The sequence below is a fragment of the Pseudomonas sp. EggHat1 genome, from assembly GCF_014892995.1.
Taxonomy (GTDB): Bacteria; Pseudomonadota; Gammaproteobacteria; order Pseudomonadales; family Pseudomonadaceae; genus Aquipseudomonas; species Aquipseudomonas chaetocerotis.
The window spans coordinates 168,889-281,668 of sequence record NZ_JACKQK010000004.1 but is presented as its reverse complement, the minus strand read 5'-3'; the positions used below and the strand labels follow the sequence as shown (position 1 = coordinate 281,668).

The window sequence follows — 112,780 nt, the reverse complement described above, 5'->3', positions numbered from 1 at the left end:
CTCCACCAGCGCCTTCGCTCAGGTGGCGCAGGAGCTGCCGAAGAATCGTTCGGTGTCGATGCGGGTGCTTCGTCAGGGGCGTGCCAGCTTCATCACCTTCAAGCTGGCCGAGTAATCCAGGCACGTTGAGGAGGGCGCTTTCGGGCGCCCTTCTTCGTATCTGCACCAGCGCTGTGCAGGCGTGACGCGGTCGCGAGGGATCGGGTACAATCTGCGGCTATTTTCGGCAAGCGTCTTGCCCGTGCCTTCTTTGAGTGTTGATCTGTGAGTGACCTGAGTCATATCCGCAATTTTTCCATCATTGCCCACATTGACCACGGCAAGTCCACCCTGGCTGACCGTTTCATCCAGATGTGCGGCGGTCTCACCGCCCGTGAAATGGAGGCTCAGGTCCTGGACTCCATGGATCTGGAGCGTGAGCGCGGCATCACCATCAAGGCCCACAGCGTCACGCTGCACTACAAGGCGCAGGACGGCAAAACCTATCAGCTGAACTTCATCGACACGCCCGGCCACGTCGACTTCACCTACGAAGTCTCGCGTTCGCTGGCGGCGTGCGAAGGTGCGCTGCTGGTGGTCGATGCCGGGCAGGGTGTCGAGGCGCAGTCCGTTGCCAACTGCTACACCGCTATCGAGCAGGGCCTCGAGGTCATGCCGGTACTGAACAAGATGGACTTGCCGCAGGCCGATCCTGACCGCGTCAAGGACGAGATCGAGAAGATCATCGGCATCGACGCCACCGACGCCGTGGCCTGCAGCGCCAAGAGCGGCATGGGTGTGGACGAGGTGCTCGAGCGCCTGGTGCACACGATTCCTGCGCCGACGGGTGATATCGACGCACCGCTGCAGGCGCTGATCATCGACTCCTGGTTCGACAACTACCTGGGTGTGGTCTCGCTGGTACGTGTGCGTCATGGCCGAGTGAAGAAGGGCGACAAGATTCTGGTCAAGTCCACCGGCAAGGTGCACCTGGTCGACAGCGTCGGTGTATTCACCCCGAAGCACACCGCCACCGCTGACCTCAAGGCTGGTGAAGTAGGCTTTATCATCGCCAGCATCAAGGATATTCACGGTGCGCCGGTGGGTGACACCCTGACATTGTCCTCGACCCCCGAGGTCGAAGTGCTGCCGGGCTTCAAGAAAATCCAGCCGCAGGTCTATGCCGGCTTGTTCCCGGTCAGCTCCGACGACTTCGAGGATTTCCGCGACGCCCTGCAGAAACTGACGCTCAACGATTCGTCGCTGCAGTACGCGCCGGAAAGCTCCGATGCGCTGGGTTTCGGCTTCCGCTGCGGCTTCCTCGGCATGCTGCACATGGAGATCATCCAGGAGCGCCTGGAGCGCGAGTACGACCTCGACCTGATCACCACCGCACCGAGCGTGATCTACGAGCTGGAACTCAAGACCGGCGAAACCATCGTCGTAGACAACCCCTCCAAGCTGCCGGACGTTTCTGCGGTCACCGATTTCCGCGAGCCGATCGTCAATGCGACCATCCTGGTGCCGCAGGAGCATCTGGGTAACGTCATCACTCTGTGCATCGAGAAGCGCGGTGTGCAGCGCGACATGCAGTTCCTCGGTAGTCAGGTGCAAGTGCGCTACGACATGCCGATGAACGAAGTGGTGCTGGACTTCTTCGACAAGCTCAAGTCCACCAGTCGAGGCTATGCCTCGCTCGACTATCATTTCGAACGCTACCAGTCTGCCAATCTGGTCAAGCTGGATGTGCTGATCAACGGTGACAAGGTCGATGCCCTGGCATTGATCGTGCACCGCGACAACGCGGCCTACAAGGGCCGTGCGTTGACCGAGAAGATGAAGGAACTGATTCCACGGCAGATGTTCGATGTGGCGATCCAGGCGGCCATTGGCGGCCAGATCATCGCGCGGACCACTGTCAAGGCGCTCAGAAAGAACGTACTGGCCAAGTGTTACGGTGGCGACGTGAGCCGTAAGAAAAAGCTGCTGGAGAAGCAGAAGGCCGGTAAGAAACGCATGAAGCAGGTCGGCAACGTGGAAATTCCACAAGAAGCCTTCCTTGCCGTGCTCAGGTTGGATAGCTAAGGCTCTATGTCGATCAATTTCCCGCTCCTGTTGGTTATCGCGGTTGCCGTTTGCGGCTTCCTGGCCCTGATCGATCTGATCCTGCTGGCTCCGCGCCGCCGTGCGGCGATTGCGGCGTACCAGGGGCGGGTCGACGACCCCGACGACAGGGTGCTGGAGCGCCTGAACAAGGAGCCCTTGCTCGTCGAGTACGGCAAATCCTTTTTCCCGGTGCTGGCTATCGTGCTGGTGCTGCGCTCGTTTCTGGTCGAGCCGTTCCAGATTCCTTCCGGGTCGATGAAGCCGACCCTGGAAGTGGGCGATTTCATCCTGGTCAACAAGTTCGCTTACGGCATTCGCCTGCCGGTGATCGACGAGAAGATCATCGAGGTAGATAACCCGCAGCGCGGCGATGTGATGGTGTTTCGCTACCCCAGCGATCCGAGCATCAACTACATCAAGCGCGTGGTTGGTCTTCCGGGTGATCGTATCGAGTACACCCAGGGCAAGCGCTTGTTGATCAATGGTGAGCCGGTGGCCGAGAAGCTGATCGGCGAAGAAGCGGGTAGCCTGGGCAGTGCGATGCTCTACCAGGAGCGCCTCGGTCAGGTCGAACACACCATTCGCAAGGAAATGACCCGCATGCGCCGCGAGCCTGGCGGCCAATGGGTGGTGCCACAAGGGCACTACTTCATGATGGGCGACAACCGTGACAACTCCAACGACAGCCGTTACTGGCGTGATCGTCATATCCCTCAGGAGCTGTGGGGCATGGTTCCGGACGATCATATCGTCGGCAAGGCCTTCGCCATCTGGATGAGCTGGCCGGAGCCCAAGACCAGCAATCTGCCCAATTTCTCTCGGGTCGGCCTGATTCATTGAGCACTGGCGCGCTGTTCAATACAGCGCCGCAGGCTATAAATAGTCTAGCCGCCAGGCTTTCCAACAAGACCGTTCATTGGGGATACACATGACTTTCGCGCGCTCGCAGCAGGGGCTTTCCATTCTGGGTTGGCTGATGGTTCTGGCCGTGGTGGCATTCTTCGCCAGCACAGCGTTCAAGATGTTGCCGCACTACATGGACTACATGTCCATGGAGAAGATCATTACTTCGGTGGAAACCGACAAGGCGTCGGATGTGCGCACCGTTGGTGAGTTTTACAACCATGTGAGCAAGGGCATGCAGGTCAACAACATTCGTGACCTGAATCTGCGTGATGTGCTCAAGGTGACGCAGGAGAACAATGAATTCCGCGCCCACCTCAAATATGAAAAACGCGAGCCACTGATCGAGAACCTCGATCTGGTGGTGAATTTCGACAAAGAATTTCGTGTACGGATGCCGTGAGTCCAAATCTGTCCCGCCTCGAGCGCAAGCTCGGCTATAGCTTCAAGGACCAGGACCTGATGGTCCTGGCCCTGACCCATCGCAGTTTCGCCGGCCGCAACAATGAGCGGCTGGAATTTCTCGGTGATGCCATCCTCAATTTCGTAGCCGGTGAAGCGCTGTTCGAGCGCTTCCCGCAAGCCCGCGAAGGCCAGCTATCGCGCTTGCGCGCACGCCTGGTCAAGGGCGAGACGCTGGCCGTGCTGGCGCGCGGTTTCGAGCTGGGCGAATACCTGCGCCTGGGCTCCGGTGAGCTGAAAAGCGGCGGGTTTCGTCGCGAGTCGATCCTGGCCGATGCCCTGGAGGCGCTGATTGGCGCCATCTATCTGGACACCGGTATGGATGCAGCACGCGAGCGCGTGCTGGACTGGCTGACCGGCGAGCTGGACGGCCTGACCCTGGTCGACACCAACAAGGATCCGAAAACACGCCTGCAGGAGTTCCTGCAATCGCGTGCCTGCGAGCTGCCTCGTTACGAGGTGGTGGACGTACAGGGTGAGCCGCACTGCCGTACCTTCATGGTCGAGTGCCAGGTTTCCCTGCTCAATGAAAAGACCCTGGGCCAGGGCGGCAGCCGGCGTATCGCCGAGCAGGTCGCTGCGGCTGCGGCGCTGATCGCCCTCGGGGTGGAGAATGGTAATGACTGATGCACCTGTGACCCGTTGCGGCTACGTCGCCATCGTCGGCCGGCCCAACGTGGGCAAGTCGACGCTGCTCAACCACATCCTCGGGCAGAAGCTGGCGATCACCTCGCGCAAACCGCAGACCACCCGCCACAACATGCTCGGGATCAAGACCGAGGGCGAGGTTCAGGCTGTCTATGTCGATACCCCGGGGCTGCACAAGAACAACGAGAAGGCACTCAACCGCTACATGAATCGCAGCGCCAGCACAGCGCTGAAGGACGTTGACGTCGTGGTGTTCGTGGTCGACCGCATGCGCTGGACCGACGAAGACCAACTGGTGCTGGAGAAGGTGCAGCACGTCAAATGCCCGATCCTGCTGGCGGTGAACAAATCCGACCGCCTGGAAGACAAGAGCGAACTGCTGCCGCACCTGGGCTGGCTGGCCGAGCAATTGCCGCAGGCCGAGATCGTGCCGATCTCCGCGCTGCAGGGGCAGAACCTCGATACCCTGGAGAAGCTGGTGGGCGAGCGCCTGCCGGAGTCCGAGCATTTCTATCCGGAAGACCAGATCACCGACCGCTCCAGCCGTTTCCTGGCTGCCGAGCTGATCCGCGAGAAGATCATGCGTCAGCTCGGTGCCGAGCTGCCGTACCAGATCACCGTGGAGATCGAGGAGTTCAAGCAGGAAGGCCGCATTCTGCATATCCACGGCCTGATCCTGGTGGAACGTGACGGACAGAAGAAGATCATCATCGGCGACAAGGGCGAGCGCATCAAACGCATCGGTCAGGAAGCGCGCAAGGACATGGAAACCATGTTCGACTCCAAGGTGATGCTCAATCTCTGGGTCAAGGTCAAAGGTGGCTGGTCCGACGACGAGCGCGCCCTGCGCTCGCTGGGTTACCTGGATTGATCGGGGCGCCATGCGCATCCTTGTCGTTGCTCATGGCGCATTCTGGCGGTTACCCACATGATTCCTGCCGCCTACGTTCTGCATAGCCGTCCGTACAAGGAAAGCAGCGCCCTGGTGGATTTCTTCACCGCTCAGGGGCGCGTGCGTGCCGTACTGCGCGCCGCTCGCGGCAAGATCGGCAGCATTGCCCGGCCTTTTGCGCCGCTGGAGCTGGAACTGCGTGGGCGCGGCGAGCTGAAGACTGTCGGCCGCCTGGAAAGCGCCGGTATTCCGCTGCTGTTGACGGGCGAGGCACTGTTCTCTGGGCTCTATCTCAACGAACTGCTGATCCGCCTGCTACCGGCCGAAGATCCGCACCCCGTGATGCTCGAACACTACGGTCTGACCTTGCAGGCACTGGCTGCTGGTCGGGCGCTGGAACCGCTGCTGCGCGCGTTCGAATGGCGCCTGCTGGACGAGCTGGGCTATGGTTTCGCCCTGGATCGTGACCAGCACGACCAACCCATCGATCCAACGGCACTTTACCGCTGGCAGCAGGACATCGGCCTGGTGCCGGTGGTACAACTGCAACCCGGTGTGTTCCAGGGCAGCGAGCTGCTGGCCATGGCCGAAGCTGACTGGCAAACGCCCGGCGCGCTGGCTGCCGCCAAGCGCCTGATGCGCCAGGCGCTGGCACCCCATCTCGGCGGCAGGCCCCTGGTCAGCCGCGAACTTTTCATGACGCTCAAGGAGTCCAAGCGTGACTGAGGCCAATCGTATTCTGCTCGGCGTGAACATCGACCACGTCGCCACCCTGCGCCAGGCTCGCGGTACGCGTTACCCGGACCCGGTCAAGGCTGCGCTGGACGCCGAAGAAGCCGGTGCCGATGGCATCACCGTGCACCTGCGTGAAGATCGCCGTCATATCCAGGATCGCGATGTGCGCGTGCTGGCCGACGTGCTGCAGACGCGGATGAACTTCGAAATGGGCGTCACCGATTTCATGCTCGGTTTCGCCGAGCAGATCCGCCCGTCGCACGTGTGTCTGGTGCCGGAAACCCGTCAGGAGTTGACCACCGAAGGCGGCCTGGACGTGGCCGGGCAGGAAGCGCGTATCGCCGCAGCGGTCGAGCGTCTGACCCTGGCGGGCTGCGAGGTGTCGTTGTTCATCGACGCCGAGGAGCGGCAGATCGAAGCGGCCATGCGTGTCGGTGCGCCGGTCATCGAACTGCACACCGGTCGTTACGCCGATGCCCATACGGCGGAAGAAGCTGCGCATGAGCTGTCGCGCATTCGTGATGGCGTCATCTGCGGTCTGAACCACGGGTTGATCGTCAACGCCGGCCACGGCCTGCATTACCACAATGCCGAAGCCGTGGCGGCGATTCCCGGCGTCAACGAACTGAACATCGGCCACGCCATCGTCGCTCATGCCCTGTTCGTCGGCTTCAAGCAGGCAGTCGCCGAGATGAAAGCGCTGATCGTCGCGGCTGCCTACCGCGGCTAGGGTACTTTGTGGGAGGGGCTTCAGCCGCGACTTTCGATGGTCTATCGCCGCTGAAGCGCCTCCCACTTCGTTCGTTCAGTCCTGGCTGAAAGCCTGAACCATCTGCCTGGCGAGCGCCTCGACGGCGTCGTTGCGTTGATGGCCGAGAATCAGCTTGATGTGGTACTCGCCAAGGGCGGGCAAGCCTTGTTCTGCGCCGAGTCGGCGTAGCGGCGGCCTGACCAGGCTGCGCGGGAAGGGCGCGATGGCCAGATCGGCGGTCATCGCCGCTTCCTGGCCGGCGCACTGCTCGCAGGAGTAGGCGATGCGATAGGCCATACCCTGGCGATCCAGCGCATCGATCGCAGTTCTGCGCCAGGCGCAGCCCGGGTTGGCCAGCGCCAGCGGCAGGGGCGAGCGCTGTATGGCCAGGCCGCCATCGCGTCCGGCCCAGACCAGTTCCTCGGAATAGATCACTTCGCCGCGAGAGTCATCCAGGCCGTCGTTGCCGGCGTTGATCAGGGTCAGATCCAGCTCGCCGGCATCCAGCTTCGCCACCAGATCCACGCTGCGCCCGACGTTGACTTCGACCTCCACACCCGGGTGGCTGCGGGCGAACAGCATGAGTACGCCTGGTAGCACACGGTCGCCGATATCGTTTGGTGTGCCGAAGCGCACGCGTCCGGTCAGCGTGGGGGTGAGAAAGCGCGCCACCGCCTCCTCGTTCAGCTTGAGCAGACGCCTGGCATAGCCCAGTAGCAGCTCGCCCTCGGCGGTCAGGCGAACCTGTCGTGGCTCGCGGATGAACAGGCGCTTGCCGAGGGCTTCCTCCAGGCGCTTGATCTGCAGGCTGACGGCCGCCGTGCTGCGAAATATCTGTGCGGCGGTACGGGTAAAGCTGCCGCTATCGGCGATGGCGACGAAAGTGCGCAGCACGTCGCTTTCCAGAAGCGGTAGAGAGATGGGGGCTGTCGCATTCATGATCGTTAAATATTAATTAATTAAGTGTTTGATATTTGTCGTTTGATTGAACGATAGGCGCGTTTCATCCTGATCGCAACCCCGGCAAGAAGCCGGCCGCGATACGGAGGAAATGCCATGAACAGTTCGAGCAAGCACGACAAGTCGCGCCCAGCCATGCCCGAGTTCTACATGCCAGCCATGTGGCCGCTGGATCTGCAGAACGCCATCGTCGACTGGGTGGGGGCGTGGTTCTGGCGCCGGCGCATGCGTCGCCTGCTGGCGCAGGACATCGAGGGACGGATTCGTCTGGGCAGTGCTCGTGGCGTGGTGGAGCAGGGCGCAGGCGAGCCGCTGCGGTTGATCGCACAGCGACGTGCACGCTGGCTGCGGCCGTAGGGCGTACTCGCGAAGCAGTACGCCGTTGCTAAGTGAGGTTCATGCTGAGATTCGAGGATACACCGATGGCGGACTGTTCGCTCCGCTCCTGAGTCCGCCCTACGAGCGGCCAGCGTTACGGCTTGCGTGCGATCAGCACAGCGCGGGTCGGCGCCGGGAGGCCTTCGACGGTGCGACTGTGGTCGGCCGGGTCTAGAAATTCCGGCAGCGACTGGAAGCGCATCCACTCGGTGGCGCGTTGCTCTTCCACCGAGGTGGTGCTGACGTCGACGCAGCGCACGTCCTCGAAACCGGCGCGGCGCAGCCAGCGCTCCAGCGCCGGTACCGAGGGCAGGAACCAGACGTTGCGCATCTGCGCGTAGCGATCCTCGGGCACCAACACCTGCTCGGCGTCGCCTTCGACCACCAGGGTTTCCAGCACCAGCTCGCCGCCCTTGACCAGGGCATCCTTGAGGTCGAGCAGATGATCGATGGGCGAGCGGCGGTGGTACAGCACGCCCATGGAGAACACCGTATCGAAGCCCTGCAGCTTGGCCGGCAGTTCCTCGAAGGCCAGCGGCAGGTGCCACACCGGTTGATCCGGCAGGTAGCGCTTCATCGCCAGGAACTGGCAGAGGAACAGCCAGTTGGGGTCGATGCCGACCACGCTGTCGGCACCTGCACCGAGCATGCGCCACATGTAGTAGCCGTTGCCGCAACCGACGTCGAGGATGCGTTTGCCCGCCAGATCAAGATGCGGGGCAACGCGCCGCCATTTCCAGTCCGAGCGCCACTCGGTATCGACATGCACGCCGAACAGTTCGAACGGGCCTTTGCGCCAGGGAATCAGCCCTCGCAGGGCGGTATCAAGCTGCGAGCGGCTCGCCTCGTCGCAGGCGCCGCCAAAGGCGAAGCGCTGAGCCAGCTCCACTTCGCTCACCGGTAGATCCGGCAGGGCCTGTACGGCGCCGTACCAGCGCGCCAGGTCGCCATGACCGATGGCCAGCTTGGCGTCGAGCTGGCCGGGCAGGTCGGCCGCCCACTCCTGCAGCGGGGTGCCGGCCAGTTGCGCCTGCAGGGCATCGAGGTCCAGGTCGCGCATCATGGCAGGGCCACCAGCGAGGCGAAGTTCAGGCACTGGAACCATGGCACCACCTTGCTGAAGCCAGCGGCCAGCAGGCGCTCGCGGTGCTGCTCGAGGCTGTCGGGCAGCATCACTTTTTCGATAGCGCTGCGCTTCTGCGCGATTTCCAGCTCGCTGTAGCCGTTGGCGCGCTTGAAAGCCACGTGCAGTTCGGTCAGCAGGTCGTGCTCGACTGCATCCTCGAAACGCAGCTTTTCCGAGAGGATCAGCGCGCCACCGGGCAGCAGGGCCTGGCGAATGCGTGTGAGCAGCTCCAGGCGCCGCTCCGGCGGGATGAACTGCAGGGTGAAGTTGAGCGTGACCAATGAGGTGGGCTGCAGGTCGAGGGCAAGAATGTCGGCCTCGATCACCTCCACCGGCAGCAGCTCCTGGAACATGGCGTCCTGGGCATGCAGGTATTCGCTGCAACGCGCGACCATGGCCGGCGAGTTGTCCACGGCGATCACCTTGCCGCCATCGACGCGTACGTGGCGGCGCAGCGCCTGGGTCACGGCACCGAGCGAGGCGCCGAGGTCATACAGCGTCGTCTGCGGCTGGGCGAACTGGCTGGCGAGCACGCCGATGTTCTCGACGATGGTCGGGTAGCCAGGCACCGAGCGTTTGATCATGTCGGGAAACACCCGCACCACGTCCTCGTTGAAGACGAAATCGGGCACCTCGGGCAGAGGCTGGGCGAATAGACGATCAGGTTCTTGGCTCACGGCAGTCGCAACGGGTAGCGGAAAAGGCCGGCATTTTAGCAAAAAGACGGTCGCAAGCCCCAGGCTACGAGCTGCAAGTGCAGGACAATCCTTTTGCCTCCTCGGGGGAAAGCGTGCTTTTGTAGGAGCGATTGTCCTGGCCGCAAGTGGAAACCTTCGCTGGCTGCCTCAGGCGTTCTGGCGCTCGAACGCCGAGGCGGCAATGCCCCACTGGCCGAGCCAGTAGGTAAGGATGATGGCGTACGGTGCGGCGTCGAAGCTGGCGACGAAACGGTCGATGCCGATCAGGCTGTCGGACAGCACGAAGAGTGTCGCGCCGCCAGCGGCGAGCCAGGTGGAGCGCGGCTGCAGCTGCGGCTGGCCGATACGAGCCAGGGCACGCCAGAGCATCAGGCTGATTGCCGTGGCATAGCAGGCCACCGGGATCAACAGCTCGCCCAGGCCGCTGCTGGCCAGTATGGCGAACATTGCGCCACCGGCGACCAGCGCAAGCAGCAGGGCGGGCAGAGCCGGTTGCCGGCTGTCGTAGCAGTAGGCGCGCAGGTAGGCCAGATGGCCGAGCAGGAAGGCGCCGAGGCCGAACACGAACAGATCACCCGGCCAGTCCAGCAGGATGTCGCCGGCCAGGGAGAACACCAGGCCGATGCCGATCCAGCGGCGATAGGTGCCCACCGGCGCCTGGCGCAGCCAGAGCAGCAGGGCGATCACCGGGATGCCCTTGGTCAGCAGGCTGAGCTGTGCATCGCCGGTGATCCGGCCGTAGAGAAATACCGCAGCACCCGCCAGGCCGAGCAGCAACCAACGCATAGCAAGACTCCCTTCGTTATTGGAATGGCGCGACTATGCCCAGCGACCGAACGGATGCCAATGCGAGGGGTGCCAAATCGGGGGGCGGATCGTGCCGCTACTCGACGTCACCGGCAGTATTGGGCAACGTATGCGTTCGTTCAGGAGAAGCGCATGTCGATATCGCCACCTGTCACCGAGCTGATCGCGCGGCTATACCACGAGGAGTCACGGCGCGTGCTCGCTACTCTGATCCGCCTGCTGGGTGACTTCGACCTGGCCGAGGAGGCGCTGCACGAGGCATTTCGCAGCGCGGTCGAGCAATGGCCGCAGAGCGGAGTGCCGGACAACCCGCGTGCCTGGCTGGTGTCTGCCGGGCGCTTCAGGGCCATCGACAACCTGCGTCGGCAGCGTCGCTTCCAGCCGTTGGATGAACAGGTCGAGCTGCCAGATGAGAGCGACACCGAGGGGGGCGAGCTGCTCGAAGACGACCGCCTGCGCCTGATCTTCACCTGCTGTCACCCGGCGCTGGCCAGTGACGCCCAGGTAGCACTGACCCTGCGCGAGGTATGCGACCTGACCACCGAGGAGATCGCCCGCGCCTTTCTCTCCAGCCCGTCGACCCTGGCCCAGCGCATCGTGCGGGCCAAGGCGAAGATTCGCGACGCGCGCATCCCTTACGAGGTGCCGGGACGCAGCGAGCTGCCCGAGCGCCTGGAGGCGGTGCTGCGCGTTGTCTATCTGGTGTTCAACGAAGGCTACTTCGCCAGCTCCGGTGATTCGCTGACCCGCAGCCAGCTGTCCGACGAGGCGATTCGCCTGGGCCGTTTGCTCTTGGAATTGCTGCCCGAGCCGGAAGTACAGGGGTTGCTGGCGCTGATGCTGCTGCACGAGTCGCGTCGTGCTGCGCGCAGCGGCGTCGATGGTGAAGTGATCCTGCTGGAGGCTCAGGATCGAGGCCTATGGAATCGCGAGCTGATCGCCGAAGGCGAGGCCCTGGTGTTGCAGGCGCTGCATTCGCGACGTTTCGGCCCTTACAGCCTGCAGGCGGCAATTGCTGCGGTGCATGCCGAAGCGGCCAGCCTGGAGCAAACCGATTGGGTGCAGATCGTCGGTCTGTATGACGAGTTGCTGCGGCTGCAGCCTTCGCCGGTAATCGAACTCAACCGCGCCGTGGCGCTGGCCATGCGTGACGGTGAGCAGGCAGGGTTGGAGGAAATCGACCGTCTGCTCGCCACCGGCGAGTTGGACGGTTACCACCTGGCCCATGCGGCGCGGGCCGACCTGCTGCGTAGGCTGGGCCGCCGTGAGCAGGCGATTGCTGCCTACCGCCAGGCCCTGGCACTGGCGCAGCAGGGGCCTGATCGGCAGTTTCTGCAGAAGCGGCTGGAAGAGCTGGGCGGGTAACGCACCTGTTCGTAGCCCGGATGGAATCCGGGGATGGTCGGCACCATGCTCCCGGATTGCATCCGGGCTACTGCGCAGGTTAGGCAGCAGGTGGCGGGCATTGCACCCTCACCCCAACCCCTCTCCCAGGGGGAGAGGGGCTAGCAGCACTTAACCGGCCACCAGTACGCGAATCGCTTCCAGGCGCAGGGCGGCCTTGTCGAACATCGCCAGGCTCTGTTCGCGCTGCTCGCGCAGGGCGTCGATCTCGCTGTCACGCACGCTCGGGTTGACCGCACGCAGGGCGACCAGGCGCGCCAGTTCCTCGTCCAGTTCGGCGATCAGGCGACGCTTGGCTTCGGCTACACGCTCGACGTGACGCGGCGTAACCTTGGCTTCGGCGTCGTTGATCTGCTTGGCCAGAACGTCGCGCTGGGCCTGGACGAACTTGTTGGCGCTGGCGCGCGGCACGCTTTCCAGCTGATCGTTGAGGGTTTCGAAACCGACCTTGGCGGCCAGGTCGTTGCCGTTGGCGTCGAACAGGCAGCGCAGCGCCGCCGGTGGCAGGAAACGCCCCAGTTGCAGCTTGCGCGGGCCAACGACTTCGCTGACGTAGAGCAGCTCCAGCAGCACGGTGCCAGGCTTGAGCGCCTTGTTCTTGATCAGCGCGACGGCGGTGTTGCCCATCGAACCGGACAGCACCAGGTCCATGCCGCCCTGCACCATGGGGTGTTCCCAGGTGAGGAACTGCATGTCCTCGCGGGCCAGGGCCTGCTCGCGATCGTAGGTCACGGTCACTGCCTCGTCGTCGCCCAGCGGGAAGCTGGCGTCCAGCATTTTTTCGCTGGGGCGCAGGATCAGGGCGTTGTCGGAGTGGTCTTCGCTGTCGATGCCGAAGGCGTTGAACAGCTCCTCCATGTAGATCGGCAGGGTGAACTGATCGTCCTGCTCGAGGATGGCTTCTACCAGCGCCTCGCCTTCACCGGCGCCACCGGAGTTCAGCTCCAGCAGACGGTCGCGGCCGCTGTGCAGCTCGCCTTCCAGGCGGATGCGTTCGGCGGTGGCTTCGTCCACCAGTTGCTGCCACTCGCCGTCATCGCCGTTTTCCAGCAGCGGCAGCAGGCGTGGGCCGAACTGGTGCTGCAGGGCGTTGCCGGTGGGGCAGGTGGCGAGGAAGGCGTTCAGCGCCTGGTGGTACCACTGGAACAGGCGTTCCTGCGGGCTGTTCTCCAGGTAAGGCACGTGCAACTGGATGCGGTGCTTCTGGCCGATGCGGTCGAGACGGCCGATGCGCTGCTCGAGCAGGTCCGGGTGGGCTGGCAGGTCGAACAGCACCAGGTGATGGGCGAACTGGAAGTTGCGGCCTTCAGAACCGATTTCCGAGCAGATCAGCACCTGTGCGCCGAATTCTTCGTCGGCGAAGTAGGCGGCGGCGCGGTCGCGCTCGAGGATGCTCATGCCTTCATGGAACACCGTGGCCGGGATGCCGGAGCGCACGCGCAGGGCGTCTTCCAGATCCAGTGCGGTCTCGGCGTGGGCGCAGATCACCAGCACCTTGAATTTCTTGAGCATCTTCAGGGTGTCGATCAGCCATTCGACGCGCGGGTCGATGCGCCACCAGCGCTGTTCTTCGTCGACATTGTCCTGCGCCTGGTAGCTGACTTCCGGGTACAGCTCGGCGTGCTCGCCCAGCGGCAGCTCAAGGTATTCGTCGGGGCTCGGCAGCGGGTAGGGGTGCAGTTCGCGTTCGGGGAAGCCCTGTACGGCGGCGCGGGTGTTGCGGAACAGCAGACGACCGGTGCCGTGGCGATCCAGCAGCTCGCGTACCAGGCGCGCGCGCGCTTCGTTGTCGCCAGTATCGATGGCGTCGAGCAGCGCGCGCCCTTCATCGCCGAGGAAGCCGCCGATGGCATCGCGGGCCTGGGCGCTGAGCTTGCCCTGGTCGAGCAGTTCCTGCACCGCTTCGGCGACCGGGCGGTACTGGCTGCTTTCGGCACGGAAGGCTTGCAGATCATGGAAGCGGTTAGGGTCGAGCAGGCGCAGTCGGGCGAAGTGGCTGTCCTGGCCGAGCTGTTCCGGGGTGGCGGTGAGCAGCAGCACGCCGGGGATGACCTCGGCCAGTTGCTCTACCAGCGCGTACTCGGCGCTGGCCTGCTCCGGGTGCCAGACCAGGTGGTGGGCTTCGTCGACCACCAGCAGGTCCCAGCCGGCGGCGAACAGTGCGTCCTGGGCCTTCTCGTCGTCCTTCAGCCATTCCAGGGCGACCAGCGCCAGTTGGCAATCCTCGAAGGGGTTGCTGGCGTCGCTTTCCATGAAGCGCTCGGCGTCGAACAGGGCGACATCGAGGTTGAAACGACGGCGCATTTCCACCAGCCACTGGTGCTGCAGGTTTTCCGGCACCAGGATCAGCACGCGGCTGGCGCGACCGGAGAGCAGCTGGCGATGAATCACCAGGCCTGCCTCAATGGTCTTGCCCAGGCCCACTTCGTCGGCCAGCAGTACGCGCGGGGCGATGCGGTCGGCCACTTCGCGGGCGATGTGCAATTGGTGGGCGATCGGTTGAGCGCGAGCACCGCCCAGGCCCCAGAGGGACGACTGCAGCAGGCGGCTGTTGTGTTCGAGGCTGTGGTAGCGCAGGGCGAACCAGGCCAGCGGGTCGATCTGGCCGGCGAACAGGCGGTCGCTGGCGAGACGGAACTGGATGAAGTTCGACAGCTGGGTTTCCGGCATGGTCACCGGCTGATGCTGGGCATTGAGGCCGTGGTAGACCAGCAGGCCGTCGACGTCTTCGACCTCCTGCACGGTGAGCTTCCAGCCTTCGAAATGGGTGATCTCGTCACCCGGGGCGAAGCGCACACGGGTCAGCGGAGCATTGCGCGTAGCATACTGGCGGGTTTCGCCGGTGGCCGGGTAGAGCACGGTGAGCAGGCGGCCGTCCTCGGCGAGGATGGTTCCCAGACCCAATTCCGCTTCGCTGTCACTGATCCAGCGTTGCCCCGGTTGATATTGCGCCATGCCTGTCTGTCTCCCGCGTGAAAAAGCCGGCTATGTTAACGGAAGCCGAGCTGCGGCCAAAGCGGTCGTGGCACTATTGCCGTGCGGCTTAGTCAAAAGTGTAGCGAGCGCCGGCTAAAGTCGCGGCTAACGGGGCCGACAGCCTGACCAAAGGAGGTGCTGCAACGTGCTACCGCCTATCCCCCATAGCCTGGTGCCGGTCACTGCCACGCAGGACGTGATCAAGCCCAAGCCCGAGATTCCTCCGGTGACCCCGGCCGAGAGCAGCGCCAAGGAAAGTGCGCTGAGCCTCGACAAGCGCCACCCGCAGGAAACCGAGGAGCTGCTGCGCGAAGAACAGCGCCGCCGCCAGCGGCGTGGCTACACCCCTGAACAGTTGGCCGAGGCCGAGCCGGAAGAGGTGGAGCAGGCACTTGGTGATCTGCCCCGGCAAGGGCTGTGGGTAGACGTTGAAGTCTGATTAAAAGTCTGCTGCGCGTCGGCCCTGCTGCGTTAAAAGCTGGCGAGTAATGCTCATGTACAAAAGTACAGTCGAGCGCGACCCCGGCCGTTCCTCGCCAGTTTGATTCGCTGGCGCTCACCCTTCGGGCCAGCCTTCGGCTGTTACTTCCGTTGGTCGTTGCGCCTTGCATGGCTCTAGCTCGCGAGACTTTTAGCTTTTGCTAGGTATTAAGCTCCGGAGTGTTGTCATGCTGTTCGCCGACCCCTTGCCCGCACTTGCCGATGCCGAGCTGGATTATCTACCCGGCTGGGTCGACGCCGCTCTTGCCGACAGCTGGCTGCACGCGCTGGTCGAGCGAACGCCTTGGCAGCAGCCCGAGTTGTTCATTCACGGTCGCTATCACCGCACGCCACGGCTGACGGCCTGGTACGGCGACCCCGAGGCGCGCTATCGCTATTCCGGGACTATCCACGAGCCCTTGCCCTGGACGCCCTTGCTGGAAGATATTCGCCAACGGGTCATGAAGACCGTCGGACAACCGCTCAATGCGGTGCTGCTCAATCATTACCGCGACGGCCAGGACTCCATGGGCTGGCACAGCGATGCCGAGCCGGAGCTGGGGCGCAATCCATTGATCGCCTCGCTCAACCTGGGTGGCAGTCGGCGCTTCGATCTTCGCCGGGTTGGCAGCACGCGTATCGAGCACTCGCTGACGCTGGAGCATGCTTCGCTACTGGTCATGCGCGGGCCGACCCAGCATCATTGGCAACATCAAGTGGCGAAGACGCGCCAAGCCTGCGCGCCACGCCTGAACCTGACCTTTCGCCTGATTCGGTTTCCGCTATGAGCCATGACGACAAGCTGATCGATTTCGCCGCCGAGCGCGACAAGCGTATCCACGACCTCAACGACAAGCGCCTCAACGAGATGCGCCAGGTCTTCGAGCAGGTATTGCCGATTGGCAAGGCGAAAAAGAAGTCCAAGAGCAAACCCAAGAAACGCTGATCCCCTCCTTTAAATCGTTGTGCACGGCTGCCAGGCTGTGCTTCGCGCCTCGTACCTCCTCGATTTCTTGACCTGGGTCAGTATTCCCCCAGGCCCGGGCGCGCCTGCTCGTCAGCCATTGACCCAGGTCAATTTTCCTGCCGCCAGCGCTGATAACGTGAAGCCATCCCAGACAGACAGGCACAACAGGAGGCAGCCATGTTCGTCGATACAGTGGTTCTCGCCGGCATCGGCACCGTACTTCTGATGGTCGCGTTCTTCGGGGGTGTTGGTTACTTCATCTGGAAGGATGCGCACAAGCGCAAGCAGAGCTGATCCTTCCGGTTCACAGGGCACGCAAGGCAATTCGGGCGACTTCGGTCGCCCTTTTTTTATTTGCGCGCTGCCAGCCTGAGATCGCGGCACCTTCTGGACATAAATGCTTAGCTAGCTAATAATTGAATTTCGCACGGAAGCGCAACTCAATCGCTACAGCTATGTTCAGAGCTGAGATTCTTTCAGGTAGCCATCGTGCGTGATTCCTTGCTGGCGTTTCTGGCGCCAAGCTCGCAAGCCGTTCAATTCGCCATCAAGACCCTGCTCGGCGGCGGTCTGGCGTTGTGGTGCGCGCTGCGTTTCGGTCTGGAACAGCCGCAATGGGCGCTGATGACCGCCTTCATCGTCGCCCAGCCGCTATCCGGCATGGTGGTGCAGAAGGGCCTGGCGCGGCTGCTCGGCACGCTGGTCGGTACCTTCATGGCCGTGGTGATGATGGGGCTGTTCGCCCAGGCGCCGTTGTTGTTCGTGCTGGCATTCGCCTTGTGGTTGGCGCTGTGTACGGCATCCTCGACCATGCTGCGTAGCGCCTGGTCCTACGCCTTCGTGCTGGCCGGCTACACCGTGGCGATCATCGCCTTGCCGGCCATTGGCAAGCCGCATGTGGTGTTCGATGAGGCCATCGCCCGCTGCACGGAAATCTGCCTGGGCATCATCTGCGCGACCCTGAGCAGCGCCTTGCTCTGGCCGCAGCGCGTCGAACGGCAACTGGCGCAGCAGGCGCGCAACGCCTGGCAGGCCGGCGTTGCGGCGTCGCGCCAGGCGCTGGCTGGTGAGGCCGACTCGCGGCAAGGCTTGCTGGAAGTGCTGGCGCGCATCGTCGCCGTGGATGCCCAGCGGGAGCACGCCTGGTTCGAGGGTGCACGCGGTCGCCAGCGTGCCGTGGCGCTGCGGGTGCTGAGTCGCGATCTGCTCGGCATGTTGCGTCTGGCCCGTGGCGTGATGCGGCAGTGGCGACAGCTGAGCAGCGCCGAAGCGCAGGTCGTTGCGCCCTGGCTGCAAATGGTGGATGAGCGCCTGCAGCAGGAGCAGCCATCAGGCTTGCTGGAACTGGTCGAGCAACTGCGCCAGACAGCGCAGGACGAAGAACTGAGCAGTGGCCAGCAGCTGTGCCTGGAGCGGCTGATGGTGCTGCTGCTGCGTGTAGAGGATGCCAGTCGTGCCTTGCGCGCGGTCGAGGAGGGCAGGGCACCGGCCGATGCACCACGCGCCTTGTCCTGGCACTACGATTGGCAGGCCGCGCTGGTCTATGGCTCGCGCAGCGCGTTGACCTTCCTGACCCTGGCGGCGTTCTGGCTGGCCACTGGCTGGACCCACGCCACCGGCGCGCTGCTGCTGGCCTGCGTGGTCTGCAGCCTGTTTGCCCGCCTCGAGGCCGCGCCGCAGATCGGCATGATGTTCCTGCGCGGCATCTTCTACGCGCTGCCAGTGGCGTTCTTCGTCGGGCAGATTCTGATGCCGCAGATCGATGGCTTCGTGATGCTCTGCATGGTGCTGGGCGTGCCGCTGTTCTTCGGTGTGCTGGGCATGGCCAAGCCGGCGACGGCCGCCACCTCCACCTCGTTCTGCCTGCACTTCATCGTGCTCTGCCTGCCGGCGCCGGGTGTCGGCTACAACGTCGAGTTCTTCCTCAACGAAGCCCCCGGCATGCTGATAGGCGTGGGCTGCGCGGTGATGGCCTTCAAACTGGTGGTGCTGCGTAATCCGGTCTGGCATGGCCGCCGCCTGATGCGGGCGATCCTGACCGATCTTGGGCGGCTGACCCGGCGCGATCTGGGGCGCGCCGAAAACTGGTTCGGCGGACGTATGGCCGACCGTCTGTTGCAGCTGGCGCGGCATTACCCTGCGCGGCCGGATCAAGCGCGCAGCCGCTGGGACGATGGCGTGGCTGGCCTCGATCTGGGCGACGAGTTGCTGCACCTGCGCAAGTGCCTGGCCAACGCCGATGCCGACCTGGCACGGTCGCAGCAGCGTTTCCTGGAACACCTCGATGAGGCGCTGGAACGAGGCCCCGCGCAGGGCCGTGAAGACGATCTGAATGCAGCGGTGGCCGAACTGCAGGAGTCCCTGCGCGCCTGCGCGCCCAGCATCGACAAGCGCCTGGCCGAGGCGGCGCTGTTGCAGCTGCAGAGCGGCTGGCGCCACTGGTGCCAACTACGAGGAGGGGCTAATGGGCTTGCATGAATGGTCGCTGGGCGGCGTTTTGCTGAGCCCGATGGCGGCCTACGCGCTATTGGCGCTGCTGTTGACCGGCGTGTTGCGCCTGGGGCTGCAGCGCATCGGGCTGTCGCGCTGGATCTGGCACGAAGCCCTGTTCGATTGTGCCTTGTATGTCTGCGTGCTGGCGGCCGTGATGGTCGTCCTGGCGCATTGAGGAGAAGAAAGCATGCGTTCGACCATACGAGTCGGCATCACCCTGGCCATGGTGGCGGCGGCGATCTTCGCCGGCTCCTGGATCTGGCAGCACTATATGTATTCGCCCTGGACGCGCGACGCCCGGGTGCGTGCCGACGTGGTGACCATCGCCCCGGACGTGTCCGGCTGGGTGGTCGAGCTCAAGGTACGTGACAACCAGCAGGTCAAGGCGGGCGACCTGCTGATGAGCATCGACCGCGACCGCTATCAGGCGGCAGTGGAGAAGGCCAGGGCGGTGGTGGATATTCGTCGCCAGCAATTGAGCCTGCGCGAGCATGAGGCTTCGCGCCGCTCCCGCCTGGGCGCCCAGGCGATCAGTGCCGAACTGCTGGAGAATGCGCAGATCAATGCCGAGATGGCGCGCAGCGAATACCGCGAAGCGCAGGCCGACCTGCGCGTGGCCGAGCTGAATCTGGCGCGCAGCGAAGTGCATGCCCCGCGCGATGGGCAGATCACCAACCTGGTGCTGGCCCAGGGCAACTACGTGAATGCCGGGCAGGCAGTGATGGCGCTGGTGGACACCCAATCGTTCTACGTGCAGGCGTATTTCGAGGAAACCAAGCTGCCGCGCATTCAGGTCGGTGCGCCGGTGGAGGTCTGGCTGATGGGCGGTGATCAGCAGCTTCGCGGCCAGGTGGAGAGCATCAGTCGCGGCATCACCGACCGCAATGCCAGCCCGGACGGGCAGTTGCTGGCCGATGTCGAGCCGACCTTCAACTGGGTGCGCCTGGCGCAGCGCATTCCGGTGCGCATCAAACTGGACGAGGTGCCCGAGGGTTTGCTGCTGAGCGCCGGCATGACCGCCAGCGTGCGGGTGGACTAGCGCGTTTTCGATACTGTGGGAGGGGCTTTAGCCGCGACAACCTGTAAAGTGCGTAGGGTGGACAACGCGAAGCTTGTCCACCGCTTGGACTGACGTGATGGTGGATGAAAGAAGCGTCATCCACCCTACGACCAAATGAAGGTGATCAGGCGCGCTCGATGCTGGCCGGCGTGCGGCGCATCAGCACCTTGCCGTGGCGCACCGACACCAGCGCATGGCCCTGGCTGCGCACCATCTCGTAATCATCAGGCGCCGAGAGGATCAGCAGGTTGGCCGGTCGACCCACTTCCAATCCATAACGCTCGCCGAGTGCCAGCGCCCGGGCCGAGTTGTCGGTGATCAGGTCCAGGCTGCGCTTGAGGTCTTCGTAGCCAAGCATGTGGCAGATGTGCAGGCCGGCTTCGAGGATGCGCAGGATGTTGCCGTTGCCCAGCGGATACCAGGGGTCGACGATGGAGTCCTGGCCGAAGCAGACGTTCATCCCGGCGCGGTCGATCTCGGCCACGCGGGTCAGGCCACGGCGTTTCGGGTAGGTGTCGAAGCGGCCCTGCAGGTGAATGCTCTCGGTGGGGCAGGAGATGAAGCTGATGCCGCTCATCTTCAGCAGGCGGAACAGCTTGGAGCAGTAGGCGTTGTCATAGGAGCCCATGGCCGTGGTGTGGCTGGCGGTGACGCGCGCGCCCATGCCACGCACGCGGGCTTCCTCGGCCAGTACCTCGAGAAAGCGCGACTGCGGGTCGTCGGTTTCGTCGCAGTGCACGTCCACCAGGCAGCCGGTGCGTTCGGCCAGATCCATCAGAAACTTGATCGACGATACGCCCTGGTCGCGGGTGTTCTCGAAGTGCGGGATGCCGCCGACCACGTCGGCGCCCAGCTCGATGGCCTGCTCCATCAGCGCACGGCCACCAGCGTAGGACTCGATGCCCTCCTGCGGGAAGGCGACGATCTGCAGGTCGATCAGGTGGCGGGTTTCCTCGCGTACTTCGAGCATGGCCTTGAGCGCGGCCAGGGTCGGGTCGGTGACGTCGACGTGGGTGCGCACGTGCTGGATGCCGTGGTCGACCAGCATGTCGATGGTCTTCCTGGCGCGGGTCTTGGTGTCTTCATGGGTGACCAGCGCCTTGCGCTCGGCCCACCGCTCGATGCCCTCGAACAGCGTGCCGCTCATGTTCCAGGCCGGCTCGCCGGCAGTGAGGGTGGCGTCGAGGTGGATGTGCGGCTCGACGAAGGGCGGCACGACGAGATTGCCGGCAGCGTCCAGATCGCCTTCGGCGATGGAGTGCAGCGTATGTTGGACGTCGATAGCGGCGATGCGCTCGCCGTCCAGAGTGATGCGGTGCAGGCCGTCGCGGCCGCGCAGGCGGGCATTGTGGATGATCATCAGGTTTCCTCTCAGGCAGGCGACGACAGGCGCCGGATCAACAGCGCAACGCTGATGTTCAGGCGGTCGTGCGGGTCTTCGAACGAGCAGCCGGTCAGCGCTTCAATGCGCTGTAGACGGTAGCTCAGGGTATTGCGGTGAACGTTCAGGCGCTGTGCGGCCAGGGCCAGGTTGCCGTTCTCGGCGAACCAGGCTTCCAGCGTCGGCATCAGCACGGGTTGGTGGCGCGAATCGTCGCCGACCAGCGGGCCGACCACGCGCTCGACGAAGCGATCGAGCAGGCTGCGGTCGCGAATCGCGCCGAGCAGCTCCAGTACGCCCAGCTCATTGAAACTGCACAGGCCCAGGCGCTCTGGGAAACGCTGCGCCACGGCCAGGGCCTGGCGCGCCTCCCCCAGGCCCTGGGCGAAACGCGGCGCCTCGCAACCGGTGCTGCCCAGACCGAGGAACAGCCGCAGCGGGCCGAGTTGCGGTCGCAGTTCGTCGAGCAGCGCGGTCATGGCCTGGCGGTTGCGGGCTTCGGCCTGGCCGTCGGGGCAGGGTAGCAGGGCGATCCAGTGACGGCCCTGGCTGACCAGCGGCAGCGCGTCACCGAGTTCGCCGAGGCACTGTTCCAGGCGCCGTTGCAGCAGTTGCTGGCGGCTCTGCAGCTGGCGCTCGGCGTCTTCGTCGGGCAGGTCGCCGAACAGTTGCTCGCTGCCGTCGAGACGCAGCAGCGCCACCTGACGCGGTACGTGCAGCGCCAGGCCGAGGCTGTCGCCGCGTTGCAGCAATACGTCGAGCGATTGGTAATCGCCGTCGAGCACCTGTTCCAGCACATGCTGGCGCGAGCGGCCGAGCTGCTGCGCCTGCACCAGGGCGGTGCCGATGGCCTGGGTGACGACCACCATCTTCAGCGCGTAGGGCTGCTCGATCAGCGGCAGGTTCAGGCGCTCGGCCTCTGCGATGACGCTTGGCGGGATGGCGTGGATGAACTCGGCGCCGGTAAGAATGACCAGGCCGGCGACCACACGCTCATGGCCCTCACGCACCAGGCGCAGCAGGTTGGCCTCGTCGCGCGGGTGGTTGATGCCGGTGACGAAGATCAGCTCGCCGCCCATCACCCAGTCGGCGATGCCTTCGTTCTCGGCCACGTAGGGCCAGCGCACGGCATTGTCGCGCCCGACCTGGCCAGCACGCAGATGCATGCTGCCCAAGCCGGGCAGGGCGAGCACATCGGCGACGGTCAGGCTCACGCGCCAGCGACCTGCTGGCGGCCGGCCAGGGCCTTGTTCGCCTCGAACAGCACGACGTAGGCCAGGGCAGCCACGGCGATGCCTACCAGCGGCGCGACCCAGGGCGAGAAGTAGGCGCTCAGCGCACCGATCAGATAGGCGCCCAGGCCGACCCAGTTGAATGCGGGCAGGCGCACATCGGCCAGTTTCGGGTAGCGCGCGCGGTGGCCGTAGAAGAAGTCGGCCATGATCACGCCGCCAATCGGCGGGATGATCGAGCCGAGCAGGATCAGGAAGGGAATCAGCATCTCGTACATGCCGCCGATGGCCAGCAGCGTGCCGATGGCCGCGCCGGCCAGGGTGACAGTCTTGCGCTTGCCGGTGCGCAGCAGGTTGCAGCCGGCGGCGGCGAAGTTGTAGATGGTGTTGTCCTGGGTGGTCCACAGGTTGAGGAACAGCATGATCACGGCAGCCATGGACAGGCCCTGCAGCACCAGCACCTCGACCACGTCCGGTTGTTGATAGACGATGGCGCCATAGGCACCGGCGACGATCATCAGGCCATTGCCGATGAAGAAGCCGAACAGGCTGGCCAGCACCGCGACGCGGCCGCTCTTGGCGAAGCGTGTCCAGTTGGTGGCCTGGGTGGCGCCACTGACGAAGGTGCCGAACACCAGGGTAATGGCCACGCTCAGGCTCATACTCTCGGACGGTTCCACCGCCAGCAGGCCGGCGAGGCCGCCGATATCACGGGTGGCGATCCACAGCGAAGCCACCAGCAGCACCAGCATGGCCGGCACGGCAACGCGCGAGAGCAGGTCGAGGCCCTTGTAGCCGACGAAGGCGGTGAGGCAGAAACCGAAGCCGAACAGCACCATCAGTGGGATGGTCAGGCTTTCGGGCAGGCCGAGAATCTTCACCAGCACGATGGCGATGGTCGCCGTGCCCCAGGCGTACCAGCCGATCTGGGTGAAGCCGAGAAGCATGTCGGACAGCTTGCTGCCCACTTCGCCAAAGCAGAAGCGCCCCATCAGCACCGAATTCAGCCCGCTGCGGCAGGCGATCAGGCCCAGCACGGCGGCATACAGGCCGAGCAGCAGGTTACCGATCACCGCAGCCCAGAGCAGGGTGGTGAAGTCGAAGGCCATGCCGATCTTGCCGCCGGCGAACATGGTGGCGGTGAAGAAGGTGAAACCGAACAACAGGATGGCGGTGGAGAACAGCCCCTTGCGCGCGCCGTTGGGCACCTCGCTCAGGGGGTAATCGCTATCGGGGGTGACGTTGCTCATGGACCTGGCTCCGGTATGGATGGTGAAGCCTTGGTGAAAGCAGGGGACGTGCCAGAAATCAGCGCAGCAGGCCGCTTGGCAAGGTGGTCAAAGGGTTTTGTGCGAAATGCACAAAGAAACGCACTAATAAAGCGAAGGATCGCTCAAGATTTGTGAGTGTAGAACAAAAGTGGTGCGCGACGCTGCTGTCGCGCACCAGCTTGCAGCGCATCAGTTGACGGTGACCTGCGGCATCGGCGGCATGGTCACGGTCTGCTCGCTCGCCGGGGCGAGCACCTCGGCTTCGCCGTCGACCACTTGCTTGCCGTCCTGGTTGTACACGCGGGTGGCGATGCGCACGCGGTTCTTCGGCAGTTTTTCCAGCACTTCCAGCTTCACGGTCAGGGTGTCGCCGAGCTTCACCGGGCGGGTGAACTTGAGCTGCTGGCCGAGGTAGATGGTGCCCGGGCCGGGCAGGCGGCAGGCGATGGCGGCGCTGATCAGTGCGCCGGTGAACATGCCGTGGGCGATGCGCTCCTTGAACATCGTCTCGGCGGCGAAGGCTGCGTCCAGATGTACCGGGTTGTTGTCGCCGGAGACGGCGGCGAACAGCTGCACATCGCGCTCTTCCACGGTTTTCTCGAAGGCCGCTTGCTGGCCGACGCTGAGGGCTTCGTAAGGGATATTGGTGACCTGTGTCATGGGCACTCCTTGATTGGGCTTCGACCCTGGCTCAGCGCCTGCTGCAGCCAGTCGATCAGGTGGGCGGTGACCTCGTTGCGATTGCTCTCGTTGAGCAGCTCGTGACGGGCCTCGGGATAAATCTTCAGTTGCACGTCGCGCACGCCGGCCTCGCGCAGGGCGCCAGCCAGATCACCCAGGCGCTTGCCGTCGCTGACCGGGTCGCGCGAGCCGCCAATGACCAGCAGCGGCAGGTCGGCATCGATCTGCGCCAGGTTGCTGGTCGGGGTGATGCGCTGCAGGCCATCGAGCAGGTCGCACCACAACTGCGTGGTGCAGACGAAGCCGCACAGCGGGTCGGTCACGTATTTGTCCACTTCCGCCGGGTCGCGGCTGAGCCAGTCGAAGGCCGTGCGGTTGGGCTTGAAAGCCTTGTTGAACGAGCCGAAGGAGAGAAAATCGATGACCTTGCTGCGCCCCTTGGGGCCCAGGCGCCAGCGCTCGAAGCCGGCGATCAGCCTGGCGGCCTTGTACAGCGCCACGGGCTGGTAATTGGAGCCGGACAGCACGGCGCCCTGCAGGCTGCAGCTATGGCCCAGCAGATAGGCCATGCCGATGTAGCTGCCCATGCTGTGGCCGAACAGGAAGATCGGCGTATGCGGATGCTGCTGGCGAATGTGATGGTTGAGGGTGGACAGGTCGCCGACCACCTTGCTCCAGCCGTCTTCATCAGCGTAGTGGCCAAGGGTGCCGCGTTCTGCGGTGGCACCATGGCCGCGCTGGTCCAGCGCGTAGAGCGCGAAGCCCGCCGCTACCAGGGCTTCGGCCAGGCGTACGTAGCGCAGGCTGTGCTCGGCCATGCCATGGGCGAGCATGACCGCCGCGCGTGGCGGCTGGTCGCCGTACCAGTGAYTGACCTGCAATGGCGTGCCATCGCTGGCGTTGATAACGAAGGCGTCGTGGCGCATGGCGAATCCTTGTGCCGGAAGTTGGCGGCATTGTGCACCTTGGCCGTCCTCACGCAAAGCACAGCCGAATTTCCGGCGAGCCGCAAAGATCGGTTACGAATCACTGCATTTATTGCGAAATTCAGCCCATCAATGACGCCTTCGAGCTATTTGCGGCGCCGCTCTGAACTGCTACTTTCCGGGCAGTCCCGCACCGCGGGCCAGATCACTTCAGGGGAAGAGGACAAGAACAATGCAACCTGATTTCTGGAACGACAAGCGCGCTCCCGGCGTGCCCAACGATATCGACCTGTCCAGCTACAAGTCGGTGATCGAAGTATTCGAGCGCTCATGCAAACGTTTCGCCGACCGTCCGGCCTTCAGCAACCTCGGCGTCACGCTGACCTATGCCGAGCTGGATCGTCTCTCCGCGACCTTCGCCGCCTACCTGCAAAAGCACACCGACCTCAAGCCAGGCGATCGTATCGCGGTGCAGATGCCCAACGTGCTGCAGTATCCGATCGCCGTGTTCGGCGCCATGCGCGCCGGGCTGATCGTGGTCAACACCAACCCGCTGTACACCGCGCGCGAGATGCGCCACCAGTTCAAGGATGCCGGGGTGCGTGCGCTGGTGTACCTGAACATGTTCGGCAAGCTGGTTCAGGAGGTGCTGCCCGATACCGAGATCGAGTACCTGATCGAAGCCAGGATGGGCGACATGTTGCCGAGCCTCAAGGGCTGGCTGGTCAACACCGTGGTGAAGAAGGTCAAGAAGATGGTGCCCGACTACCATCTGCCCCAGGCCATTGCCTTCAAGCAGGTGCTCAAGCAGGGCCACGGCCAGACGCTGACGCCGGTCAAGGTCGGTCATGACGACATCGCCGTGCTGCAATACACCGGCGGCACCACCGGCGTGGCCAAGGGCGCCATGCTCACCCACGGCAACCTGGTGGCCAACATGCTGCAGGTGGACGCCTGCCTGGCGCAGCTCGGTGAAGACGGCACGCCGCTGATGAAGCAGGGTCAGGAGATCATGATCGCGCCGCTGCCGCTGTACCATATCTATGCCTTCACCGCGAATTGCATGTGCATGATGGTCAACGGCAACCAGAACGTGCTGATCACCAATCCACGCGACATCCCCGGCTTCATCAAGGAGCTGGGCAAGTGGAAGTTCTCCGCGCTGCTGGGCCTCAACACCCTGTTCGTCGCGCTGATGGATCACCCCGAGTTCAAGAACCTCGACTTCTCCAACCTCAAGGTCACCAACTCCGGCGGTACCGCGCTGGTCAAGGCGACTGCCGAGCGCTGGCAGCAGATGACCGGCTGCACCGTGGTCGAAGGTTACGGCCTGACCGAAACCTCGCCGGTGGCCAGTACCAACCCCTATGGCGACAAGGCGCGTCTGGGCACTGTCGGCATTCCGGTACCGGGCACGGCGTTCAAGGTGATCGACGACGACGGCAACGAGATGCCGCTGGGTGAGCGCGGCGAGTTGTGCATCAAGGGGCCGCAGGTGATGAAGGGCTACTGGCAGCGTGAGGAAGCGACCGCCGAAGTGCTCGACGCAGAAGGCTGGTTCAAGACCGGCGACATTGCCGTGATCGACGCCGACGGCTTCGTGCGTATCGTCGACCGCAAGAAGGACATGATCATCGTCTCCGGCTTCAACGTGTACCCCAACGAGATCGAGGACGTGGTCATGGCCCACCCGAAAGTCGCCAGTTGCGCGGCCATCGGCGTGCCGGACGACAAGTCGGGTGAGGTGGTCAAGCTGTTCGTGGTGCCGCGTGACGGCGGCGTTACCGTCGAGGAGCTCAAGGCCTACTGCAAGGAAAATTTCACCGGCTACAAGGTGCCCAAGCACATCGTGTTCAAGGACTCACTGCCGATGACCCCGGTCGGCAAGATCCTTCGTCGCGAGCTGCGCGACATCGCCTGACCCAAAGCCCCTCCCCACTGTTGGGGGAGGGGCTTTCCCGCCTCAACTGCCGTCGGGCAGTGCAATTGTTGTGATTTAGTAACTACCCTCGCGTGTTTCATGCAGCCCAGTGCTGCATCAGCGGCAGAGACGAGCTAGGCTCTACGCGCTGCAAGATGCGAGCTAGAGGCTTTTCGCAGGTTCACGAAGATAAGGATCGTCTGTGACTGCGCGGTCTCTTTCGGTCACTTTTGCGACTCTTTAGCCCATGTTTGGTGCTAGTCGGCCTCTGGCAAAGCTGCTACTCTCGGCGCGCTTCCGGGCCCCTGGGTCAGCGGGAAAGCGAGCTATACACACAACAAACAACCGCCCTCGCGCGGTGAAGATCAGCTGTTGCTTAGGAGTGGGCTTCCATGACCGAAAACTTCTGGAAGGACAAGTATCCCGTTGGGGTTGCTGCCGAAATCAATCCCGATCAGTACCCGAACATCCTCGCGGTACTGAAAGAATCCTGCCAACGCTTCGCCGACAAGCCTGCTTTCAGCAACCTGGGCAAGACGCTCACCTACGGCGAGATCTACACGCTGTCCGGTGACTTCGCGGCCTACCTGCAGAAACACACCGATCTCAAGCCCGGCGACCGTATCGCCGTGCAACTGCCCAACGTGCTGCAGTACCCCATCGTGGTATTCGGTGCCATGCGCGCCGGCCTGGTGGTGGTCAACACCAACCCGCTGTACACCGCGCGGGAGCTGGAACACCAGTTCAACGACTCCGGCGCCAAGGCGCTGATCTGCCTGGCCAACATGGCCCACCTGGCCGAACAGGTCGTGCCCAAGACGGGCGTGAAGACGGTGATCGTCACCGAAGTCGGCGACATGTTGCCGACCTTCAAGCGTCTGCTGGTCAATGCCGTGATCAAGCACGTGAAGAAGATGGTGCCGGCCTACAACCTGCCCAAGGCAGTCAAACTCAACGATGCTCTGGCCAAGGGCCGTGGCCAGAGCTTCAGCGAAGCCAATCCGAACAATGGCGATGTCGCCGTGCTGCAGTACACCGGCGGCACCACTGGCGTGGCCAAGGGCGCGATGCTCACCCATCGCAACCTGGTGGCCAACATGCTGCAGGTCAAGGCGCTGATGGGCGCCAACCTCGATGAAGGCTGCGAGGTGCTGATCGCGCCGCTGCCGCTTTACCACATCTACGCGTTCACCTTTCACTGCATGGCAATGATGCTGATCGGTGGCCACAACATCCTGCTGACCAACCCGCGCGATCTGCCAGCGGTGGTCAAGGACCTGGCCAAGTACCGCTTCACCGGTTTCGTCGGCCTCAACACCCTGTTTGTCGCCCTGTGCAACAACGAGGATTTCCGCAAGCTGGACTTCTCCAGCCTGAAGCTCACCGTTTCCGGCGGTATGGCCCTGCAACTGGCAACCGCGGAGCGTTGGAAGGACGTCACCGGCTGCGCCATCTGCGAAGGCTTCGGCATGACCGAGACCAGCCCGGTGGCCACGGTCAACCCGTTCAGCGCCATCCAGCTCGGCACCATTGGTATTCCGGTGCCCTCGACCCTGTGCAAGATCATCAACGACGATGGTCAGGAACTGGCCATCGGCGAGATCGGCGAGCTGTGCGTGAAGGGCCCGCAGGTGATGAAGGGCTACTGGCTGCGCCAGGACGCCACCGACGAAATCCTCGATGCCGAAGGCTGGTTGAAGACCGGCGACATCGGTCTGATCCAGGAAGATGGCTATCTGCGCATCGTCGACCGCAAGAAGGACATGATTCTGGTGTCCGGCTTCAACGTCTACCCGAACGAACTGGAAGACGTGCTGGCGACCCTGCCCGGTGTGCTGCAGTGCGCCGCCATCGGTATTCCGGACGAAAAATCCGGCGAAGCGATCAAGGTGTTCGTGGTGGTCAAGCCGGGCGAGAGCGTGACCAAGGAGCAGGTGATGGAGCACATGCGCGCCAACCTCACCGGCTACAAGGTGCCCAAGGCCGTGGAGTTCCGCGACGTGCTGCCGACCACCAACGTCGGCAAGATCCTGCGCCGCGAGCTGCGCGACGAAGAGCTGAAGAAGCTGGGCAAGAAGTGATTCGCTAGCTGCGTTCGAGAACCCCGCTTCGGCGGGGTTCTTGCGTTTTGGGCTGAGAGTGCAGGGCAGTCACGAAGCATGATGGCGGACTGTTCGCTTCGCTCCTGAGTCCGCCCTACGTGCTGGTTGAGATTCGCGATGCAGCGCCGTAGGGCGCACTCGGCTTTGGCTTCCTGCGTCGCTCTACCTCCTGCATCCATGCAGTCGTCGCGAAGCAGTACGCCGTCAGGGTTCTCAGGGGCGTCGTGGTGCCAGCCCTGGCTTGGTTCCGCAGGCTACTCGCTACGCTCGTGAAACCGGCCTACAGGCTAAGGATAGGGCGGGTTTGGAACCGCCCACTGCCAGGGGCGAAGCGCGCCGCCATGGCCATCAACACAACGGTAGCGGCAGCCATGGTCAGCCAGCTCAGGCGCAGGTCGTCGGTGTACTGGCGTAGCAGGCCGGCCAGGAATGGAGCCGTGGCGGCGATCAGGTAGCCGCCGCCCTGCACGAAGGCCAGCAGGTCGCCGGTCTGGCGCGGATCATCCAGATGATCCTGGGCCACCACCAACGACAGTGGGAACAGCGCGCCGATGCCGATGCCCAGCAACATGCAGATCGGCACCACCAGTTGCAGCGGTGCCATCATCAGGCCGAGCAGCCCGGCCAGCAGCGCCAGCAAGACCACCGCCAGCAAAACGCGCCGATCCGGATAGCGTGGCAGCAGGCTCGATGCCAGCAGGCCGGCGACTACTTCGCAGAGCGTCAGCGCAGCCAGCAACAGGCCGCTGGCCTGCGCGCTCCAACCCAGCGAGGTGTAGTAGGGCGGCAGCCATGCCAGCACCAGGGTGTAGCCGGCGGTGCCGATGCCGAAGAAGCTCATCAACAGCCAGGCCCTCGGCGAGCGCCAGACATCCAGGCGTGGCAGCTCGCTCGAGGTTGCGACTGCCTGCGCAGGTGCTGCGCGGCGCCAGAACGCAGCAGCGAGCAGAGCGGGCAGTGCCCAGCTCGCCAGCGCCCACGACCAGCCTATCGACTGCGCCAGCCAGGGCGTCAGCGCCGCACCGAAGGCCGCGCCGCCCATGATCGCGCAACTGTAGAAACCGATCAGGCGGCCACTGTCGGCGGCGAAGCGTGACTTGATCAAACCCGGCAGCAGTGCCTGGACGAAGGCGATCCCGGCGCCAGCCAGCAAGGCGGTGGCGATCAAGGTGCTGGAATCCGGCAGCACGCCGCGCAGCAGACAGGCGAGGGCGATCAGCAGTACGCCGAAGAGAATCCCGTTGCGCTCGCCGAGGCGCTGGCGCAGCAGGCCAGCGGCCAGGGCGCCGAGACCCATGATCACCACCGGCAGGCTGGTCAGCAGGCTGGCTCCAATATGATCCAGGCCGCTATCGAGCTGGATGCGGTCGAGCAACGGGCCGATGGCCGCCAGCACCGGGCGCAGATTCAGGCCGAGCAGGACGATGGCGATGAGCAGCAAGGTCTGGCGCTTCATGCCTGTGCCTCCTTCGCCCCGCGCCAGGCCACCAGCAGCACACCGCCGACGATGCACAGCGCTGCCAGCAGCATCGATAAGCTGCCCTGTTCGCCGAGCAGGCCGATGGCGATGGCCGCGCCAGTGATCGCTGCCACCGAGCCGATCTGGCTGAGAAATACCGTGCCGGCCAGGTTCTGCAGGACGAAGAACAGCGCATAGACCGCCGCGAAAAGCAGCATCTGCAAGGCCAGTAGGCCGACTGCCGCAGGACTTTCCAGGCGGGGTGCGAGGTCGACACCGAACAGGCCCAGCGGCACCAGCAGCAGTGCGCCGCCCAGCAGCATGCCGGGGGCCAGGGATAGTGGGCTGGCACCCGCCGGCCAATAGCGGGCTCGGTAGATGTTGCCGAGCGCCAGGAACACCGGCACGCAGAGCGCCGCCAGCACCCACAGCAAGGGGCTGTCGCCGGCATTGAGCTTGCCCAGGGCCAGCAACAGGCTGCCGGCCAGGCCGATGCAGATGCCCAGCAGACGAATGCGGCTCAACCCTTCCATGCGCAAGGCCAGGGCCAGCAGGTAGGTGATCAGGGGCGGGAAGGCCAGGCACATCGAGGCGAAGCCGGCGCCGACATGGCCAATCGAGCTGAACAGCAAGCCGTTCGGCACAGCGATGCTGAGCAGTCCCGAGGCCAGGTAATAACCCAGCAATTCTGGACGGGTGCCAGGGCGCTCGCCGCGTATCCAGGTAAACAGCAACAGCAGCAGACCGCCGCCCAGCAAGCTCCAGAGCAGGTAGGCCATGGCTGGCCAGCCAACGTTGCCGGCCAGTTTCACCAGGATGCTGGTCAGCCCCATCAAGGCGCCTATGGTCAGCAACAAGGACAAGGCGAGAACAGGACGAAAATTGGAGTCGGGCATGCAGCTGCCTCCTGAGGGTGAATGCGTTACGATGCAAACATTCTTTTTGAAAAGTATCTTGATGGCAAGATAAATCGAGGGCGATATGCAAGACCGTGCACAATTGGCTGCCGAACAGTGGCTTCGACAGCGGCCGGATCTGGATGGTTTTTCCATGGCGGTGATCGGCCGCCTGGGTGAGCTCAGCCAGGTGATCACGCGCGATCACCTGCTGCCGTTCTTCACCGCGCACGGCCTGCAGGCCGGTGAGTTCGACCTGCTCGCGACCTTGCGCCGCTCGGGCGAGCCCTATGCGCTGATGCCCACGGCGTTGTACGAGAGCGCGATGATTTCCTCGGGCGGCATGACCAGCCGCATCGACCGTCTGGAAAAGGCCGGGCTCATCGAGCGACGCAAGCATCCCAGCGACCGCCGTGGCGTACTGGTGGCGCTGACCCCGGCCGGCTTCGAGCTGATCGACGGCATCCTGGCGGCCCACGTGGCTAACCTCCAGCGCGTGCTCGCAGGGTTGACCGCCGACGAGCAGCGCACGTTGCATGAATTGAATGGCAAGGTGTTGGCAGGGTTGGCAGGGTTGGCTGAGCGAGACGGGGAGTAGTTGTGTCGATGGCTCCCACGCTCCGGCGTGGTAGCAAGCCCGTGACGCTCTGCGTCACAGCACAGCACGCAACTGCTCGCGGTAGACGCTGGAGCGTCGGGGGCTGCATTCCCACGCAGAGCGTGGGAACGATCAAAGGCAGGGGTGATGTCGATGGCTCCCACGCTCCGGCGTGGTAGCAAGCCCGTGACGCTCTGCGTCACAGCGCAGCACGCAACTGCCCGTGGTGGACGCTGGAGCGTCGGGGGCTGCATTGCCACGCAGAGCGTGGGAACGATCATGAAAAGGCGAGGGCATACCCTCGCCTTGTTGATGGCTCCCACGCTCCGGCGTGGTAGCAAGCCCGTGACGCTCTGCGTCACAGCGCAGCACGCAACTGCCCGTGGTGGACGCTGGAGCGTCGGGGGCTGCATTCCCACGCAGAGCGTGGGAACGATCAAGGGCGGGGGGGATGTCGATGGCTCCCACGCTCCGGCGTGGTAGCAAGCCCGTGACGCTCTGCATCACAGCACAGCACGCACTGCCCGTGGTGGACGCTGGAGCGTCGAGGGCTGCATTCCCACGCAGAGCGTGGGAACGATACGAAGCCTTTGATGGCTCCCACGCTCCGGCGTGGGAGCAAGCCTGTGACGCTCTGCGTCACAGCGCAGCGCGTAACTGCCCGTGGTGGACGCTGGAGCGCCTGGGGCTGCATTCCCACGCAGAGCGTGGGAACGATCAACTCAGCCGCCGCGAGGGTTGAAGCCCTGGAGTTGACGCCTCAGCGTTTTGAGCCACGATCTCCTGGCGGTATAGCGAAAAGGCGCACATATGGAATCGGTCTGGATCGCAGCGGGTGTCTTCGTATGTCTCCTGTCGGCATCCCTGTTCATGATGCATGGGTACCCCAAACTCTCGGCTCGTCACCGAGATGAAGAAACCAACACGGTGGTGCGCCTGGTCGCCAATATCTTTGTGGTCATGACCTCACTGGTGTTCGGCCTGATGATCAATTCGGCCAAGAACACCTTCGAAGCGATCGACACCAACATGCACACCTATGCGACCAGCCTGATCATCTTCGATCGAACACTGAAGACCTACGGTGACAAGGCGCAGGACACGCGCGAGCACCTGGCCGCCTATGTGGAGCACGCCATTGCCAATCCCTATCGCGGCGACGAAGCGCTGCAGCATCGAGTGAGTCCCGCCACTCAATATCTGGATGAAATCGGTGCGGTCCTGGCTGCCATCAGCCCCGAAACCCGTTATCAAGAAACCATGCTGAGCGACCTCCGTCAGCAGTACCACTCACTGATAGAGCAGCGCTGGCGAATCGTGGAGCAGTCCGAAGGGACGATACCGATGCCACTCATCGGCATGCTCGTCGCGTGGTTGACGTTGATCTACGCCAGCTTTGGCTATCGCGCGCCGAACAACCCGATGGTAATTGGCATGTTCACCCTGTCTGCACTGCTGATTGCCGCCTCCGTATACCTGGTTCTGGACATGGATATTCCCTTCCATGGGCCGATACAGATATCAGACGCACCATTGCGCAGAGCCCTGGCGGAAATGCAGATGTAGCGCGGTTTTTTCCCTGGGCAGCGGTCTTCCGTGAGGGCGGGGCAGAGCGCAACCGTCCAGCGCCAGCCACATGCTCGGCTCACATCCGATGATGTTCCACCAGGAAATCCACGAACACCCGCACCCGCGCCGGCATCGCCGAACCGCCCACGAACACCGCATGAATCGGTTCCCGATCACCGGGATTGAAGGTTTGCAGCAGCGGCACCAGATCACCGCGCTGCAGGTCCTCGGCCACGCTGAACTCGCCGATGCGTGCGATGCCGGCGCCGACCCGGGCGAACTGCGCCAGCGCCTCGCCGCTGCTGCATTCGATGTTGCCGCAAACCTTCAGGGAGAACGCCTGGCCGTCGCGGGCAAAGGGCCAGTTGGGTTCGGAGCGGCGGAAGTTGAAGCGCAGGCAGTTGTGTTGCAACAGGTCTTCCGGCTGCTGCGGCGTGCCGTGGCGTTGCAGGTAGTCGGGGGAGGCCACCACCACCTGGCCGGTTTCGCCGACCTTGCGGGCGGTCAGCGGGCTGTCCGGCAGATGGCCGAAGCGCACGGCTACGTCAGCCTGGCCGCCGAGGATGTCGACCACTTCGTCGCCCAGGCTTAGGTCGACGGTGATGTTCGGGTAGCGCGCACTGAAGGCGGCCACCAGTGGCACGATGGCCAGCCGACCATGGCCGAGCGCGGCACTCACACGCAAGCGACCCCGTGGCACGCCCTGGTCGGTGATGGCTTCCTCGACTTCCGCCATGTCGGCGAGGATGCGCCGGGCGCCGCGCAGATACGCCTCGCCCTCGGCGGTGAAAGTGATCGCGCGGGTGGTGCGCAGCAGCAGGCGGGTGCCAAGGCGCTGCTCGGTGCGCGCGATGATCCGGCTGACGGCCGAGGGTGTCAGTCCTAACGCTCTCGCCGCAGCGGACAGGCTGCCTTCCTCCGCCACGGTGGCGAACACCACCATCTCACCTGACCTGCCGTTGAAGTCCATTTGTGCTCCGTAAGCAAAGGTGTTTGCCAGAAATGCCATCTACCGCCGTCAAGGTTTGGATCCTAGCATTCGCGGCATAGATGAGGAGCCTTTCCATGCGTATCAATCCACCCCTAGTTGCACTCGCCATCGGTGCCTTCGGCATCGGCGTTACCGAGTTCGCCCCCATGGGCATGTTGCCGGGTATCGCCAGCGATCTCGGTGTCTCCATTCCGGCTGCCGGCCTGCTGGTCAGCGCCTACGCGCTGGGCGTACTGCTTGGCGCGCCACTGATGACCCTGACCACCGGCAAGATTCCCCGGCGCTACCTGCTGATCGGGCTGATGGCCATCTTCACCCTGGGCAACCTGATGTCCGCCCTGGCGACCGATTACACCAGCCTGCTGATCGCCCGCGTGGTGACTTCGCTGAACCACGGCGCCTTCTTCGGCGTCGGTTCCATCGTCGCCGCCAGCGTGGTCGCGCCAGACAAACGCGCAGGGGCGGTGGCCGCCATGTTCATGGGCCTGACCCTGGCGACCATCGGCGGCGTGCCGCTGGCGGCCTGGTTCGGTGAGGTACTCGGCTGGCGCACGGCGTTCTGGGGCATCACTGGTCTGGGCGTATTGGCCATGCTCGCGCTGTGGTTCGCCCTGCCCAACGTGCCGCTGCCGAAGAGCGATGGCGTGCTGGCGGAAATCCGCGTGCTCGGCCGTGGCCCGGTGCTGGCAGCCCTGGCCCTGACCGTGATTGGCTCCAGCGCGATGTTCACCGTGTTCACCTATATCGCGCCGATCCTCAGCAGCGAAACCGAGGCGTCCACCGTCTTCATCACCGCCATGCTGGTGCTGTACGGCATCGGCCTGACGCTGGGCAACGTGTGGGGCGGCAAGGCAGCGGATCGCTCCGTCGATCGCACCCTGATCGTCTCGTTGAGTGCGCTGATCCTGGTCTTGTTGGCCTTCACCGTGCTGATGCGCTGGCCGCTGCCGGCGGCCGTGGCCATCCTGATTTGGGGCATCGCCAGCTTCGCCATCGTGCCACCGTTGCAGATGCGTGTGATGGAGGCCGCCAAGGAAGCGCCCAACCTGGCCTCGGCAGTGAATATCGGCGCGTTCAATCTGGGCAACGCCATCGGCGCGGCGCTGGGCGGCGCGGTGATCAACGCGGGGTTGGGCTATCCGGCGATCTCGCTGGCCGGTGCGGCGATGGCCGGGCTGGGGCTGCTGATGGTGCTGGGGTTTGCCTGGCGTTCCAGGGCGGTGGCGGCTGCGGCGATCTAAGAGAGCGGCAATTGGGAAGGGGCGGATTAAATGAATCCACCCCTTTCCGGTTTACGCCTTCGCAGCAGGGCTCAAGCGAAAGCTGACACCCATGCGGTTGAATGCGTTCATGGCTGCGATAGCGGCAGTGAGGTCGACCAGGTCTTTCGGAGTGAATGCGGACGATGCCGCGGCATAAGCTTCATCGGACACATGCGTTTCACCAACCAGGGTCACTTCTTCCGTCCAGGCCAGGGCGGAACGTTCCTGGTCGGAAAACAGATGCGCGGCCTCATGCCAGACCGGCACCAGAACGAGCTTATCTACTGACATACCTCCCTTGATCAGATCTCGCGAATGGATATCGATGCAGTGCGCGCATCCATTGATTTGCGATGCCCGCAAGAACACGAGATGTATGAGTTGAGACGGCAGGTTCGTTCCGGTGGTGACGTAATGGTGCAGCCCACCCAGTGCTTTTGCTGCACCCGGTGAAGCCTCAAACCAATTCAGACGAGTCATAGAGCAGTACCCTTTGTGGATGGGGGAGTCGGTAAGGTCTGCTCAATTAAGACAACTAAGAGGATCAAGGTATTGATCCAATTAAAGGCTTAATGAACGGTCCACTTTGCGGAGGGGCCGGTGTGGCTTTTGATGCGGTGCGGTGTGGAGCGGCTGATCTCCTGTCCAGCGTCCATCGCTCAGGCTTTAGCTTGGGGAGCGTTGCGATGCTCGGGTTTCTGGCTATATGGAAGCCTTGCGCATTGGCTCGTGGACGCTCAGCTCAGTGAACGGAATCGATGGCTCCTACGCCCGGCGTGGGAGCATGCGTCACAGCGCAGCACGCAACTGCCCGTGGTAAACGCTGGAGCGTCGAGGGCTGCATGCCCACGCGGAGCGTGGGAACGATCAAAGGCGTGGAGTGGTACATATCGGCCAGAGGCGGCCGCTCAATCCCGTCGTTCTCTACTCGCATCGACTGCACCCACGCATTACTATCACATCATTGGAACTGGCAACGAATTCTACATAAGGATTTAGCACAGCAGTGACAGGCCAACTGCCCGCTATTTGACGGCGAGCAGTTAAGACGTGCTGTTAAATGCACTGTAGATTTAGGATGCGTAGTGGTAGAGGCTAGTTCGTCCCGATGGTTACTTCAGTGTCTAGCGGTGTTGCGATAATATTCGCAATTTCTGTATATAGATCCACGTCTTCGCCATCAGAGGATATAGATATAATCAGGCTATAACGAGCTTTAGCGTTGCACTTTCCTAGATGGGGTCGATATCGCCACCAGCCGGAAACCGGATAAATAGCAATTTTATTTCTTGAGGCTAAGTCAATCGCTGGGCCGATCCAAACGTCACTGTGCACTGAACCTGCGGATATACTTTTGGGGCCGAATACCCACCTGTTATCCGGCTCTGGTTGTGGAGGCTTGTGTGCCATCGACTCAAGCTTATTGATTCGATGTCGGAAAGCTGCTTCTGTCTCGGATTTTTTCTTTAGGTCAAACCGAAGCCCAAAGGACTGATACCTAGCAGGGATCACTTGGGCCATTTCTCCTGGGCTAGGCTCGATGAAGTAAGAAAGAGTGATCTTCAGTTGGACGGTTCGGTTTTCGAGGCGCTCCAGCTCCGCTTTGGGCCATGGCAGATTGTAGTAATGCACCTCTTTAAAATACGGGTCTCCAACCTCACGATTCTTTTCGTTTAAATCTCTCGCAAATGGTTGGATACTAGTTTCAGCAATTAGCGCCAAGTCGTTTTCTGCGGATGCCAAGGCGCGTGATAGCTGCGGAACGCCATAACCAATTTGGCGGGCAAGAGCGATTCGCTGCCCCTTGCTCTTACATTTCTTGAATCGTTCCATCATGACGGGCGTCCACTGCGCGCTGTGAATAATCAATGCGCGCACCGTTTCTGGCCACATCTGTGGATGCGCAGCCATGATTGCCGCAGCCAATCCCGCTGCTTGAGCGGTAGCAGAGCTGGTGGCCCAGAACTCCTCAATAGGCCGCTGAGTGACATCTTTTCCGGTTGTTAAGAGTGACAGTGCAGGAACACCGGAAATTATTTCTGTTCCGTCAGGACTGATCGCCTTGTTGCCCGCCTCGAATACCACTTCTGGCTTGATTGGGGTTTTGGAGTGTTCCCAGTCGATTGATGCCCGGCTATAGGGGCTATGGTCGCCGGCCTGCGCTACTGCGGACCACCCCTCATAGCCTGGTTGATCGTGAAGGTCGACTTTGTCGGTGAATCCACCGACCGCCAACGCGTTCCATGATTGAGCGGGGTCTTCAATCGGGAAGTCATAGGGGTCAGCCAAATCATCAGGGCTGTTGGAGTCTGGGATGTTACCTGCGGAAATTATGAAAAGTCGACGCGGACCATATTCCCCGTTCTCCCCGAAATCCCCAACCATCGAGCCACTGCAGACCTGATCAATGGCGGAGCTCCATGTAGTTGGGCGCTCGCCTGAAACGTCTTGGTTCGAGACCGCCATGCAGAAAACTCGATTTCGCAGGGGCTCCTTCACTTCTGCAAGGCTTACTGCAGACTGGGTAATGAATCCGTAGCTCGAAGGGTCATTTCTCTCCCAGCCAGGGGGAGGTAGAAACTTTACCGACTCCAGCTTTGCCGTTAGCTCAATAAAGCTCTCATCTGTCAGTGCGTAGGTAAGGTCGCCATACAGCGCTGCACCAGCCATATTGGTTCCATGGCCGTGGTGGTCATGCACCCCCCACTCTGACCTGACTGCTTGGCAGTCATCAGCTGCAAGTGCGAGCTGAATAAGGGGGTGAGCTTGGTTTACTCCATGATCCAGAACGCAAATCGCGGGGCTTTCGTTCTCAGGTGGAATCAGTCTGACTGCCAGATTGGCTGTCCATTCTGATTTTTCCTGTGGTGTTTGCCGGGTAAAGAAATAGGGATTATCGGTGGCTTTCCTGAGCTCCTCTAATCCGTCCGCATTTGCTGCAAGAATAGATATTTCAAGAGTGTTCGCATAAATAATTAATACTTCTGTGTCCGGAAATATTAGTGAGTTCTCGCTGACACGAAGTTTAAGATTGTTAGCGACACGCCGGACATGATCAGCTTTCCATGCTGCACACCAGCATTCCCACCAAAGGACGGAAGATAAAGCGCTCGGGAACGGTCTGGAGTCTGTCCATAAGGTCTCTATGTCCCCGATGGAGAAATTTTCAATGGCTGAAAATTTAGTCTCATTTTTTGGCTTTCCAGACCTGGTCTCTTCTTCTGCATACTCCTGCAGTTTAAGCTCCAGAAAGTCCATAGCATCGTGAGGAACGTATAGCGCTCCGAGCGTTGATCCGTCCTCTAGGACGCGGAGGGCGGAAAGCCGGATATTTTGTTTCTTCCAGTTTAAATCTGGAACGGGCGATCCCGCTTCAAACTCAACCTCCAAGTACAACGCTTGGGGGGAGTCGCTGATATTTTCTGCAAAGAAGGCGTTCTGACCGCTTCGTGCCGCAGTAAACGCAAGGGATAGTTTTTCTCGGAGGCGGCTACCATGACCTTCCTCTCGTGGTTTACCCGCGTTGCTCAGATCCTTATCTCGGCGCTGGTAAGGGTGATCCACCCTGAACTGCTCAACTCTGAAATGCGGAAGCTCGTAAGACGACGCCATACTGGATATTTCCCTAATCCAAAGCTATGCGCAGTAAATAATCTAACCGGAGCTTAGTCCTGACATGGTTTCTTTCAGGGTATGGCGCTCTTTTAGCGCCTTAACTATCGCTTCAGTTGTCGCGTGCTTATCACCCTGTAGGATGACATCTTTGATAATCTCAAAGGCGGCTCTAGTGATTTCTGCCTGGCTGAGACCTTGGGCAGCAGCTATGAGTTTCGCCCACGACACTCTCTTCGGCAAATAGGTATGCATTCGCATCTTAAGCACTTCCTTAATGCCGCTCGGATCAGGAAGAGAGTACTCGATGATGTCGTCGAACCGCCTGAAGAGGGCGCGATCAAGAAGCTCGGGATGGTTCGTTGTGGCCAGCACGAGGCTGTCTGTACTGTTTGCTTCCTCAAGAAACTGAAGGAACGAATTGAGCACACGACGCATCTCGCCGACATCGTTATCGGCATTCCGTCGTCCGCCAATGGCATCAAATTCGTCAAACAAGTAAACCGCGCGGACAGAGGCAATCTGATCGAATATCAACCGTAGTTTGGATGCCGTCTCACCCATGAAGCGTGTGATCAGTGCATCGAGACGTATGGTAAAAAGCGGCAGTTGTAACTCTCCGGCCAAGATCGAGGCAGTGAGGGTTTTTCCGGAGCCTGGAGGACCCAAAAGCAAGAGTTTGGAGCTTGGAACCAAACCATGGCTACGTAGCTTGTCTCGCTGACGTTGTTGATGAATGAGGCGGATAAGCCGATCCCGCTTGAGATCTTCAAGAATCAGGTCTTGCAGCTGAGACTTTGGATAGCTGACAGATAGCAGGGACTCCAACTCGCCTCGTGGTTTGGAGATCGGAATCGCAACCTGCTGGTTTGGCCGAGAGAAATGCCCTTTGGCCGGGAATTCGCGTTTTCGAGCGGTCTCAACCAGTGCTTTGAGCTCATCAGCAACATCAAGTCGGCCACGACGTGCTTCTGCAGCGGCAACTTGCAAGGCGATGGAGAGAAATTGCTCTTCATCTCCTTGGTTGTGGCTGCTCAGCAGAGCAATGATTTGTTGGGCCGTGGCCATCGCCGTCCCTGTCCTTCAATGGGCTGCCGGATTAGCACTCAAGTTTAGTCGATTGGCTATTGGAGGCCTAGCCACGGTCATCCGAATTATCGACGAAGTGGGGACAGATGTATTTGTCGTGACTGGCCGAAGCCCGCCGTTCCCTTACGCCTTAACCTCACTCTCTTCCGCTGCGGTATAGCCTGCCCGCCCTAGGGCGTAATCTGCGACAATCCCGCCTTTGCCCTGATTGCCCCGATCCTGATGACTGACCTCGCCACGCTGCAGAACAACCTCGACCACGTCATGATCGCCGAGCGTCATCGCTTGCGCCGGCAGTTGCATGAGCTGCAGAAGCAGCCCGATGAGGCCAAGCTGGCGCAGTGGCTGGAGCGTTTTCAGGCGTCCAGCGACAAGGTGGCGGCGCGGCGCAGCAGCATCCCGGCGATGCGCTACGACGATGCGCTGCCGATTGCCGCCAAGCGCGATGAGATCAAGGCCGCGCTGGAGAAGAGTCAGGTGGTGGTGATCGCCGGTGAGACCGGCTCGGGCAAGACCACGCAGTTGCCGAAGATCTGCCTGGAGATTGGCCGTGGCGTGCATGGTCTGATCGGTCATACCCAGCCGCGCCGGCTGGCGGCGCGTAGCGTGGCGACTCGGGTGGCCGAGGAAATCGGTACGCCGCTGGGTGAGCTGGTCGGTTACCAGGTGCGTTTCGAGGATCAGAGCAAGGACGGCACGCTGATCAAGCTGATGACCGACGGCATCCTGCTCGCCGAGACCCAGCACGACCGCTTTCTGGAAAAGTACGACACGATCATCGTCGACGAGGCGCACGAACGCAGCCTCAACATCGACTTCTTGCTCGGCTACCTGAAGACCCTGCTGCCGCGCCGCCCGGATCTGAAACTGATCATCACTTCGGCGACCATCGATCTGGAGCGTTTTTCCAAACACTTCAACGACGCGCCGATCATCGAGGTGTCCGGCCGCACCTACCCGGTGGAAACCTGGTATCGCCCGCTGGCGGCCGAGGTGGACGAGGAGGGCGAGCGCCTGCTCGATGACTTGTCCATCGACCAGGGTATTCTCGCCGCACTGGAGGAGATCACCGAGCACGAGCGCAGCGTGGGCCAGCGGCCCGGCGACGTGCTGGTGTTCCTGCCCGGCGAGCGCGAGATTCGCGAAGCCGCCGAGGTGCTGCGCAAGGCCAACCTGCGTTTTACCGAGGTGCTGCCGCTGTATGCACGGCTGACGCCGGCCGAGCAGCAGAAGATTTTCGCGCCGATGCCGGGGCGCAAGATCGTGCTGGCCACCAACGTGGCGGAAACTTCGCTGACGGTGCCGGGCATCCGTTACGTGATCGACTCTGGCACCGCGCGCATCAGCCGTTACAGCTACCGCGCCAAGGTGCAGCGCCTGCCCATCGAGCCGGTGTCGCAAGCCAGCGCCAACCAGCGCAAGGGCCGCTGCGGGCGGGTCGAGCCGGGCATCTGCATTCGCCTGTACAGCGAGGAGGATTTTCTCGGTCGGCCGGCGTTCACCGACCCGGAGATTCTGCGTACCAACCTGGCGGCGGTGATCCTGCAGATGCTGCACCTGTGCCTGGGTAGCATCGAGGACTTCCCCTTCATCGAGCCGCCAGATGGCAAGGCCATCAGCGACGGCTTCAACCTGTTGCAGGAGCTGTCGGCGGTCAACCGCGAAAGCCAGCTCACGCCTCTTGGCCGCCAGCTGGCACGCCTGCCCATCGACCCGCGCCTGGGGCGCATGGTGCTCGAAGGTGCCAAGCAGGGCAGCCTGGAGGAGATCCTGATCGTTGCCGCCGCGCTGTCGGTGCAGGACCCGCGCGAGCGACCGATGGATCGCCAGCAGGCCGCCGACCAGGCGCACGCGCAGTGGAAGGATGTCGATTCGGACTTCGCTGCGCTGATCAACCTGTGGCGCGGCTTCGAGGAAAAACGCCAGGAGCTGGGCAGCAACCCGCTGCGCACCTGGTGCAAGAAGAACTTCCTCAACTATATGCGCCTGCGCGAATGGCGCGATGCGCATCGGCAACTGGTGCTGATCGCCCGTGATCTGCAGTTGAGCGGCAATGCTTCCCGTAGGAGCCCGCTTGCGGGCGATGATGGTCATGCGGATCGCCGGCAAGCCAGCTCCTACAACGAACCCGTCGCGCCGACCAAGGACACCCGCGTCAACGCCATTGCCCGCCAGCAGGCCGAGGCCAGTGAGGCAGCGGTGCGGGCGAAGAACTACGCCGCCGTGCACAAGGCGATTCTTGCCGGCCTGCTCAGCCAGATCGGTCAGAAGACCGAGGAGGGCGACTACCTCGGCGCACGCCAGCGACGTTTCTGGATTCACCCCTCCAGCGTGATCGGGCGCAAGAAGCCCAACTGGATCATGGCCGCTGAGCTGGTGGAAACCACCAAGTTGTTCGCCCGTATGGTGGCCAAGATCGAGCCGGACTGGATCGAGCCGCTGGCGGCGCATCTGGTGAAGAAGAACCATCTGGAACCGCACTGGGAGAAGAAGCGCGGCCAGGTCGTGGCGTTCGAGCAGGTCACCCTGTACGGCATGATCATCGTCGGTCGGCGCCCGGTGCATTACGGCCCCATCGACCCGCCGGTTTCGCGCGAGATGTTCATTCGCGAGGGCCTGGTACGCGGCGAGATCAACAGCCGCGTGCGCTGCCTGACCGCCAACCGCCAGTTGCTCGAACGCCTCGATGAGCTGGAGGCCAAGTCGCGCCGCCGCGACATTCTCGCCGACGAGGAAACCCTGTTCGGCTACTACGACGCGCGCATCCCGCAGGACATCTACCAGGCTGCGAGTTTCGAGAGCTGGTACAAGAAGGGCAGCGCTACCGACGCGCAGCTTCTGATCATGCGCGAGGAAGACGCCCTGGCCCGCGATGCCAAGGAAGTCACCGCCGCGCAGTACCCGGACACCTTGCACATCGGTGAGCTGCAACTGCCGCTGAGCTATCACTTCGAGCCTAATCATCCGCGTGACGGCGTGACCCTGCGCGTGCCAGCGCCGCTGTTGCCGCAACTGCAGCCCGAGCGCCTCGAATGGCTTGTGCCGGGGCTGCTGGAGGCCAAGTGCGTCGCCCTGGTGCGCGGCCTGCCCAAGGCGCTGCGCAAGAACTTCGTGCCGGTGCCGGATTTCGTCGGCGCAGCGCTGGACAAGCTGGTGTTCGGCCAGGGCTCGCTGCCGCAGGCGCTGGGGCATGAGCTGCTACGCATGACCGGCGCACGGGTGTCCGACGAGGCCTGGGCGGAAGCGGCTGAAAGCATCGAAAGCCACCTGAAGATGAACATCGAGGTGGTGGATGCGCGGGGCAAGTTCCTTGGCGAAGGCCGCGACCTGGCCGAGCTGACCGCGCGTTTCGCCGAAGCCAGCCAGGCTGCGCTGGCCATCCCGCAGCAGAGCGACAAGCCGAAAACGGTGGAGGCCAAGGCCTTCGCCGAGGTGGCGGAAAAGACTCAGCAGAAGATCGCCGGCCTCTCCATGACGGTCTATCCGGCGCTGGTGGAGGAGGCCGGTGTGGTCAAGGAAGGGCGCTTCCCGACCCAGGCCGAAGCCGACTTCCAGCACCGCCGCGCCCTGCAACGCCTGCTTCTGCAGCAACTGGCCGAACAGGCGAAATTCCTGCGTGGCAAGTTGCCGGGGCTGACCGAGTTGGGCCTGCTGTACCGCGACATCGGCCGCGTCGAGGCGCTGGTCGAGGATATTCTGCTGGCCAGCCTGGATGCCTGCATCCTCGACGGCGAAGCCACGCTGCCGCGCGATGGCGTGGCCCTGGCGCAACTGGCCGAACGCAAGCGCGGCGACTGGACGGCGCACGCCGAGCGCATCGCCCGCCTGGTGTTGGAGATTCTCAAGCTCAACCACGGCCTGCAGAAGCGCTTCAAGGGCAAGATCGACCTGGCCCAGGCCATGGCGCTCAACGACATCAAGCAGCAGTTGGCCAATCTGGTCTATGCCGGCTTCGTGCGTGAAACGCCGGGCGAGTGGCTCAAGGAAATCCCGCGTTACCTCAAGGCCATCGAGCAGCGCCTGGACAAGGTGGGCTCGCAGGTGCAGCGTGACCGCGTGTGGACGGGCGAAATCACAGGCTACTGGGAACAGTACAAGGCGCGTGCTGCCAAACATGCCCAGGAAGGCAAGCGCGATGCGCAGCTCACGCTGTATCGCTGGATGCTGGAGGAGTACCGCGTGTCGCTGTTCGCCCAGCAACTGGGCACCAGGATGGCGGTATCGGACAAGCGCCTGAGCAAGCAGTGGACGCTGGTTGAAGGTTGATGATCGGCGCTCGCCCCGGCGTTGGGGCGCGCCATCCACTGATGAATGCGGAAACTGAAGAACGATGAGTGTAAATGATGAAAACGCCGGGCTGGGGCGCCGTGGCTGCCTGGGCCTGTTTGTGGCTGGCGTGATGTTCGTGGTGCTGATTTTTGCCGGCCTCATCTACATCATGACCCGCCCCCAGGATGGCGAGATCGAGGCGGCCGAGCGCGCGGCCATCGACGCCTGCTGGCAAAGCGCGCAGGCCACCGAGCGCAGTTTCACCGAGGAAAGTTGCCGGGAAATGGAGAAGCAGTTCCTGCGCAAGTTCGGCCATCAGCCATGAACCTGCTTAAGCGCTTGAGCTTCAAGCATCTGGTGGTGGGTTTCTGCGCGTTGGCGCTTGGCCTGGTGGTGCTGATCTGGTGGCTCAGCGGCGCGGCCTATCTGCGGCCTTATGCCGAGCAGACGGTGATCTTCGGTCAGGGCGAGTTGCAGCTGCCGGCTGAACTGGCCGGCCCCGGCCCGATCCGGGTGGTGCACTTCTGGGACCCGGACTGCCCCTGCAACGCGGAAACCGACGCGCACCTGCGCTACCTGATCGGCCTGCACCGCAATGCCGATGTCGCGTTCTACAGCGTGCAGAAGCCGGGCAGCACGGGCGAGATAGCGCCGTTCCTGCGTGGGCGGATGACGCCCTTGCCGGGCATCGAGGGCATGGAATCGCTGCCGGCCAGCCCGGCCCTGGCGATCTGGGATCGTGACGGCAAGCTGGCCTATGCCGGCCCTTACAGCGAAGGGCTGGTGTGCAACTCCAGCAACAGCTTCGTCGAGCCGGTGCTCGATGCACTGACCCAGGGGCGCCATGTGTCCCTGGCCAGTGGTCTGGCGGTGGGGTGTTATTGCGCGTGGAAGTATTGAGGTGGGGTGGTTGTCGGGTTGGGAGCAGGGTAGGGTTGCCTGTGCCTGTGCCTGTGCCTGTGGGAGGGGCTTTAGCCGCGATGCTTGTCGCGGCTAAAGCCCCTCCCACAAAAGCYGTTGTCGGCTGCAATTGCGTAGCCCGGATGCAATCCGGGGCACATCGAATCGTTCCGGGTTGTATGTGGGTTAGGTGAAGCTATCGCGGCTGAAGCCGCTCCTACGAGATAGGTGAATGTCTGTAGGAGCGGCGGGGAGGCTTCCGCTTCAGCCGCGATGCTTGTCGCGGCTRAAGCCCCTCCCACAAAAGCYGTTGTCGGCTGCAATTGCGTAGCTCGGATGTAATTCGGGGCCGGTATGGGATCGTCCTAGTTTGCAAGTGGGCGAAGCAGGCAGAGCTATCGCGGCTGAAGCCGCTCCTACAGGTGCATGGCGCCTGCAGAGGTTCAGCAGTCCCGTGGGAGGGGCTTCAGCCGCGATGCTTTTGGCCGCTCTCAATTGCCCCGGATTACATCCGGGCTACAACAGCAGCCGTCCCCGTCGTCTACTTGGCGCTGCTTTGCGCTCAGCCTTTCGCAGGGCTGACGCTCCTCACCTACGCATTCAAGACTCTCGAAACCTCCTAAATGTCAATACCTGGCGAGCTGCCGGCGAACAGCATCTTTCGTGTCATTGATTCCTGTCAATTCGCTGACAAATAGCTCTAAAACGGGCCTGTGATCATTTGTCGCACCCCTTCGATTCTTTGCCGACTTCTTGCTGCAAAGTGTTTCAAATCTTTGCGTAAATGTTGCGAAATATGTCGCAGAGAGGCCGTCAGTTTGCTCATAAGTAGGCTGCTAATGAATTGTGCGAGGCCTCGATAGCCTGCAACATCGTCGATTCCCACGGTTTTACCGCTTCGCTTGCACGGATGCTCAAGCTCTGAGTTTTCGCTGCCGGCCTTTTGCTCGATGGGCCGCACGGCAACCGAAGCCGACTGTGGGCATCACTCAGTTGAAGGTCGTGACATGAAAGAAGAGAAATACCATCGTTGTGCGCGCTGGTTGCTGATGGCGATTGCCTTCTCAGCGCTCGGTGGATGTGACTGGGCACTGTTCAACTCGAAAGGGCAGATCGGTGTCGAGCAGGGCAACCTCATCCTGATCTCCATTGGTCTCATGCTGATCGTGGTCATTCCCGTGATCGTCATGACTTTCTGGTTTGGCTGGCGTTATCGCGAGTCGAACGAGAAGGCCACCTACATGCCCGACTGGGCACATTCGCACAAGATCGAACTGGTCGTCTGGGGTGTCCCGCTGATCATCGTCGCGGTGCTGGCGGTCATCATCTGGGAAACCTCGCATTCGCTCGACCCCTATCGCCCGATCGAATCGGACAAGCCGGCGCTGAACATCGAAGTCGTCTCACTCGACTGGAAATGGCTGTTCATCTACCCGGATCAGGGCGTGGCCGTGGTTAATGAGTTGGTGATTCCAGAGAAGACCCCGGTGACCTTCCACATCACCTCCGACACGGTGATGAACGCGCTGTCGATCCCGCAACTCGGCGGGATGATCTATGCCATGGGCGGCCAGCGCACCCAGCTCAACCTGATCGCCAACGAGCAGGGCGAGTTCTTCGGCCAGTCCGGCAACTTCAGCGGCGAAGGCTTCTCGGCCATGCGCTTCAGCACTCACTCGGTCAGCGACGATGCGTTCGCGCAGTGGGTCGACAAGGTCAAGCAGTCGCCCGAGGTCATGGACTTCGCCACCTTCAAAGAGGTGGGCGAGCCCGGCGAGATGGTCAACCACCGCTATCCGATCTACCCGGTCCGCTACTTCGGCCAGGTCGAGGCGAACCTGTTCAACACGGTGATCGGGCAGTACGTGACCCTGAAAGATTCCCACAGCACGGCCATGCACGAAGCAGCGCAGGTGCAGGAGTGAATATGTTTGGAAAACTGACTCTGGACGCGATTCCGTACCACGAGCCCATCATCATGATCACCCTCGCCATGGTGGCGCTGGGCGGTCTGGGGCTGTTCGCGGCGGTGACCTACTTCAAGAAGTGGGGCTACCTGTGGAGCGAGTGGCTCACCTCGGTGGACCACAAGAAAATCGGCGTGATGTACATCCTCGTCGCGCTGGTCATGCTCGTGCGTGGCTTCGCCGACGCGATCATGATGCGCACCCACCTGGCGATGGCCCACGGTGACGGGCAGGGCTACCTGCCGCCGGAACACTACGACCAGATCTTCACCGCGCACGGCATCATCATGCTGATCTTCGTGGCCATGCCACTGGTCACCGGCCTGATGAACATCGTCGTGCCGCTGCAGATCGGCGCACGTGACGTGGCCTTCCCCTACTTGAACTCGCTGAGCTTCTGGCTGTTCGTCGGCGGCGCGCTGCTGATCAACCTGTCGCTGGGTCTGGGCGAGTTCGCCAAGACCGGCTGGGTGGCTTATCCGCCGTTGTCAGGCATCCAGTACAGCCCCGGCGTGGGGATGGACTACTACATCTGGAGCATGCAGCTGTCGGGCTTGGGGACGACGCTGACGGGGGTCAACTTCATCGCCACCATCCTCAAGATGCGTGCACCGGGCATGAGCCTGATGAAGATGCCGATCTTCACCTGGACCATCCTCGTTACCTGCGTGCTGATCTGCGGCGCCTTCCCGCCGCTGACCGCGACCCTGGCGATGCTGTCGCTGGACCGCTACCTGGATTTCCACTTCTTCACCAATGAACTGGGCGGCAACCCGATGATGTACGCCAACCTGTTCTGGATCTGGGGACACCCGGAGGTGTACATCCTGATCCTGCCAGCGTTCGGCGTGTTTTCCGAAGTGGTGGCGACCTTCTCGCGCAAGACCCTGTTCGGCTATGCCTCGATGGTCTGGGCGACTGCGGCCATCGGCGTGCTGTCGTTCGTGGTGTGGCTGCACCACTTCTTCACCATGGGCTCGGGGGCCAGCGTCAACGCCTTCTTCGGCATCATGACCTCGATCATCGCCATCCCCACCGGGGTGAAGATCTTCACCTGGCTGTTCACCATTTTCCGTGGCCGTCTGCAACTCAATGCCATGACCTGGATGACCCTGGGCTTTCTGGTGACCTTCTCCATCGGCGGCATGACCGGCGTGCTGATGGCGGTGCCGGCGGCGGACTTCGTGCTGCACAACAGCCTGTTTTTGATCGCCCACTTCCACAACGTGATCATCGGTGGTGCGGTGTTCGGCTACCTGGCCGGCATCATCTACTGGTTCCCGAAAGCCTTCGGCTTCACGTTGCTCGACCGCTTCGGCCGCTACTCCTTCTGGTGCTGGCTGATCGGCTTCTACTTCGCCTTCATGCCGCTGTACGTGCTGGGCTTCATGGGCATGACTCGTCGCCTCAACCACTTCGACAACCCGGCCTGGGTACCGTGGGTGCAGGTGGCCGTGGTCGGCGCCGTTCTGATCGGTATCGGCATCGTCTTTACCGTGGTGCAGTTCGTCACCAGCTACATCAAGCGCAAGGAAAACGTCGACGTGAGCGGCGATCCGTGGGATGGCCGCACCCTGGAGTGGGCGACGTCCTCGCCGCCACCGTTCTACAACTTCGCGGTCATCCCGACGGCGGACAAGATCGACGCCTTCCATGAGGCGAAGAAGAACGGTGTCGAGCTGATGCCCGCGCCGGAGCACTACGAGCCGATCCACATGCCGAAGAACACCGGTAACGGCCTGATCGTGTCGGCGTTCGTCATCGCCTTTGGCTTCGCCATGATCTGGCACATCTGGTGGCTCGCCATCGTGGGTCTGGTCGGCGCCGTGGTCAGCTTCATCGTGCGTTCCTACGACGAGGACATCGACTACTACGTGCAGCCCGAAGAGATCGCGCGGATCGAGCAGGCGCACCACCAAACCAAAGCCAACGCAGTCGTACAGGCCTGATCATGACCGCTTACGAACCCCACTATCCAAACGACGCTCATGGCCACGGCCATGAGCACCACCACTACAGCAGTGGCATCAAGCTGTTCGGCTTCTGGGTTTACCTGATGACCGACCTGCTGATCTTCGCCACGGTGTTCGCCACCTTCGCGGTACTCAGCAATTCCTTCGCCGGTGGCCCCACCGCCAAGGAAATGCTCAGGCCGGGCCTGCACCTGGTGCTGGTGGAAACCTTCGCCCTGCTGTTCTCCAGTATCACTTACGGCATGGCCATGCTCGCCACCTACCGTGGCGACAAGCGCGCGGTGCTGCGCTGGCTGGGCATCACCTTCCTGTTCGGTGTGGCCTTCATCAGCATCGAGCTGTACGAGTTCCGTCATCTGATCCATGAAGGTGCCGGGCCACAGGTCAGCGCCTACTGGTCGGCGTTCTTCACCCTGGTCGGCACCCACGGCCTGCACGTCAGTGCCGGTTTGCTGTGGATGCTGGTGCTGATGTTCCAGGTTGGCAGCCGTGGCCTGACCGACACCAACAAGACCCGCGTCGGGCTGCTCAGCCTGTTCTGGCACTTCCTCGACGTGGTGTGGATCTGCGTGTTTACCGTCGTCTACCTGATGGGGGTGCTGTAATGGCTCATCAAGACAATCACGCCGCTCACGCCGTGGGCTTCAAGGATTACCTGACCGGTTTCATCCTGTCGGTGATCCTCACCGTGATCCCTTTCATGCTGGTCATGCATCCTGACGTGCTGGGCCTGAGCCGTGGCGCGACGCTGATCACCGTGGTGCTCTTCGGCCTGGTGCAGGTGCTCGTCCACCTCGTGTACTTCCTGCACATGAAGACCGATGAGGAGGGGCGCTGGAACGTCGTTTCGATGATCTTCACCGTGCTGATCATCGCGTTCGTGGTCGGCCTGTCGGTCTGGATCATGTGGAGCATGCACTATCACATGATGATCAACTGATGCTGGCGCTCCTGAAGCAGTACCTCAACCTCGCCAAGCCGGGCATCGTCTTCGGGAATCTGATTTCCGTCACGGGCGGTTTCTTCCTGGCTTCGCGTGGCGATGCCGACCTGGCGCTGTTTTTCGCGACAGCACTGGGGGTTTCGCTGGTGATCGCCTCAGGCTGCGTGTTCAACAACTACATCGATCGGGACATCGACCAGAAGATGGAGCGCACCCGTAACCGGGTTCTGGCGCAGGGGCTGGTATCGCCTGCGCACGCCATCGTCTATGCCTGCGTGCTCGGAGTGGCGGGGGTGGCCTTGCTGTACGCCGCCACCAACACGCTGGCGGTGATGCTGGTGCTGATGGGCTTCGTGGTCTACGTCGGCCTCTACAGCCTGTGGCTCAAGCGCGGCTCGGTGTACGGCACCCTGGTCGGCAGCCTGTCCGGGGCGGCACCGCCCGTGGTCGGCTACTGCGCGGTGAGCAACGAGTTCGATGCTGGCGCCGCCATCCTGTTGTTGATCTTCAGCCTGTGGCAGATGCCGCATTCCTATGCCATCGCCATCTTCCGTTTCAATGACTACCAGGCCGCGAACATCCCGGTGCTGCCGGTCATCAAGGGGATCTCGGCTGCCAAGCGGCAGATCGTGCTGTACATCGCCGCCTTCGTGGTTGCGACCCTGATGCTGACGCTCAGTGGCTACGCCGGCTACAGCTACTTCGTGGTCGCCGCACTGAGCGGTGCCTACTGGCTATGGATGGGCGTGTCGGGCTACAAGGCGGTCGATGATCGGGTGTGGGCGCGCAAGCTGTTCACTTTCTCCATCGTCACCATCACCATGCTCAGCGTGATGATGTCGGTGGATTTCATCTCCTCGCCCGAGCAGGTACTGGTGACCTCCATCAATCACCTGTGCAGCCAGTTCGCCGCCAGCGCGCCGGGCTTCTGCGCGGTGGTCGCCGGTATCTGACAGGTGTTGTGGTAGGGGCTTTAGCCGCGATCGTCGCCGCGCAAGCCCCTACCACGGTGTTTCTATCGTAGGGTGGAGGTCGCTCTTTAGATCCACTACACGGTGGATCGATGAAGCGTGATCCACCCTACGGGAGCACCTTCAACTTCGGCCAGGTTGCCAGCCAGTTCTTGTCATGTAGCCGCTGCTGGTAGATCCGCCGTTTCTCGTTCTGAAAGCGTCCGGCCGGGCGCACGATAAGGCCGAACAGATCCTCCAGACCGAGTGGTGCGGCAACCTCGACCCTGTCGTTTTCATTGAGCCTTACGGCCAGCGCCGTCGCGGTTTCCGGCCAATGCCGCATCGCTTCGGTCGCCGAGGCGTAAGGCGCATCGCCATTGCGTAGATGCATGCGCGCCTGATTCTTCACCGACCACTGCAAGTCACCGTTGCCGCCGCGCAGAGTCGCTTCCAGTTCTGCATCGCGTTCCTGAGAGGTATGGACGCAGTCGAACCAGATCACGTCGATGTCTTCCGGCAGCGGAGATGGCGTGCGTTGGTGCAAGTGATCCCACACCGCGCTGCGCACGAAACCGGCGGCCACCCAGCAGTCGGGCAGGTCGAGCTCGCGCACCTGCTGCAGGATACGCAGGCGCTGTAGGTCGGTGACAATGAGTGTCTGTAGTTGAGCGGCGAAATTCATGCGCGCAGCCTAGCAGCGGTGCTCGTCGGCTGCCTGCTCAGTTGATCTGGCGCATCGAGCGGCTCCCAGATAACGCAGTCTGCTGATCGCACCGCACCAATACCGACTCGGATGGTCAGAAGCGCTGAGCGGCTCATGAGCGCCCGTTTGTGTACTCGTTCATGGCAAAGCAGGTCACATTGATTCATGCTTTGCAGCTGATCCACCTATACATAGGGAACATGTAATGGAAATGAAGATCCTGGCCAGCGGCGTCGGCGCGGCCATCCCCAAGACCAGCATTGGGTTCAATCTGTTCAGTGGCGTCTTCATACAACTCAGACGCTCGAGTGCCGAGAAGCCGCAGGTGTTCGGTATCGCTACCGGGCCTGAGATCGGCGGTAACAGCGGCACGCTGATCGCCGGTCATATCGAAACTGCCTGGATGAAAATCGACGTCAGCAAGCATGCCTGGTTGTGCAGTCGTTCATCGCTGGTCGGCAAGTTGGGGGAAATCGAGCTCAAGGGTACGTTGCTGTTCAGTGGCAGCGTGGACGTCGCCTTCACCATTTACGACGCCAATAACGAGGCCCATTTTTCCCTTAGCCGGGTGCAGGTCGAGTCGAACGGCGGACAGTTGGCCGATACCAAGGTACGCGGCGTGATCAAGGACATGATGGGGCAGACCCAGAGCGGGAGCATGCTCTGTGGCTGATCGCGATGCAGGTCGTTTCCCGCGTTTGAAGACCCTGTGCAATCTGCTTCTACTGCTATTGCAACTGATCACCCTGGCTGCGTACTGGGGCATGGTCAGCGCCAGGCCAAGCTATATGGCGATCAGCCAGGAGCTCTACCCGGGCAGCGAGCGACTGATGAACAGTTGGCTTGCCGATACCTTGGTTTCCATGCCGGCAATGCTGGTGGTCGGGGCTGTCTTCGTGTTGAGTGTTGCCAAGGAGTTTGCCGGCCTCGGCAAGGTCCGGCGGATTCAACTCAACGCACTGACGCTGGTCGCTGTGCTGGTCATGCTGTACTTGGCTGCCTCGCCGCTCTACTCAGCGGCTGGCTGATCAGGCTGCCGCTCCACTGCGTGGGAGCGGCTTTCGCTCTACCTCCTGCATCCAGGCAGTCGCGGCCGCGATTTTCGCCGCGCAAGCGCCTACATCGCTTCAGGTGTCGTGCTGGTTGGCTCGCTGCACCAAAGCAATCCCAGTGGTGGCCAGCAGCAGCTTTGCACTAAGGTCCCTGAGCCGGTCGCCGGGACGGATTTTCCCGGCCAGATATTTCGAGGGAGGCGCTTGATGCGTTTACCGCGCATGCGCAACGTGATGGCCTGGACGCTGGTGGTGCTGTTGTTGATCGTGGTGGTCTTGCTCGGCATTCGTATCGCCGGGCTGTCGGCTTTGCCCGAGCTGCAGCCCTGGCATCGCCTGGTGCCGCAGGAGCTTGAGGTCGACGAGCTGGATACGGGCGACTGGCAGGCCTACCTGGCTGCCGAGGCGGCCCTGTTCGAGCACTTGCAGCGTGAACTGATCGAGCCGGTCACGGCCGCCGGCAGCACCGCATACAGCCGCTATTCCAGCGATAGCCCGGTCTATCCCGGCAATCTGCCGCGCGACTGGAACCGCTCCTTCATCCTGCAGCCGCCAGGCCCGGCGCGTGGCGTGGTGGTGTTGCTGCATGGTCTGACCGACTCGCCCTACAGCCTGCGCCATATCGCCCGGCACCTGAGTGAGCAGGGCCTGCTCGCCGTGGTGCCGCGCATGCCTGGCCACGGCACGGTGCCGGCGGCACTCACCGCTGCGCACTGGGAGCAATGGCTGGCTGCCACGCGCTTGGCCGTTCGCGAAGCGCGGCGCCAGGTGCCTGATGGGCCGCTGTATCTGCTCGGCTATTCCAATGGCGGGGCGCTGGCGTTGCGCTACAGCCTGGCTGCGCTGGAGGACCAGAGCCTGGCCATGCCACAGCGTCTGGTGCTGATCTCGCCGATGATTGGCGTCACCAGCTACGCCCGTTACGCCGGACTGGCGGCCCTGCCTGCGTTACTGCCTGCTTTCGCCAAGTCGGCCTGGATGAATGTGCTGCCGGAGTTCAACCCGTTCAAGTACAACTCCTTTCCGGTGCATGCAGCGCGGCAGACCTATGAGCTGACCAGCGAGGTGCAAGACGCCTTCGATGCTGCCGAGGCCGATGGCCGCCTGTCACGATTGCCGCCGGTGCTGGCCTTCCAGTCGTTGGCCGACAGCACGGTGAGCACGCCGGCCGTGGTGCATGACCTGTTCGAGCGTCTGCCGGCCAACGGCAGCGAGCTGGTGATCTTCGACATCAACCGCTCGCAGGCCATCGGCTCGTTGCTGCGCCCGGACATGAGTGGCCTGCTGGAGCAACTGCTGCCGCCGGCGGAGCGTGATTACGACCTGACCGTGGTCGGCGTTGCGCAGAACGGTGGTCGTCAGGTCGAGGCACGGCGAATTGCAGCTGGCGAGCGTGAGGCGGTGGCGACGCCATTGAATGTCGAGTACCCGAGCCAGCTGTTCTCGCTGTCGCACGTCGCATTGCCGTTCCCGCCTGACGATCCGCTGTATGGCAGCGAACCGACCGCCGAGGAGTTCTACGGCGTGGCCCTTGGCACGCTGGCACCGCGCGGTGAGCACGGCGTGTTGGTGGTGGGGCTCGATAGTTTGCAGCGTATGACGTCCAACCCCTTCTACGCCTATTTGCGCGAGCGCATCGACGAAGACTTGTAGATGGCTCGGTGCGCACGGCGTCCGACCGTAGGGTGCGCCGTGCGCACCGAGTGGTTTGAGGGGTTACAACCGGAAACGTCCGACCAGGCCATCGAGCTGGGTCGACAGCGCCTGCAAATCGCTGCTGGCCTGGTTGAGCTGATCGGCGATATGGGTGGTGCCGACGGTCAGCTCGTTGATGTCGACGATGTTGCGGTTGATGTCTTCCACCACGCTGGACTGTTCCTCGGTAGCGGTGGCGACCTGGATGTTCTGGTCGCTGATCTGGCCGATATGGCTGTTGATCTGCTCCAGCGCCACCGACGCCTTGCTCGCGTACTCCACCACCAGCGCGCTCTGCCGTTGCCCCTTGGCCATGGCCTCGACGGCCGAGCGTGATTCGTTCTGCAGGCGGTCGATGACTTGCTGGATTTCCTCGGTGGAGGCGCCGGAACGGCTGGCCAGGGTGCGCACCTCGTCGGCCACCACGGCAAAGCCACGACCCTGTTCGCCGGCGCGCGCCGCTTCGATGGCGGCGTTGAGGGCGAGCAGGTTGGTCTGCTCGGAAATGCTGCGAATGGTGTTGAGCGTGGTGCTGATGGCGTTGGTCTGCGCGGCCAGTGCCTCGATCACCTTGGCGGCCTGCTCCAGTTCGCCGTTGAGGGCGTCGACCTGACGATGCGCCTGACTGACCACAGCGCTGCCGTCGCTGGCATGCTGGGTGGCTTCGCGGGCAACTTCTGCGGCGTTCTCGGCGTTGCGCGCGATCTCGTTGACGGTCGAGCCCAGCTCGTTGATGGCGGTGGCCACCTGTACCGTGCGGTCGCTTTGTGCGGTGCAGTTGCTTTGCGTAAGGCGTGCGCGTTCGGCCACATCGCGCGCCATGCCCGAGAGCTGGCGCGAGTTGTCGGCGAGCTGGCGCATGGCGCCGTGCACTTTGTCGATGAACTGGTTGAAGCTGCGGGCGATTTCGCTCAGTTCGTCCTGGCCGTGCAATTCGATGCGGGTGTCCAGGGCCAGGTTGTCGGCGGCCTGGCCCAGGCTGCTCTGCAACACCGCCACACGGCGACGTAGCTGTACCACGATCAGCCAGGACATGATGATCGACACCAGCAGGCCGGTGGCGATGATGGCGATCTGGCGGGTCAGGCCATCGTCATAGCTTTGCGCGCTGTGCAGGTTTTGCTGCTCGGCCTGCTCGAGCAGCGCGTCGAGCAGGTCGTTGGCGCCCTGGCGCATCACCCCGTAGGTCTTGGCGTACTGATCGCGGTAAATCTGCTGCGCCTTGGCCATGTCGCCAGCGTCGAAGGCGGCGAGCATCGGGTTCAGTTCGTTGCTGACCATGGCTTCGAACTGATCGAGCAATTGCTGCGCCTGGGCCTTGCGCTCCGGATTGACCTGGGCGGTCACGGCCTGACGCATCGCCTCGCGCATGCCGGGCACGTCCTCGTTGCGGGCGTCCTGCACGCGGGATTTCACACCGCGCTCGTCGCGCAGCGGGGTTTCCTGCAGCAGCATCATGTCGAGCCCGACGCGCATGCGCGGGATGCGCGAGGCGACCTCGGCCATGGCGCGCATCGGCGCGGCCGTATTGAGATAGAGCACCTCGGTGTCGCGATGCATGCTCGACATGCTGCTCAGGCTGGTCAGCGCCACCAGCAGCAGGGCGATGCAGGGAATCGCCACCGCGATGATCAGGCGGGTTTTCAAAGAGAGGGCGTCGAGACGCATGGGGAGACTCCATTTCGAGATAGGGCGCAGGGCGACGCTCAGCCTATCGGGCCGATGTTGCCGCTCTTGTATCGGCAGCGATGGCCAGGTGCATGAGGGCAAAGACGAGCGCTTTGACGAAAAGGAGTAGGCCGGCGCAGCTGCCGGCTCAGAAAGGGTGATGGCCGCCAGCAAGGTCGGCCATCAGGGTTCAGGCTTGCAGCAACGCATCCAGTTCGCCGCCACGTTCCAGTGCGGCGAGGTCATCGAAGCCGCCGACGTGGCGTTCGCCGATGAAGATCTGCGGCACGCTGCGGCGGTTGCTGCGCTGTAGCATCTCCGCCAGACGCTGCGGCGAACTGCCCACGTCGATTTCCTCGTAGGTCACGCCCTTGCGCGTCAGCAGGGTCTTGGCATTGACGCAGTAGGGGCAGTGGCCGGTGGTGTAAAGAGTGACGGCTTGCATGGCGCACCTCCTGTCTTGTCAGACGGCTACGGGTGGAAAGTCGACAACGGTTTCGGCCAGGTTGTTGAGGTAGTTGGTCAGCGTCATCAGGGCGACGTTGGCCACTACTTCGACGATGGAGGCGTCACTCAGCCCGGCATCGCGCGCGGCTTGCAGTTGCGCATCGCTGAGGCGGCCGCGGCTGTCGATGATCTGCCGGGTCAGGCGCGCCACGGCATCGAACTCGCCATCACGAGCGCTGCGGATATCCGCTGCGCTCAGGCCTGCCTTGTCGGCGAACAGGGTGTGCGCAGCCAGGCAGTATTCGCAACCGTTGACCTGCGAGCTGGCCAGTGCCACCACTTCGCGCGCCTTGGCGTTCAGTGTGCCTTTGCCGAGCGCCTGGGACAGTGCCAGGTAGCCGCTTAGCGCGGCCGGGGCGTGGGCCAGGGTGGCGAATGTGTTGGGGATGAAACCGAGGCCCTTGCGGATGCCTTCCAGTTGCGCCTGGGCGCTGGTAGCGGTTTGTTCGAAGGGCAGTGCGGTGATGCGCGTCATGGTGATTCTCCAGTCTTGGGTAAGGGCCTGTTGTTCAAGCCTGGAGCCATGCTAGTGAGTCGAACTGGCTTTTCGGATTCAGATCGTCGATGTTGTGCGACAGATCGTCCAAAAGTGCGAGATGACCATGGATCGCCTGTCCAACCTGCTGCATCACTTCAACCTGCACGCCAGCACCTTTCACCGGGGCGGCTTCTGTGGCACCAGCAGCCATGGCGAGCATGAGCCGCATGGCTACATTCACCTGCTGCGTGCCGGGCGCATGAGTTTTCGCGAGGGCGATGGCCGCGAGCTGCGCCTGGAAGAGCCGAGCCTGATGCTGGTGGCCAGGCCGCGCCTGCACCAGATGAGCGCCAGCGAGGCCGATGGCGCCGAACTGGTCTGCGCCACCTTGGTCTTCGACGGGGGTATCGACAATCCGTTGTCGCGGTCGTTGCCAGGTGCCATCGTCAAACCGCTGCGCGAGTTGCCGAGTCTGAGCGGTTGCCTCGACTGGCTGTTCGCCGAAGCGACAGGGGAGGATTGTGGGCGTGAGCTGGTGCTCAACCGCTTGTTCGAGTTGATGGTGATTCAGCTGCTGCGGCATTTGATGAACAGCCGCGAGCTGGCCTCGGGGATGATGGCGGGCCTGGCAGAGCCACGCTTGGCACGGGCACTCAATCACTTGCACGAGAAGCCGCAGCATGGCTGGTCGGTGGCCGAGTTGGCGGCGCTGGCCGGCATGTCGCGCGCCAGTTTCGCTGCGCATTTCCACGACGTGGTCGGTGCTACGCCGGCCGATTACCTGGTGGGCTGGCGTGTAAGCCTGGCGCAGAAGCGTCTACGCGAGGGCCGGCCCATGGCGCTGATCGCCGACGAGGTCGGCTATGAAAGCCCCTCGGCCCTGGCCCGCGCCTTTCGCCGCAAGGTGGGGGCGAGTCCCAGCGAGTGGCTGCGTCAGGTCGCTCAATAGGCAAAGTGGGCGATGGTATGCCTGACCTTGTCCAGCGCGTCTTCCAGTTGCGCCAGGGTAACCGAGCCAAGGGCCAGGCGCAGCGCATGGGGCACCTGCTCCGAGGTGCTGAACGGCTCAGCGGTGGAGACTGCCACCTGCTCGTGCAGCAGGCGCGCCACGACCTGATCGGCGCGCACCTCGGCTGGTAACGGCAGCCAGAGGAAATAGCCGGCCTCATGGCCGATCGGTTGCAGGCCGGCCAGCACGCGCCGAGCCAGTGCTTGCCGACAGCGGGCGTCGTCGCGCTTCTGCGCTTGCAGGCGGGCCAGTGTGCCGTCTTCGATCCAGGCGCAGACCAGCGCCGTCATGATGCCCGGAGTGTTCCAGGTGCTGGCGCGGATGCTGCGCTCCAGTGCGGCGACCCAGGCCTCAGGCGCTGTCAGGTAGCCGACCCGCAAGCCGGTGGCGATGTTCTTCGAGAAGCCGGACACATGCACCGTGCGTTCGGGCGCCAGGGCGGCCAGTGGCGCTGGTGCCGAGCTGGCCAGGAAGGCGTAGGCGGCATCCTCGATGATCAGCAGGTCGTGCTGGCGGGCGATGTCGATCAGGCGCTCGCGCTGTAGCTGGTCGAGTACCCAGCCCAGTGGGTTGTGCAGGGTCGGCATGCTGTAGATCGCCCGTACCCGGCGCGTTCTGCACAGTGCCGCCAGGGCATCGAAATCGGGGCCGCTGGCGTCGCAGGGCAGCGCCAGCAATTCCACGCCGCGCGCGGCGGCGGCCGCCTTGAAACCGGGGTAGGTGAGGGCGTCGACCGCGACCACGTCACCGGGCTTGAGCAGAGTCTGCAGGGTCAGCGCCAGGCCGTGTTGGGCGCCGTTGACGATCAGCACCTGTTGCGCCGTGACCGGGAGTCCCTGATCCGTCAGGTGCCTGGCCAGCAATGCCCGCTCATGGGGGCGCCCGGCATGCGGCTGATAGCGCAGCAGCGCTTCCAGATCCCCGGACAATGCCAGCTGGCGCAGGGCCTGGCGCAGCAGGTCGGCCTGCCCCGGCAGCGTGGGGTAGTTGAAGTTGAGGTCGAGCATGCCGCCTTCGGTCGCCGGCTGGTCGATACCGTGACCGGGCGCCAGGCTGGTCTCGCGCACGAAGGTGCCGCGCCCGGTTTCGCCACTCACCAGGCCCATGGCGTGCAGCTCGGTGTAGACCCGTGATGCGGTGACCAGGGCGATGCCGTGCTGTGTGGCCAGTTCGCGGTGTGTGGGCAGGCGTGTGCCAGGCGCGAGCGCGCCACAGCGGATGTCGGCGGCCAACTGATCGACCAGTTGCTTGTAGCGCGCGCGGGGCATGGGTTGTATCCATGACAATTATTTGATTGTCATGATCATTGCCTCGAAGCTGCGTGGCAACCCGTTTCATGACAGGAGCCGCCATGCACATCGCCATTCTGACCTTCGAAGGGTTCAACGAACTCGACTCGCTGATTGCTTACGCCATTCTCAACCGCATACGCCGGCCCGACTGGCGCGTCAGCATCGCCAGCCCTGATGCGCGCGTGACGTCCATGAACGGGCTGGTGATCGATAGCCAGATCGACCTGCAGCAGGCCTGCGCGGCGGATGCGGTGATCGTCGGCAGTGGCATGCGCACCCGCGAGGTGGTGGCGGATGAAGCGCTGATGGCGCAACTGCGCCTCGACCCGGCGCGCCAACTGCTGGCGGCGCAGTGCTCCGGCACGTTGCTACTGGCCAAGCTCGGCTTGCTCGACGGCGTCGCCGCCTGCACCGACCTGACCAGCAAGCCCTGGGTGCAGGAGGCAGGTGTGCGGGTGCTCGATCAGCCGCTGTTCGCCCGTGGCAATGTCGCAACGGCGGGCGGTTGCCTGGCGTCGACCTATCTCGCCGCCTGGGTCATCGCCCGTCTGCTCGGCCTCGACGAGGCGCGCCAGGCGCTGCACTACGTGGCGCCGGTGGGTGAGAAGGCGCAGTACCTGGCGGGGGCGATGGCGGCGATCGGTCCTTATCTTCAGGACCGTACAGAGGCGTGACGGGTTCGTGCATCGTGGCAAGCTGTCGTACCATCGCCGACTGACCCCGCCACGAGCCTTCGCGCATGTTCGAAATCCAGCCCATCGACCCCGCCTACTACCGCCAGCAGACCCGCCGCAGCACCGTGGTGATCGCGCTCATCTTCTTGGCGCTGGCCATGCTCTGCGCCACGCTGAGCACGCAGGCGTTCGGCACGCCCGGTGGCGACAACTTCAAGTGGAACATGCTCGGTGTGCTGGCGGGGCTCGGCCTGACCATTGCGCTGGTGCGCCAGCGACTCTGGTCGCGGCCGTTCATGGCACCGGCCGTTTACGGCTGGCGACTCAAGCGCAGCCTGATGCGTGTCACCAACGTCATGCATCACGTCAAGGCGGGCGTAGCGCAGGGCGATGACAGCGCGATGAAGCTGCTGCGCTTCTACCACCTGGGGGTGAGCCAGATGCATCAACTCGATGGCAACTCCAGCGAGCTGAGCCAGATGGTGGGCGAGATCGACAGCCATCGCGAGGCGATGGAGCAGCAGGGGCTGGACATCGAGCAGACGCGGCTCGACGTGGCGTGGCTGGAGCGGATCAAAACGTTTAGCTGAACACTTCCTGTCGATCCTGGGTTGGGGTCACAATGACTTTAAAGCTGTCATTGTGACTCGCTTTCCTTGTTGTCGTTAGTACCTGTTTTTTCTTATCTATCTGTTTTTGATAGAGAAAATACATGGCACAGAATCTGATTCTCTCCGGGTGCAATGCCCATTACAGGAGAAATCAGATGAAATCCATTGCCTTGCTTGCCCTTTCCCTCGGCCTTGCGGCCGCCAATGTTCTGCAGGCTGCCGAAGTAGTGGCCGAACGTGAAGAAAACTCGGTGGGTGCCGGTTTCGGAGGTTTGTCCGGCCTGATGCTGGGCGCCGCCGCGGGTGGCCCTGTCGGTGCGTTGGTCGGTGGTGCCGCCGGGTTCTGGACCGGTGCGCAGGTTCAGGCTGCCACTGGCAATAGTGGAACCGCCTATGTGGTGCGCCATGAAGGCGGTCGTGAGCAGTGGGTGCGCTCGCCCAGGGAGCGCTTCGCGCTGGGTCAGCAGGTGGAGATGAATGGCATCCGCCTGCAGGCGCAGTAAGCCGATTTCAGCGCGGCTCGCGCGAGTCGCGGCACTCACTCTCTTTTCGCTTCGAGGAACGTCATGAATACGAATTTTCAGGGTCGTCTGGCTGTCGTCACCGGGGCCAGCTCGGGTATCGGCCTGGCGGTGTGTGATCTGTTGCTGCAGCGCGGCGCGCGCGTGCTGGCTTTCTCACGGCGTCTGGGCGCGCTGGAGGCGCTGCAGGCGTTACATCCCGAACAGCTGCATTGGTGTGCGGGCGACGTCACCGATATCGATGCGCTGCATGGGCTGGCCGAGCGGGCGGGGCGGCTCGGTGCCGTCGACTACCTGGTACCCAACGCCGGGATCGCACGCTTGGCATCGGGCTGCGACATGCAGGCGTTCGAGCAGCAGTGGCGGGTCAACGGCGCCGGTGCAATCAATACCTTTCAGGTGCTCAAGCCTCATCTGGCGCGGCCTGCATCGGTGGTATTCATCAGCACCTTCCTGCGTCAACTCGGCTTCGCCGGGCTTGGCGGTTACATCGCCAGCAAGGCCGCACTCTCGGCGCTGGTGCGCAGCCTGGCGCTCGAGCATGCCGCTGAAGGCTTGCGGCTCAATCTGGTTTCGCCAGGGCCGACGGCGACACCGATCTGGAGCAGCCCGGGCCTGGCCGAGGATGCCTTGGCGGGCGTCGCCAGTGAAGTCGGCAGGCGCCTGGTCGACGGCGAGTTCCTCGATCCGCAGGCGATTGCCGAGGTGGTGCTGTTTCAGCTGAGCCATGGTGCGCGTGGCGTTCATGGTCAGGATTGGGTGGTGGACAAGGGCTACACCCTGCAATGAACCAAGCCGGGGCGGCAGGGCTGCCGCCCCGACTCTGCGACATATCCACTGACATTTGGCGTGACGCATGTTCGCCGCTTAAAGGTTGTTGAAAGGTTCGCCTCTTAGCCTCCGCACGCGCCTTTCGCGTGCCTTACAAGAAAAAGAGGAGAAAGCGGTTTGTTGACCTTGATTGGCCTGTTGACCATCTGCAGCCTGGTTGTGCTGTTGCTTATCGGGCGCATGTCGCCTGTTCTGCCATTGATTGTGGTGCCGTTGCTGGGCGCTCTGGCCGCAGGCTTTGGCCCGGAGGCGATTTCCGGTTTCTTCACCGATGGCATCGGCCGCGTGACGGCGATTGCCACCATGTTCGTTTTTGCCATCACCTTTTTCGGCGTGCTGCAGGACACAGGTCTGTTCAGGCCCCTGATCAATGGCATGGTGCGCCTGACCCGCGGCAACGTGATCGCGGTGACCGTCGCCACGGCGGTGATCGGCATGCTGGCGCACCTCGACGGCGCGGGTGCCACCACCTTCCTGCTCACCGTTCCTGCCTTGCTGCCGCTGTACAAGCAGTTGCGCATGAGCCCGTACCTGATGCTGCTGCTGTTGGCGATTGGTGCCGGCATCTTCAACATGCTGCCCTGGGCCGGGCCGCTGGGGCGTGCCTCGGCAGTGACCGGTATCGAGGTCACCGAGCTGTGGCGTCCGTTGATCGCGGTGCAGGGTATTGGCGTAGTGCTATTGGTTGCTCTGGCGGCGCTGCTGGGCTGGCGTGAACAGCGGCGTATCGCGGCCGGCACGACCGGGGACGAAGGTGTACTGGTGGAAACCAGCACTGACCTGCATGAGCCGAGCGCCGAGGAGCGCGAGCTGGAACGCCCGCGCCTGCTCTGGGCCAACTCCGCGTTGTTCCTGGCGGTGCTGGTCTCGCTGTTCTCTGGCGTGCTGCCGGCCGGCTATATCTTCATGATCGGCCTGTGCCTGGCGCTGCTGATCAACTACCCCGGCGGCAAGGCGCAGATGCAGCGTATCTCCGCGCACGCTCCGGCTGCGCTGAGCATGGGTATGATCATCCTGGCCGCTGGCTCGATGCTGGGTATCTTCACCGGCACCGGCATGCTCACGTCCATCGCCCAGGACCTGGCGCAGGTACTGCCGGCGCCGCTGGTGGGGCAGATGCACATCGTGCTGGGTCTGTTCGGCCTGCCGATGGAGCTGATGCTGAGCACCGACGCCTACTACTTTGGGCTGCTGCCGGTAACGCTGGAAGTGGTCGGCGCCCAGGGTGTCGAGCCAGCCAGCGTGGTTTATGCGCTGACCATCGGCAACATCATCGGCACCTTCATCAGCCCGTTCTCGCCGGCGTTGTGGCTGGCGCTGGGTCTGGCCGGACTGGATCTGGGCCGGCACATCCGCTACTCGTTGTGGTGGATGTGGGGCTTCTCGCTGGTGCTGTTCGGTGCGGCCTGGGCGCTTGGGTTGTTCTAGACCAGGGACGTTCAGCAGTGCATCCAACGCCCGGGCTTGCCCGGGCGTTTTGCTGTCAGGACAACGGCCTGTTAGCTGATTTCCACCTGATAACGGAAGTTCTCCGCCGCCGCGCGCGACAGGCGATATTCCAGCGGCGTGCGGTCGTAGCCCAATGCGGTGCGTTCGATGACCACACTCGGGCTGGCCTCGGCTACATCCAGGGCGGCAGCGAGCTCGGCATCGGCCGCAGAGACGGTGAGGGTCTCCTGGGCCGAGGCAATGCGCTGGCCGCAGTGTTGCTCGTAGAAGGGGTAGAGCAACTGCGGGAAGTCGTCGGCGGCGATGTTCAACAAAGCGCCGAAGCGCGACGCCGGCAGCCAGATACGTTCATGGAACAGCGGGCGACCGTCGATCAGGCGCAGGCGTTGGAGGAATATGCAGGGGGCGCCTTCGCTCAGCTTCAGCGCCTGGCTGGCGGCCGCGTCGGCCGGCACCTGGCGGCAGTCGAGGATACGGCTTTGCGGCACCTGAGACTGGCCGCTGGCGTTGACCTGACGGAAGAAGCGGAACAGCGAACCGTCGAAGTTCGGCCGCCGCACGAAGGTGCCGCGACCCTGGGCACGCAGCAGCAGGCCTTCGGCAACCAGGGTTTCCACCGCCTTGCGCACCGTTCCCACGGCCACACCGTACTGTCGGGTCAACTCCGCTTCGGTAGGAATGGCCTCACCCGGCAGCCATTCGCCAGCGGCGATCTTGCCCAGCATCTCGTCGCGTAACCGCTGATACAGCGGCAGGCGTTCGTCCTGTCCCAGAGCCGTGGTGCTCATAAACCTCAAATCCGAAAGTCGACCGGCCGTCACTTTACCACTGGCCTGCAGATTGACAGCACTTGATCTCTGTAGATACAGTCATCTAATCATATATATGAATATATGTTTTACAAGAAGGAGTCGCTCGTACCGGCGGCTCGTACAAAAAATGACAGAGGTATCGCTTCGTGACGCCCATGCCTTATGCCGCAATCACCGGCATCGACACCCACGCGCACATCTTTCGCCAGGACCTGCCCATGGTTTCCGGCCGCCGCTACAGCCCCAGTTATGACGCCACCGTGGAGCAGTACCTGGCCCACCTGGACGCTTGCGGGCTGTCCCACGGGGTACTGATCCAGCCCAGCTTTCTCGGCACCGACAACCACTACATGGTCGAGGCGCTGCAGCGTTTCCCGGAGCGTTTGCGTGGCGTTGCGGTGGTCGACGCGCAGGTCAGCGATGCCGAGCTGGACGAATTGGCCGCCGCGGGTGTGGTGGGCATACGCCTGAACCTGATCGGCAAGGTGCTGGAGGACTACACGGGGCCGGCCTGGAACGGCCTGTTCCGCCGCCTGGCGCGACGCGGCTGGCAGGTGGAGATCCAGCGTGGTTTCGACGATCTGGCGCTGATCGTGCCGGCGATTCTCGAGTCCGGCGTCACCCTGGTGATCGATCATTTCGGCCTGCCGGCGCCGAGCGTGCAATTGGATGCTGCGCAGCATCACGCCTTCTTCGATCTGCTCGGCCAGGCGCCGGTGTGGATCAAGCTGTCGGCGGCCTATCGCAGCCAGTCTGATCTGGCCCGCGCCCAGGCCATCGAAGCGCGCCTGCGTGAAGCCTGCGGTGGAGTCGGGCGATTCCTCTGGGGCAGCGATTGGCCCAACACCCAGTTCGAGTCGCAGACCCGCTACGATCAGCAGTTCGCGCTGCTCGAGGCCCTGCTGCCCAACCCCGAGGAGCGCCGTCGCGTTCTGGTGGATAACCCCGCAACCCTGTTCGGTTTCGCCTCGGCGTAACCGTCGCTCACATCAGAACAACAAAAGGAATCAAATCATGATGAGCCTGCTCGTCGTCGCCGCGATCGTCCTCGCCGTCGCGCTGGGGTACACCACCAAGATCAACATCGGCCTGTTCGCCATTGCCTTCGCCTACCTGCTGGGCTGCTTCGGCATGGGCATGAGCCCGGGCGACATCATCAACATGTGGCCGCTGAAGATCTTCTTCGTGATCTTCTCGGTCTGCCTGTTCTACAGCTTCGCCACCGTCAACGGCACTCTGGAAAAACTCGCCGGGCATCTGCTGTATCGCTGCCGTGGCGTGCCGCACCTGCTGCCCTATGCCATTTTGCTGACCTCGGGGGTGATCGCTGCCATGGGGGCCGGTTACTACACCGTGCTGGCCTTCATGGCACCGCTGACTCTGCTGCTGTGCCAGCGTACCGGCATGAGCCTGATTCTCGGCGGCATGGCGGTGAACTATGGGGCACTGGCCGGAGCCAACTTCGTTTCCAGTCAGAGTGGCATCATCTTCCGTGGCCTGATGACCGGCGCGGGCATGCCCGAGAGCGAAGCCTTCGTCAACGCCCTGGCGATCTTCGCCAGCACGGCGATTATCCCGGTGCTGGTGATTTCCGCCTTCGTCTTCCTCGGTGGTCATGGCCGCAACCTGAAGAATGCGGTGCTCGCCGCCGATCTGCCGGAGGCCTTCAATCGTGAACAGAAGCTGACCCTGCTGCTGACTCTGCTGATGATGGTGTTGGTGCTTGCCGCGCCCCTGGCACTGCTGGCCTTTCCGGACAACGCCACGGTCAGGTTCATCAACAGCAAGGTGGATATCGGCCTGATTGCCAGCGTGTTCTCGGTGATCGCACTGCTGCTCAAGCTGGGTGACGAGCGCAAGGCCATCGCGTCCGTGCCCTGGGCCACGCTGATCATGATCTGCGGCGTCGGCATGCTGATTACCGTTGCGATCAAGGCTGGCACCATCGATGCCCTGGCGTCCTGGATCGGCGGCAATATCCCGCCGTTGATGATTCCGGTGGCCTTCGGCGTGGTGGCTGCATTGATGTCGATTTTCGCCAGTACGCTCGGTGTGGTGACGCCGGCGCTGTTCCCGATGGTGCTGCCGCTGGCAGCGTCGATGTCGATCGATCCGATGATCATCTTCATCGCCATCGTCGTAGGTGCCCAGGCCACCTCGATTTCGCCGTTCTCCTCCGGCGGCAGCCTGTTGCTGGGCTCCTGCACGGACGACAAGGTGCGCTCGACCTTGTTCTCGCAACTGCTGCTGCGCGCCGCGCCCATCGGCTTCGTCGCCGCGATGCTGTTCAACCTGGCGCTGACTTTCCTGTTCTGATGAGAAAAGTTCTTCGCATAGTTTGGGGAAAGTGCCAGTTGATACCGGACTGGCAAGTTTGTGTGCGTCTTGCTCACGGGCTTAGCACTATCCGTTACTGCGTGCGCTGAACGTTTGGGTTGCGCCCCTTACGGGCGCCACACCTTTCTTGCTTGCCCAAGAAAGGTGTGCCAAAGAAGGGCACCCCGACATCCGGGTTTCGCTGCGCGAAACTTCCCTCTTTCCGGCGCTGCTCCGGGGGCCGGCTTACATGGGCCATCCCTGGCCCATTAAGCGGGGCCGCCATCGGTATCTCGCCGCATCCATGCGGCTCGCTCCCCTACGCAACACCTCCACTCGGCCTCCTGAAGGGGACCGAGTCGCGAGCTTGCATAATCTTCGCGAAATAGAAATTGGCGGCGTCTGCGCCTTGCCTTTGCTCTTCAACTGCGATGTTACAGACGACGCCCAAGTCCCCTTCAGGAGGCCGAGTGGAATCGCCACGTAAGGGGTTGAGCGACATGGATGTCGCGAGAGCCACGATGGGCCAGGGATGGCCCTTCGTGGCGGGCCCCTGGAGTGGTGATGGAACGAGGGAACCCCGGCGCAGCAGGGCGGGGGCGCCTAGCTCGTATGTAGGGGTGTGTTTCTTTGCTTACTTTCTTTGCACAAGCAAAGAAAGTGAGTCGCCCGTAAGGGGCGAAACCCATCAGATCAGACGACGCGCTAACGGATAGTGCCAGCACTGGCAGCTAACACTTAATTACCAGCCCGGTATCAAGCGTATCCTCCCCGCGAGAATGCGAAGAACCTGAAAAACAACCGGCATCGAGTGATGCAGGGGCTTTATCCCTGCAAGTCCGTATCGCTATTTCAACCGATAGCGCACCAGCTCATCCTGGCTCAGCAGACGCAAGCGCCCTGGCGCGACCTGATAGATGTCTTCCGCCAGGCTTACGTCGACGCCCATGTCGCGAAAGTACCTGGCCGGGCTGAACGGCTGGCTGCCATGGGCGGCCTGTGCCAGCGCCGAGTCACCAGCGGGGAAGGGTGGTCGGCGCAGGGCAACGTGGCCGTTGACGGTGCGCTTACTGCCGGCAGCCAGCAGATAGATGCAACTGCCCTGGCACAGGCCGCCAGAAGGCACCAGCGCCTCGAAGCCGGTTTCGCGCAGCAGGCGACCCATGCGGATGGCCTCCGGCGCGCTGCCGCCGATGCTGTCGAGCAGCACGACCTTGCGCGTGTGCTTGCCCGGGTTGGCGCGCAAGCCAGCCAGCAGTTTCTCGTAGTCGCCGGGAACTATCTCTTCGGAAATCTTCGCCGCCAGCAGGCCGGCATTGGCCTCGACCTCCACCTGGGCGTGGGCAGTCAGGGCGGTGAACAGAGCAGTGCCGATCAGGGCGAATCGTAAACGCTGGGCAATCATCGGGCGGGTTACGCGATAGTGGCTCGGGACGTAGACGATACCTGCCGGCGCACGCTCTCGCACCTGTCAGATTGCTGCGTTCTCGCGCTGCACCTTCCACGCCCAGGCGAACAGCAGCAGGCCGCCGATGGCCGTGGCCGCGCCGATGTAGCCGGTCACGGTCCAGCCCATGCCGGCGCTGATGGCCAGGCCGCCGAGCCAGGGGCCGAGCGCGTTGGCGACGTTGAACGCGGCGTGATTGGACGCGGCAGCGAGTGTCTGCGCGCCAGTGGCAACGTCCATCAGGTGGGTCTGCAGGGCCGGGCCGAGGGCAATCATGGTGCCCAGGGCGAAGATCGCCGGCAGGAGGGTCCACAGGCTGTGTGCGGCGAACGGGAAGGCCAGCAACACCAGCGTGCTCCAGGCCAGAATCCAGGCTACGGCGCGCAGGCGTAGACGGTCGAACAGCCAGCCGCCGGCACTGTTGCCGACGATGCAGCCGGCGCCGAACACGCCCATGGCCAGGGGAATCCAGCCGGGCCCGACCTGAGTGACATGAAGCAGGGTCGGCGCCATGTAGCTGAACACACAGAACATCCCGGCAAAACCGATGGAGCCGATGCCCAGGGCCAGCCAGATCGGCGCGCGGTTGAAAGCACGCAGTTCGCCCGACGGGCTGCTGCGCTGCTCGTGCGGGTCGGCGGGGAGAAAGATCGCCACCATGGCGATGGTGGTGATGGCGATCACCCCGACCAGGGCGAAAGCGTAGCGCCAGCTCATGAACTGGCCGAGCCAGGTGGCCAGCGGGTTGCCGATCAGGATCGCCACGGTCAGGCCGGCCAATACCCGGCTTACCGCCTTGGCGCGCTTGTGCGGCGGCGCCATCGAGGCGGCCACCAGCATGGCGATGCCGAAGTAGGCGCCGTGCGGCAGACCGGCGATGAAGCGGAAGATCAGCAGTGGCTCGTAGCTCGGTGCCAGGGCGCTGGCGAAGTTGCCGAGGGCGAAGCAGCCCATCAGCAGCAGAAGCAGGATGCGCCTCGGCAGGCGTGCACCAAGCAAGGCCAGCACCGGTGCGCCGACCACCACGCCAAGGGCATAGGCGCTGATCACGTGGCCGACCTGCGGCTCGCTGACGCCGAGATCGGCAGCGACGTTGGGCATCAGGCCCATGATGGCGAATTCGCCGGTGCCGATGGCGAAGCCGCCGAGAGCGAGGGCGAGTTGAATGAGAAGGATCGCGCCCGGCGACAGACTCGTCGCGGCGTCGGATGCAGAACTGTTCATGACTGACCTGGAAGGGGGAGAAGCAAGCGCGCGATTATAATCTCCCAGCGCCTTGCTTGGGTATTGGCGGCCGCTCTATTTCGGGCCTGGAGACGAGTGGTCGGAGGCGTTGAGGGTCTTCACGTAGTCAACGAAGGCACGCAGCGGCGCCGGTACGTGAAGTCTGCTGTGGTAGTACAGGTAGGGTCCGTCGAAATGCTGCCACCAGTCATGCAGGAAGGGCTGCAGCTGACCGCTGGCGAGGTGCGTCGCGATGTATTCCTCGAAGGTGTAGAGAATGCCGTGGCCGGCGCAGGCCGCTGCGATCAGCAGGTCCTGCGACGAGCTCACCAGCCGGCCTTCGGGAGCGATGCGCAGGGTGCGTCCATCCTGCTCGAACTCCCACACGCCGAGCTTGCCGCTGGCGAAGCGGTAGCCGAGCAGGCGATGTTCGCTCAGTTCGCTGGGGTGTTGCGGCGTGCCATGGCGCTGCAGGTAGCCGGGCGCAGCGACCGCCATGAAACACTGGCGACGTGGCCCGATGGGGAGGGCGATCATGTCCTTGGCCAGGCTTTCCTCGTAGCGAATGCCAGCGTCGTAACCAGCGCCGATCACGTCGATGAAGGTGTTGTCCATGTTCACCTCCAGCGCGATGCCAGGGTAGCGAGCGAGAAAGCCGTCCAGCAGTTGCGGCAGGATGTGCCGCGCGATCACGCCGGGCACATGCAGGCGCAGCGAACCGACCGGGTGTTGCGGATCTTCCTGCAGATCGTTGAGCGCCGCGTTGATCTCGTCCAGCGCTGGGCGCAGACGTTCAAGCAAGCGTGCGCCGATTTCCGTCGGCGTCAGGCCGCGTGTGGTGCGGTTGAGCAGGCGCACGCCCAGCTCCTTTTCCAGGCGGCGCACGCAATCGCTCAGCGACGAGGCCGACATGCCACGGCGTTGCGCCGCGACGCGAAAACCACCGGCCTCGACCACGGCAGCGAACAGGGCGATATCGGACAGGTTGGGTTGGCGCATGGGCGTCGGCTGTATGATGACGAAGGGATTGATAATGCGGCGCAGCGGCCGCTTTGCCAATCCTGAGGAGCGTCTGCTGGGATGTAGCCCGGATGAAATCCGGGAATGCATACCAACGGCCCCGGATTGCATCCGGGCTACGCTTCGCGTCCGCGAAACATCGGGTAACTGTCCGCCTGACCGTATGCGCTGTTCGGCTTTGGACGGCTTATCGTACGCGCCGTCTGCCCGCACCCTATGTCCTGTAACTGCGCCTGCTCTGGCGCATCGAGTCAACGGACACGAGGAATCAGTCGATGGACAAGAAGCATGCTGTGGGGCGAGGCCATTCGCGTCGTGATGCCCTGAAACTGTTCGGCATGGTAGGCGGCAGCCTGGCCTTGCACGGGGTGTTGGGCGGTGTACCGACATTCGCCTGGGCCAATACCTCACTGGGATGGCAGGCAAGCGACATGCTGGCGCTGACTGGCAAGCGCATGCTGGTCACCGGCGGCACCAGCGGCATGGGCTTCGAGGATGCCCTGGCCCTGAGCGGGGCCGGCGCGCAGGTGATCATCGCCGCGCGCAATGGACAGCGCGGCGCGGAAAGCATCGAACGTATTCGTGCCCAGGTGCCGGATGCACGCGTGCGTTTCGAGCAGTTGGATCTGGCCGACCTGGCTTCGGTGCGCAGCCTGGCCCAGCGTCTGAATGCCGAGGGCGAGGTGCTGGACGTGCTGATCAACAACGCCGCGATCATGGCGCCGCCTCAGCGCGGCGTATCCCGCGATGGCTTCGAAATGCAACTGGCGACCAACTTCCTTGGCCATTTCGCGCTCACTGGCTTGCTCCTGCCGTCGCTGCGCCAGTCGTCCGATCCGCGCGTGGTGATGCTGGCGAGCATTGCCGTGAATCGTGGCCGTATCAACTTCGATGACCTGCAGTCCGAGCGCGACTACAACCCTTACGTCGCCTACGCCCAGTCGAAGCTGGCCTGCCTGATGATGGCCTTCGAGCTGCAGCGGCGCAGCCTGGCCAATGACTGGGGTATTCGCAGCGTCGCCGCGCATCCTGGTGTGGCCGTGACCGAACTGGTCGAGCGCGGGCCAGGGCTTGAAAGCGAGTTCGCTCAGCAGTGGGCCAAGGACCGCGATGTCTATCACTCGGCGGCGCAGGGCGCGCTGTCGTCGCTGTTCGCGGCGACGGCTGCCGAGGCCGAGGGCGGTCGCTACTACGGACCGACCGGCGCAGAGGAAAAACGCGGCCCATTGGGCCTGGCCAAGGTGCCGGAGGCTGCGGCGGACGCCGATGATGCGGCCCGCCTGTGGTCGGTGGCCGAGCGTCTGACGGGCGTCAGGTACGGCTGAGTCATGCCGGCGCGCTGTACCGGCGCGCCCTTTCGAGGAATTTCGCATGTCATCGTCAACGATGGCGCAGCGTGTGGCCGTGGCCATCAACGCGCAGCGCAACGAGTTGTGGCCGGCGCTGGCCGGTTTTACCCTGTTCTTCTGCCTGTTCTCGGGCTACTTCATGCTGCGGCCGATCCGCGAGGCGATGGGCATCGTCTCGGGTGTGGAGAACCTGCAATGGCTGTTCACCGCCACCTTCGTGGTGATGCTGATCGCGGTGCCGTTGTTCGCCTGGCTGAGTTCGCGGGTGCCGCGAATTCACTTCATCGACTGGGTGTATGGCTTCTTCACCCTCAATCTGGCGTTGTTCGCCCTGTTGTTCTTCAGTGCCGAGGAGAGCGTGTGGCTGGCGCGCAGCTTCTACGTGTGGATTTCGGTCTATAACCTGTTCGTCGTCTCGGTGGCCTGGAGCCTCATGGCCGACGTGTTCGACAGCGAACAGGCCAAGCGACTGTTCGCCTTCATCGCCGCCGGTGCCAGTGTTGGCGGTCTGGTCGGCCCGGCACTGAGTGCCTTGCTGGTGAACACGCTGGGGCAGAGTGGGTTGATTCTGCTGGCCGCTGTGCTGCTGGCCGTGGCGCTGTCGCTCAAGCAGGTGCTGATGCGCTGGCGCGAGCTGGGTGGCGCAGGGCGTGCCGGTGCCGTGCGGGCGGAAAGCCCGCGGCGCCCGGTGCCGGGCAACCCGTTCAGCGGCCTGATGCGCGTGCTGTCTTCGCCCTACCTGTTCGGCATCGCCGGTTTCGTGATCCTGCTCGCCACGGCCAGTACCTTTCTCTACTTCGAGCAGGCCCGCCTGGTGGCCGAGCTGTTCCCGCAGCGCGCCGATCAGGTGCGGGTGTTCGGGGCCATCGATTTCGTGGTGCAGGCCGGGGCGCTGTTTGCCCAGCTGTTCATCACCGGGCGTATCGCCAGGCGCCTGGGCGTGCGGGTGTTGCTGGCCTGCGTGCCGCTGCTGGTGTGCGTCGGCTTCATCGGCCTGGCCTTGATGCCGACCTTCGCCATGCTGGCGGCGCTGATGATCGTCCGGCGTATCGGTGAATACGCCTTCGTGCGGCCAGGACGGGAAATGCTCTTCGCGCCGCTGGATGCCGAGAGCAAGTACAAGGCGAAGAACTTCATCGACACCGTGGTCTATCGCGCGGGCGATGCCATGAGTGGCTGGCTCAAGAGCCTGCTCGACATGCTGGCCCAGGGCGCCTGGCTGGTGGCGTTGGTGGGCGCTGCCTGTGCGGCGCTGTGGGGATTGCTCGGCTGGTACCTGGGCGGCCAGGCCGATCAGCGCAGTGTCGAGCAGCAATTGGTGGCGACCCGTTAGCTCAGCGCAACGCTGCCGTTGCAGCGATACGGGAGTCGGCTGCCGACTCCCGCACTATCATCAGCCGCGCGCGGGAATGTTCAGGCCGCGCTGAACTGCCGGGCGGGCGAGGAAGGCATCGAGTACGCGGCGCACGTTGGCGAAACGTTCGAACTGCACCAGATCGCCGGCCTTGTAGAAGTCCACCAGGCAGCGCACCCAGGGCAGCACGGCGATATCGGCAATGCTGTACTCGCCCATGATCCAGTCGCGGCCTTGCAGGCGCTGATCGAGAACGCCGAGCAGGCGCGCGGACTCTGCGACGTAGCGATCACGCGGGCGTTTGTCCTCGTACTCGGCACCAGCGAATTTGTGGAAGAAACCGAGCTGGCCGAACATCGGGCCGAGGCCGCCCATCTGCCACATCAGCCATTGAATTGTCTCGTAGCGGGCAGCGGCGTCCTGCGGCAGCAGCTTGCCGGTCTTCTCCGCGAGGTAGATCAGAATCGCCCCGGACTCGAACAGCGGCAGCGGATGGCCATTGGGGCCGTCGGGATCGAGGATGGCGGGAATCTTGTTGTTCGGCGCCAGCGAGAGAAACTCGGGGCTGAACTGGTCGTTGCTATCGAAGCTGACCAGGTGCGGCTCGTAGGGCAGGCCGATCTCCTCCAGCATGATCGAGGCCTTGACCCCGTTGGGCGTGGGCAGCGAGTACAACTGCAGACGCTCGGGATGCTGGGCGGGCCATTTGCGGGTGATGTGGAAGGGGCTGAGGTCGGTCATGTGGGGTTCCATGTCGAATGGGCCTAAGAGCCTGTTCATGATCTGCTGCGCGTCGGCGCTACTGCGTTAAAAACAAGCTCGGAATGCTCATTTACCATTCGTAAAGTCGAGCGCGACTCCGAGCGTTCCTCGCTTGTTTTTGCCTTGTATCGCTCTAGCTCGCGAGATCCTGAACAGCCTCTACGAAAGAGGCGATCAGAACACGAGTGGTCAGAGCGAAGGAAATCGATCCAGCTGCTAGTAGTCATCGACTCGAGCAATCCTGCCTGGTTCCCTGCACGCGAGCGAGGCGGTATGGTGGGTTTTTCATCCACCCGGCACGGAACCCATCGGCATGAGCCTGCACGGTACTTACGACTCCCAGAACATCTTCGCCTTGATCATTCGTGGCGACTTGCCCTGCTACAAACTCTACGAGGACGACGATGTACTGGCCTTCCTCGATCTGTTTCCGCAATCCAGGGGCCACAGCCTGGTGATCCCCAAGCGCGCCGCCGCGCGCAATATCCTGGAAATCGACGACGCCAGCCTGGCCAAGGTCATGGCCGTGGTGAAGAAGGTCACCCAGGCGGTCGTCGACGAACTGCAACCGGCTGGTGTGCAGGTCGCGCAGTTCAACGGCGCGCCTGCCGGGCAGACGGTGTTCCATATCCACATGCACGTGATCCCGCGCTTCGAGGGCGAGGGGCTGGGTATTCATGCGGCCACCAAGGCCGACCCGGCCGAGCTGGAAGCGCTGCAGGCTCGTCTGGTCAAACGCCTGCAGGGCTGAAGCGGTATTGCCCCGGACGAGTGACTCGGCCGGGGCTTCAGGCAATCTGTGGGTTAGCCGTTCTGGTTGCTCAGCCCGCCCCACTCCACGAAACGCACGGCGTGCACTTCGCCCTGGCTGTCGCGGTAGACCAGGACGCTGGGCACTACACCGCTCTTGCGGCTGTTGTCGGTGCGCTGCAGAACCTGGTCGATGTCCAGCTGCATGCCGTACTGGTATTCCTGCACATCCACTTGGGTGCTGGCAGGTGCTTTCTCGCTGGCGAAGGCCATGGGGGCGAAAGCGGCGAGGAGGGTGGCGTTGAGGGCTGCGAATTTCATCCGGGTAATCTCCGATCAGTTGCGCCGACTCAGGTGGCGCTGGGTTCGGGAGCAATGAAAACACCGCGCCCTTCATTGCAGAAATCGATGCTTGTGCTAGCGAAAATCGTTGCCATCGATATCTTGCCCGCAGGCTCGCCAAGCCCAATACTCAGGCGGCATTCACCTGCCCATGGAGGGCTTCATGCGCTCGATCTTCATCGCTCTACCTCTGTTGCTGTTGGCCGGTTGTTCGTCGTTTCGGGGCGACCCCGAGCATGTAGAACCGGTGCCGGAAGATCGCCTGCTGGCATTTCAGGAGGCGCAGGCGAACAGTGCGCAGATCGTGGTCAATCGCGACTTCGGGATGATGGGAGGGGGCTGCTTCGTGGCCATCGAGGTGGATCGCAAGGTCGCAGCCCGCATCGGCGTCGGCGAAGTCGCGACCTTCCAGGTGCCGCCAGGCACGCGCGTGGTCGGCATCACGCCGGATCGTATGGACGACACCCTGTGCGGCATGGGCCGTCTGCTGCGCGAGGTAGCTGTGCCGGTGAAAAGCGGGGAAACCCAGCACTTGCGCATCGTCAGCCAGAACAAGGGTGGCTTCGATATCCGCCCGGACAAGCCCTGATCGCTTTGCCGCTGTGCGAGCGTTCATATCTAGCGTGACGCCAGGCGGTTAATATTCCCTGCATCAAAACAGGGAGCATGAATGTGAATGGATTGCCGATAGCCATCGTAGGGGCGGGTACCGCTGGCCTGGCCAGCGCCATATTCCTTGCCCGTCAGGGCTACGCAGTGCGCCTGTTGGAGCGGGTCGAACGCCTGCAGCCGGTGGGCGCCGGCATCCTCTTGCAGCCTTCCGGCCTGGCCGTTCTGCAGCGTCTTGGTCTGCTGGCCGAATGCACCGCGTTGGGTGCGCCGGTCAGCCGCCTGTATGGCACCAGCTGCCAGGGCCGGGTGATCCTCGACACCCGTTATCACGACTGGCAGCCGGGTAGTTTCGGCCTTGGCATTCATCGCGGCGTGTTGATGACGGCATTGCTCAATGCTGCTCAGCGTGCGGGCGTGCAGGTGGAAACCGGCGTTACGGTGAGCCGCTTCGAGCAGTCGAGCGGCCATGTGCGCTTGCTGCGTGAGAGCGAAGCGGGCGATGAGCAACCCCTGGGAGACTTCGCCGCACTGATCCTGGCCGATGGCACGCGTTCGACCCTGCGTACGCAGATGCAGGTACGGCAGTGGTCGCGGCCTTATCCCTGGGGCGCCCTGTGGAGCATGTTGCCGACTTCGCCTGCGACCGAGTCTGGCGAGTTGCGCCAGTGGTATCGCGGCTGCCGCGAGATGTTCGGGCTGATGCCGACCGGCTGCACCCACCAAGCCCGTGAGAAGTCGCTGACCAGCCTGTTCTGGAGCCTGCCACTGAACGAGCATGAGAGCTGGCGCAGCAGCGGGCTGGAGGCCTGGAAAACCCGCGTGCGCAGCCTTGCTGGCGAGGCTGCGGAGGCCTATCTGCAGCAGATCGATGATCCCGCGCAACTGACCCTGGCGGCCTATGCGGACGTGCGCATGCAACGCTGGAACGATGGTCGCGTCCTGGCCATCGGTGATTGCGCCCACGCCATGAGCCCGCAACTGGGGCAGGGCGCCAATATGGCGCTGGTCGATGCTGTTGCACTGGCCGATGCTCTCGGCAATGCCGGTGACCAGCACCAGCACGCGCTCGACTGGCAGGCCATCTTCACCCGCTACGGTGATGCCCGTCGTGATCACCTGCGCTACTACCGCCAGGCCAGCCGCCTGCTGACGCCGCTGTTCCAGTCCAACAGCAGCACCCTGGCCGTGCTGCGCGATATCGCTCTGATGCTCGCTCGGCACAATCGCTTCGGCCGCCAGCATGCGGTCAGCACCCTGGTTGGTGCACGCGGCGGCTGGCTGTGGTCCGGGGCGCAGAAACGCGAGTTGCATGCCTGGAAGGGTGAGCGCGAGGCCTGGGAGTAGCCTGCTGGCCGGCCGCTTAGTTGCGCTGCAGTTCGAGCAGCGCCTTCTGACTCAGATCCAGCCACTCCTTGTGTAGCACTCGATAGTGCCGTGCGGAGCGGCGGGCGTGGGTCTGGATCTGTTGCAGCAGTTCGATGGCCTCGCGCTGACGTCCCAGTCGCTGCAGCAGCAGGGCGTAGCGGTAGTTGGCTTCAGGGCTGGCGCTGTAGCTGCCGAGAGCGCGGTATTCCTCTTCGGCCTTGAGGTCGTTGCCCTGGCCTTCCAGAGCGCGGGCGTACAGCAGGTGGCCGTCGCTGGAGCGGAAGTCCGGATTGTTGGTGATCAGTTGGTCGAGGCTTGCCTGACAGCCGGCGAAGTCGCCCAGAGCGAAACGTGCTCTGGCCAGGCCGAGGAGGATGTCGGGTGCGTCGCTGTGAATACCGCGTAATGCCATCTGATAGTGCGTGGCCGCTTCCTCGGCCTGGCCCATACGCAGCAGTTCATCGGCCAGGTTGACGCGGGTATCGCGGGTGTCGCGAATATCCAGTTCATCGCGCAGGGCGCGCAGGTGGCGCTGCGGGTCGATGCTGTCGTGCAGGCGGTTGAGCGTGCGGCGGCCGCGTCGGCTGCCGAGCAGATCCGGCAGCATGATGCCGAGGAAGTAGATCAGGCAGCCGAGGCCGGGCAGGGCGATGATCAGGTACAGCCAGTAGCGTTCCTGGCCACTGCGAACCACGTGAAGGCCGCAGGTGACTTGGCAGGCGATGACCAGCAGGGCGAGCAGAGGCATGGGGCGATCCAGTCCTTTGGAGTGCGAGGGGAGGCCTATCAGAGCATGGATCGGCCCTGTTGTCAGGTGACGCATGCACGGCTGTGGCCTACGTCACGTGCTAGGCTGCGCGGCTGATTCCATGTTCATAAGGATGCGTGCATGCCGTCGTCGCTGGAGATCTTCGCCAACCTCTTCTATCTGATCTCGGTCGTGCTGGCGGCGCGCAACTCGGTGCACACCTGGGCCGTTGGCCTGGTCGGTTGTGTGCTGTTCGGTTGGCTGTTCTTCAGCGTGCAGCTGTATGCCGATGTCACCTTGCAGGCGTTCTTCATCGCCACCAGCCTGCTGGGTTGGTGGAGCTGGTTGCACGGTCGCCAGGGCGAGGCGCTGCCGCTCAGTCGTTCGCGCGGAGCCGGGCTTGGCCTGGCGCTGCTGCTCGCGGTGGCCGTGGCCAGCGCATACGGCGCCTTGCTGCATCATTTCACCGATGCCTACGCGCCCTTCATCGATTCGATGGTGCTGACGTTGAGCGTGTTGGCGCAATTGCTGCTGATGCGCCGCAAGCTGGAAACCTGGTACGGCTGGCTGCTGGTGAACACCCTCGCGGTGCCGCTGTTCGCGTCGCGCGAGTTGTATCTGACGGCGTTCATCTACCTGCTGTTCTGGTGTAACGCCTGGTACGGCCTGTATCGCTGGCGCCGTGAACTGAACGCGCAGACGGTCTGAGATGAGCAAGCGATTTTCCATTGGGCTGGTGGTCGGCAAGTTCGCACCGCTGCACCTCGGGCATGAGTGGTTGATCCGTCAGGCGCAAGAGCAGTGCGAGCAGTTGGTGCTGCTCAGCTGGGCCCGCCCGGAGCTTACCGGTTGCGAGCCTGAACGGCGGGCTAACTGGTTGCAGGTGCGTTTTCCCGAACTGCGCAGCTGGGTGGTGACGCCCGAGTGGGTTGCCCGGCAGCGCGCACGAGGCCTGTTGCTGCCGGACCTTCCCCACGAATCCGCAGCCGATGCCGCGCAGCGCCAGTTCGTTGCCGATTTCTGTCTGGTAGTGCTCGGTCACCCGGTCGACGCGGTATTCACCAGCGAGGCCTACGGCGACGGTTTTGCCGCGCACCTGAGCGGATGTTTCGGCCGGCCAGTGCAGCATGTCGAGATCGATCGTGCGCGCATTCAGGTACCGGTTTCCGGTACGCGTCTGCGCGCCGATATTCATGGCTTGCGCCACTACCTGGCGGCGCAGGTCTACGGCGATTTCGTCGAGCGCATCGCCTTGCTAGGTGGCGAGTCCAGCGGCAAGAGCAGCCTCGCCCAGGCGCTGGCCGAAGCCCTGGGTACGCGTCACGCCGCCGAGTACGGCCGTGAGTTGTGGGAAGAGCAGGGCGGTGTACTCGCCTATGACGATCTGCTGCGCATCGGCCGCTCCCAGGTCGCCCGTGAGCAGGCGCTGGCCGGGCAATGCCAGCGCTACCTGGTGTGCGACACCACGCCGTTGACCACGCTGTTCTACTGCCGCGAACTGTTCGGTCGTGCCGAGGCTGAGCTGGAGCAGTTGGCCGAGCGGCACTATCACCACCTGTTTCTGTGCGCCGATGACTTCCCCTTCGTGCAGGACGGCACGCGCCAGGGCGAGGCCTTTCGCCGCCGACAAAACCGCTGGTACGAACAGGAGCTGGATCGGCGTGGCTGGGCGTTCACCTGTTTGAGCGGTTCGTTGTTGCAGCGAGTTGAGCAGGTGTTGCGGTATCTGAGCGGCTAGCCACGCTCGCCGTACGCTATCAACGATAGCGGGAGAGAATGGCCTCGAATTCGCCATCCTGTCTCATCTGCACCAGAGCACGCAGCAGCGCCTGGGTCGGTACGTCCGGCTCGTCGCGGACGATGCAGGCGATCAGGTCGGCGCTGATTTCACCGAGCACATGCAGGCGTTGGTTAGGCGGCAGGTCGCGATTGAACCAGGCCAACGCCAGGTGATTGCTGATGGCATAGCGGTAACGGCCGGCCTCGAGTTTCTCCAGGACCAGTTCCTGGGTGCGAGCGTCTTCGCGGTGTATTGCACCACTGGCCAGCAGCGGCTCCAGGTTTGGATAGCTGAAGCCCAGCACCGTACCCAGGCGCTCATTTCGCAACTGCTCCAGCTTGAAGTCAGGGTCGGCTTTGCGCGCGACGATCAGGTCGCGCTGCACCATGAAAGGCAGGCTCCAGATGTACTGATGATGGGATTCGACGAGCCAGTCTGGATTGACGTAGCAGCGCACGTCGATTCCGCCGCTGACCAGCAAACGTTGAACGCGCAGGCGCGGCAGCACCAGCATCTCTGCACGGCGGCCGACCTTCTGCGCCAGGCGCATTTGCAGATCGTAGAGAATCCCGCCCGTAGCCTGGCCATCGACGATCTTTATCATCGGCATGGCCCAGCTCTCGGACACCGAGAAGCGCAGCGCGCGCTGCTCCTGGGCCGAGGCTGCGAGGCAGAGCAGAAGCAGCAGGGCGGAAAGTGAAAGGCGCATGCGGTTACCGGTTCAAGACGTTAAGCGGTGCCGCGCCGAGCTTGGCCGTAACAAACCAGACGACGGCCGCTCAAGCCGGCGCCGGCTCGAAGCTGTCGGCACGCGCCATGCGCCACATGCGCTCGTAGAACTCCCCTGCGATCTGGCCGCTGAGCAACTCGCCCGGCGCGAGAAACACGTGCTGCTGGGCGAACAGCTTGATCTCGGTAGCCGACATACGCTGTACCAGGTGCTTGGCATCGATCTGTGCCGGGTGATCGAGGCCGGCGGCGGCGAGCATCTCGGCCAGTGCCTTGAGCGTGTTGTGGTGGAAGTTGTAGACGCGCTGGGCCTTGTCCTCGACGACCAGAGCGCGCTGGCGCAGTGGGTCCTGGGTCGCCACGCCGGTCGGGCACTTGTTGGTGTGGCAGGACTGCGACTGGATGCAGCCTATAGCGAACATGAAGCCGCGCGCCGAGTTGGCCCAGTCGGCACCGATGGCCAGCACGCGGGCGATATCGAAGGCGCTGACGATCTTGCCGCTGGCACCGAGCTTGATCTTGTCGCGCAGGTTGCTGCCGACCAGGGTGTTGTGCACGAACAGCAGCCCTTCGCGCAGCGGCACGCCCAGGTGATCGGTGAACTCCAGCGGCGCCGCGCCGGTGCCGCCTTCCTTGCCATCGACGACGATGAAGTCGGGCAGGATGCCCGTCTCCAGCATCGCCTTGACGATACCCATGAACTCCCAGGGGTGGCCCAGGCAGAACTTGAAACCGACCGGTTTACCACCCGACAGCTCGCGCAGTTGCGCAATGAACTGCAGCAGCTCGATGGGGGTGGAGAAGGCGCTGTGGCGCGACGGCGAGATGCAATCTTCACCCATCGGTACGCCGCGGGTGCTGGCGATTTCCTCGGTGACCTTGTGCTTGGGCAGGATGCCGCCATGGCCCGGTTTGGCGCCCTGGCTGAGCTTGATCTCGATCATCTTCACCTGCGGGCTGCTGGCCTGAGCGGCGAAACGCTCTGGGTCGAAGCGCCCGTCGGAAGCACGGCAGCCGAAATAGCCGCTGCCCAGCTCCCAGACCAGATCGCCGCCGTGCTCGCGGTGGTAGGGGCTGATGCTGCCTTCGCCGGTGTCGTGGTAGAACTCGCCGAGTTTTGCCCCTTCGTTGAGCGCGCGAATGGCGTTGGCGCTGAGTGAACCGAAGCTCATTGCCGAGATATTGAACAAGGAGGCCGAGTACGGTTGGCTGCACTGCGGCCCGCCGATCTCCACGCGAAAGCTACACGGGTCGGTCAGCGGCGCCGGGCGCATCGAGTGGCTGATGAACTCGAAGCCGTTCTGGTACACATCGCTCAGGGTGCCGAAGGGTTTGTCGGCGCCTTCGTTCTTGGCGCGGGAATAGACCAGCGAGCGCTGGGCGCGGGAGAATGGCAGTTGCTCGGCGTCGCCTTCGAGCAGGTACTGGCGAATCTCCGGGCGGATGCCTTCGACCAGGTAGCGGATATTGCCCAGGATTGGGTAGTTGCGCCGTACCGCATGGCGCGTCTGTAGCAGATCGCCGATCCCGATCAGGCTGAGTACGGCGCTGAGCAGGGTGAAGGGCCACATCCATTCATGGCCAAGGAAAGGCAGGCTGGCCAGGGTGAACAGCACGCAGAAGGCGAAGAATGCGTAGCGGCTGAGCAGGGAGAGGTTCATGCAAGCTCCAGAAGCGCGGATCGAGATAAGACTTTAGACCAAACGGCTATATTGGGTCATGTTCTGTCCACCTAGACACTCTCAAGGGCTGAGGACGAACCCCATCGCCCTGTGGCACACTCAGTGGCCCGGAGCCAACCGTCGCAAGAGCTTGGCCCAAGTCTCCCGATTTTCGGCCTGCGCCATTGTCGCCGGCCAACTGCCTGAGGCCGCCAGCGGCCGATAAGAGGAATGAGCGTGCATAACGTCGTGATCAGTGGTACCGGCCTCTACACCCCGGCCAACAGCATTTCCAACGACGAGCTGGTGGCATCCTTCAATGCCTATGTGCAGCAGTTCAACGCCGATAACTCCGAGGCCATCTCCCGTGGCGAAGTGGAGGCGCTGAGCGAGTCCAGCAGCGGCTTCATCGAGAAGGCGTCGGGCATCAAGAGCCGTTTCGTCATCGACAAGGACGGTATCCTCGATCCGCAGCGCATGGTGCCGCGCATTCCCGAGCGCTCCAACGACGACTGGGGCATTCTCTGCGAAATGGCCGTGGGCGCCGCCAAGGAAGCGCTGCAGCGCGCCGGCAAGACCGTCGCAGACATCGACGGGGTGATCGTCGCGTGCTCCAACCTGCAGCGTGCCTACCCGGCGGTGGCCATCGAAGTGCAGGCCGCCCTCGGCATCGATGGCTGGGGCTACGACATGAACGTGGCCTGCTCCTCGGCCACCTTCGGCATCCAGGCTGCGACCACTGCCATCCAGACCGGCCAGGCCCGCGCCATCCTCATGGTCAACCCGGAAATCTGCACCGGCCACCTCAACTTCCGTGACCGCGACAGCCACTTCATCTTCGGCGACGCCGCCACTGCGGTGATCATCGAACGTGCCGACCTGGCGACCTCAAGGCACCAGTTCGATGTGGTCGGCACCAAGCTGCTGACCCAGTTCTCTAACAACATCCGCAACAACTTCGGTTTCCTCAACCGCGCGGCGGAAGAGGGCGTGGGCGCGCGCGACAAACTGTTCGTGCAGGAAGGCCGCAAGGTGTTCAAGGACGTCTGCCCGATGGTCGCCGAGCTGATTGCCGCGCACCTGGCGGAAAACCAGCTCAACGTCAGCGACGTCAAGCGCTTCTGGCTGCATCAGGCCAACCTCAACATGAACCTGCTGATCGCGCGCAAGCTGCTCGGTCGCGATGCCGAGCCGCACGAGGCGCCGGTGATTCTCGACACCTATGCCAACACCAGTTCGGCCGGCTCGGTGATCGCCCTGCACAAGAATCAGGACGATCTGCCTGCTGGTAGCCTGGGTGTTCTAAGCTCCTTCGGTGCCGGTTATTCGATCGGCAGTGTAATTTTGCGCAAGCGTTGAACTCTCTGTAGGAATGCCTGGCGTGCACACAGAGCCTGATCGTGCGCGCAAGGCCCTATACATGGGAGTTCTATGTCCGATACCGATCTGTTGGATCGTCTGCTCGCCGGTGAGCAGAAGGCCTACCGCGAGCTGGTCGCTCGCTATCAGGGGGCGATGCGCGCGGTGGCTTATGCCATCGTCGGCAGCCGCAACGCCGATGAGGTGGTGCAGGATGCCTGGCTCGCCGTGGTGCGCAGCCTCAGCGGCTTTCAGGGGCGCTCCAGCCTCAAGACCTGGCTGCTGACCATCACCGCCAATACCGCCAAGACTCGTCTCAAGCACAACCGCCGCGAGGTGCTGCTCGATGACTTGGCCGCGCCGCACGGCACGGTGGGTGACGAGCGCTTCTCCGATGATGGTCACTGGCTGCTGGCGCCGCATGCCTGGCACCAGGACAGCCCCGAAGCCCTGCTCACCGAGGACGAATTGCGCGAGTGCCTGGAGCACACATTGGCCAGCCTTTCGGAGTTGCAGGCCAGCGTACTGGTGCTGCGCGAGCGACAGGGCCTGGAATTGGAGGCGATCTGTAATCTTCTCGACATCTCGCTCTCCAATGCCCGTGTGCTGCTGCACCGAGCACGCCTGAAAGTCTTCGCCACCCTGGAACATTTCGAGGAGACAGGCCAATGCTGACCTGCAAGGAATTGGTCGCTCATTCCAGCGATTATCTCGACGGCCAAATGACGCTACGCCAGCGCCTGGCCGTACGCGCGCACCTGGCCATGTGCGGCAACTGCCGACGTTTCATCCGCCAGATGAAGCTGACCCAGGCGGTGATCCGGCAGATGCCCGAGGATGAATTGCCCGAACTCGATGCCCTGGCCGAGCGCCTGGCGCAGGCGCGCCGTCACAATGATTGAAAAAAACCGGAGAGATCCGGGTTTTCTTTTTCCTTCTCGCATGTGCTCTTCCTCAAAGCCTCGCCGCTGAAGCGCCTCCCACGGTGCGGTGGATGTCCCTGTGCCTGTGGGAGGGCTTTCGGCTCTGGCATCCTGCTTCGCTCTACCTCCTGCATCCATACAGTCGTAGCCGCGACTGGTAGCGGGCAAAGCGCCCCCGGATTTCATCCGGGCTACGAAAAATTCCAGCCTCGCTGTAACGCCCGCATTCCTGCCTCGTCCATTGCTGCGAGAGGGCCAATCCGGCCCCGTATTCGAAACAGATGGAGAGATGCCATGAAACAACTCAATACCCTGACTGCCACCCTGGGCGCTGCGCTGCTGACTTCCATGGCGTTCACCGCCCATGCCGCGAGCAACCCGTTCGCCGCTCAGGAGCTGACCAGCGGCTACAGCCTGGCTGCTGCCGAGAAAGCACAGGAAGGCGCCTGTGGCGAAGGCAAATGCGGCGGTGAGATGAAAGGCGACGCAGAGGGCAAGTGCGGCGAGGGCAAGTGTGGTGGCGAGATGAAAGCCGACGCCGAGGGTAAGTGCGGCGAAGGCAAATGCGGCGGCGAGAAAAGCGAGTAAAGGCAGAGGAGAGGACGGATCATGCGACTCGCAAACCTCACCGGCGCCGGCCTCGGCCTGCGTCGCGGACTACTTGCCGAGCTGACCGGTGATGACGCCAGCGGCGCCGACTTTCTCGAAGTGGCGCCGGAGAACTGGATCGGTGTCGGTGGCCGCCTGGGCAAGCAACTGCGTGCCCTGAGCGAGCGCCGGCCGCTGTTGTGCCATGGTCTGTCCCTCAACCTCGGCGGCTTCGCGCCGCTGAACCTGGAACTGCTGCACGCCATCAAGGGTTTTCTCGACGCGCATGGCGTGCTGGCCTACAGCGAGCATCTTTCGGCCTGTGCCGACGACGGTCAGCTGTATGACCTGATGCCGCTACCGTTTTCCGAAGAGTCGGTGCAGCGCATCGCCGAGCGCGTGCGCATCGTTCAGGACGTGCTGGAGCGGCCGCTGATCATCGAGAACGTCTCGGCCTACGCTCGCCTGCCCGGCGAGCTGGACGAGGCAGGCTTCGTCCGCGCGGTGCTGGAACGTGCCGACTGCCAGCTGTTGCTGGACGTCAACAACGTCTACGTCAACAGCCTGAATTTCGGCTTCGATGCCGATGCCTACATCGCCGCGATGCCCAGCGAGCGCATCGCCTATCTGCATGTCGCCGGTCATTACGGCCAGGCGGCAGACCTGAAGATCGACACTCACGGTGCGCCGGTGATCGATCCAGTGTGGACGCTGCTCAGCAGCGCTTATGCGCAGCATGGCGTACGCCCGACGCTGCTGGAGCGTGACTTCAACTTCCCGCCACTGGCCGAGCTGTATGCCGAGCTGGCGCATATCCGCAGCCTGCAGCAGGCCGCACAACCGCTGAGCAGGTATGGCACATGAGCGGTATCGAGCAGCAGCGCGACTTCGCTGCACGGATCCGCCAGCCTGAGGCGCAGTCTTTGTTGCCGGGCATCACGGCCGAGCGCATGGCGGTCTACGAAGAGCTGTTCTTCAACAACGTCGCCAGCCTGGTTGGAGGGGCCTTTCCGGTGCTGCGTGGCATTCTTGGCACCGAGCGCTGGCAGCGGCTGCTACGCACCTTTTTCGCCGAGCACCGGGCGAGCACGCCGTACTTTCTGGAGATCAGCCAGGAGTTCATCGCCTGGTTGCAGGAGGGCTATCGCGCCGAGCCTGATGATCCTGCGTTCATGCTGGAGCTGGCACATTACGAGTGGGTCGAACTGGCGCTGGATGTCAGCGACGCGCGGTTGCCCGAGCGAGGCTGGTCGCCACTGGCGTGGCCGCTGGCGTATCGCTGGCCGGTGCAGATGATCGGCGCCGATCACCACCCCACGCAGCCGCCTGCCGAGCCGACCTGCCTGCTGGTCTGGCGTGATCGACAGGATCAGGTGCGCTTCATGCAACTGGCACCTTTCGCCTACCAGTTGGCGCTGCGCCTACAGGCTGGCGAACCGCCTGTGCAGGCGCAGCTGGAGTTGGCCACGGCGCATGGCCTGGCCGCTGATCGCAGCTATTTCGATAACGCCCGCGCGCTGCTGGATGACTGGCAGGCGCGCGATATCTGGTTTGCGTATTCCGAGGAGTCACCATCATGATCACGCTGCTCAATCGTCTTCAGGACGCGCTGGATGCCTGCCGGCGTCTGGATTTTCTCGGCCCGCTGTTGCTGCGCCTGTATCTGGTGCCGGTGTTCTGGATGGCCGGCACGCGGAAACTATCGGATATCGAGGCCACCGCTGCCTGGTTCGGCAACCCGGATTGGGGTCTTGGCCTGCCGTTTCCCGAACTGCTGGCCTGGGCGGCGGCGCTGACCGAGGCTGGTGGTGCCATCCTGTTGCTGTTCGGCTTGGCCGTTCGCTGGGTGAGCATTCCACTGATCGTCACCATGCTGGTGGCAATCTTCGCCGTGCACTGGCCCTATGGCTGGCAGGCGATTGCCGACCCATCGGCACCCTTTGCCAACGAACGTGTGTTGGCGGCGGCGGAGAAGCTCGAACGGGCGCGGAGCATCCTGCGTGAGCATGGCAATTACGATTGGCTGACCGGCAGTGGCAAGTTCGTGGTGCTGAACAATGGCATCGAGTTCGCCGCCACCTACCTGGTGATGCTGGTGGCACTGTTCTTCAGTGGCGCGGGACGCTGGCTGAGCCTCGACTACTGGCTCGCGCGACGTTTCCGAGCCTCGCGCTAGCCCAGTGGATTGTCCCGGCGCCGGCTTTCGCGAAACTCGCCCGGCGTCTGCCCGGTCCAGCTCTTGAAACTGCGGTGGAACGAGCGTGATTCGGTGAAGCCCAGGTAGCAGGCGATGTCCTGGATCGCCAGGTCGCTGCGCAGCAGGTAGTGCTCGGCCAGCTCCTGGCGCAGCTCGTCGAGGATCTGCTGGTAGCTGGTACCGGCCTGCTGCAGATGGCGCTGCAGGGTGCGCACGGTCATGTTGAACTTCTCTGCCACCCGTTCCTTGCGCGGCAGGCCGTCCTTGAGCAGCAGGCGCAGCGCGTTTTTCACTCGGCGAGGCAGTGGCTCGTCGTCATCCAGCCCGGCCATCAGGGTCAGTGCATGCTCTTCCAGTGTGCGCAGCAGGTTGGCGTCGGCCTGGCGCAACGGCACACCGAGGTAGTCCAGCGGCACCAGCAGGGCATTGCAGGGTTGTTCGAACAGCACCGGACAGCCGAACAGCTGTTGGTACTCGGCCAGGTCGGTGGCGGCTGGTTGCGCGTGCTCGAACCACACCTCGCGCGGCGAATGTTCGGAGTCGGCGATCCAGCGGGCGTACAGCAGCCAGGAGGCAAGCACGTTCTCCACCATGTGGCGACGCACGTCCGGCGCCTGATGACGGCAACTCCAGATCAGCCGCACGTGATCCTCGGCCGCCTCGATACGGCTGGTGCCCATGTCACCCACCAGCTTCTCGTAGGGCACGATGCGCCCCATGGCTTCGCCCAATGTGGCGCAGTTCATGGCGATGTAGCCGAGCACGCTCCACGAGCCGGGCTGCACGAAACGCGCCGCATGCAGGCCGAACAACCTGTCGCCGGAAACCTCCAGCAGATGTGCCAGCAGGCGCTCATGCACCTCGCTGGGCATGCGCTTGCCATTGTCGGTCAAGTCCTGCGCGCCAATGCCGGCCGCGGCCAGGGCAAGGTCGATGTCCAGGCCGAGCTGTTCGGCCTGGCGCAGGTATTTGAGCAGGGCGGGAACCGAGGTATAGCCGAGGTTTTCCATGGATTCTTCTTGTTCTGGTGAAGTGACGTGGATCAGACAAGCCTTGGTGCCTGGCACGGATGCCTTTGCAGTGTCGCGGGGCCGCCCTGGTAGCGCGCACCGGTTGCGCCGGCGCGCGGCGCGCAATGCCTGTCTTGATTGGCGATATCGCCTGTCACAATCCGACAGTGACGGCCGGCGGCGGCTGGCTAGTATAGGCAGCCATAAGTGCTGATCGGAATGGGGGATGCGATGCGACGCTGGAACGGATGGGGTGACGAGGCGACCGAAGTGGAGCTGCCGGCCCACGGCGAGGCCTTTCTCGCCGAGCTGATCGGGCCGGGCCAGCGTCTGGCCGATGCCAGCCTGCAGGATGTGCTGGCGCGTGTGCCGGCGTCGCGCCTGGCGCCGCATCCTCTGATCTGTGTTGATGCCGAGGTGCGCGTGCGTCACGCCCGTGGCCAGAGCCTGCCGGACTGGCTGGCGATGCGTTCCGGTGACTTTGGCCTGTTTCCCGATGGCGTCGCCTGCCCGGAAAGCACCGAGCAGATCCGCGAGCTGCTGGCCTGGGCGCAGAAGCATGATGTCACCCTGATTCCCTACGGCGGTGGTACCTCGGTGGCCGGGCACATCAACCCGCAGGCCGGCCAGCGCCCGGTGCTTACCCTGTCGCTGGAGCGCATGACGCGCCTGCTGGATATCGACGAGGACAGCCTGATCGCTACCTTCGGCCCCGGTGCCAATGGTCCACAGGTGGAAAGCCAGCTGCGCGCACGCGGCTACACCCTGGGGCATTTCCCGCAGTCCTGGGAGCTGTCGACCCTCGGCGGCTGGGTCGCCAGCCGTTCCAGCGGCCAGCAGTCGCTGCGCTATGGACGCATCGAGCAACTGTTCGCCGGCGGCAAGCTGGAAACTTTCGCCGGCACCTTGGAGATTCCGACCTTCCCGGCTTCGGCAGCTGGGCCCGATTTGCGCGAGCTGGTGATGGGCTCGGAAGGGCGCTTCGGGGTGATTTCCGAGGTGCGTGTGCGCATCAGCCGCCTGGCCGAGCAGGAGCGCTTCTATGCGGTGTTTCTGCCCAACTGGCAGCAGGCGCTGAGTGCCATTCGCAGCCTGGCTCAGGCGCGGGTGCCGCTGTCCATGCTGCGCCTGTCAAACGCCATTGAAACCCGTACCCAACTGGCGTTGGCCGGTCACCCGCAGCAGATCGCCCTGCTGGAGAAGTACCTGGCCCTGCGCGGTGCACGTGACGGCAAATGCATGCTGACCTTCGGCGTCACCGGCAGCCGCATGCAGAATGCCGCTTCGCTGAAACAGGCACGGCGCCTGCTGAAAGGCTTCGGCGGCGTGTTCACCGGCACCCTGCTGGGCAAGAAATGGGAGCAGAACCGCTTCCGCTTCCCCTACCTGCGTCATGGTCTGTGGGAGCGCGGCTACCTGGTGGACACCCTGGAAACTGCCACCGACTGGTCGAACGTCGACAACCTGCTGAACAAGGTCGAGGCCAGTCTGCGTGACGAGCTGGCCGGTGATGGCGAGCGGGTGCACGTCTTCACTCACCTGTCGCACGTTTATGGCGAAGGTTCGAGCATCTACACCACTTACGTGTTCCGCCCCGGCAGCGACTACGCCGCGGCCATGGCGCGCTGGCAGCGGCTCAAGGCGGCGGCCAGCCGCACCATTGCCGAGAATCGCGGCACCATCAGCCACCAGCATGGCGTCGGCCGCGACCACGCGCCCTATCTGGCAGCAGAGAAGGGCGAGCTGGGCATGGCCACGCTGCGCAGCCTGGCCACGCATTTCGACCCTGACCAGCGCCTGGTGCCTGGCGTGTTGCTGCAGGACTGAGCATGGAACCGTGGAACGCCACCTGGCGCGAGCGCGCGCTGCCTGAACTGGCGGCGCGCGACTGGGATCTGCTGGTGATCGGCGGCGGCATTTGCGGCGCCGGCATCCTCCGTGAGGCGGCGCGGCGTGGCTGGCGCTGCCTGTTGCTGGAGCAGCGCGACTTCGCCTGGGGCACCTCCAGCCGCTCGTCGAAGATGGTGCATGGCGGGCTGCGCTACGTCGCCAAGGGCCAGCTGGGGTTGACCCGCGACTCGGTGCGCGAGCGCCAGCGCCTGCTTGGCGAGGCGCCGGGGCTGGTGGAGCCGCTGAGCTTTGTCATGCCGCACTACCGTGGTGGTTTTCCCGGGCCGAAGGTCTTCGGTGGCCTGCTCAGCCTGTACGACGCCCTGGCCGGCAAGCGCAATCACCTGTTCTATCCGCTGCAGCAACTGCGCTACCTGGCGCCAGGCATCCGTGAGGACGGCCTGCTCGGTGGCACGCGCTTTTTCGATGCTGTGACTGACGATGCCCGCCTGGTGCAACGCGTGCTGGGCGAGGCGCGTGCAGAAGGCGGCGAGGCGCTCAATGGCATGCGCGTGGTCGAGCTGCTGCGTGAGGCGGGGCGGGTTATCGGTGTGCTCGCCGAGGACGTAGAAACGGGCAACCGCTATCACCTGCGCAGCCGCGCTGTGGCACAGGCCACCGGTGCCTGGGCCGATCGCCTGCGCCAGCCTGGCAATGGTCGCATCCGCCCGCTGCGCGGCAGCCACCTGCTGCTACCGAGCTGGCGCCTGCCGGTGGCGCATGCCTTCAGCTTCATGCACGAGAGTGATGGCCGGCCGGTCTTCGTCTTCCCCTGGGAAGGCGCGACGGTGATCGGCACCACTGATCTGGATCATGCTGACGAGCTGGATCGTGAGGCCGCCATCAGTGCCGAGGAGGTCGATTACCTGCTCGCCGCTTGCGCTCAGCAGTTTCCTCATGCGCAGGTGGGGCGTGCCGATGTGCTGTCTACCTGGGCTGGCGTGCGCCCGGTGGTGGGCGATGGCAGCGCCGGGCTGAAACCCTCGGACGAGAAGCGTGAACATGCGCTATGGATCGAGCCGGGCAGTGTGACCCTGGCTGGCGGCAAGCTGACCACCTTCCGCTTGCTGGCGCTTCAGGTGCTGCGCGCCTGCGCGGGTTTCGTCGGCAAAGCGGTGGACGATCAGGGCGGCGCAGTGTTCCGCGACTGTCCGCAGGTGGCCATGGCCCATCTGAGCCCGGCGCAGCAACGCCGTCTGGCGGGTCGCCACGGTCGCCAGCTGGGTGAGGTGCTGCGCCTGATCGACGAGGTTGGCGACGATTGCGTTGCGGGTACCGCCACCCTGTGGGCCGAACTGGCCTGGGCCGCTGAGGGCGAGCTGGTGCTGCACCTGGACGATCTGCTGCTGCGCCGCACGCGCCTTGGCCTGCTGCTGGCAGAAGGCGGCCGCGCCGAGCTGCCGCGTATCCGCGTGCTTTGCCAGCCGCGCCTAGGCTGGAGCGATGCGCGCTGGCAGCAGGAAGAGAGCGATTACCTGGCTCTGTGGAAACGCTGTTACAGCCTGCCGTGACTCGGATCGCACTCCCCGTAGGGTGCGCCGCGCGCACCAACAATCCATTGATACTCAGGTCTGCCAGTTGTAGCCCGGATGAAATCCGGGACTGAACGAAGATGCCGCTCCCGGATTTCATCCGGGCTACGCATGGGCATAGGTACAACAAGAAGGATCACACCTTGAGCGAACCAAGCTACCTGCTGAGCATCGATAACGGCACCCAGAGCGTGCGCGCGCTGCTGTTCGATACGAAAGGCAATCTGCTGGCCAAGGGCAAGGTCGAACTCGATCCCTACTTCTCCAGCCAGCCGGGCTGGGCCGAGCAGGACCCGGAATACTACTGGTCCAGCCTCGGCGAGGCCTGTCGCCTGCTTTGGCAGCAGGTGGATATCGACCGCAGTCTGATCAGGGGCGTCGCCGTCACCACCCAGCGCGGTAGCATCATTCACGTCGATGAGCAGGGCGCGCCGTTGCGCCCGGCGATTCTCTGGCTCGACCAGCGACGTGCCGAGGTCGCGGGGCGGATCAAGGGCCTGTGGGGCTGGCTGTTCAAACTGGTGCGCGCCGAGGAGGCTGTGAATCATTTTCGTGGCCAGGCCGAGGTCAACTGGGTCGCCCAGCATCAGCCGGACATCGCCGCTCGCGCGCACAAGGTGCTGTTGCTCTCGGGCTTTCTCACCCATCGCCTGTGTGGTCGCTTCGTCGATTCGACCAGCAGTTGCGTGGCCTACCTGCCGTTCGATTACAAGCGCCTGTGCTGGGCCGCGCCCGGTGACTGGAAGTGGCAGGCGCTTTCGGTGCGTCCTGAGCAACTGCCTGATTTGTTCAAGCCGGGTGAGCGCCTGGGCAGCATCACGGCCTCCGCGAGCCGCCATACCGGTATTCCCGTGGGGCTGCCACTGATCGCCGCCGGAGCCGACAAGGCCTGCGAGATCCTCGGTTCGGGCGCGCTGGAGGCGACCACTGCCTGCCTCTCCTACGGCACCACGGCCACCATCAACACCACGCGCAGTCGCTATCTGGAAACCATCGCGCTGATACCACCGTATCCGGCAGCGCTGCCGGATCACTTCAACACCGAGGTGATGATCTATCGGGGGTTCTGGATGGTCAGCTGGTTCAAACGCGAGTTCGGCCTGCGCGAGATGCAGCGCGCCGAAGCGCTGGGTGTGTCGCCCGAGGCGCTGTTCGATGAATTGGTCAACGCCGTGCCGCCTGGCTCCATGGGCCTGATGCTGCAGCCGTACTGGACGCCCGGCATCCGCGAGCCGGGCCTGGAGGCCAAGGGTTCGATCATCGGTTTTGGTGACGTACACACCCGCGCGCATCTGTATCGGGCGATTCTGGAGGGATTGGCCTATGCCCTGCGCCAGGGCAAGGAGCGCATCGAAAAACGATCAGGCACCCGCATCGAGCGCCTGCGCGTCTCCGGTGGCGGTTCGCAGAGCGATGCGGCGATGCAGCTGACCGCCGACATTTTTGGCCTGCCAGCCGAACGGCCGCACCTTTATGAAACCAGCGGCCTGGGCGCGGCGATCAACTGCGCGGTAGGTCTGGGCTTGCACACCGATTACCCGAGCGCCATCGCCGCCATGACGCGTGTTGGTCAGGTGTTCCAGCCGAACCCGGAGGCCCAGCGCGTTTACCAGCAGCTCTACGGGCAGGTCTATCAGCGCATGTACCGCCAGCTCAAGCCGCTGTACCAGAGCATTCGCAAGATCACCGGTTATCCGGCGTAGGGCATGCGGTAGGCGTGTGGACGTAGGACTTGTGTAGCACCGAGGAACGGCGGACTGTTCGCTTCGCTCCTGAGTCCGCCCTACATCACTACAGAAACCAATCGCCCTCCGGAATGGAGGGCGATGGTTTGTGCATCAGGCGACATCCACCAGCACGATCTCGCTGTCTTCCTGCGCTTCGATGCGGATCAGCGTTTCATCGGCTATGGCCACGCCATCACGTGCCTTGACGGCTACGCCGTTGACACTGAACGCACCGGTGGCGCCCACCAGATAGGCCTTGCGGCCTGGTTGCAGGCTGTACTCGGCGCTCTCTCCGGCCTTGACCGTGGCGGCCACCAGGCGCGCGTCGGTACGGATGCGCAGGGCGTCGACATCCTCCTCGTAACCGCTGGCCAGGGTGACGAATGCTCCCGAACGGTCACCTTTGGGGAACGGCTTGGCACCCCAGGAGGGCGGCAGGCCGGCCTGGTTTGGCTGAATCCAGATCTGGAAGATCTTGGTGGTTTCATCCTCCAGGTTGTACTCGCTGTGGGCGATACCGGTGCCGGCGCTCATCACCTGTACATCGCCTGCCTCGGTACGGCCTTTGTTGCCCAGGTTGTCCTCGTGGCTGATCGCACCTTCGCGAACGTAGGTGATGATCTCCATGTCGCGATGCGGGTGCGGCGGGAAGCCCGAGTGCGGTGCGATCTCGTCGTCGTTCCAGACGCGCAGACGGCCCCAGTTCATACGCTCGGCGTCATAGTATTCGGCGAAGGAAAAATGGTGACGGGCGTTGAGCCAGCCGTGGTGAGCACCACCGAGTTGTTCGAACGGACGTACATCGATCATGGTCAATCCTCCAGTCATGCACGAGTTCAGTCCCGTGCCGCGTTGATGGCGAATGATCCATTTGGATTGATCGATTTAAAAGCGCAATTTTTACAGAATTGATATCGATTAATTTGATTAATTTTCATGAGGGCCAAGCATTAGGCTTTCGCTGATTCTTTCAAGGAGGACGCGCCATGCGCGAACGTAAGGCCTGGTTGATCCTGCATGGCAAGCAAGCGTTGAACGCAGAGGTGAGGGCGGCGGTGAACGGCCTGCGCGAGCGTGGTTGGGATCTGGCCGTACGCCTGACCTGGGAAGGTGGCGACGCCGAGCGGCTGGTCGAGGAGGGATTGGCCGCTGGTTATTCAACGCTGATCGCCGGCGGTGGTGACGGCACCCTGCGTGATGTGGTCGAGGCGCTGGTCAAGGCGCGGAGCGAAGCGAGCCTGGCGCTGCTGCCGCTGGGCACGGCCAATGATTTTGCCCACGCAGCCGGTATTCCGCTGACGCCTGCTGCGGCGTTGGCCCTGCTCGAGTTCGAGCCGGTGGCGGTGGATGTGGGCATGGCGGGCGAGCGGGCCTTCCTGAACATGGCCACTGGTGGTTTCGGCTCCAACGTGACGGCCAATACGCCTGAAGAACTCAAGAAGGTCCTGGGCGGCGCCGCCTATCTGCTCACGGGACTCAGTCGATTTTCCGAAGTGCGCGCTGCCGCCGGTCGTTTTCATGGGCCGGATTTCCAATGGCAGGGCGAGTTCCTGGCCCTGGGCATCGGTAACGGGCGACAGGCCGGTGGCGGGCATCTGCTTTGTCCGGAGGCGAGCATCAACGATGGCCTGCTCGATATCTGCATCGTGCCGGCGGCGCAGGATGTCGTCGGCACCTTGGGCACGTTATTGTCCGGGGGCGTTCTTGGCTTGCAGAGCGTTGCGGTCAGCGCGCGGCTGCCCTGGCTGGAGGTGGAAGCGCTGGAGGGGTTGGATCTGAATCTCGACGGCGAGCCGATGGAAAGTAAAGGTTTGCGCTTTCGTGCAGAACCTGGCGCCCTGCGTCTGCATCTACCTGAGCATTCTTCGCTGCTCGCTGGCCAGGTACACAGCGCTGAGGCATGATGGCTGCGCGCCAGCAATGCTTCAGTCTGCCGGCAGTCCGCCGATAACCCGAAACGGCAGACTAGAATCACCCTATATACCTCGGAGCACATGATGGCCGGCATCCTCGATTCAGTAGATCAACGCACGCAACTGGTCGGCGAGAACCGTCTGGAAATTCTCATGTTCCGCCTGGCTGGCCGGCAGTTGTTCGCCATCAACGTGTTCAAGGTGCAGGAAGTCCTGCAGATGCCCAAGCTGACGCTGATGCCACAGCGTCATCGCTTCGTCTGCGGCGTGGTCAACCTGCGCGGTCAGACCCTGCCGGTGATCGATCTGTCCCAGGCCATCGGCATGCGTCCACTAGTGCCGGATGAGCGCAGCACCATCATCGTCACCGAGTACAACCGCTCGGTGCAGGCTTTCCTGGTTGGCAGTGTGGATCGCATTCTCAACCTCAACTGGGAGTCGATTCTGCCGCCCCCGGGTGGCGCCGGACGTCAGCACTACCTGACCGCCATCACCAAGGTCGAGGACCAGATCGTCGAGGTCATCGATGTGGAGAAGGTGCTCGCCGAGATCGTACCGATGAGCACCAAGGTTTCCGCGGAAAAGCTCGCCGACCCTCTGCTGGAGAAGGCGCGCGGGCGCGAAGTGCTGCTGGTGGACGATTCCAGCGTGGCGCTGAGCCAGCTGCGCGATACCCTGACGCAGTTGGGTCTTCGCCTGCACATGGCCAGCGATGGCCTCAAGGCCCTCAACCTGCTCAAGAAGTGGGCCGACACCGGTGAGGTGATGACCGACAAGCTGCTGATGATCTTCACCGATGCCGAGATGCCGGAAATGGACGGCTATCGCCTCACCAGCGAAATTCGCAATGACCCGCGTCTCAAGGATCTCTACGTGGTGCTGCACACGTCGCTGTCGGGCAGCTTCAACGAGGCGATGGTGAAGAAGGTCGGCTGCGACAATTTCCTCTCCAAGTTCCAGCCGGACAAACTGGTGGATGTAATTCGTCAACGTCTCGAGCTGGACGAACCTCGCTAAGTCCTTGATGCCTCGCAGTGCTTGTGAGCATCGCTGTCAGCTCGTATAACGGCATTTTGCCAACTAGGAAGCTGACCCATGCCGAGTCTTTCGGGGCTGTACCGTTATCCGCTCAAGTCCGGCCGCGGCGAAGTGCTGCAGCGCAGCGCGGTCGACGGTCTCGGCCTGCAGGGTGATCGGCGCTGGATGCTGGTCGACGCCGACAACGGCCGCTTCATCACCCAGCGCCTGCTGCCGCAGATAAGCCAGTTGAGCGCCCTGTACGACGCGCGCGGTGGCCTGACCCTGAGTGCGCCAGGTCGTGACGATCTGTCCGTGGCGCTGCCCGACCCTGAGCAGGATCTGCGTGGCGTCATCGTCTGGCGTGACAGCCTTCGCGTGCCGGATGCCGGTGATGAAGCGGCCGCGTGGCTCAGCGGCTTGCTGGGCAAGCCTTGCCGCCTGGTGCAGGTGCCGGAAGAACGTACCCGCCAGGTCGATACTGCCTATGCGCAGCCGGGGGATCGCGTGGCCTTCGCCGATGGTTTCCCGCTGCTGCTGATTGGCCAGGCCTCGTTGGACGATCTCTCCCAGCGAGTCGGGCAGCCACTGTCGATGCTGCGTTTTCGCCCCAATCTGGTCGTCACCGGCAGCGAACCCTACGCGGAAGACAGCTGGAAGCGCATCCGCATCGGCGAGGTGGAGTTCGAGGTAGCCAAGGGCTGCTCGCGCTGCATCCTCACCACCGTCGACCCGCAGACCGGCGAGCGCAACGCCCAGCGTGAGCCACTGGCCACGCTCAAGACCTATCGGGAACGCGATGGCGACGTGTATTTCGGGCAGAACCTGCTGCCGCGTGGCATCGGTGAGCTGCAGGTAGGAATGCCGGTCGAAGTCCTGGAGTAGGGTGTGCGATGCGCACCGGGTGATCCAGAAACTGCCAGACCATTCGGGGCCCGGCGTGGCGTATGGAATGGCGAGCCCCGATCAGACACCTGCCTGATCGGGGCTTTCGTTTTACTGATCGTCGAAGAAACGCTCGTTCCATGCCACCAGCGGGTGGGGGGCGCCCAGCTTCTGGCCGTAGATCACCGAGTAGGACAGCACGTTCTGCACGTACTGGCGGGTTTCGTCGAACGGAATGTTCTCGACCCAGACGTCGTAACTGAGGTGATGGGCGCCACGCAGCCACTGGCGCACGCGACCTGGACCGGCGTTGTAGGCAGCCGAGGCGAGTACGCGGTTGCCGTTGAACTGACCGTATACCTGGCTGAGATAAGCCGCGCCCAGCTGGATGTTGGTGTCCGGGTTGAGTGCCAGTTGCGGCGAAGCCAGGGGGATGCCGAACTTGCGTGCGGTTTCCTTGGCGGTGGCCGGCATCAGCTGCATCAGGCCCATGGCGCCTGCGTGGGAGCGGGCGTCGGCCATGAAGGCACTTTCCTGGCGGGTGATGGCGAACACCCAGCTCGAATGCAGGTCACGGCGCTTGGCTTCGCGTACCAGCTCGTTACGATGGGCCATGGGGAAGCGTACTTCCAGGTCGTCCCAGTACTGGGCCTGGCTGATGGTGCGGATGGCCGGGAAATACCACTCCATTTCGTAGGCCAGGCGCGCCTGGGCCACCAGTTCATCGCGGCTGAACAGGCGGCTGACGTGATACCACTCGCGGCGGCCATCGACGATCTGCCCGCGTTCATGGAATTCCATCGCGCGCTTGATGCCGGCAGTGTTGCGCACTTTCTGCACCACCTTGGGATCGAGGGCCAGCGGCTGGTTGTTCAACGCGTAAGGCGCCTTGACCTGATCCGCCGCCATGAAGCCATAGAAGTCGCGTTCCTTGGCCAGCGCCTGGAACAGCACAGCCGGCTGCTGGCTGTTGGGTTGCGCCAGTTGCAGGCTGCGCGCATTCCAGTAACGCCAGCGGTTGCTGCTGGCCAGATCGGACGGCATGTTCTGGGTCAGCTGATAGGCCTCTTCCCAGCGGCCGTGACGCAGCAGTAGGCGCGCACGCCATTCGCTGACGGTGTTGTCACGCAGTTGCGGGTCGTACTTGGCCATTACCTGCAGGCCGCGCAGGTCGAAGCGTTGCGCCAGGCGCAGGCCGATCTGCCGGGCGATGGCGACCTGTTCGTCGGCGGAGAACTTCATGCGCTGGGCGTAGCCGTCGAGCAGGGCCAGGGCATCTTCCGGGCTCTGCCGAGCCAGGCGACGCAAGCCGAGGCCGACCACGTCGCTCATGGCGTCATCAGCGGGGGCGAAGCGCGCGGTGTTCTTCAGCAGTTGTGGCTTTTGCGCCACTTCGACCATCAGCTTGCCGCGCTCACCGAGCGTTGGCATGCCCTTGATCAGGAAGTTGGCCAGGCCGTAGTTGCCGCTTTCCACCGCCAGCTTGGTGCGCTGCCAGCGGCGTTGCTCGGTGAGCTGGCCATTGGCGGCCCAGCGTTCGAACAGCGGGTCACAGGCGTTGGGCTGGGATTTTCCCACCAGCCAGAGCTTCTCGGCAGTGGCGTTGCCTTCGGCCGTCAGACCGTGGCTGAGCTGGTACTGGCCGTAGAGGCAGTCCAGCTCGGTGAAGTTGAGTTTGGCGTCGTAGTGATCGAGGAAGGGCTTCCAGTCGCCACGCTCGGCCAGCCAGCGCAACCAGCGCAGTTTCATCCAGCTTGCCTGGGGCAGGTCCCCGTGTTCGGCGAGAAACTTCTCGATCTCGGCATTGCTGGCCGACTTGAGCCGGTTGGTCAGCTCGTCATAGGCCAGATAAGGCGTCAGTGGGTAATCGCGTAGCGCGCTGGCGTACTGGCGATAAGGGCCACTGTCGCCCTTGGCCAGGGCCCGCTTGGCCTCATCATAGTACTGGCGCTGCTGGGTGAGGCTGGCAGCTTCGACACTGGCGACAGCGGTGGCGGTAATAATCAGACAGGAAACTACAGAGAGAAAGCGACTGCGCATGGCATTTCCAGGAGAAGCAGAGGTATGGGGCAACACGATCCGTGTCGTTGCATAGCTCTAGCTTAGCGCTTCATCGGGGTGCGGTGAATGCCGTCGGGCCAGATGGACACATGTAGCAAAGATGCGCTTTGCCTGCGCCAGATGATGAGCAGGGGCGACATCTGTTGCGTCTGTGGAAACGGCAACAGCCGGCTGGCAACTCGGGTAGAATGCGCCGCCTGTTTCTGGAGATGCCCATGACCCTGCTCAAGTTTGCCGACGTATCCCTCGCCTATGGCGCCATGCCCCTGCTCGACGGAGTGTCCTGGCAGATTGCGCGGGGTGAGCGGGTGTGCATCATCGGCCGCAACGGCACCGGTAAATCGAGCATGCTGCGCTTGGTCAAGGGCGACCAGATGCCCGATGACGGCGAGATCTGGCGCGCCCCGGGGCTGAAGATCGGCGAGCTGCCGCAGGAGCTGCCGCGCGCCGACGAGCGCACGGTGTTCGACGTGGTCGCCGAAGGCCTGGCTGGCGTTGGCGAGCTGTTGGCGCGTTATCACCACCTGGCGCAGAACATCCACGGGGATGACGACCTCGAGCAGTTGATGCACGTGCAGCAGGAGCTGGAAGCCAAAGACGGCTGGCGTCTGCAGCAACTGGTCGACAGCACCCTGAGCCGCCTGCAGTTGCCGGCCGACAAGACGCTGGCCGAGCTCTCCGGGGGCTGGCGGCGTCGCGTGCTGCTGGCGCAGGCACTGGTGTCCGAGCCGGATCTGCTTTTGCTCGATGAGCCAACCAACCACCTGGATATCGGCGCCATCGCCTGGCTGGAAGAGGCGCTGAAAGACTTTGGCGGCGCCGTGCTGTTCATTACCCACGACCGCTCCTTCCTGCAGAACCTGGCTACGCGCATCCTCGAACTGGATCGTGGCGGCCTGATCGACTGGAACGGCGACTACGCCAGCTTCCTGGTACACAAAGAGCAGCAACTGGCTGCCGAGGAAACCGCCAATGCGCTGTTCGACAAGCGCCTGGCTCAGGAGGAAGTGTGGATTCGTCAGGGCATCAAGGCCCGTCGCACCCGTAACGAAGGGCGTGTACGTGCGCTCAAGGCAATGCGTGCGGAGCGTAGCGAGCGGCGCGAGCGCCAGGGCAAGGCGAATATCCAGCTCGATACCGCGGACAAGTCCGGCAAACAGGTGATGGTGGCAGAGAACGTCAGTTTCGCTCACGCCGGCGGCCCGTTCCTGGTCAAGGATTTCTCCATGGTCCTGCAGCGCGGCGACCGCATCGGCCTGCTTGGCGCCAACGGTACCGGCAAGACCACCCTGCTCAAGCTTTTGCTCAGCGACCTGCAACCGAGCAGCGGCAAGATCGAGGTCGGCACCAAACTGGAAGTGGCGTATTTCGACCAATTACGTCACCAGCTCGAGCCAGAGAAGACGGTAATCGACAACGTCGCCGAAGGCCGCGACTTCATCACTATCGACGGCCAGAACCGCCATGTGCTGAGCTACCTGGGCGACTTCCTATTCAGTCCGCAACGCGCTCGTACGCCCGTCAAAGCGCTGTCGGGTGGCGAACGGGCACGACTGTTGCTCGCCAAGTTGTTCAGCAAGCCGGCCAACCTGCTGGTGCTCGACGAACCGACCAACGACCTGGACGTAGAAACCCTGGAACTGCTCGAAGAAGTACTGCTCAATTTCCCTGGCACCGTGCTGATGGTCAGCCACGACCGTGCCTTCCTTGACAACGTCGTGACCAGCACCCTGGTTTTCGAGGGGGAAGGCAAGGTGCGCGAGTACGTCGGCGGCTATCAGGATTGGCTGCGCCAGGGCGGTTCGCCGCGCCTGCTCGGAGTGGGTGAAAGCAAGTCCGGCAAGGCCGAACTGGCCACGGCCATCGTCGAAGCGCCGGCCGCGGCCGCAGTGACTGCCGTGCAAGAGAGCGTCGAGCCGGCGAAGAAGAAACTAAGCTACAAGCTACAGCGCGAGCTGGAAGCGATTCCTGGGCAGATCGATGCCCTGGAGCAGGAAATGGCCGCGGTACAGGAGCAGGTATCCGATCCTGCCTTCTACCAGCAGCCGGTGCAGGTCACCACGGAAGTATTGGCGCGTCTCGAGGGCTTGCAGAAGGAAATGGACGAGTTGCTCGAGCGCTGGGCAGAGCTGGAAGGCTGACGAAGGAACGAACGGGCAATGGCCATCGAGTACCGCATTACTCTCGACGACAATCATCAGTTCAGCTACCGGATCGAGCTGAACCGCGAATATGACCCCGTCCAGGCGCAACAGGCCCCCGCCTGGACGCGCCTTGAGCATCAGCAATGCAGCAATTGTCCGCTGAGTCGCGAGCAGTTCAGCCATTGTCCGGCAGCGGTCGATCTGCATCGGGTGATCGAGGATTTTCGTGGCCTGCCAGCTTTCAAGAAGGCCAGCGTCTGGGTGCGCACACCGGAGCGTGAGTACACCAAGCAGGTCGGCCTGGAGGAGGGCCTGCGTGCGCTGCTCGGGGTCATCATGGCCACTAGCGCCTGTCCGGTGCTGGCGCGCCTGAAACCCATGGCGCAGCACCATCTGCCCTTTGCCAACAATCAGGAATTCATCCTGCGCGCGGTATCGCTGTACCTGACGCGGCAATATTTCAACATGCGCGAGGGGCGTCTGGCCGATTGGGAGCTGAAAGGGCTGGTGCGCCTGTTCCAGCAACTGAAGCTGGTCAATCAGGCTTTCTGGCAGCGCATTCACGACACCTGTGAAGGTGACTCCAACCTCAAGGCCTTCCTCACCTTCTTCTCGATGTCATCGAGCATGACGGTGTCGCTGGAAACCCAGCTGCAGAAGATTCGCCCGCTGGTCATGAGCGCGGGCGATTCGTTCGAGTAGGGCCGAAGCCAAAAGCTCGCCGCTGAAGCGCTTCCCACGGGCAGAGCCAATGCGGCTACTGTGGGAGGGGCTTCAGCCGCGACGCGATCTCAAGCGCCTTTTTCGCCTTTCTTCAGGCGCACCGCGAGCACATCGCAGGGCGCGCCATGCAGTACGTCATTGGCGGTCGAGCCCAGCAACAGCGCCAGGCCGTGGCGGCCATGGCTGCCGACCACGATCAGGTCGCAACCCTGCTCTTCGGCCAGGCGGTGGATCTCCTGGCGTGGTTGGCCATAAGCCAGATGACGCTGATCCGCGGTCAGCTCGGGATATTTGCCAGTGAAGCTGTCCAGGCGCTCGCGGGCCTGTTCGAACTGCTGTTGTTGCAGCATGGACAGATCCATCGGCACGTCACCACCGAAGGCCATGGCCATCGGTTCGACGATATGCACCAGAGACATCTTGGCGCCACTGGCCTTCGCCAGCTTCTGCGCACGTGTCACGACAGGGTCGCATTCCTCGGTCAGGTCGACGGCGACCAGAATGTGCTGGTAGGGCATGGTGAACTCCTCCTCAAGGGGGCAAATGGCTCTGTCTCAAGTATGGCCCCATTGTGTGGGATAGGGCGACTGGTCGTGAAAGAGGCAAAGAAAAGCCCGGTGCTAGCACCGGGCAAGAGTTGGGCCAGGCAGGCCGGAAACATGGAGCATCAGTGTTGGCTGGTGGCGTACTGGGCGGCAACGGCTTCCAGTCCTTCGATGATGCTGTCGGAATACTTGCTGATCAGGAAAGGTACGGTGTTCTCGTTGTAGTTGCGCAGGGATTTCTCGATGTAACGCCATTTGGTGCCGATGGAGTTCAGGGCCGCATTGATCTCCGGGGTGTTCTGCTGGGCGGCGCTGAGGTTGTCCAGCTTGCTGGCGAATTCGCCAGCAAGCTCGTCAATGGCGCGTTCTTCGCCGCCGCCGAAGAAGCTGGCGCCGACCGAGGCACTGCGTGAAGCATAGTCCAGGGCGATGTTCTGCATCAGCAGGCTCTGCTCACGGCTCTTCTGAGTCAGTTGCGGTACGCTGAAACCGCTTTCCTGCTGAATCTTCTGATACAGCTCCTGACTGATGGCCATGATGCGTTGGTTGTTCTCGGCCAGATCGGCGACGGGTTGCAGGTCGGTGAAACCCTGGGCGCGCATGGCGTCCATCAGTGCCTGGAGCCCGCTGCGATAACTTTGCCAATTGGTTTGCAGCTGCGCGCGTAGCGCCTTGCTCGCATCGCCGGGCATTTCGCCCAGATCGTTCAAGTGAGATTGGCCTTCCTGCAGGGACTCGCCAATCATCCGTGCGTAGCGCTGGTCGCCTTCCATGCCGTTATACATGTAGAAATCGCCCAGACTTTTCTGGGTTGCCAGGCGCAGCTGGTGCAGACGCAGCAGATCATTGGCTGGCGCGGCGCTGAGCAAGGTGGAGGAGAGCGACATGAAGACGAAAAGGAGCAGGGCGCTCAGGGGAAATGCAAGCGAACGGCGGCTCGACATTGGTGACTCCGTATGGCCCATCGTGGGGCTCGATTTGTTTTTGTGTTGCCCTCAGGTGGCGCTGTGCCAGCTGAAAGTGAGACGACTGTACCCGCAGCGGGACGATTTGGCTAGGCGCCTCGGCGTGTCTGGACCAAGCAGGAAACCGCTCGCAATGGTGCGTTATTGACGCTGTTTATCGAAAACGGCTGGAAGCCACGAATGACCGGGCCTGCAGAAAACGTCGGGAAATCGACGAAAAGAGGCCAATTGACAAGTGCAGGCTTTTCCCTGAAGGTGTGCACACCCAAATCAAACGGGCGTATGAATTGAGCGTTTGCCTTGTTAGGCGCGCCATATGCAGCCCGAATATCGCGTCGGTGGGTGTGTCGTACCGATTGGGGCTATGCTCGTGCGGCGCTGCCGCGGGCTGGCCTGCCGGTTGGCTCCGATGTGTACTGTTCAGCTTCCATACCGTGGAGATCAGTTGATGATTTACGAAGGTAAAGCCATCACGGTTAAGGCTCTTGAGAGCGGCATCGTCGAATTGAAGTTCGACCTCAAGGGTGAGTCCGTCAACAAATTCAACCGTCTTACCCTCAACGAGCTGCGCGCCTCCGTCGACGCGATCAAGGCTGACGGTTCGATCAAGGGCGTGATTGTCACCAGTGGCAAGGACGTGTTCATCGTCGGCGCCGATATCACCGAGTTCGTCGACAACTTCAAACTGCCCGACGCAGAGCTGGTGGCTGGCAACCTGGAAGCCAACAAGATCTTCAGTGATTTCGAAGACCTCGCCGTGCCGACCGTCGTCGCCATTAACGGCATCGCCCTGGGTGGCGGTTTCGAGATGTGCCTGGCCGCTGACTATCGCGTAATGAGCGCCAGTGCCAAGATCGGCCTGCCGGAAGTCAAACTGGGCATCTACCCGGGCTTCGGCGGCACCGTGCGCCTGCCGCGCGTGATCGGTACCGATAACGCCGTGGAGTGGATCGCTTCGGGCAAGGAAAACCGTGCCGAAGACGCCCTGAAAGTGGGCGCCGTCGATGCCGTGGTCAGTGCAGACAAGCTGCAGGCCGCCGCTCTCGATCTGGTCAAGCGCGCCATCTCCGGCGAGCTGGACTACAAGGCCAAGCGTCAGCCCAAGCTGGAAAAGCTCAAGCTCAACGCCATCGAGCAGATGATGTGCTTCGAGACCGCCAAGGGCTTCGTTGCTGGCCAGGCCGGCCCGAACTACCCGGCTCCGGTCGAGGCGATCAAGACCATTCAGAAAGCCGCCAACTTCGGCCGTGACAAGGCGCTGGAAGTCGAGGCCACCGGCTTCGTCAAGCTGGCCAAGACCTCGGTTGCCGAGAGCCTGATCGGTCTGTTCCTCAATGATCAGGAATTGAAGAAGAAAGCCAAGCACCACGACGAGATCGCTCGCGACGTGAAACTGGCTGCCGTACTCGGCGCCGGCATCATGGGTGGCGGCATCGCCTATCAGTCGGCCTCCAAGGGCACCCCGATCCTGATGAAGGATATCCGTGAAGAGGGTATCCAGATGGGCTTGAACGAGGCTTCCAAGCTGCTCGGCAAGCGCGTCGAGAAAGGCCGCATGACTCCGGCGAAGATGGCCGAAGCCCTCAACGCCATCCGTCCGACCATGTCCTACGGCGATTTCGGCAACGTCGACATCGTCGTCGAAGCCGTGGTCGAGAACCCCAAGGTCAAGCAGATCGTGCTGGCCGAAGTGGAAGGCGTGGTGCGTGAAGACGCCATCCTGGCCTCCAACACCTCGACCATCTCCATCTCCCTGCTGGCCCAGGCACTCAAGCGTCCGGAAAACTTCGTCGGCATGCACTTCTTCAACCCGGTGCACATGATGCCGCTGGTGGAAGTGATCCGTGGCGAGAAGTCCAGCGAAGTGGCCGTGGCCACCACCGTTGCCTACGCCAAGAAAATGGGCAAGAACCCGATCGTGGTCAACGACTGCCCGGGCTTTTTGGTCAACCGCGTGCTGTTCCCGTACTTCGGCGGCTTCTCCAAGCTGCTGGGCTTCGGCGTCGACTTCGTGCGTATCGACAAGGTGATGGAGAAGTTCGGCTGGCCCATGGGCCCGGCTTACCTCTCTGACGTGGTCGGCATCGACACCGGCCACCACGGCCGTGACGTCATGGCTGAAGGCTTCCCGGACCGTATGGCTGTCGAAGGCAAGACTGCCGTCGACGTGATGTACGACGCCAATCGCCTGGGTCAGAAGAACGGCAAGGGCTTCTATGCCTACGAGACCGACAAGCGCGGCAAGCCGAAGAAGGTCACCGACCCGGCTGCTTACGAGCTGCTCAAGTCCATCGTGGTCGAAGAGCGTGAAGTCACCGACGAGGACATCATCAACTTCATGATGATCCCGCTGTGCATGGAAACCGTTCGTTGCCTGGAAGACGGCATCGTCGACACCGCAGCCGAGGCCGACATGGGCCTGATCTACGGTATCGGCTTCCCTCCCTTCCGTGGCGGTGCGCTGCGCTACATCGATTCCATCGGTGTTGCTGAATTCGTCGCCCTGGCTGACAAGTATGCCGAGCTGGGCGCCCTGTACCACCCGACCGCAAAACTTCGCGAAATGGCCGCCAATGGCCAGAAGTTCTTCGGTTAATCGTGCAGCGAACAGAGCGAGAGTAGAAATATGAGCCTGAATCCTAGAGATGCAGTGATCGTCGACTTCGGTCGTACCCCGATGGGTCGTTCCAAGGGCGGCATGCACCGTAACACCCGCGCCGAGACCATGTCCGCGCACCTGATCAGCAAAGTGCTGGAGCGCAACGCCAAGATCGACCCGGCTGAAGTCGAGGACGTGATCTGGGGCTGCGTCAACCAGACCCTGGAGCAGGGCTGGAACATCGCACGCATGGCATCGCTGATGACCCAGATCCCGCACACCAGTGCCGGCCAGACCGTCAGCCGCCTGTGCGGTTCGTCCATGAGCGCCCTGCACACTGCCGTGCAGGCGATCCAGACCGGCAACGGCGACGTGTTTGTCGTCGGCGGTGTGGAGCACATGGGCCACGTTGGCATGATGCATGGCGTCGACCCGAACCCGCACCTGTCGCTGTACGCCGCCAAGGCGTCCGGCATGATGGGCCTGACCGCAGAAATGCTGGGCAAGATGCATGGCATCAGCCGTGAGGCGCAGGACGCCTTCGGTGAGCGCTCGCACCGTCTCGCGCACAAGGCCACCGTCGAAGGCAAGTTCAAGGATGAAATCATCCCGATGCAAGGCTACGACGAGAACGGTTTCCTGAAGGTGTACGACTTCGACGAAACCATTCGTCCGGAAACCACCCTCGAGAGCCTGGCTGCCCTGAAACCTGCCTTCAACCCGAAAGGCGGTACCGTGACTGCAGGTACTTCCTCGCAGATCACCGACGGTGCTTCCTGCATGATCGTCATGAGCGCCCAGCGTGCCCAGGACCTGGGTATCACCCCGATGGCCGTGGTTCGCGCAATGGCCGTTGCCGGTGTCGATCCTGCGATCATGGGTTATGGTCCGGTGCCGTCCACCCAGAAGGCGCTCAAGCGCGCCGGTCTGAGCATGGCTGACATCGATTTCGTGGAGCTCAACGAAGCCTTCGCCGCCCAGGCCCTGCCTGTGCTGAAGGACCTGAAGCTGCTCGACAAGATGGAAGAGAAGGTCAACCTGCACGGCGGCGCGATCGCCCTGGGTCACCCCTTCGGTTGTTCCGGTGCCCGTATCTCCGGTACCCTGCTCAACGTCATGAAACAGAACGGCGGCACCTTGGGTGTCTCCACCATGTGCGTGGGCCTTGGCCAAGGCATCACCACCGTCTTCGAGCGCGTTTAAGCGTCAGCGGACAGAAACCGGGGCCCAGTGCCCCGGTTTTGCTTTTTACGGCTTTTTATATTGGGAACCGCTCATGCAGTTGCAGCCAGGACTCTATCGCCACTACAAAGGTCCGCAGTACCGCGTATTCGGGGTGGCCCGCCATTCCGAGAACGAGGAAGAGGTGGTGGTCTACCAAGCGCTGTATGGCGAGTTTGGCTTGTGGGTAAGGCCGCTGAGCATGTTCTGTGAAGAGATCGAAGTGGACGGCGAGCGCGTTCCACGCTTTGCTTTGATTCAGGCCGAAGTCAGCCCCATCGGCGCTTCGCAAGTCTGACTGCGCAGCCCCTGCGCTTGACCTTCGCTTGGTCACCACTATATATAGCGGGGCCTTAGAGGGCGTCTACAAATTGCTGCTCTCGGCCATGCTGCGTTGAAACCAGCCTCAAAATGCTCATGTACAGTTCGTACACTGCGCTTTTTCGACTGTTTTCGCCTTGCCTGACCTTCGCTCGCTGCTTTGTAAAAACCCTCGGCTTCGTGCCTTCTATATTTCGCAATTCAGGAATCTTCTGATCCATGGGCAAATCGCTGGTCATCGTGGAATCCCCGGCCAAGGCCAAGACCATCAACAAGTACCTGGGCAGCCAGTACGTGGTGAAGTCGAGCATCGGCCACATCCGTGACCTGCCTACCAGCGGCTCGGCAAGCGCCACCAAGGAGCCTGCCAAGCGCGGCAAGGCTGCTGCTGGTGAAGCGCCTGCGCTGTCGCCCAAGGAAAAGGCCAAACGCCAGCTGTTCAGCCGTATGGGGGTCGACCCCGAGCACGGCTGGAAGGCCAAGTACGAGATCCTCCCCGGCAAGGAAAAGGTGATCGAAGAACTGCGCCGCCTGGCCAAGGATGCCGACACCATCTATCTCGCAACCGACTTGGATCGCGAAGGGGAAGCCATTGCCTGGCACCTGCGCGAATCCATCGGTGGTGATGACAGCCGCTACAAGCGCGTGGTGTTCAACGAGATCACCAAGAAGGCGATTCAGGAAGCCTTCTCCAAACCGGGCGAGCTGGACATCAACCGCGTCAATGCCCAGCAGGCGCGGCGCTTCCTCGACCGCGTGGTGGGCTACATGGTCTCGCCGCTGCTGTGGGCCAAGATCGCACGTGGCCTGTCTGCCGGTCGTGTGCAGTCGGTGGCCGTGAAGCTGGTCGTTGCGCGCGAGAAAGAGATTCGCGCCTTCGTCCCGGAAGAGTACTGGGAAGTGCATGCCGACCTCGGCACCGCGAAGAACGCCAAGGTGCGTTTCGAGGTGGTGCGCGAAAGTGGCGCAGCCTTCAAACCAGTCAATGAAGCGCAGGCCATGGCCGCGCTGGAGAAGCTCAAGGCTTCCAGCTATAGCGTGGTCAAGCGCGAAGACCGCCCGACCAGCAGCAAGCCGTCGGCACCCTTCATTACCTCCACCCTGCAGCAGGCTGCGAGCAACCGCCTGGGCTTCGGGGTGAAGAAGACCATGATGATGGCTCAGCGTTTGTACGAAGCTGGCTACATCACCTATATGCGTACCGACTCGACCAACCTGTCGAACGACGCCGTGGAGATGGTGCGTGGCTTCATCGGTAGCGAGTACGGCGACAAGTACCTGCCGGGCAAGCCGATCCTGTACTCGAGCAAGGAGGGCGCTCAGGAGGCGCACGAAGCGATTCGTCCGTCCGACGTCAACCTGCGCCCGACCCAGCTGTCTGGCATGGAGCGTGATGCCGAGCGTCTGTATGACCTGATCTGGCGTCAGTTCGTCGCCTGCCAGATGCCGCCGGCCGAGTACTTGTCCACCAGCGTCACAGTTGCTGCTGGCAATTTCGAGCTGCGCGCCAAGGGTCGCATCCTCAAGTTCGATGGTTACACACGCGTGCTGCCGCAGCAGAGCAAACCGGGCGAGGACGACGTCCTGCCGGAAATGAAGGAAGGCGAGGGTCTCAAGCTGATCCAGCTTGACCCCAGCCAGCACTTCACCAAGCCGCCTGCGCGTTATTCCGAAGCGAGCCTGGTCAAGGAGCTGGAAAAGCGCGGGATTGGTCGTCCGTCCACTTATGCGGCGATCATTTCCACCATTCAGGATCGTGGCTACGTTACGGTGCACAACCGTCGCTTCTACGCTGAGAAGATGGGTGACATCGTCACCGAGCGTCTCGACGAGAGCTTCGCCAACCTGATGGATTACAGCTTTACCGCCACCATGGAAGAGCATCTCGACGATGTGGCCCAGGGCGAGCGCGAGTGGAAGCACCTGCTCGACGAGTTCTACGGTGATTTCAAGAAGAAGCTCGAAGTTGCCGAGGCGGGTGAGGGCGGCATGCGTGCCAACCAGCCGACGCTGACCGATATTCCATGCCGCGAGTGCGGCCGGCCGATGATGATCCGCACCGCCTCCACTGGCGTGTTCCTCGGTTGCTCGGGCTATGCGCTGCCACCGAAGGAGCGCTGCAAGGCCACCATCAACCTGGTACCGGGCGATGAGATCGCTGCCGATGATGAGGGCGAGTCCGAGTCCCTGGTGCTGCTCGGCAAGCATCGCTGCCCGATCTGCGCCACGGCCATGGATGCCTATCTGCTGGATGAAACCCGCAAGTTGCACATCTGCGGCAACAATCCCGATTGCAGCGGCTACGAGATCGAGCAGGGCCAATACCGCATCAAAGGCTACGAAGGTCCGAGCCTGGAGTGCGACAAGTGCGGTAGCCAGATGCAGCTCAAGACCGGCCGTTTCGGCAAGTTCTTCGGTTGCACCAATGCCAGCTGCAAGAACACCCGCAAGTTGCTCAAGAACGGTGAAGCGGCGCCGCCGAAGATGGACAAGGTGGATATGCCGGAGCTCAAGTGCGAGAAGGTGGACGACACCTACGTGCTGCGCGACGGCGCGTCGGGCCTGTTCCTCGCAGCCAGCCAGTTCCCCAAGAACCGCGAGACGCGTGCGCCGCTGGTGCTTGAGATCGTCCCGCACAAGCACGAGATCGACCCCAAGTACCACTTCCTCTGCGATGCCCCGCAGAAGGACCCGGATGGCCGCCCGGCGGTGATTCGCTACAGCCGCAAGACCAAGGAGCAGTACGTGCAGTCCGAGGTAGATGGCAAGCCGACCGGCTGGCGTGCGTTCTTCGATGGTGGCAAATGGAAGGTCGAGGACAAGCGCTAGCGTTTGGTCACGATCTGCCGCGCGTCGGCCTGGCGTCGTAACAGCGACGCCCTGAGTGCCTGATGAGATGCGCGTCAGGCAGGGCAGACGCGCGTATCATGACCCGATCTGCTGTGGAGGTCGCCGTAATGGCCAAAGAAATCTATACCCGTACCAACCAGAAGATTTTCTTCGCCGGTATTGCCCTGGATAACTGGCGCAAGGCTGAAGCCTCATCCGCATTCAATGTGCAGGCGCTGGCGCAGGCCGAGCGCGAGGCAGTGCTGTTTCACCTCTATGGCGGGCTGCTCGGGCTGTGTCATGAAATCGCCGGCTATTACCGCATGAGCGACGCGACGCCTTCGCGTGTCGAGGCCTTCGTGCAGCAGGCGGTGCTCGACGGCTCGCCCAGCCCAGAGCTGGCTGAGTTGGTCGAATTGGCGCAGCAGCGCGAAACCTGGCTGGCCGAGTTGCTGGCTGCCTACGCTGCGCTGTTCCAGCCGCCGCGTGAGGAGCGCAAGGCCAAGGTCGATCCATCCCTGCCCTTGATCACAGCCATCAGCGTTGGAGAAGAGCCGGCTGAGCTGAGCATTGATGATGTCGATGCCTGGCGTCAGCAGCTCAAGGCTCTGGTGCTGCGCTTTCGCGAAGGCCTCAGCGAGTGCTGATTGGGTTTAACTGGACCAGTGGGCTGGGGATGACCCCGGCTGACTGTTACAATGTCGTGTTTTTGCACAGAGACTGAGCCATGCCTACATCCTTCCTGGAAATCGTCGAACTGCCCGATGGGCGTATTGCCCTGCGTCGCGCAGAGGATGAAGAGGCTCTGGTGACTCTGGACTTCTCTGCTGATGCCAAGGCTTTCCTGCAGGGTCAGCATATCGAGGTGGCCAAGGCCATGCTCAATGTTGGCGTGCAGATGGCCGGTCGAATGGCTGAGGGTGATTTCAGTGGTGAAGAAGAAGGCGCACGTGTTCTCCACTGAGTCGCCACGGTTCGACGAAAACGGGGCTCCAATGGAGCCCCGTTTTCATTTACGCAGATGAAATTGTAGCGAGTTCAACCCAGGCTGATATTCAGGCTCTGCGCGCCACCTGCATTGGCGGCCCGTGCAAGGCGCTGGCGAGTGCTGCTCTCGACCGGATGCAGCCAACTGATCACGGTATGGCTGCGGCCGAGCTTCAGGGCTTCTTCCGCCAATGCCATGGCATTCTGCCCCTGCCGTGGATGCAGCAGGAGAATGCGCTCACGGTTCAGGCCTGCCTCGCGCAGCCAGCTTTGCGTAAGGCTGGCTGGTGGTGCTACCAGGGTCAGCCAGCGCGCATCCTGGTTCTCGCTCAGCTCGCGCAGAATCGGGGCCAGCAAGTGCAGGCAGTGGCCGGCAGCGCCACGTAGAGCCAGTTCGCTGAACGCCTGATCATCCTCGTTGCGAGAGATATCACCGGTCGCTAACCGTGGCTCACTCGACGTTCTGGCGAGAAAGGCGTCGAAAAGGGGAAGTTGTGGACGCTCGAACGACTGCTGCACGTGCATGGTGTCTCCTCAGCGGCGGATTACACCGACGCTCAAACCTTCGATGACCAGATCCTGGTGTTCCAGGTCCACTTCGATCGGTGCGAATTCAGGGTTCTCGGCAATCAGCCAGACCTTGTTGCCCTCGCGCTTGAAGCGTTTGACCGTCACTTCATCGTCGATACGGGCGACGACGATCTGGCCATTGCGGGCTTCCCGGGTGGTGTGCACGGCGAGCAGATCACCATCGAAGATGCCG

Annotated in this window: 106 protein-coding genes and 1 pseudogene (2 of these 107 running past the window's edge); 69 read left to right on the top strand and 38 right to left on the bottom strand. The window is 63.0% G+C overall.

Going from position 1 to position 112,780, the window contains the following annotated elements:
* From INS93_RS09635 to pdxJ, 8 genes are all read left to right on the top strand, one after another.
* Positions 1-115, top strand: partial view of a DegQ family serine endoprotease gene (locus INS93_RS09635; protein WP_192981287.1) — the 3' portion only. Its footprint begins 1,310 nt before the window's first position; only the last 115 of its 1,425 coding nucleotides appear in the window; the start codon falls outside the window, past its left edge; the stop codon is at positions 113-115.
* A 149-nt stretch (positions 116-264) separates the two neighbouring features.
* Positions 265-2,064: a translation elongation factor 4 gene (gene lepA, locus INS93_RS09630; protein WP_192981286.1), complete on the top strand. Its 1,800-nt coding sequence runs from the start codon at positions 265-267 to the stop codon at positions 2,062-2,064.
* 6 nt (positions 2,065-2,070) lie between these two features.
* Positions 2,071-2,925 carry a signal peptidase I gene (gene lepB, locus INS93_RS09625; RefSeq protein ID WP_192981285.1) on the top strand — a complete coding sequence of 285 codons (855 nt, stop codon included), beginning with the start codon at positions 2,071-2,073 and terminating at the stop codon, positions 2,923-2,925.
* 88 nt (positions 2,926-3,013) lie between these two features.
* Positions 3,014-3,391, top strand: coding sequence for a DUF4845 domain-containing protein (locus tag INS93_RS09620; RefSeq protein WP_093049217.1), 378 nt, complete (start codon positions 3,014-3,016; stop codon positions 3,389-3,391).
* The gene (rnc, locus tag INS93_RS09615; RefSeq protein WP_160020488.1) at positions 3,388-4,077 is read left to right on the top strand and encodes a ribonuclease III; all 690 of its coding nucleotides are present in this window, start codon (positions 3,388-3,390) and stop codon (positions 4,075-4,077) included. The genes INS93_RS09620 and rnc overlap by 4 nt, the downstream gene beginning before the upstream one ends.
* Positions 4,070-4,969 carry a GTPase Era gene (gene era / locus INS93_RS09610; protein WP_017677759.1) on the top strand — a complete coding sequence of 300 codons (900 nt, stop codon included), beginning with the start codon at positions 4,070-4,072 and terminating at the stop codon, positions 4,967-4,969. The genes rnc and era overlap by 8 nt, the downstream gene beginning before the upstream one ends.
* Before the next feature lie 57 nt (positions 4,970-5,026).
* A complete protein-coding gene (gene recO, locus INS93_RS09605) occupies positions 5,027-5,716 on the top strand; it encodes a DNA repair protein RecO (protein ID WP_192981283.1) in 690 nt (229 codons plus the stop codon).
* Complete coding sequence (gene pdxJ / locus INS93_RS09600; protein WP_160020485.1) at positions 5,709-6,455, top strand: pyridoxine 5'-phosphate synthase; 747 nt, start codon at positions 5,709-5,711, stop codon at positions 6,453-6,455. Before recO ends, pdxJ begins: the two co-directional genes overlap by 8 nt.
* A gap of 75 nt (positions 6,456-6,530) precedes the next feature.
* Here the strand turns inward: pdxJ and INS93_RS09595 are convergent, their stop codons facing one another.
* Complete coding sequence (locus INS93_RS09595) at positions 6,531-7,415, bottom strand: LysR substrate-binding domain-containing protein (protein ID WP_160020484.1); 885 nt, start codon at positions 7,413-7,415, stop codon at positions 6,531-6,533.
* Positions 7,416-7,532: 117 nt separating this feature from the next.
* Between INS93_RS09595 and INS93_RS09590 the strand changes: the two genes are divergently transcribed.
* Positions 7,533-7,793 (top strand): hypothetical protein, encoded by a 261-nt coding sequence (locus INS93_RS09590; RefSeq protein WP_160020483.1) that lies wholly within the window; start codon positions 7,533-7,535, stop codon positions 7,791-7,793.
* A 115-nt stretch (positions 7,794-7,908) separates the two neighbouring features.
* Here INS93_RS09590 and cmoB read toward each other — a convergent pair whose 3' ends face one another.
* The 3 genes from cmoB to INS93_RS09575 form a co-directional block, all read right to left on the bottom strand.
* Positions 7,909-8,877, bottom strand: coding sequence for a tRNA 5-methoxyuridine(34)/uridine 5-oxyacetic acid(34) synthase CmoB (gene cmoB, locus INS93_RS09585; protein WP_192981281.1), 969 nt, complete (start codon positions 8,875-8,877; stop codon positions 7,909-7,911).
* Positions 8,874-9,617: a carboxy-S-adenosyl-L-methionine synthase CmoA gene (gene cmoA / locus INS93_RS09580; protein WP_192981280.1), complete on the bottom strand. Its 744-nt coding sequence runs from the start codon at positions 9,615-9,617 to the stop codon at positions 8,874-8,876. The genes cmoB and cmoA overlap by 4 nt, the downstream gene beginning before the upstream one ends.
* Positions 9,618-9,785: 168 nt before the next feature.
* The gene (locus tag INS93_RS09575; RefSeq protein WP_192981278.1) at positions 9,786-10,424 is read right to left on the bottom strand and encodes a lysoplasmalogenase; all 639 of its coding nucleotides are present in this window, start codon (positions 10,422-10,424) and stop codon (positions 9,786-9,788) included.
* A 153-nt stretch (positions 10,425-10,577) separates the two neighbouring features.
* On the opposite strand from INS93_RS09575, the gene INS93_RS09570 reads away from it, so the two are divergent.
* Complete coding sequence (locus tag INS93_RS09570; protein ID WP_192981277.1) at positions 10,578-11,810, top strand: RNA polymerase sigma factor; 1,233 nt, start codon at positions 10,578-10,580, stop codon at positions 11,808-11,810.
* 150 nt (positions 11,811-11,960) lie between these two features.
* Here INS93_RS09570 and rapA read toward each other — a convergent pair whose 3' ends face one another.
* Positions 11,961-14,804, bottom strand: a complete 2,844-nt coding sequence (rapA, locus tag INS93_RS09565) for an RNA polymerase-associated protein RapA (RefSeq protein ID WP_192981276.1) — start codon at positions 14,802-14,804, stop codon at positions 11,961-11,963.
* 166 nt (positions 14,805-14,970) lie between these two features.
* Here rapA and INS93_RS09560 point away from each other — a divergent pair, with 166 nt between their 5' ends.
* From INS93_RS09560 to INS93_RS09535, 7 genes are all read left to right on the top strand, one after another.
* Positions 14,971-15,264, top strand: a complete 294-nt coding sequence (locus INS93_RS09560; RefSeq protein ID WP_143511228.1) for an aspartate-semialdehyde dehydrogenase — start codon at positions 14,971-14,973, stop codon at positions 15,262-15,264.
* Between the two features lie 229 nt (positions 15,265-15,493).
* Positions 15,494-16,093 (top strand): alpha-ketoglutarate-dependent dioxygenase AlkB family protein, encoded by a 600-nt coding sequence (locus INS93_RS09555; protein ID WP_192981275.1) that lies wholly within the window; start codon positions 15,494-15,496, stop codon positions 16,091-16,093.
* Positions 16,090-16,251, top strand: coding sequence for a hypothetical protein (locus tag INS93_RS09550; protein WP_093049229.1), 162 nt, complete (start codon positions 16,090-16,092; stop codon positions 16,249-16,251). Before INS93_RS09555 ends, INS93_RS09550 begins: the two co-directional genes overlap by 4 nt.
* Positions 16,252-16,449: 198 nt before the next feature.
* A complete protein-coding gene (gene ccoM, locus INS93_RS24875; RefSeq protein ID WP_280522799.1) occupies positions 16,450-16,566 on the top strand; it encodes a cytochrome c oxidase subunit CcoM in 117 nt (38 codons plus the stop codon).
* Positions 16,567-16,761: 195 nt separating this feature from the next.
* On the top strand, positions 16,762-18,750 hold the full coding sequence (locus INS93_RS09545) for an FUSC family protein (protein WP_192981274.1): 1,989 nt from the start codon (positions 16,762-16,764) through the stop codon (positions 18,748-18,750).
* Positions 18,737-18,940, top strand: coding sequence for a DUF1656 domain-containing protein (locus tag INS93_RS09540; protein WP_192981273.1), 204 nt, complete (start codon positions 18,737-18,739; stop codon positions 18,938-18,940). The genes INS93_RS09545 and INS93_RS09540 overlap by 14 nt, the downstream gene beginning before the upstream one ends.
* Positions 18,941-18,952: 12 nt before the next feature.
* Entirely contained in the window at positions 18,953-19,804 is an 852-nt protein-coding gene (locus tag INS93_RS09535) for an HlyD family secretion protein (RefSeq protein ID WP_192981272.1), read from the top strand.
* Positions 19,805-19,949: 145 nt separating this feature from the next.
* On the opposite strand, the gene codA is transcribed toward INS93_RS09535, so the two are convergent.
* The 5 genes from codA to INS93_RS09510 form a co-directional block, all read right to left on the bottom strand.
* Positions 19,950-21,185 carry a cytosine deaminase gene (codA, locus tag INS93_RS09530; RefSeq protein ID WP_192981271.1) on the bottom strand — a complete coding sequence of 412 codons (1,236 nt, stop codon included), beginning with the start codon at positions 21,183-21,185 and terminating at the stop codon, positions 19,950-19,952.
* An 11-nt stretch (positions 21,186-21,196) separates the two neighbouring features.
* Positions 21,197-22,420, bottom strand: a complete 1,224-nt coding sequence (locus INS93_RS09525; RefSeq protein WP_192981269.1) for a PucR family transcriptional regulator ligand-binding domain-containing protein — start codon at positions 22,418-22,420, stop codon at positions 21,197-21,199.
* Positions 22,417-23,688, bottom strand: coding sequence for a cytosine permease (codB, locus tag INS93_RS09520; protein WP_192981267.1), 1,272 nt, complete (start codon positions 23,686-23,688; stop codon positions 22,417-22,419). Before codB ends, INS93_RS09525 begins: the two co-directional genes overlap by 4 nt.
* 210 nt (positions 23,689-23,898) lie before the next feature.
* Entirely contained in the window at positions 23,899-24,369 is a 471-nt protein-coding gene (locus tag INS93_RS09515) for a MaoC family dehydratase (protein ID WP_021488478.1), read from the bottom strand.
* Complete coding sequence (locus tag INS93_RS09510; RefSeq protein ID WP_192981265.1) at positions 24,366-25,316, bottom strand: alpha/beta hydrolase; 951 nt, start codon at positions 25,314-25,316, stop codon at positions 24,366-24,368. The genes INS93_RS09515 and INS93_RS09510 overlap by 4 nt, the downstream gene beginning before the upstream one ends.
* A gap of 232 nt (positions 25,317-25,548) precedes the next feature.
* On the opposite strand from INS93_RS09510, the gene fadD2 reads away from it, so the two are divergent.
* Both fadD2 and fadD1 read left to right on the top strand, forming a co-directional pair.
* Positions 25,549-27,237: a long-chain-fatty-acid--CoA ligase FadD2 gene (gene fadD2 / locus INS93_RS09505; RefSeq protein ID WP_160020468.1), complete on the top strand. Its 1,689-nt coding sequence runs from the start codon at positions 25,549-25,551 to the stop codon at positions 27,235-27,237.
* A gap of 392 nt (positions 27,238-27,629) precedes the next feature.
* Positions 27,630-29,318, top strand: coding sequence for a long-chain-fatty-acid--CoA ligase FadD1 (gene fadD1, locus INS93_RS09500; RefSeq protein WP_192981263.1), 1,689 nt, complete (start codon positions 27,630-27,632; stop codon positions 29,316-29,318).
* A gap of 301 nt (positions 29,319-29,619) precedes the next feature.
* On the opposite strand, the gene INS93_RS09495 is transcribed toward fadD1, so the two are convergent.
* Together INS93_RS09495 and INS93_RS09490 are read right to left on the bottom strand one after the other, a co-directional pair.
* The gene (locus INS93_RS09495) at positions 29,620-30,795 is read right to left on the bottom strand and encodes a cyanate transporter (protein ID WP_192981261.1); all 1,176 of its coding nucleotides are present in this window, start codon (positions 30,793-30,795) and stop codon (positions 29,620-29,622) included.
* Positions 30,792-31,694 carry a DMT family transporter gene (locus INS93_RS09490; RefSeq protein ID WP_192981259.1) on the bottom strand — a complete coding sequence of 301 codons (903 nt, stop codon included), beginning with the start codon at positions 31,692-31,694 and terminating at the stop codon, positions 30,792-30,794. Before INS93_RS09490 ends, INS93_RS09495 begins: the two co-directional genes overlap by 4 nt.
* A gap of 85 nt (positions 31,695-31,779) precedes the next feature.
* On the opposite strand from INS93_RS09490, the gene INS93_RS09485 reads away from it, so the two are divergent.
* Both INS93_RS09485 and INS93_RS09480 read left to right on the top strand, forming a co-directional pair.
* Positions 31,780-32,292 carry a MarR family winged helix-turn-helix transcriptional regulator gene (locus INS93_RS09485; protein ID WP_192981257.1) on the top strand — a complete coding sequence of 171 codons (513 nt, stop codon included), beginning with the start codon at positions 31,780-31,782 and terminating at the stop codon, positions 32,290-32,292.
* An 810-nt stretch (positions 32,293-33,102) separates the two neighbouring features.
* Positions 33,103-33,858 carry a DUF4239 domain-containing protein gene (locus INS93_RS09480; RefSeq protein ID WP_192981256.1) on the top strand — a complete coding sequence of 252 codons (756 nt, stop codon included), beginning with the start codon at positions 33,103-33,105 and terminating at the stop codon, positions 33,856-33,858.
* A 79-nt stretch (positions 33,859-33,937) separates the two neighbouring features.
* On the opposite strand, the gene INS93_RS09475 is transcribed toward INS93_RS09480, so the two are convergent.
* A complete protein-coding gene (locus tag INS93_RS09475; protein ID WP_192981254.1) occupies positions 33,938-34,831 on the bottom strand; it encodes a LysR family transcriptional regulator in 894 nt (297 codons plus the stop codon).
* 95 nt (positions 34,832-34,926) lie between these two features.
* Here INS93_RS09475 and INS93_RS09470 point away from each other — a divergent pair, with 95 nt between their 5' ends.
* On the top strand, positions 34,927-36,093 hold the full coding sequence (locus INS93_RS09470) for an MFS transporter (protein ID WP_192981252.1): 1,167 nt from the start codon (positions 34,927-34,929) through the stop codon (positions 36,091-36,093).
* A 51-nt stretch (positions 36,094-36,144) separates the two neighbouring features.
* Here the strand turns inward: INS93_RS09470 and INS93_RS09465 are convergent, their stop codons facing one another.
* From INS93_RS09465 to INS93_RS09455, 3 genes are all read right to left on the bottom strand, one after another.
* Positions 36,145-36,594 carry a carboxymuconolactone decarboxylase family protein gene (locus tag INS93_RS09465; protein ID WP_192981250.1) on the bottom strand — a complete coding sequence of 150 codons (450 nt, stop codon included), beginning with the start codon at positions 36,592-36,594 and terminating at the stop codon, positions 36,145-36,147.
* 615 nt (positions 36,595-37,209) lie between these two features.
* A complete protein-coding gene (locus tag INS93_RS09460) occupies positions 37,210-39,726 on the bottom strand; it encodes a S8 family peptidase (protein ID WP_192981248.1) in 2,517 nt (838 codons plus the stop codon).
* A gap of 42 nt (positions 39,727-39,768) precedes the next feature.
* Positions 39,769-40,794: an AAA family ATPase gene (locus INS93_RS09455; RefSeq protein ID WP_192981246.1), complete on the bottom strand. Its 1,026-nt coding sequence runs from the start codon at positions 40,792-40,794 to the stop codon at positions 39,769-39,771.
* Between the two features lie 243 nt (positions 40,795-41,037).
* On the opposite strand from INS93_RS09455, the gene hrpA reads away from it, so the two are divergent.
* From hrpA to cyoE, 8 genes are all read left to right on the top strand, one after another.
* Positions 41,038-45,081: an ATP-dependent RNA helicase HrpA gene (hrpA, locus tag INS93_RS09450; protein ID WP_192981245.1), complete on the top strand. Its 4,044-nt coding sequence runs from the start codon at positions 41,038-41,040 to the stop codon at positions 45,079-45,081.
* A gap of 64 nt (positions 45,082-45,145) precedes the next feature.
* Complete coding sequence (locus INS93_RS09445; protein ID WP_160020445.1) at positions 45,146-45,409, top strand: hypothetical protein; 264 nt, start codon at positions 45,146-45,148, stop codon at positions 45,407-45,409.
* Positions 45,406-45,984, top strand: a complete 579-nt coding sequence (locus INS93_RS09440; RefSeq protein WP_192981244.1) for a DUF6436 domain-containing protein — start codon at positions 45,406-45,408, stop codon at positions 45,982-45,984. Before INS93_RS09445 ends, INS93_RS09440 begins: the two co-directional genes overlap by 4 nt.
* 1,007 nt (positions 45,985-46,991) lie before the next feature.
* Entirely contained in the window at positions 46,992-47,909 is a 918-nt protein-coding gene (gene cyoA, locus INS93_RS09435; RefSeq protein ID WP_192981243.1) for a ubiquinol oxidase subunit II, read from the top strand.
* 2 nt (positions 47,910-47,911) lie between these two features.
* Complete coding sequence (gene cyoB / locus INS93_RS09430) at positions 47,912-49,900, top strand: cytochrome o ubiquinol oxidase subunit I (RefSeq protein WP_192981242.1); 1,989 nt, start codon at positions 47,912-47,914, stop codon at positions 49,898-49,900.
* On the top strand, positions 49,900-50,529 hold the full coding sequence (gene cyoC, locus INS93_RS09425; RefSeq protein WP_420707295.1) for a cytochrome o ubiquinol oxidase subunit III: 630 nt from the start codon (positions 49,900-49,902) through the stop codon (positions 50,527-50,529). The genes cyoB and cyoC overlap by 1 nt, the downstream gene beginning before the upstream one ends.
* Complete coding sequence (cyoD, locus tag INS93_RS09420) at positions 50,529-50,864, top strand: cytochrome o ubiquinol oxidase subunit IV (RefSeq protein ID WP_192981240.1); 336 nt, start codon at positions 50,529-50,531, stop codon at positions 50,862-50,864. Before cyoC ends, cyoD begins: the two co-directional genes overlap by 1 nt.
* A complete protein-coding gene (cyoE, locus tag INS93_RS09415; protein WP_192981239.1) occupies positions 50,864-51,820 on the top strand; it encodes a heme o synthase in 957 nt (318 codons plus the stop codon). Before cyoD ends, cyoE begins: the two co-directional genes overlap by 1 nt.
* Before the next feature lie 127 nt (positions 51,821-51,947).
* Here the strand turns inward: cyoE and INS93_RS09410 are convergent, their stop codons facing one another.
* The gene (locus tag INS93_RS09410; protein WP_192981237.1) at positions 51,948-52,502 is read right to left on the bottom strand and encodes a nucleotidyltransferase family protein; all 555 of its coding nucleotides are present in this window, start codon (positions 52,500-52,502) and stop codon (positions 51,948-51,950) included.
* A gap of 226 nt (positions 52,503-52,728) precedes the next feature.
* On the opposite strand from INS93_RS09410, the gene INS93_RS09405 reads away from it, so the two are divergent.
* The 3 genes from INS93_RS09405 to INS93_RS09395 all read left to right on the top strand — a co-directional run bounded on the left by INS93_RS09405 (position 52,729) and on the right by INS93_RS09395 (position 55,228).
* Positions 52,729-53,196: a hypothetical protein gene (locus tag INS93_RS09405; RefSeq protein ID WP_192981235.1), complete on the top strand. Its 468-nt coding sequence runs from the start codon at positions 52,729-52,731 to the stop codon at positions 53,194-53,196.
* The gene (locus tag INS93_RS09400) at positions 53,189-53,551 is read left to right on the top strand and encodes a hypothetical protein (protein ID WP_192981233.1); all 363 of its coding nucleotides are present in this window, start codon (positions 53,189-53,191) and stop codon (positions 53,549-53,551) included. The genes INS93_RS09405 and INS93_RS09400 overlap by 8 nt, the downstream gene beginning before the upstream one ends.
* 231 nt (positions 53,552-53,782) lie before the next feature.
* Positions 53,783-55,228, top strand: a complete 1,446-nt coding sequence (locus INS93_RS09395; RefSeq protein WP_192981231.1) for an alpha/beta hydrolase — start codon at positions 53,783-53,785, stop codon at positions 55,226-55,228.
* 63 nt (positions 55,229-55,291) lie between these two features.
* Here the strand turns inward: INS93_RS09395 and INS93_RS25080 are convergent, their stop codons facing one another.
* The 4 genes and pseudogenes from INS93_RS25080 to INS93_RS09380 all read right to left on the bottom strand — a co-directional run bounded on the left by INS93_RS25080 (position 55,292) and on the right by INS93_RS09380 (position 57,920).
* Entirely contained in the window at positions 55,292-56,092 is an 801-nt protein-coding gene (locus tag INS93_RS25080; protein ID WP_371254548.1) for a methyl-accepting chemotaxis protein, read from the bottom strand.
* Between the two features lie 57 nt (positions 56,093-56,149).
* Positions 56,150-56,938 (bottom strand): annotated as a pseudogene (locus INS93_RS25075) (MCP four helix bundle domain-containing protein); the annotation flags it as partial.
* 190 nt (positions 56,939-57,128) lie between these two features.
* Positions 57,129-57,383, bottom strand: a complete 255-nt coding sequence (gene grxC, locus INS93_RS09385) for a glutaredoxin 3 (RefSeq protein WP_192981228.1) — start codon at positions 57,381-57,383, stop codon at positions 57,129-57,131.
* An 18-nt stretch (positions 57,384-57,401) separates the two neighbouring features.
* Positions 57,402-57,920: a carboxymuconolactone decarboxylase family protein gene (locus tag INS93_RS09380; protein WP_192981226.1), complete on the bottom strand. Its 519-nt coding sequence runs from the start codon at positions 57,918-57,920 to the stop codon at positions 57,402-57,404.
* 121 nt (positions 57,921-58,041) lie between these two features.
* Here INS93_RS09380 and INS93_RS09375 point away from each other — a divergent pair, with 121 nt between their 5' ends.
* Positions 58,042-58,872 (top strand): AraC family transcriptional regulator, encoded by an 831-nt coding sequence (locus INS93_RS09375; protein WP_192981224.1) that lies wholly within the window; start codon positions 58,042-58,044, stop codon positions 58,870-58,872.
* Here the strand turns inward: INS93_RS09375 and INS93_RS09370 are convergent.
* Positions 58,866-60,200, bottom strand: coding sequence for a PLP-dependent aminotransferase family protein (locus INS93_RS09370; RefSeq protein WP_192981222.1), 1,335 nt, complete (start codon positions 60,198-60,200; stop codon positions 58,866-58,868). The two genes, INS93_RS09375 and INS93_RS09370, sit on opposite strands and share 7 nt — an antisense overlap.
* Positions 60,201-60,283: 83 nt before the next feature.
* Here INS93_RS09370 and INS93_RS09365 point away from each other — a divergent pair, with 83 nt between their 5' ends.
* The 5 genes from INS93_RS09365 to INS93_RS09345 all read left to right on the top strand — a co-directional run bounded on the left by INS93_RS09365 (position 60,284) and on the right by INS93_RS09345 (position 64,289).
* A complete protein-coding gene (locus INS93_RS09365) occupies positions 60,284-60,898 on the top strand; it encodes a DJ-1/PfpI family protein (protein ID WP_192981220.1) in 615 nt (204 codons plus the stop codon).
* A gap of 65 nt (positions 60,899-60,963) precedes the next feature.
* A complete protein-coding gene (locus INS93_RS09360; protein WP_192981218.1) occupies positions 60,964-61,488 on the top strand; it encodes a DUF3087 domain-containing protein in 525 nt (174 codons plus the stop codon).
* Between the two features lie 176 nt (positions 61,489-61,664).
* Positions 61,665-62,012, top strand: coding sequence for a hypothetical protein (locus INS93_RS09355; RefSeq protein WP_192981216.1), 348 nt, complete (start codon positions 61,665-61,667; stop codon positions 62,010-62,012).
* A gap of 63 nt (positions 62,013-62,075) precedes the next feature.
* Positions 62,076-62,819, top strand: coding sequence for an SDR family NAD(P)-dependent oxidoreductase (locus INS93_RS09350; RefSeq protein WP_192981214.1), 744 nt, complete (start codon positions 62,076-62,078; stop codon positions 62,817-62,819).
* A 159-nt stretch (positions 62,820-62,978) separates the two neighbouring features.
* Positions 62,979-64,289: a CitMHS family transporter gene (locus INS93_RS09345; RefSeq protein WP_192981212.1), complete on the top strand. Its 1,311-nt coding sequence runs from the start codon at positions 62,979-62,981 to the stop codon at positions 64,287-64,289.
* A gap of 71 nt (positions 64,290-64,360) precedes the next feature.
* Here the strand turns inward: INS93_RS09345 and INS93_RS09340 are convergent, their stop codons facing one another.
* Entirely contained in the window at positions 64,361-65,098 is a 738-nt protein-coding gene (locus tag INS93_RS09340; protein ID WP_192981210.1) for a GntR family transcriptional regulator, read from the bottom strand.
* Positions 65,099-65,277: 179 nt separating this feature from the next.
* Between INS93_RS09340 and INS93_RS09335 the strand changes: the two genes are divergently transcribed.
* Both INS93_RS09335 and INS93_RS09330 read left to right on the top strand, forming a co-directional pair.
* Positions 65,278-66,099, top strand: coding sequence for an amidohydrolase family protein (locus INS93_RS09335; RefSeq protein ID WP_192981208.1), 822 nt, complete (start codon positions 65,278-65,280; stop codon positions 66,097-66,099).
* A gap of 37 nt (positions 66,100-66,136) precedes the next feature.
* Positions 66,137-67,438: an SLC13 family permease gene (locus INS93_RS09330; protein ID WP_192981206.1), complete on the top strand. Its 1,302-nt coding sequence runs from the start codon at positions 66,137-66,139 to the stop codon at positions 67,436-67,438.
* A gap of 847 nt (positions 67,439-68,285) precedes the next feature.
* On the opposite strand, the gene INS93_RS09325 is transcribed toward INS93_RS09330, so the two are convergent.
* The 3 genes from INS93_RS09325 to INS93_RS09315 all read right to left on the bottom strand — a co-directional run bounded on the left by INS93_RS09325 (position 68,286) and on the right by INS93_RS09315 (position 71,108).
* Positions 68,286-68,843, bottom strand: coding sequence for a hypothetical protein (locus INS93_RS09325; protein WP_192981457.1), 558 nt, complete (start codon positions 68,841-68,843; stop codon positions 68,286-68,288).
* 66 nt (positions 68,844-68,909) lie between these two features.
* On the bottom strand, positions 68,910-70,109 hold the full coding sequence (locus INS93_RS09320; RefSeq protein WP_160020420.1) for an MFS transporter: 1,200 nt from the start codon (positions 70,107-70,109) through the stop codon (positions 68,910-68,912).
* Between the two features lie 75 nt (positions 70,110-70,184).
* A complete protein-coding gene (locus INS93_RS09315; RefSeq protein WP_192981204.1) occupies positions 70,185-71,108 on the bottom strand; it encodes a LysR family transcriptional regulator in 924 nt (307 codons plus the stop codon).
* Between the two features lie 296 nt (positions 71,109-71,404).
* On the opposite strand from INS93_RS09315, the gene INS93_RS09310 reads away from it, so the two are divergent.
* A complete protein-coding gene (locus INS93_RS09310) occupies positions 71,405-72,454 on the top strand; it encodes an SDR family oxidoreductase (protein WP_192981202.1) in 1,050 nt (349 codons plus the stop codon).
* A gap of 46 nt (positions 72,455-72,500) precedes the next feature.
* Positions 72,501-73,811: an NTP/NDP exchange transporter gene (locus tag INS93_RS09305; protein WP_192981200.1), complete on the top strand. Its 1,311-nt coding sequence runs from the start codon at positions 72,501-72,503 to the stop codon at positions 73,809-73,811.
* Between the two features lie 60 nt (positions 73,812-73,871).
* Here the strand turns inward: INS93_RS09305 and INS93_RS09300 are convergent, their stop codons facing one another.
* Positions 73,872-74,573, bottom strand: a complete 702-nt coding sequence (locus INS93_RS09300) for a glutathione S-transferase N-terminal domain-containing protein (protein WP_192981199.1) — start codon at positions 74,571-74,573, stop codon at positions 73,872-73,874.
* Between the two features lie 334 nt (positions 74,574-74,907).
* On the opposite strand from INS93_RS09300, the gene INS93_RS09295 reads away from it, so the two are divergent.
* Positions 74,908-75,345, top strand: coding sequence for an HIT family protein (locus INS93_RS09295; RefSeq protein WP_017677695.1), 438 nt, complete (start codon positions 74,908-74,910; stop codon positions 75,343-75,345).
* Between the two features lie 53 nt (positions 75,346-75,398).
* Here INS93_RS09295 and INS93_RS09290 read toward each other — a convergent pair whose 3' ends face one another.
* Positions 75,399-75,665, bottom strand: coding sequence for a DUF2790 domain-containing protein (locus INS93_RS09290; RefSeq protein ID WP_160020414.1), 267 nt, complete (start codon positions 75,663-75,665; stop codon positions 75,399-75,401).
* 184 nt (positions 75,666-75,849) lie between these two features.
* On the opposite strand from INS93_RS09290, the gene INS93_RS09285 reads away from it, so the two are divergent.
* Complete coding sequence (locus INS93_RS09285; RefSeq protein ID WP_160020413.1) at positions 75,850-76,275, top strand: 3-isopropylmalate dehydratase; 426 nt, start codon at positions 75,850-75,852, stop codon at positions 76,273-76,275.
* An 83-nt stretch (positions 76,276-76,358) separates the two neighbouring features.
* On the top strand, positions 76,359-77,642 hold the full coding sequence (locus INS93_RS09280) for an FAD-dependent oxidoreductase (RefSeq protein ID WP_192981197.1): 1,284 nt from the start codon (positions 76,359-76,361) through the stop codon (positions 77,640-77,642).
* A gap of 16 nt (positions 77,643-77,658) precedes the next feature.
* Here INS93_RS09280 and INS93_RS09275 read toward each other — a convergent pair whose 3' ends face one another.
* Complete coding sequence (locus INS93_RS09275; protein WP_192981195.1) at positions 77,659-78,411, bottom strand: tetratricopeptide repeat protein; 753 nt, start codon at positions 78,409-78,411, stop codon at positions 77,659-77,661.
* Positions 78,412-78,552: 141 nt separating this feature from the next.
* Here INS93_RS09275 and pnuC point away from each other — a divergent pair, with 141 nt between their 5' ends.
* Both pnuC and INS93_RS09265 read left to right on the top strand, forming a co-directional pair.
* The gene (pnuC, locus tag INS93_RS09270) at positions 78,553-79,119 is read left to right on the top strand and encodes a nicotinamide riboside transporter PnuC (RefSeq protein WP_192981193.1); all 567 of its coding nucleotides are present in this window, start codon (positions 78,553-78,555) and stop codon (positions 79,117-79,119) included.
* A gap of 1 nt (position 79,120) precedes the next feature.
* Positions 79,121-80,149: an AAA family ATPase gene (locus INS93_RS09265; RefSeq protein WP_192981191.1), complete on the top strand. Its 1,029-nt coding sequence runs from the start codon at positions 79,121-79,123 to the stop codon at positions 80,147-80,149.
* A 19-nt stretch (positions 80,150-80,168) separates the two neighbouring features.
* Here the strand turns inward: INS93_RS09265 and INS93_RS09260 are convergent, their stop codons facing one another.
* Together INS93_RS09260 and INS93_RS09255 are read right to left on the bottom strand one after the other, a co-directional pair.
* Positions 80,169-80,900, bottom strand: coding sequence for a substrate-binding periplasmic protein (locus INS93_RS09260; protein WP_192981189.1), 732 nt, complete (start codon positions 80,898-80,900; stop codon positions 80,169-80,171).
* Positions 80,901-80,970: 70 nt separating this feature from the next.
* Positions 80,971-82,581: an FMN-binding glutamate synthase family protein gene (locus tag INS93_RS09255; RefSeq protein ID WP_192981187.1), complete on the bottom strand. Its 1,611-nt coding sequence runs from the start codon at positions 82,579-82,581 to the stop codon at positions 80,971-80,973.
* A 237-nt stretch (positions 82,582-82,818) separates the two neighbouring features.
* On the opposite strand from INS93_RS09255, the gene INS93_RS09250 reads away from it, so the two are divergent.
* The 7 genes from INS93_RS09250 (at position 82,819) to INS93_RS09220 (ending at position 87,627) form a co-directional block, all read left to right on the top strand.
* Positions 82,819-83,940, top strand: a complete 1,122-nt coding sequence (locus INS93_RS09250; RefSeq protein ID WP_192981185.1) for a beta-ketoacyl-ACP synthase III — start codon at positions 82,819-82,821, stop codon at positions 83,938-83,940.
* A gap of 72 nt (positions 83,941-84,012) precedes the next feature.
* Positions 84,013-84,615, top strand: coding sequence for an RNA polymerase sigma factor (locus INS93_RS09245; protein WP_160020404.1), 603 nt, complete (start codon positions 84,013-84,015; stop codon positions 84,613-84,615).
* On the top strand, positions 84,609-84,842 hold the full coding sequence (locus INS93_RS09240; RefSeq protein ID WP_192981183.1) for an anti-sigma factor family protein: 234 nt from the start codon (positions 84,609-84,611) through the stop codon (positions 84,840-84,842). Before INS93_RS09245 ends, INS93_RS09240 begins: the two co-directional genes overlap by 7 nt.
* 315 nt (positions 84,843-85,157) lie before the next feature.
* The gene (locus INS93_RS09235) at positions 85,158-85,451 is read left to right on the top strand and encodes a hypothetical protein (protein ID WP_192981181.1); all 294 of its coding nucleotides are present in this window, start codon (positions 85,158-85,160) and stop codon (positions 85,449-85,451) included.
* 21 nt (positions 85,452-85,472) lie between these two features.
* Positions 85,473-86,315 (top strand): DUF692 domain-containing protein, encoded by an 843-nt coding sequence (locus tag INS93_RS09230; RefSeq protein ID WP_192981176.1) that lies wholly within the window; start codon positions 85,473-85,475, stop codon positions 86,313-86,315.
* Complete coding sequence (locus INS93_RS09225) at positions 86,312-87,031, top strand: DNA-binding domain-containing protein (protein WP_192981174.1); 720 nt, start codon at positions 86,312-86,314, stop codon at positions 87,029-87,031. Before INS93_RS09230 ends, INS93_RS09225 begins: the two co-directional genes overlap by 4 nt.
* Complete coding sequence (locus INS93_RS09220) at positions 87,028-87,627, top strand: DoxX family protein (protein ID WP_192981165.1); 600 nt, start codon at positions 87,028-87,030, stop codon at positions 87,625-87,627. Before INS93_RS09225 ends, INS93_RS09220 begins: the two co-directional genes overlap by 4 nt.
* Here INS93_RS09220 and INS93_RS09215 read toward each other — a convergent pair.
* A complete protein-coding gene (locus INS93_RS09215; RefSeq protein WP_160020398.1) occupies positions 87,624-88,658 on the bottom strand; it encodes an AraC family transcriptional regulator in 1,035 nt (344 codons plus the stop codon). The genes INS93_RS09220 and INS93_RS09215 overlap by 4 nt on opposite strands.
* 231 nt (positions 88,659-88,889) lie before the next feature.
* Between INS93_RS09215 and INS93_RS09210 the strand changes: the two genes are divergently transcribed.
* The 3 genes from INS93_RS09210 (at position 88,890) to INS93_RS09200 (ending at position 93,783) form a co-directional block, all read left to right on the top strand.
* On the top strand, positions 88,890-90,485 hold the full coding sequence (locus INS93_RS09210; RefSeq protein ID WP_192981163.1) for an FAD-binding oxidoreductase: 1,596 nt from the start codon (positions 88,890-88,892) through the stop codon (positions 90,483-90,485).
* Between the two features lie 2 nt (positions 90,486-90,487).
* On the top strand, positions 90,488-92,059 hold the full coding sequence (locus INS93_RS09205; RefSeq protein ID WP_192981161.1) for a glycerol-3-phosphate dehydrogenase/oxidase: 1,572 nt from the start codon (positions 90,488-90,490) through the stop codon (positions 92,057-92,059).
* A 164-nt stretch (positions 92,060-92,223) separates the two neighbouring features.
* On the top strand, positions 92,224-93,783 hold the full coding sequence (locus tag INS93_RS09200; protein ID WP_192981159.1) for an FGGY-family carbohydrate kinase: 1,560 nt from the start codon (positions 92,224-92,226) through the stop codon (positions 93,781-93,783).
* Between the two features lie 135 nt (positions 93,784-93,918).
* Here the strand turns inward: INS93_RS09200 and INS93_RS09195 are convergent, their stop codons facing one another.
* Positions 93,919-94,617 carry a pirin family protein gene (locus tag INS93_RS09195; RefSeq protein ID WP_192981158.1) on the bottom strand — a complete coding sequence of 233 codons (699 nt, stop codon included), beginning with the start codon at positions 94,615-94,617 and terminating at the stop codon, positions 93,919-93,921.
* A 176-nt stretch (positions 94,618-94,793) separates the two neighbouring features.
* On the opposite strand from INS93_RS09195, the gene yegS reads away from it, so the two are divergent.
* The 3 genes from yegS (at position 94,794) to INS93_RS09180 (ending at position 97,622) form a co-directional block, all read left to right on the top strand.
* Entirely contained in the window at positions 94,794-95,711 is a 918-nt protein-coding gene (gene yegS, locus INS93_RS09190; protein ID WP_192981156.1) for a lipid kinase YegS, read from the top strand.
* A gap of 93 nt (positions 95,712-95,804) precedes the next feature.
* Positions 95,805-96,737, top strand: a complete 933-nt coding sequence (locus tag INS93_RS09185; protein WP_017677658.1) for a chemotaxis protein CheV — start codon at positions 95,805-95,807, stop codon at positions 96,735-96,737.
* Positions 96,738-96,815: 78 nt separating this feature from the next.
* Entirely contained in the window at positions 96,816-97,622 is an 807-nt protein-coding gene (locus INS93_RS09180; RefSeq protein ID WP_192981153.1) for an MOSC domain-containing protein, read from the top strand.
* A gap of 111 nt (positions 97,623-97,733) precedes the next feature.
* On the opposite strand, the gene INS93_RS09175 is transcribed toward INS93_RS09180, so the two are convergent.
* Positions 97,734-99,662 (bottom strand): transglycosylase SLT domain-containing protein, encoded by a 1,929-nt coding sequence (locus INS93_RS09175; RefSeq protein ID WP_192981151.1) that lies wholly within the window; start codon positions 99,660-99,662, stop codon positions 97,734-97,736.
* A 236-nt stretch (positions 99,663-99,898) separates the two neighbouring features.
* Between INS93_RS09175 and INS93_RS09170 the strand changes: the two genes are divergently transcribed.
* Together INS93_RS09170 and INS93_RS09165 are read left to right on the top strand one after the other, a co-directional pair.
* Positions 99,899-101,824, top strand: a complete 1,926-nt coding sequence (locus INS93_RS09170) for an ATP-binding cassette domain-containing protein (RefSeq protein WP_090337353.1) — start codon at positions 99,899-99,901, stop codon at positions 101,822-101,824.
* An 18-nt stretch (positions 101,825-101,842) separates the two neighbouring features.
* Positions 101,843-102,529 carry a DUF6901 family protein gene (locus INS93_RS09165; protein ID WP_003462081.1) on the top strand — a complete coding sequence of 229 codons (687 nt, stop codon included), beginning with the start codon at positions 101,843-101,845 and terminating at the stop codon, positions 102,527-102,529.
* Between the two features lie 89 nt (positions 102,530-102,618).
* On the opposite strand, the gene INS93_RS09160 is transcribed toward INS93_RS09165, so the two are convergent.
* Together INS93_RS09160 and INS93_RS09155 are read right to left on the bottom strand one after the other, a co-directional pair.
* Positions 102,619-103,068, bottom strand: a complete 450-nt coding sequence (locus INS93_RS09160; protein ID WP_017677654.1) for a universal stress protein — start codon at positions 103,066-103,068, stop codon at positions 102,619-102,621.
* Positions 103,069-103,217: 149 nt separating this feature from the next.
* Complete coding sequence (locus INS93_RS09155) at positions 103,218-104,039, bottom strand: hypothetical protein (protein WP_192981143.1); 822 nt, start codon at positions 104,037-104,039, stop codon at positions 103,218-103,220.
* Between the two features lie 469 nt (positions 104,040-104,508).
* Here INS93_RS09155 and fadB point away from each other — a divergent pair, with 469 nt between their 5' ends.
* From fadB to INS93_RS09125, 6 genes are all read left to right on the top strand, one after another.
* Positions 104,509-106,656: a fatty acid oxidation complex subunit alpha FadB gene (gene fadB, locus INS93_RS09150; RefSeq protein ID WP_160020387.1), complete on the top strand. Its 2,148-nt coding sequence runs from the start codon at positions 104,509-104,511 to the stop codon at positions 106,654-106,656.
* 30 nt (positions 106,657-106,686) lie between these two features.
* On the top strand, positions 106,687-107,862 hold the full coding sequence (gene fadA / locus INS93_RS09145) for an acetyl-CoA C-acyltransferase FadA (RefSeq protein ID WP_192981141.1): 1,176 nt from the start codon (positions 106,687-106,689) through the stop codon (positions 107,860-107,862).
* A gap of 73 nt (positions 107,863-107,935) precedes the next feature.
* Positions 107,936-108,178 carry a DUF1653 domain-containing protein gene (locus INS93_RS09140; protein WP_074855894.1) on the top strand — a complete coding sequence of 81 codons (243 nt, stop codon included), beginning with the start codon at positions 107,936-107,938 and terminating at the stop codon, positions 108,176-108,178.
* Between the two features lie 242 nt (positions 108,179-108,420).
* Positions 108,421-111,030, top strand: coding sequence for a type I DNA topoisomerase (gene topA / locus INS93_RS09135; RefSeq protein WP_160020385.1), 2,610 nt, complete (start codon positions 108,421-108,423; stop codon positions 111,028-111,030).
* Positions 111,031-111,158: 128 nt separating this feature from the next.
* Positions 111,159-111,677: a DUF6586 family protein gene (locus INS93_RS09130; RefSeq protein WP_192981139.1), complete on the top strand. Its 519-nt coding sequence runs from the start codon at positions 111,159-111,161 to the stop codon at positions 111,675-111,677.
* Positions 111,678-111,757: 80 nt separating this feature from the next.
* Entirely contained in the window at positions 111,758-111,994 is a 237-nt protein-coding gene (locus INS93_RS09125) for a hypothetical protein (protein ID WP_074855901.1), read from the top strand.
* A gap of 74 nt (positions 111,995-112,068) precedes the next feature.
* On the opposite strand, the gene sulA is transcribed toward INS93_RS09125, so the two are convergent.
* Positions 112,069-112,542: an SOS-induced cell division inhibitor SulA gene (gene sulA / locus INS93_RS09120; protein WP_192981135.1), complete on the bottom strand. Its 474-nt coding sequence runs from the start codon at positions 112,540-112,542 to the stop codon at positions 112,069-112,071.
* 9 nt (positions 112,543-112,551) lie between these two features.
* Positions 112,552-112,780, bottom strand: partial view of a transcriptional repressor LexA gene (lexA, locus tag INS93_RS09115; RefSeq protein WP_074855904.1) — the final stretch only. 386 nt of this gene lie beyond the right edge of the window; only the last 229 of its 615 coding nucleotides appear in the window; its start codon lies off the right edge, out of view; its stop codon occupies positions 112,552-112,554.

Excerpts from the sequence above, each read along its gene's own strand:
- lepB (WP_192981285.1), top strand. The coding sequence starts at position 2,071 with ATGTCGATCAATTTCCCGCTCCTGTTGGTTATCGCGGTTGCCGTTTGC.
- INS93_RS09620 (WP_093049217.1), top strand. The coding sequence starts at position 3,014 with ATGACTTTCGCGCGCTCGCAGCAGGGGCTTTCCATTCTGGGTTGGCTG.
- era (WP_017677759.1), top strand. The coding sequence starts at position 4,070 with ATGACTGATGCACCTGTGACCCGTTGCGGCTACGTCGCCATCGTCGGC.
- recO (WP_192981283.1), top strand. The coding sequence starts at position 5,027 with ATGATTCCTGCCGCCTACGTTCTGCATAGCCGTCCGTACAAGGAAAGC.
- INS93_RS09595 (WP_160020484.1), bottom strand. The coding sequence starts at position 7,415 with ATGAATGCGACAGCCCCCATCTCTCTACCGCTTCTGGAAAGCGACGTG.
- INS93_RS09590 (WP_160020483.1), top strand. The coding sequence starts at position 7,533 with ATGAACAGTTCGAGCAAGCACGACAAGTCGCGCCCAGCCATGCCCGAG.
- cmoB (WP_192981281.1), bottom strand. The coding sequence starts at position 8,877 with ATGATGCGCGACCTGGACCTCGATGCCCTGCAGGCGCAACTGGCCGGC.
- INS93_RS09575 (WP_192981278.1), bottom strand. The coding sequence starts at position 10,424 with ATGCGTTGGTTGCTGCTCGGCCTGGCGGGTGCTGCGGTATTTCTCTAC.
- INS93_RS09570 (WP_192981277.1), top strand. The coding sequence starts at position 10,578 with ATGTCGATATCGCCACCTGTCACCGAGCTGATCGCGCGGCTATACCAC.
- rapA (WP_192981276.1), bottom strand. The coding sequence starts at position 14,804 with ATGGCGCAATATCAACCGGGGCAACGCTGGATCAGTGACAGCGAAGCG.
- INS93_RS09555 (WP_192981275.1), top strand. The coding sequence starts at position 15,494 with ATGCTGTTCGCCGACCCCTTGCCCGCACTTGCCGATGCCGAGCTGGAT.
- INS93_RS09550 (WP_093049229.1), top strand. The coding sequence starts at position 16,090 with ATGAGCCATGACGACAAGCTGATCGATTTCGCCGCCGAGCGCGACAAG.
- ccoM (WP_280522799.1), top strand. The coding sequence starts at position 16,450 with ATGTTCGTCGATACAGTGGTTCTCGCCGGCATCGGCACCGTACTTCTG.
- INS93_RS09540 (WP_192981273.1), top strand. The coding sequence starts at position 18,737 with ATGGGCTTGCATGAATGGTCGCTGGGCGGCGTTTTGCTGAGCCCGATG.
- INS93_RS09535 (WP_192981272.1), top strand. The coding sequence starts at position 18,953 with ATGCGTTCGACCATACGAGTCGGCATCACCCTGGCCATGGTGGCGGCG.
- codA (WP_192981271.1), bottom strand. The coding sequence starts at position 21,185 with ATGATCATCCACAATGCCCGCCTGCGCGGCCGCGACGGCCTGCACCGC.
- codB (WP_192981267.1), bottom strand. The coding sequence starts at position 23,688 with ATGAGCAACGTCACCCCCGATAGCGATTACCCCCTGAGCGAGGTGCCC.
- INS93_RS09515 (WP_021488478.1), bottom strand. The coding sequence starts at position 24,369 with ATGACACAGGTCACCAATATCCCTTACGAAGCCCTCAGCGTCGGCCAG.
- fadD2 (WP_160020468.1), top strand. The coding sequence starts at position 25,549 with ATGCAACCTGATTTCTGGAACGACAAGCGCGCTCCCGGCGTGCCCAAC.
- fadD1 (WP_192981263.1), top strand. The coding sequence starts at position 27,630 with ATGACCGAAAACTTCTGGAAGGACAAGTATCCCGTTGGGGTTGCTGCC.
- INS93_RS09495 (WP_192981261.1), bottom strand. The coding sequence starts at position 30,795 with ATGAAGCGCCAGACCTTGCTGCTCATCGCCATCGTCCTGCTCGGCCTG.
- INS93_RS09490 (WP_192981259.1), bottom strand. The coding sequence starts at position 31,694 with ATGCCCGACTCCAATTTTCGTCCTGTTCTCGCCTTGTCCTTGTTGCTG.
- INS93_RS09485 (WP_192981257.1), top strand. The coding sequence starts at position 31,780 with ATGCAAGACCGTGCACAATTGGCTGCCGAACAGTGGCTTCGACAGCGG.
- INS93_RS09480 (WP_192981256.1), top strand. The coding sequence starts at position 33,103 with ATGGAATCGGTCTGGATCGCAGCGGGTGTCTTCGTATGTCTCCTGTCG.
- INS93_RS09475 (WP_192981254.1), bottom strand. The coding sequence starts at position 34,831 with ATGGACTTCAACGGCAGGTCAGGTGAGATGGTGGTGTTCGCCACCGTG.
- INS93_RS09470 (WP_192981252.1), top strand. The coding sequence starts at position 34,927 with ATGCGTATCAATCCACCCCTAGTTGCACTCGCCATCGGTGCCTTCGGC.
- INS93_RS09465 (WP_192981250.1), bottom strand. The coding sequence starts at position 36,594 with ATGACTCGTCTGAATTGGTTTGAGGCTTCACCGGGTGCAGCAAAAGCA.
- INS93_RS09460 (WP_192981248.1), bottom strand. The coding sequence starts at position 39,726 with ATGGCGTCGTCTTACGAGCTTCCGCATTTCAGAGTTGAGCAGTTCAGG.
- INS93_RS09455 (WP_192981246.1), bottom strand. The coding sequence starts at position 40,794 with ATGGCCACGGCCCAACAAATCATTGCTCTGCTGAGCAGCCACAACCAA.
- hrpA (WP_192981245.1), top strand. The coding sequence starts at position 41,038 with ATGACTGACCTCGCCACGCTGCAGAACAACCTCGACCACGTCATGATC.
- INS93_RS09445 (WP_160020445.1), top strand. The coding sequence starts at position 45,146 with ATGAGTGTAAATGATGAAAACGCCGGGCTGGGGCGCCGTGGCTGCCTG.
- INS93_RS09440 (WP_192981244.1), top strand. The coding sequence starts at position 45,406 with ATGAACCTGCTTAAGCGCTTGAGCTTCAAGCATCTGGTGGTGGGTTTC.
- cyoA (WP_192981243.1), top strand. The coding sequence starts at position 46,992 with ATGAAAGAAGAGAAATACCATCGTTGTGCGCGCTGGTTGCTGATGGCG.
- cyoB (WP_192981242.1), top strand. The coding sequence starts at position 47,912 with ATGTTTGGAAAACTGACTCTGGACGCGATTCCGTACCACGAGCCCATC.
- cyoD (WP_192981240.1), top strand. The coding sequence starts at position 50,529 with ATGGCTCATCAAGACAATCACGCCGCTCACGCCGTGGGCTTCAAGGAT.
- cyoE (WP_192981239.1), top strand. The coding sequence starts at position 50,864 with ATGCTGGCGCTCCTGAAGCAGTACCTCAACCTCGCCAAGCCGGGCATC.
- INS93_RS09410 (WP_192981237.1), bottom strand. The coding sequence starts at position 52,502 with ATGAATTTCGCCGCTCAACTACAGACACTCATTGTCACCGACCTACAG.
- INS93_RS09405 (WP_192981235.1), top strand. The coding sequence starts at position 52,729 with ATGGAAATGAAGATCCTGGCCAGCGGCGTCGGCGCGGCCATCCCCAAG.
- INS93_RS09395 (WP_192981231.1), top strand. The coding sequence starts at position 53,783 with ATGCGTTTACCGCGCATGCGCAACGTGATGGCCTGGACGCTGGTGGTG.
- INS93_RS25080 (WP_371254548.1), bottom strand. The coding sequence starts at position 56,092 with ATGGCGCGCGATGTGGCCGAACGCGCACGCCTTACGCAAAGCAACTGC.
- grxC (WP_192981228.1), bottom strand. The coding sequence starts at position 57,383 with ATGCAAGCCGTCACTCTTTACACCACCGGCCACTGCCCCTACTGCGTC.
- INS93_RS09380 (WP_192981226.1), bottom strand. The coding sequence starts at position 57,920 with ATGACGCGCATCACCGCACTGCCCTTCGAACAAACCGCTACCAGCGCC.
- INS93_RS09375 (WP_192981224.1), top strand. The coding sequence starts at position 58,042 with ATGACCATGGATCGCCTGTCCAACCTGCTGCATCACTTCAACCTGCAC.
- INS93_RS09370 (WP_192981222.1), bottom strand. The coding sequence starts at position 60,200 with ATGCCCCGCGCGCGCTACAAGCAACTGGTCGATCAGTTGGCCGCCGAC.
- INS93_RS09365 (WP_192981220.1), top strand. The coding sequence starts at position 60,284 with ATGCACATCGCCATTCTGACCTTCGAAGGGTTCAACGAACTCGACTCG.
- INS93_RS09360 (WP_192981218.1), top strand. The coding sequence starts at position 60,964 with ATGTTCGAAATCCAGCCCATCGACCCCGCCTACTACCGCCAGCAGACC.
- INS93_RS09355 (WP_192981216.1), top strand. The coding sequence starts at position 61,665 with ATGAAATCCATTGCCTTGCTTGCCCTTTCCCTCGGCCTTGCGGCCGCC.
- INS93_RS09350 (WP_192981214.1), top strand. The coding sequence starts at position 62,076 with ATGAATACGAATTTTCAGGGTCGTCTGGCTGTCGTCACCGGGGCCAGC.
- INS93_RS09340 (WP_192981210.1), bottom strand. The coding sequence starts at position 65,098 with ATGAGCACCACGGCTCTGGGACAGGACGAACGCCTGCCGCTGTATCAG.
- INS93_RS09335 (WP_192981208.1), top strand. The coding sequence starts at position 65,278 with ATGCCTTATGCCGCAATCACCGGCATCGACACCCACGCGCACATCTTT.
- INS93_RS09330 (WP_192981206.1), top strand. The coding sequence starts at position 66,137 with ATGATGAGCCTGCTCGTCGTCGCCGCGATCGTCCTCGCCGTCGCGCTG.
- INS93_RS09325 (WP_192981457.1), bottom strand. The coding sequence starts at position 68,843 with ATGATTGCCCAGCGTTTACGATTCGCCCTGATCGGCACTGCTCTGTTC.
- INS93_RS09320 (WP_160020420.1), bottom strand. The coding sequence starts at position 70,109 with ATGAACAGTTCTGCATCCGACGCCGCGACGAGTCTGTCGCCGGGCGCG.
- INS93_RS09315 (WP_192981204.1), bottom strand. The coding sequence starts at position 71,108 with ATGCGCCAACCCAACCTGTCCGATATCGCCCTGTTCGCTGCCGTGGTC.
- INS93_RS09310 (WP_192981202.1), top strand. The coding sequence starts at position 71,405 with ATGGACAAGAAGCATGCTGTGGGGCGAGGCCATTCGCGTCGTGATGCC.
- INS93_RS09305 (WP_192981200.1), top strand. The coding sequence starts at position 72,501 with ATGTCATCGTCAACGATGGCGCAGCGTGTGGCCGTGGCCATCAACGCG.
- INS93_RS09300 (WP_192981199.1), bottom strand. The coding sequence starts at position 74,573 with ATGACCGACCTCAGCCCCTTCCACATCACCCGCAAATGGCCCGCCCAG.
- INS93_RS09295 (WP_017677695.1), top strand. The coding sequence starts at position 74,908 with ATGAGCCTGCACGGTACTTACGACTCCCAGAACATCTTCGCCTTGATC.
- INS93_RS09290 (WP_160020414.1), bottom strand. The coding sequence starts at position 75,665 with ATGAAATTCGCAGCCCTCAACGCCACCCTCCTCGCCGCTTTCGCCCCC.
- INS93_RS09285 (WP_160020413.1), top strand. The coding sequence starts at position 75,850 with ATGCGCTCGATCTTCATCGCTCTACCTCTGTTGCTGTTGGCCGGTTGT.
- INS93_RS09275 (WP_192981195.1), bottom strand. The coding sequence starts at position 78,411 with ATGCCTCTGCTCGCCCTGCTGGTCATCGCCTGCCAAGTCACCTGCGGC.
- pnuC (WP_192981193.1), top strand. The coding sequence starts at position 78,553 with ATGCCGTCGTCGCTGGAGATCTTCGCCAACCTCTTCTATCTGATCTCG.
- INS93_RS09265 (WP_192981191.1), top strand. The coding sequence starts at position 79,121 with ATGAGCAAGCGATTTTCCATTGGGCTGGTGGTCGGCAAGTTCGCACCG.
- INS93_RS09260 (WP_192981189.1), bottom strand. The coding sequence starts at position 80,900 with ATGCGCCTTTCACTTTCCGCCCTGCTGCTTCTGCTCTGCCTCGCAGCC.
- INS93_RS09255 (WP_192981187.1), bottom strand. The coding sequence starts at position 82,581 with ATGAACCTCTCCCTGCTCAGCCGCTACGCATTCTTCGCCTTCTGCGTG.
- INS93_RS09245 (WP_160020404.1), top strand. The coding sequence starts at position 84,013 with ATGTCCGATACCGATCTGTTGGATCGTCTGCTCGCCGGTGAGCAGAAG.
- INS93_RS09240 (WP_192981183.1), top strand. The coding sequence starts at position 84,609 with ATGCTGACCTGCAAGGAATTGGTCGCTCATTCCAGCGATTATCTCGAC.
- INS93_RS09235 (WP_192981181.1), top strand. The coding sequence starts at position 85,158 with ATGAAACAACTCAATACCCTGACTGCCACCCTGGGCGCTGCGCTGCTG.
- INS93_RS09230 (WP_192981176.1), top strand. The coding sequence starts at position 85,473 with ATGCGACTCGCAAACCTCACCGGCGCCGGCCTCGGCCTGCGTCGCGGA.
- INS93_RS09225 (WP_192981174.1), top strand. The coding sequence starts at position 86,312 with ATGAGCGGTATCGAGCAGCAGCGCGACTTCGCTGCACGGATCCGCCAG.
- INS93_RS09220 (WP_192981165.1), top strand. The coding sequence starts at position 87,028 with ATGATCACGCTGCTCAATCGTCTTCAGGACGCGCTGGATGCCTGCCGG.
- INS93_RS09215 (WP_160020398.1), bottom strand. The coding sequence starts at position 88,658 with ATGGAAAACCTCGGCTATACCTCGGTTCCCGCCCTGCTCAAATACCTG.
- INS93_RS09210 (WP_192981163.1), top strand. The coding sequence starts at position 88,890 with ATGCGACGCTGGAACGGATGGGGTGACGAGGCGACCGAAGTGGAGCTG.
- INS93_RS09205 (WP_192981161.1), top strand. The coding sequence starts at position 90,488 with ATGGAACCGTGGAACGCCACCTGGCGCGAGCGCGCGCTGCCTGAACTG.
- INS93_RS09195 (WP_192981158.1), bottom strand. The coding sequence starts at position 94,617 with ATGATCGATGTACGTCCGTTCGAACAACTCGGTGGTGCTCACCACGGC.
- yegS (WP_192981156.1), top strand. The coding sequence starts at position 94,794 with ATGCGCGAACGTAAGGCCTGGTTGATCCTGCATGGCAAGCAAGCGTTG.
- INS93_RS09185 (WP_017677658.1), top strand. The coding sequence starts at position 95,805 with ATGGCCGGCATCCTCGATTCAGTAGATCAACGCACGCAACTGGTCGGC.
- INS93_RS09180 (WP_192981153.1), top strand. The coding sequence starts at position 96,816 with ATGCCGAGTCTTTCGGGGCTGTACCGTTATCCGCTCAAGTCCGGCCGC.
- INS93_RS09175 (WP_192981151.1), bottom strand. The coding sequence starts at position 99,662 with ATGCGCAGTCGCTTTCTCTCTGTAGTTTCCTGTCTGATTATTACCGCC.
- INS93_RS09170 (WP_090337353.1), top strand. The coding sequence starts at position 99,899 with ATGACCCTGCTCAAGTTTGCCGACGTATCCCTCGCCTATGGCGCCATG.
- INS93_RS09165 (WP_003462081.1), top strand. The coding sequence starts at position 101,843 with ATGGCCATCGAGTACCGCATTACTCTCGACGACAATCATCAGTTCAGC.
- INS93_RS09160 (WP_017677654.1), bottom strand. The coding sequence starts at position 103,068 with ATGCCCTACCAGCACATTCTGGTCGCCGTCGACCTGACCGAGGAATGC.
- INS93_RS09155 (WP_192981143.1), bottom strand. The coding sequence starts at position 104,039 with ATGTCGAGCCGCCGTTCGCTTGCATTTCCCCTGAGCGCCCTGCTCCTT.
- fadB (WP_160020387.1), top strand. The coding sequence starts at position 104,509 with ATGATTTACGAAGGTAAAGCCATCACGGTTAAGGCTCTTGAGAGCGGC.
- fadA (WP_192981141.1), top strand. The coding sequence starts at position 106,687 with ATGAGCCTGAATCCTAGAGATGCAGTGATCGTCGACTTCGGTCGTACC.
- INS93_RS09140 (WP_074855894.1), top strand. The coding sequence starts at position 107,936 with ATGCAGTTGCAGCCAGGACTCTATCGCCACTACAAAGGTCCGCAGTAC.
- topA (WP_160020385.1), top strand. The coding sequence starts at position 108,421 with ATGGGCAAATCGCTGGTCATCGTGGAATCCCCGGCCAAGGCCAAGACC.
- INS93_RS09130 (WP_192981139.1), top strand. The coding sequence starts at position 111,159 with ATGGCCAAAGAAATCTATACCCGTACCAACCAGAAGATTTTCTTCGCC.
- INS93_RS09125 (WP_074855901.1), top strand. The coding sequence starts at position 111,758 with ATGCCTACATCCTTCCTGGAAATCGTCGAACTGCCCGATGGGCGTATT.
- sulA (WP_192981135.1), bottom strand. The coding sequence starts at position 112,542 with ATGCACGTGCAGCAGTCGTTCGAGCGTCCACAACTTCCCCTTTTCGAC.